This is a genomic window from Asaia sp. A2 (assembly GCF_057319415.1).
The window spans coordinates 57,555-172,897 of sequence record NZ_JBXWTO010000005.1 but is presented as its reverse complement, the minus strand read 5'-3'; the positions used below and the strand labels follow the sequence as shown (position 1 = coordinate 172,897).

Sequence of the window (115,343 nt, the reverse complement as noted above, 5' to 3'; positions counted from 1 at the left end):
GCAGCCTGGGCAATCACGCGCCTTGCTGCCTCGTCCTCATCAAGCAATCCGGGAAACCCGGACTCAGGCCAGAGGTAAACCACGCTCCGATCTTGGTTGAGACTTCTCGCCCTTGCCACCGCCTCGTTAGTCAGACGCAGATAGAGTCTGAAGGCCCCGATGGCGCCATCTCGCGAGAGAATATCGCGCTCGTTAACATTACCCTGAAGAAGCGCTACAACCGGATTAGTCACCGGCAGAAACCGCGGATGTGTCAGGTGCCAGGTTCCCCATACCATCCACAGGCAAAGCGTACCGACAAGACAAAGACGGGCCCTGCGCCCGTGCCAGACCAGCAGGCCACACAGGACGGCAATCAGGGTCAGTCCGTCCACGCCTATAATGGAAGCAGGCTGAACGAGCACATCACCGACAAGCCCCGGAATCTCGAACACGCTGCCAGTCGGGTTCCAGGGAAAACCCGTGAAGATGAACACGCGCGCCATGTCGGCCAGCGTCCATAGTGCAGACAGCATGACCATGCGTGACGCGCCTTCAGGCATGAAACGAGACAGCAGGACAGGCACCATGATGAATGGTGCGAGAATCAGCGCGCAACCTGGCGCCGCAATAGGTACGGCCCACCAGAATTCATGCGCCCGGGTCAGTATGGCATTGGTGAGCCATGACAGCGCCGCCGTATGATAGCCGAGCCCGAAGAAAAAGGCATGCAACGCGAGTTGGCGCGCACTGTGGGCATCCTGAGTGCAGCGGTAGAGATAGAGCAGACCCAGAGCAAGAGCAGGCAGGCAATACAAAGGCGGAAGCGCGAGTGAGGCAAACGCACCGACGATGAGATCAGCCAGAATCATTTTCCCGGTGGAAAATGGAAGCCGGCTCGAGGGGGCGGATGAGTTCCAGAGCCGGAAAGTCACATTGTACTCCTGAGTTTATTCGAGAGCGTCTCTTAGCCTGCGCTCATAATGGCGGTAGTATTTGTCCGCCAACAGCTCGCTTTTAACGAGAACAGCCACATCTGTTGTATTGAATTGTTCGTCCACAACGGCGCCATCACCGATGAAGCCACCAAGACGCAAGTATCCCTTGATAAGTGGCGGCAGCTTCGAGAGACACTTGCGATGGTCGAGCAGATGCGGGTCGCTGCGTTGCATGTCCACATACCGGTCAGGCAGGGCACGGATGCGAAGCGCCGGCGGTGCGAGATGGTTGTGATACAGATAGGTCAATTCATCAGCCATGAGATCGGGATTGGTTCCCGGCAAGCTGGCACAGCCAAAAAGGACATCGATGCGATGCAGGAAAATATAGGAGGCAATGCCGCGCCATAAGAGTTGCATTGCCGAGCGACCGCGATAGCGCTGATCGACACAGGAACGGCCAACCTCGAGCAGACGACCGGGAAACTCGGTAAGTGTCGAGATATCGTATTCACTGGACGTATAGAAACGCCCAAGTTGCGCGGCCTTGTCGCTGGTCAGCAAGCGGTAGGTTCCCACCACGCCTTCTGCGCCGGAGGAGACTGCATGATCGATCACCAGAAGGTGGTCCGCAACCTCGTCAAAATCATCGATATCGCGCTTCAGACGGGCTGTGCGTTCGTCCGCATGCGCGCCCATCTCCTCGAAGAACACGCGATAGCGCAGCGCCTGTGCGGCCTCGCGCTCGGCATCGGTGGTAGCGATACGAACACCGAGTTGCCCCCCTCGAAGTTCTGGAAAAGACTCACGCGACAGGTCGAGGCTTGAAAGCGACTGACCGGCTGCAGCGGTATTTTCGCCATCTGTTACCAGAAGACGCAGAATTTCGGCGTGGGAAGGTTTGGCGCTCATCAATCCTGACCTGTTGAGCCGCTCGTCTTCTGGGGCATACGGCGACCGAAGAGTTCGAGACGATGCGAGACCAGATCGAAACCAAGACGTTGGGCGAGAGCTTCCATCAGGGCCGCATGTTCCTCATCCTCAAATTCGACGACATGACCGGAATCAACATCGATCAAATGGTAGTGGTGCTGGTGGCCGGGCTCACTCGCCTCGTATCGTGCACGACCTCCACCAAAATCACGACGCTCAAGGATACCCTTTTCCTCAAGCAACCGAACGGTGCGGTAGACTGTCGCAATGGAGATACGTGCATCGAGTTGCGAGGCCCGTCGATACAGTTCCTCCACATCCGGATGATCTTCGGCCTCGGACAGGACACGCGCGATGACACGGCGCTGCCCTGTCATCTTGAGGCCCCGGTCGATACATAATTGCCCGATGCGTGACTCTTCCTGAGCCCGCCCGCTTCGCTTTGCGTCAGCTTTCGCTTCAGATACCATGGAATATGGCGTAGCCGAAAATCCAGCCCTTTGCCAACGTTAAGTATCGGACAAAGGGCGCCTTTATCATCGGCGGTGGCCGAGACCGATCTTGCGGGCAAGATTCGAACGGTGGCTCGCGTAATTCGGTGCGACCATCGGATATTCCGGGGGCAGATCCCAGCGCTCACGGTATTGCTGAGGTGTCATGTCATACACGGTCTGAAGGTGACGGCGGAGCAGTTTGAGCTTTTTGCCATCTTCAAGACAGATGATATAGTCAGGAAATACTGATTTCTTTGGCGGCACGGCAGGCGTTGGCTTCACAACTTCCGGCTTGGTATTGGCTACATTGGACAAGGTCTGATGAATTGTCCGAATGAGATTGGGCAGGTCTTGACCTGAAACTTCGTTGTGAGCCACATAGGCAGAGATGATCTGTGTTGTTAGTTTTTGCAAAATTAAATTGTCTGGCTCGCTCGACATATAAATTTCCCTCAATGAATACGTCTTTCATATACGAATACACTGCAAAAATCATATAGTCCAAGAAAATATATTATCGAAACAATAGGAAAACAATACAATGCCGGGCAAGATTATCGATATCACTGACAAGATATGTCCCATGACCACGGTGTATGTCCGTCTGGCGCTAGACAGGGCCATGCGAGGGGAGACTCTCCGGATTTTTCTCAAGGGGGAAGAGACACGTCAAAACGTCCTTACCCTCCTGCAGACCCTTGGACAGCAGGCAGAGTGGTCGGTTGCGGAGAAGCCGGAAGAGGGTGATTACCGCATAGAGCTATGTAAATCGTGACGCATGACAAGTGCATCGCTTCCGTCCGGGTAGTAGGCGCGTCGAAACCCGCACTCGGTGAATCCCTGCGCCTTGTAAAGGGCAATTGCCGCCCTGTTCCCGACTGACACTTCCAGGAAGAGACTCTCTACACCTTGTCTGGCAAGGCTTTCGATTGCCTGTTCAAGCATCATCCGGGCAAAACCGCGACGACGACAGGCAGGGGCCACTGCAATCGTCAGGACTTCGGCTTCATCCAGACAGTGCCGAACCAGCAACAAGCCGCAAGGGTCGCCGCAATCCTCGATTATCCAGCCGGGCGTACCTGGCGATGCCAGCAACCCCTGGAACGCTGCCGCCGCCCATCGCTCGGCTTCTGAGAAAACCGCCGCATGCAGACGTGCGCAGATTTCTGCATGAACACTGTGCAGGGCAATCAGCGACGCTGCATGTGTCATGTAATTGGTGCGGGGCGCAGACCACGGGCCGGCAACTTTGCCTCAGGGGCGTCAATATAAAGGGGCTCAAGCATTGCGGCATCGGGTGCAAGCCATCCCGCATCCAGAATCATCTGGATGTCGAGTGCCCGTGGGTCGTTTTTGACCCTCTGCTGCTGCTCGGTTGTAAGCATCGATACGCCATTTCCGACCAGAGTCCCTGCATCCGGGAAAGAAAATGCTTCAGGCGCTCCAGCCCAGAAACTGCCGTCGGTCCATTCCGCAAACAGGCGATCACGACGCGCATTGGTCAGACAGATGGCGTTCGACAGTTCGGGTCTGGACCTGAAACAGTCGCCTGTTGTTACCCCGCGAAGCCTCGCCCCGAAACCGAGGGAGAGACCATTAGCCAAAGAGAGGCTTGCACGCAAACCGGTAAAGGAGCCTGGGCCCACAACAGCAATGATCACATGAGGCCCCGCGCTCCAGCCGGGTATTCTGAAGAAATCCCGGCAATGGGCCGCGAGAGAGGCTGTGGCCCCCAACCCCTCAATCACTGCATGGGCAACACAGCGTCGCCCCTCGAATATGGCCAGATCCCCCGCGCTCGAAGCGCCCAATGTAGCGCCATTGAGGACAAGGGAACGCCTCTCAGCTTCGAGAACCATCAAAGGACCAGGCAGGTTTCATCAAAAGCAAGGCGCATGGCACGATCAGATGATGGTGGAGCCTCAGCATAGCCAAGCCCGGCGATGAAATTGATGCGCCACCCGGTGTCCGAGAGAAAATCATCTTCGACTGTGAAGCTGTCAAAGCCGGAGAATGGCGCGATATCCAGACCAAGGGCGCGCGCTGCAAGGATCATGTATCCTCCCTGAAGCGACCCGTTGCGAAACGCCGTCTCTTCAGACAATCCCACATCTGCCGCGAACCAGTTGCGCAAATTCTCCTCTCGGCTCAGCCGAGGCAAGTGCTCGAAGAACAACGGGTCATGACAGACAAGTATGATCACGGGGGCGGTAAGGCACCGCTCGATATTCCCTGCAGAGAGAGATGGCCGCAAGCGCGCCTTCATGTCGTCAGAAGTGAGGAATACGAAACGTGCCGGGCAGCAATTACCTGATGTCGGGCCCAGTCTGACCAGATCGTAAAGAGCGACCAGCGTTTCGCGCTCTACAGGACGAGTTGACCAGCTTTGAGGTGTGCGGGCCTCGCGAAACAGCTGATCCAGAGACTTTGCATCGAGAGACGCAGGGGCCTCCGCCGTATTCGGCGACGTCGATTCGTGATGATCCCGTTTCGTACTGCCCACCGCAAGAGACTCATCAGGGATCGAATCATCCAGTGACACCAGACCAGGGGACGCTGGATGACTCTCACTCACGGCTTCAATCCTCGACCTGCTCTACTGCCACCACTTCCGGGACGTAATGACGCAGCATGTTTTCCACACCATGTTTCAGTGTAGCACGCGACGAAGGGCAGCCTGCGCAGGCACCCTGCATCGTCAGACGTACAACACCGTCACGATAGCCTCTGAATACGATATCACCCCCATCTCCTGCAACGGCAGGCCGGACGCGCGTATCAAGCAGCTCACGGATCTGAGCCACCACGGCCTCATCCTCGGGCGCAATGGCCTCTTCCTGCGCCTCAGTCGTCGATTCGAGGCTAGGCTGACCGGATTCGAAGTGGCTGGTCATGGCAGCCAGAAGCAAGGGCTTCAGGGTATTCCAGCTGAACTCATCCGTCTTGGTCACAGAGACGAAGTCACCGCCGAGAAAGACCCCGCAGACCCCCTCGACGTTGAAGAGAGCTGTCGCAAGAGGCGAACGACCCGTCGCCGCACTGACATCAGCAAAATCAGCGGTGCCACGATGGCCAGTCACAGCGCGCCCAGGGAGAAACTTCAGGGTAGCGGGGTTCGGGGTGTCTTCGGTTTCGATAAACATCACAACTCTCGGATCACAGTTATCGCTGTGACATGTGCCATCAATCGCGACTCCGCAAGTCCTTTATCCCTCAAATCAGGCCTGAGAGACACCAAGAGGTAGCATGATCTGCACACACAGACCGCGGCCCGGCACATTGTGCAGATCGACCTTGCCTTTTGCCCGACCGACCTCACGCGTGACGATGGCCAGACCCAGCCCCATGCCTCCCGTTGCGCGCGAGCGTGACCCTTCAACACGGTAAAATGCCGACAGGACGTTCTCCAGCTCCGCCTCCGGAATACCGGGCCCGTCATCAACAACGGAAATAACAGCGTCCCGGCCATTCGTCTCAAGCGTGACATGCGCGTCACCGCCATAATTGCAGGCATTGTCGATCAGATTGGCGAAAACACGCTTGATAGCAAGCGGGCGGACAAAGGCCTGACAACGATCGGGGCCGGTATAGCTAGTCTCACGTCCTCGATCACTCTGAGAGTCGAGAAGCGTGTTCAGGATAGCGACGAGATCGACCTGCTTGATCGGCTCGGGATCAAGATCGCCGGCCAGATAGGCCAGAACGCCCGTCACCATGGCCTCCATCTCGTCAATATCGGCTTCAATCGCAAGCTGCGTTTCTTCATCATCCATGAAGCCAGCGCGCAGACGCAAACGCGCGAGAGGGGTACGCAGATCATGCGAAACTGCAGCCAGTATCTCTGTACGATCAGCGATAAGCCGCCTTATGCGGTGTTGCATCTTGTTGATTGCCTGCGCAAGGCCACGAACCTCTCGCGGACCGCGCTCATCCACCATCGCCCACTGCATGTCATCAGACTTGGCAATGCTGTCAGCAACCTGAGCAAGAGCACGCAAAGGTGTGCTGAGCGCTCGTACAATCATGGCTGCAGCCACAGCGACAGCACTTGCCGTGATAGCCGCCGATGCCAGCCCGCCCGTCATGTGCCTGTGCTTGAGGATGCCTGGCACATTGAAAGCCAGCCGGCTTCCATCTGCCAGTTGAAGGCTGCCGTGTATACTCGACGAGTCAGCCCGATCTGCCCAGACACGAACATCGGCTTTGCCAAGATCACGATCATTGGCAATCAGGCTTTCCTCGACCTGGCGCAATCTGTGCGGCTGGTCGAGGTCGATTGGCTGGTTGGCCGAACGCCAGCTTACATTGATACCGTTATCCGAGAGAAGGGCACCGAGCAGACCGCGCTGACTGATCGGCGTCGTGCGCAGTACACGCAGATCAGTGCTCAGCTCTTCCGCAAGCTGGGTTATGCGGCTGTCATCATCAATGTAGGTTTCGGCCTCTTCGTAGAAAAAGGCGCTCGCCACAAAGACGAGGATGACAGCTGCGAGCAGAACCACGCTGACCCGTCCGACAAGACCGACGGGCCACAAACGGATGATGCGGGGCGTATTTCCCCCTCCAAGAGTGAACGGCATGAAGCCTCAGACGCGCTCGACTTCTGCTACGAAGATATAACCCAGACCGCGCACTGTGCGGATCAGTGAATCGGCATCGGCACCAAGCTTGCGGCGCAAACGGCTGACGAGCACGTCAATGCTCCGGTCTGAAACGTCGCCAAGGCGCGTACGTGAAAGCTCCAGCAGACGGTCGCGGGCAATGACGCGCTGCGGATTGTCGAGAAAGCTGGTAAGCAGATCGTGCTCGGCGCCAGAGATGTCGACCACGGCACCCGAAGGATCCGTCAGTTCACGACGACGCAGGTCAAGTTTCCATCCGGCGAAAAGAATCGTTTCCTTGCGTGTCACCTCGGTCGGCGCCACACCCTGACCGCGACGCAGCACAGCGCGGACACGCGCCAAGAGCTCGCGCTGGCCGAAGGGCTTGGCGACATAGTCATCTGCGCCGATTTCGAGACCCAAGACGCGGTCACGTTCTTCCCCACGGGCGGAGACCATGATGATAGGAGTTTGTGCCAGGGGTGCTTCGCCGGGGTGATTTGTGCCCTGACCGTTACGAATGGCGCGACAGAGTTCTACACCACTGGTCTTGGGCAACATCACGTCCATGACGAAGAGGTCGACGGGCCCTACCGCCAGAGCGTCCCACATCTCGTCCCCCGATGCGACGCTACGCACCCTGAAGCCATCGCCCTGAAGGGCGCGCTGGATAAGGGTGCGCATTCCAGGATCATCTTCAACGATGAGGATACGCGCTGGCAGGTCAGCAGCAGGGGAAGGAGCAGGTGAAGCTGTCGTCATTATCCCATCGATCATTCAGTGGTAAACGAGATTTGATACAATCTATGTCTCGGTTCGCGCAAGAACAACCACTTCGACAGGAAACGACCAACTTTACTCTATTTTGATGGTTTTGTCAGCAAAAGGGTCCAGAGCTGGGCCAGATCCTGAGATCCGTGATCGCCATGAACATCAGCGAATGTCTGGATTGCGTCAGCCTTACGACCGCCATCCATCTGGGCCATGCCGTATTGCAGTTTGGCGCCTTCGGGTGCGATCGGCTTCTTGGCCAGTCCTTCACGCATCAGGGCAAGACCCTCATCCACCTGACCATTCAGCACAAGGTTGTACCCTGCGGTGAGTGACGGTGCGGCGTTGGGCATCTTGCGCGCCGCATCTGCATCTGCAGCCAGCGTGGCCTTCGTCTCAGCGGCACGCTTCACCACCATGGCCTTCAGGCGGGCCTCACGCGCAGCGCCCTGGTCCTTGCCCAGCGCGCCCGAAGCATAGGCCTGGTTCATCAGGTTGAGCCCCAGCTGCGGCAGGCCGGACTGAACAGCGCGCTCGACCATATCCATATAGTCTGACGGGTCCTTGAGCACACCCGTCGTCATGCGCAGACGCTCGAGGTTGAACTGCAGGGCATCAGGCATCTGGGGGTCAGCTGCGAGATTATGGATCAGCATCGCCCAGTAATCAGGCTTGGAGTAGTATTTGGCGAGCAGCACATAGGCATGCGTCTCGTTCGCCGAATCCTTCATCTGATGATAGCAGGTCGCCAGGAACTGAAGCTGGTTCTCAGGCGGAATACGCTTGGCCTTGATCTCGTCGTTGATCTGGTCCTGCTGCACACGCGCAGCGTTCTTGTAGTCCTGCTGCAGATAGTAGGACTGGACCAGAAGCGTCTGCATCTGGGCGTTCGGACCGGCAATCTTGAGATAGCGCTCGATAGCCGGAACCGCATGCACGTAATCCTTGGCGTTATACGCCATGGTCGCGTTGGCCATCAGCATCTGCTGCTTGGCTGCCGCGGGTGTGCGCGGTGACGCGATCAGCACGTCATAGGCTTTCGAGGCCGCGGCCACATCGCCCGACGAGGCAGCAACCGCCGCACGCATCTGGGCAATGGTGTATTTCTCGTATTCGGTTTTCCCCGGAATCGCATCAGCCGCGTTCACAGCGCTCATGGCCTTGGCGTAGTTTTTAGCGCCCAGAGCCGTTTGCGCTTCCTGCAGGGGTTTGCCGACCTTGGCACTCAGCTGGTCTTCAGCATGAGCGATCGTGACGAGCGAAGACCCGATGACCGGAACGAAAGAGGAGGCTGCCAGAAGCGAGCTGGCAACCAGGAGGGCGCGAGAACAACGGGGAAAACGCACTTACTGTCCTTCCATGAACTGGTCTTGACCGACGATACCGAGCTTGGTGATGCCAAGACGCTGGGCGTCGGCAAGCACATGGGCAACCGTCTTGTAGTCTGCCAGGCGATTGGGGTGAATATGCATCTCGGGCTGATCGGGCAGGTTTGCCGCGTTCATGAAACGCGCCTGAAGATCGGCTTCGGAGGAGACGGGTTCGCCATTCCAGCTGATGGAATTGTCGAAATCGACCGCAACCGTGACAACCTTGGGCTCTTCGGTGCTCGGCGGCGGATTGCCCTGCGGCAGGTCCAGCGCGACCGAATGCGTCTGAAGCGGAATGGTGATGATCAGCATGATGAGCAGCACGAGCATGACGTCAATCAGGGGCGTCGTGTTGATATCGACGATGCCCTCGTCTTCATGCGTGCTGTCGGATCCGACGCTCATGGCCATGAGAGAACTCTCCAACAGGCGGAAAGCCGGCCAAGACCGGCATCCGGAAAAAACGGAGCCGGAGCCCCCTGCGACCCTGCGGGATCAGCAGAAGGCTCCTGAAGCGGGGTCCTGACCGAAATCAGGAGTGAGGCTGCTCGGTAATGAAATCGATGCGATAGATGCCAGCTTCCTGACAGGTCGCGACGATTTTGCCGACAGCTTCGTAACGGGCTTTGCCGTCACCCCGGATCTGGATCTGGGGCTGAGGCTTGATGACTGCGACCTTCTCGAGACGATCGAGCAGATCCTGATGACCACGCAGAGGAACTTCGTTCCAGTACGCCTGACCATTCGCCGTGACCGCCAGGACAATATTGCCTGGCTTGGTCTGGGTCGGCTGGTTGGCGTCGCGCGGCAGCTGCACCTTCACGGAATGCGTCGCAACCGGGATGGTGATCAGGAAGATGATGAGAAGAACGAGCATGACGTCAACGAGCGGCGTCGTGTTGATCGCCGAGACGACTTCGTCTTCTTCACCACCCCCACCGACGTTCATCGCCATGATCAGGCAACTCGCGAGCTGGTGGTCGTGGTCGTCGGGCTGTGGTCAGGGCTGACCGTCGGGGCAACACCGTGACGGAAGCCACCCAGCAGGACGGACTGAACGTCGGCAGCAAAGTTGCGTACGCGGTCCATGGCGCCCTTGTTACGACGGACGAGCAGGTTGTAGCCCAGAACCGCCGGAACAGCGGTGGCAAGACCGATAGCCGTCATGATGAGCGATTCACCAACCGGGCCGGCAACCTTGTCGATTGAAGCCTGACCTGCAATGCCGATGGCGGTCAGGGCGTGATAGATACCCCAGACGGTGCCGAACAGACCGACGAACGGCGAGGTCGAACCTACGGTGCCGAGGAAGGCGAGGCCGCCCTGCAGACGCGTATTGATGGTGTCAACCGAACGCTGAACGGACATGGCGGTCCAGCTATGCAGGTCGATGGCGTCGCGCATCGAGCCTTCATGGTGCTCGGCAGCCACAATGCCGGTTTCGGCAATGTAGCGGAACGGGGAAGCCGGCTTCAGGGAGGCAGCACCCTCCTGAACGGTCGGCTTGGTCCAGAATTCACGTGCAGCTTCCTTGGAAGCCGAGAACACCTTGGACTGTTCCAGGAACTTGGTGACCATGATGATCCAGGTGCCTGCGGACATGATGACCATGATCAGCAGAACGCCACGGGCGATGGCGTCACCGTTGGACCAGAGAGCGCTCAGGCCATACGGGTTTTCCTGAGACTTCGGCGCGGTTGCCTCGGCAGGAGCTTCAGGAGCCGGAGCAGCGGCGTCAGGCGCAGGGGAGCCAGCGGCCGGAGCAGCAGCGTCAGGGGCCGGGGCGCCGGGAGCGGGCGCGGCCGCATCAGGAGCCGGGGCACCGGGGGCAGCCGGAGCAGCAGCATCGGGCGCTGCGGGAGCCGGGGCTGCAGCGTCGGGAGCAGGAGCCGCAGGCTGGGCAGCCGGGGTTTCCTGGGCAAGAGCAACGGCCGGCACGACCACACCTTGCGCCACGGCAAGCGTGACTGCCAGGGCCGGGGCGGCGAGAGCGGGAAGGCGGAACAGTCTCGTCATTAACTCCAAATCCTCTGAAAAAGAGCCCCTTCGAGAAGGACTCTGGCAGTGCCGCCCCGTTCTCTGCCGGGCGCGGCTTGGTTTCTCACTTTCCGGGGCGCGGAGGCTGCCTGCCCCCTGCCCCGTCGGAAGAAGAAGCCGGAGCCTCTCTTCCGTCATTCCGTCAGGCGACCGGTGCTTTCACGCCAGTCGCCACGCACTCAGTCATCACCCAGGGTGAAGTTGATGTGCAGAGTATGGTGATGCTCGACCACCGGCTGTCCATTCGTAACCGCGGGCTGGTAACGGGCCTTGCGGAGGAACTCCATGGCAGCCTCGACGAAGGCATGACCACCCGTCGAATTGGTAACCTGGCAGTTTGACGTGCGACCGTCGGTGCCGATGTCACAGGCTACGGTAACACTGCCTTCGCGGTTTTCTTCCAGCATCTCCTCGGGGAAGACCGGACGGGCACCGTTGATCGGCGAGGCACCAGCCGAGTGATCCGGCACAGGCGGGCCCTTCGGCGCTGCGGGAGCGGGCGGCGCATTATTGGCAGGCGGCACAGGTGCCGGCGGCTTTTCATGCGTGACCTGCTTGATCACATGCTTCTGTGGCGGCGGCTGAATCTGGATCTTCGGCGGCGGTATGTACGGCGGCGGCGGCGTCGTCATCTGCGGCGGCGGCGGCGGCGGTGGCGGCGGCGGTGGCTTCTTCGGCTCCGTAATGATCTTCGTCTTGATCGGCGGATGGAACTGTTCGACGATTTTCGAACCCAACCCGTTCACCAAGGCGTAGATCACAACGATGTGGAAAAGCACAGCGATTGCGATGCCGACGATGTACTTCGTCGGGCGTCGCTCCTGCTCGGCGTAGTTCATCGGTTGTGTCACTCCAAACCCTCTGTCCTGAGCCCCACACCTCTCTTGGCGAGAGGGGCGGACCGACTTGATAATATCGCAACCGCCCCATGCGACTTGCGTTCCGGTCAGGCGTCAGTCTGGCCGACACATCCCGAAATGTTTACCATGCTCCCAGCGCATGGCTCCCGTGCAAATTGGGCAAAGGTAAGGCACTGCTGTCAAGTCAGTTTCGTTTCGATCACACCGTTTTCCGACAGGCAAGGTTTTGCATACCAGCGGTGCGATGCTTTCAGACACAGTGAAACGGAACATTAATTCACTGCAAGAGTAATATTTATGAAACGCGCAAAAAGGGGCTGAAAGTCCTGCACCGCAAGAGATTCAGCCCCCTGGCGCCAAAGCCCTTTATTGGGCGTTGGCGCTGGCCTCGGAACGTGTTGCGCCTACGCGTTGGGCGAGTGCTGCAGACATGAAATCGTCCAGCGCACCATCAAGCACTGCATCGGGATTGCCTTTTTCCACCCCGGTGCGCAGATCCTTGACCAATTGATACGGCGCCAGAACGTATGACCGAATCTGGTGGCCCCATCCAATATCGGTCTTGGCTGCCTCGGTCTGGGCTGCGGCGGCTTCACGTTTCTGCAGCTCAGCCTCGTACAGGCGAGCCTTGAGCATCTGCATGGCCGTGGCACGGTTACGGTGCTGTGAGCGGTCGGTCTGACAGGCGACAACGATACCGGTCGGGATATGCGTGATGCGAATCGCCGAATCGGTCTTGTTGACGTGCTGCCCACCTGCGCCGGAAGCCCGGAAGGTGTCGACCTTGAGGTCGCCATCATTCACCTCGATCTCGATCGTGTCGTCTACCACGGGATAGACCCAGACGGACGCGAAGGAGGTCTGGCGACGGGCAGCGGCATCGAAGGGTGAGATACGCACGAGTCGATGCACACCTGCCTCGGTCTTGAGCCAGCCATAGGCATTAGCCCCCGTGACCAGAAGCGTGGCAGACTTGATGCCAGCCTGCTCGCCCTCGCTGGTTTCCATGATGGTCACCTTGTAGCCGCGCTGCTCTGCCCAGCGCGTGTACATGCGCAGCATCATTTCAGCCCAGTCCTGGGCCTCCGTGCCCCCTGCGCCGGCATTGACCTCGATATAGCAGTCATTGCTGTCCGCCTCACCCGAGAGCAGGCTCTCGATCTGGCGTGCGTTGGCCTGCTCGGCCAGCTTGCGCAGGGTCGCAACGGCTTCGGCAACCGTATCCTGATCCTGTTCGTCTTCGGCCAGCTCGACAAGTTCGAGCATATCGGCAGTGTCCTGCTCGATCTTCTCGACACCTTCGATTTGTGTCGCCAGCAGCGTCCGCTCACGCATCAGTTTCTGCGCGGCGTCTGCATCATTCCACAGGTCGGGGTCTTCTACCCGGTGATTGAGTTCGGCGAGACGTGTCTGTGCAGCATCCCAGTCAAAGATGCCTCCTCAGCAGTGCCACCGACTGCTTGATCTGCTCCGATAGGGCCTCGGTTTCGGCCGACATGATTCATGCTCCTGCGTGTTCGTTGGGTCTCAATAAAGCCCGCCCATGCCAATGTCACCCTGTGGCTGGGCATTAGGGGCCTGTTGTTTTTTGGGGGTACCGGAATTTTCGCCGCCTTGCTCGCTCAGCCCGGCCTGACTCGATGCCCCTGCCATATCGGTTTCCGTATCATACAGATCGGTCCCGGTATCGGCAGCCGTAAGTGCTTCCGTTCCCGCACCGAACCCGTGCAGGGCGATGCTCATGCCCGGCACCTGATCCGCCTTAAAGCCATCGACTGCCATCAGTCGGCCGGTGTCGTAACGAGCCAGGGTCACGCCCTCCGGCACACGGAAGTGCAGTTCGGGCCGCCCCTCAAGGGCCACCTTCATGAAACGGTTCCAGATCGGCCCGGCAATACGCCCACCCGTCTCGCTCTTGCCGAGCGATTGCGGTGTGTCGAATCCGATCCAGACCACCGTGACGATATCGGGGGTAAACCCGGCAAACCACGCATCGCGGAAGTCCTGGCTGGTGCCCGTCTTGCCTGCTATGTCACGTGTGATGCCCTGCCCCGCAATCGTGCCCGTGCCGCGCTTGATCACGTCCTGCATCATGGCCGTAATCTGATAGGCGCTTGCAGCACTGGCGACCTGACGGCGGTTGTCCTGCACCTGCGGCACCTCCACACTACCGGGTGCCGGGCCCGCAGGGGCGACAGGCGCCGGCGTGGATGGTGTGGTCACATCCGCGGGGTTGCCAGAAGGGGCGGCTGCAGGCGCCGCGCCGGGACCCACAGCCGGGGCCATGATTGCCGTCTGGTTAGGGGCCTGCATGGTCGTGCCAAGGGCGAGGCCCTCGGGCTTCCACAAGACACTGCCATCGCGATCCAGCACCTCGTCGATCAGGCTGGGTGTCACCAGCTTGCCGCCGGAAGCAATCGTGGCATAGGCCCCCGCCTCGCGCAGCACCGTGGTCTCGACCGCACCGAGCGCTGCTGGGAGCACATGCGGCATCTGGTCGACCAGCCCGATGGAGATCGCCATATCGGCCACGGATTTCATGCCCAGATGCGCTGCAAGGCGGATCGTCACGAGGTTGCGGCTCTCACGCAGGGCATCATGCAGGGTTGTCGGGCCCCAGTTGTCTTCCTCGTAATTCTTGGGATGCCAGTCACCATAGGAGACCGGTGCATCATCGAACTTCTCGGAGGGCGGTATGCCCTGCTCCATCGCATCGAGATAGACAAAGGGCTTGAACGATGACCCGGGCTGACGAAGCGCCTGTGTGGCACGGTTGAACTGCGATTCTTTGAACGACCAGCCGCCCACCATCGCCAGCACACGCCCGGTGCGCGCATCGAGACTGACAAGTGCGCCTTCAACCTTCGGAACCTGTCGCACGGCGACGCGACCGGACTCAGCCTGAGGCTCGATCATGATCACATCACCGGCGGCCAGTGTCCCGGCATTGCGCATCCAGCCCAGATCCTTGGGGATGACCTGGCCTTCCTGCTTTTCTCCATGTGAGAGCCAACCGACGCGCCCTTGAGCAGGGTTCAGGACGACAGCCAGACGCCACTGATCGATCATGCCAGCAGGAGGCGTAACGTCTTTCAGCGCCTCAACCCAGCCGTCACCGGCCACAGCATCGTGCAGCTTCGTCACAGGGCCACGCCAGCGGCTATGGCTGCGGTCGTACTCCATGAGCCCCTGACGCAGGCTCAGGGTCGCTGCGTCCTGCAATTTGCGATCGAGGCTCGTATGCACCTCAAGGCCGCCCTGCATGGCGCGGTCAGGCCCGTAACGATCAATCAGCTGACGGCGCACCTCGCTGCCAAACCATTCGGCATTGGGCAGCGGGCCGAAACGCACCGCATCATGCGGAATGAGAGGCTCTTTCTGTCCTGCTGCGGCCTCTTCGTGCGAGATGGCATGGATTTCGGCCATGCGGTCCAGCACCCAGTTCCGGCGCTCGATGGCACGCTCGGGATGGCGGTACGGGTTATAATTGGCAGGTGATTTCGGCAGCGCGCCCAGAAAAGCCGCCTCGGCATTGGTCAGCTGATCGAGCGGCTTGTTGAAATAGGTCTGCGCCGCTGCGGCTACGCCATAGGCCCCATTACCAAGATAGATCCCGTTGAGATAGATTTCGAGGATCTTGTCCTTGCTCAGCGTCTGCTCGATGCGCAGCGCAAGAAGGGCTTCCTTTTCCTTGCGCTCAAGCGTGCGGGCATTGCTGTTGAGCAGCATGTTGCGCGCAACCTGCTGCGTGATGGTCGAGGCACCCAGAGCCCGCTTGCTGCGATGGGTCAGGTTCGTCAGCTCGGCACGCATGATGGCCAGCGGATCCAGACCCGCATGGGTATAGAAATTCTGATCCTCAGGCGCAATGAAGGCATTTTTCACGCGCTCGGGAATGGCATTGATCGGAATATAGATCCGGCGTTCGGCGGCCAGCTCGGCCATGATATGATCGTCAGACGTATAGATCCGGCTGACGGTAGGCGGCTGATAGGTCTTGAGCGTATCGACGCTCGGCAGATCAGACGCGATGCGCTCATACTGGTGCCAGACGAACAGTCCTGATCCGGCCACCCCTACCAGGGCAATACCAGCGGCAACCGCAAGACCTTGGCGCCAGCGGCGGAAACGCGGACCACGAGGCGGCTGGCGTCCTCCTTCGGGGCCGCGTTGCCCGCCCCCCATAGGGACGCGCCCGTTGCCTCCGCCACCTTGGGCAGTCGAGAACCAGAACAGGGGGAACCCGGTGGAGGAAAGGGCGGTGGTGGCGTGGATCATGGCAAGCGTTCTAGCATTGTCCAGCGCCCTCGTCGCCCCCCGCAATCATGGCAGGAAAAGCCTTAATTTTCGGAACTTTTCCAAGCCTCGCGGCCCTGCTTGTCCAGCGCTGCGCACTCCTCCTCGCTCAACGTGATGGACGCGGCCCGGACATTCTCTTCCAGATGGGCGGGACTGCCGGTTCCGGGAATGGGCAACATCACCGGCGAACGGTGCAGAAGCCATGTCAGGGCAATCTGCCCCGGTGAGGCGTCACGGTCTTTCGCTATGGCATCGAGCACCGTGCCGGGGCGAGCCAGAGACCCGGCTGCCAGCGGAGCCCAGGGAATGAAGCCAATCTGGTGCGCCTCGCAGTAATCGAGCACATCCTCCGATTTGCGATCGACAAGATTGAAGCGGTTCTGGACAGTCGTCACAGGGAAGAAAGCGCCCGCCCGCTCGATCATCGGCACATCGACTTCGGACAGACCGACGTGACGGATCAGCCCCTCCTGCTGCAGTTTGGCGATGGCCTCGAACTGCGCTTCCGGCGGGCAGTCAGCCCCCACACGGTGAAGCTGCCACAGATCAATGCGTTCCACGCCCAGCCGACGGAGCGACATGAGCACGCATTGACGTAGATAATCAGGATGACCAACAGGACGCCAGATATCGGGGCCATGACGTGTCAGGCCACCCTTGGTGGCAATAACCTGCCCGCCATAGGGAAAGAGCGCCTCGCGTATCAGATCTTCCGAGACAAAAGGCCCATAGGAATCGGCCGTATCGATCAAGGTAATTCCCAGATCGCGCGTATGACGCAAGGTTGCGACAGCCTGCTCGTGGCTTTGTGGCGCGCCCCACACCCCTTTACCGGTAATGCGCATGGCGCCGAAGCCAAGCCGGACGACCTCAAGGTCACCACCTATGGCGAAAACGCCGGATTGGGCTGCATCAATGGATGGCATTGAGAGAACTCCGCATTGACTGGATACGCCATCAACGCAGGCAGACCAGACCGAGTTTGGAGAAATGACCCTGTCCATCCATTTCGTAGGGTAAAAAGCCCACCCCGAAGGAGATGATCCCGGCTGGGGACCGGGCTGACCAGCCCCCAGCCCCAAAATTACCCTGCGTTGACGCTCATCTCACCTTCAGCGCCCTCATCGGCACAGAGGTAGGGGCCTCCAGCGAGGATCTCAAGCGAGACGAGCCTGTGTTCCCCGCCGATTGTGTGCGCCAGGAAAAGAAAACCATTTCCTTTGGTCCAACGCGCTGCCCCCCCCGCATAATCATGCCAACCGTTCATTTCGCAGGGCGAAAGATGCCTGTCATAATCAACGATCTCGCCAGACACGAATTGCAGGATCTGTCCTACCAGCACTCCGAGGTCACGTCGGTCGTCATAAAACGGACCGATGATATCGCAAGGCCGCGCTGAGCGTGAGCGAATGGTCACGCTTTGAGCCGATGGCGGAAGCTGGAAGATATGCTTCGTGCCAGCAATACGCAGCGGCCGAATGATCACCCCGTCATCCGTCACTAGATGCAGATCAGCCTGATCGGTCAAAGCCTGTTCCAGCTTCGTAACTCCAGGCTGCATCATCTCGATACGACGATAGATCGGTTCTACACGCTCATGATCTGTCATAAGAGGCGCAGCCGCATCACGGTCCCAACTCAATGCCGCTCTCGCGGGGACTACACGAGAGGACTGAATAGTAAACATGCTCCGATTGCCGGTATCCAGATAACTTTCAGACAGAACACCATCAGCGACGACAACCGAATGGCTCTTCGTCTCGAAATGATAGAACGCATAATCGCTACGGGACCTGTCATAGAAGATCGAGCGACCGTTCACCAGCATACGCGCTGGAACGAAATGCCCGTCCAGCAACAAGCCATGCTCGGCGGTCACATAGAGATCACGAGCAGGCTTACCGGCCCCCAGCGCATCCTGCCGGATGCATACAGGATAACCCGCAAGATCATCCGGCAATGTCCGGTCAATCACGCAATGACCACTGCCAGTCCAGATCACCTCACTTAGCTGAGGCACACCATCGACAATCGTTGTAATCTGATCGCCTACCCGGATCTGCTCAACCGGCACTGTGCCTGCTGCGGTCTCGATACCGGTTCCGGCCAGGTAACACACAACCAGCGTAATCCCCGTACCGGAGTCGATGATGGAATAGCCGGTATTCTGAACATTCTGGATATTCAGTGTCAGAGTACGACCATCCTTGAGGTTGAGGAGCAGCTGGTTCGTATTTTTTGTGACTGAGGCTATCTGATCCTTTGTCAAACCTTCAATTTTGATTTTATCAGAAAGACTCTCGCTTGCGCCGTTGAACCCTGTAATCAGGGTAGAGGGGAGCGAACTGGCCGAGAGCGTCATCGTCGCATAGCTGGTGTCAGCGAGGTTAACCGTACCCCCCACATTTCCAGTCAGCTGTGCCGATGCCCCGGCAAGCAGGGAAACGGTGCCGACAATGCCACCCCCGTCACTCACGACGATAGTGGCACCGGATGTCACCGTCTGGTTTTGAACCCGAGCCTGAGAGCCCTGCACGTTCTCCACTGAACCCACACCATAGACAGTACCGCCTGATATGGTGCCGTAATTGGCAGTGGTCCCTGTCAATCGGGCACCAGTTGCACAATTAACAGACGAATCAGACTCCACTGAACAATTCAGCAATGTCGCCTGCGCCTGAGCAGTGGCTCTTACCCCACCGGTAAGATTCGAGCTCTGAGCAATCGCCCCCGTCTCCAATGTCAGCGAACCACCCAGAAATGTCGTCAGATAGGCACTGCCCCCCCCCTGGATCGTCGTTGCGCAGTTCGTTTGTGTACGCGCCAAGAGCGTACCACCTGGTTGAACCAATATGGTCGAGTTGATGTAGGCAACCTGCGAGACGATGCCGGGCTTAATTACGAAGTTTCCACCAGCCATATGACCTGATCCATTTTATTATGTTTTTTTCAGGTTATCATAATGATTTATGAAAACATAACTTTACCGTAAAACAATTTTATTACTTGATTTATACATAGTATTTCACGACGGAGCGGCACCCTGAACGCCGACTTGCAGCATGTAAAGCGCACTGCCCGCGCACATCACGATATGGTCGCGCTTCGGACCGGCAAAGGTCAGGTTCGAGCATCCCTGCGGCAGGCGAATACGGCCGAGCAGCACGCCCTGCGGGCTGAAGACGAACACACCGCACAGACCAAGCGGCCCTGTCACACCACACCATAGATTGCCGAAAACATCGGCCCTGAACCCGTCAGGGTTCATCTGCGCGCCATGAAAGCGCATGTCAGCAAAAACACGCCCATTGGCCAGACTGTCACCCTGCACATCGAACACGTGGATAGCCTGGTCACCGCCCTTTTTCTGACCCGGCCCTGCCGGGGTCGAGGCGATATAGAGCTTTCTGAAATCGGGGGAGAAGGCCAGACCATTCGGGCAGGTCACGTCCTTTTCCATCAGCACAGCCTTGAGCGTGCCATCCGGGGCAAGGCGGAACACGTGATCCTGCTGGCGCCTGACACCGCCGATCTCGCCAATCAGCTCACGGCCGATCTTCCACTTGATCTTGCCATCCGGGTTGGTCGGGCCGCCCGGTTCATCGGCATGACCTTCTGAGATGTTGGTTCCATAGCCCGGATCGGTAAACCAGATGCTGCCATCGGGATGCGGTACAACATCGTTGGGGGAGTTGAGGCCCTTGCCCTCGAATTTATCGGCAAGCACGGTCACGCTGCCATCATGCTCGAAACGAACGACACGACGGAAGAAATCCTGACAGGTGATCAACCGTCCCTGGAAATCGAAGCAATTGCCGTTGGCTGCATAACTGTCCGGACGGAACTCGGTAACTTCGCCCGTCTCCCAGATATAGCGCAGTGCCTTGGACTGCACGACGTCACTGAAGACCAGATAACGCCCCTCGCTGCTCCATGCAGGGCCCTCGGTCCAGTCGCCCTTGTCATAGATGCGCCGTATGGGGGCTGCGAAATAGGTAAGGTTACTGAAAGACGGATCGAGTGCGATCACATCGGGGTCGGGGAAATAGGCCGGTCCGGCCGACGCCCCCCATTGACGTGGCGGCTGACTGATTACGCTCGGCGGTGATGCCGTTACATCCGTGGCGGCACGTGCCGGCAGGGCAGCACAGACAGCGCCACCCAGCGCCGTCGTCAGAAACCCTCTGCGAGCGAGGGGCATCTTGAGTTCCATCATATCGTCCTGTGAGCGTTATCATTCCTGTTGCCATGCTAGGAACGTTCCGCATCGTAATCCGGACGGGAACAGTTTTGTATCAAGTTATTGTCAGCACGCTTTGTTGCCCGATCCGTGTCTCGCCTGCCTCATAACGGCCATGTGAAGTGCCTATGCAGGGCGTTCGCCGCATTGACTCGGTGCCATTGGGCGGTGTCACCTGAAAAGGTCAAAACCGTCTGCAAGATCAAGGACCCGGATACCCATGACTGCTGTCAGCCCTCTCGCCGGCAAGACGCTGGACCCCTCCGCCCTCGCCGATATTCCGGCGCTCATCGGGGCTTACTACAACCGCAAGCCTGACCCGGCCATTGCCGCGCAGCGCGTGTCCTTCGGCACATCGGGTCATCGTGGGTCGTCGCTTCATACCAGTTTCAACGAGAACCACATCCTCGCCATTGCGGAAGCCATCTGCCGCTATCGCAAGGACAAGGGTATCACGGGGCCGCTTTTCATCGGCATCGACTCCCATGCGCTGTCCGACCCGGCACAGCGCTCCGCCATCGAGGTCTTTGCCGCACACGGTGTGGAAGTCCGCATCGACTGCAACAGCCGCTTTACCCCCACCCCCGTCGTCTCGCATGCCATCCTGACCTACAACAAGGGACGCAGCGAAGGTCTGGCCGATGGTGTGGTCATCACGCCTTCGCATAATCCGCCCATCGATGGCGGCTTCAAATACAATCCTCCTCATGGTGGTCCGGCCGATACCGACATCACCAAGGTGATCCAGGATCAGGCCAACGCCTTCCTGACCGCAGGGCTCAAGGACGTGCACCGCCTGCCCTATGAGGAGGCCCGCAAGGCCGATTGTGTGCGCGGCCATGATTTCATCACGCCTTATGTGGATGATCTGGGTGCCGTGATCGACATGGAGGCCATCCGCAATTCCACCATCCGCATCGGCATCGACCCGCTGGGTGGGGCGGCGCTGGATTACTGGCCGGCCATCATCAAGCGGTATGACCTCAAGGCCACGATCGTCAGCACGGAACTCGACCCGACCTTCGGTTTCATGACGGCTGACTGGGATGGGCAGATCCGCATGGATTGCTCCTCCCCCTACGCCATGGCCCGTCTGATCGGCATGGGCTCGCAGTTCGATGTGGCTTTTGCGACCGATACCGATGCCGATCGTCATGGCATCGTCTCGCGTCCCGACGGGCTGATGAACCCGAACCATTATCTGGCCGTCGCCATCTGGTACCTGTTCAACAACCGCCCCGGTTGGAGCCAGGATGCCGGCATCGGCAAGACGCTGGTCAGCTCGGCCCTGATCGACCGCGTAGCCACCAAGATCGGCCGCAAGGTGGTCGAGGTTCCGGTCGGCTTCAAATGGTTCGTGGACGGGCTCTATAACGGCACGCTCGGGTTCGGTGGCGAGGAGAGCGCCGGTGCGTCGTTCCTTCGTCGCGATGGCAGCGTCTGGTCCACCGACAAGGATGGGCTCATTCTGGGACTGCTGGCAGCCGAAATCACGGCGGTTACCGGCAAGACCCCGTCCGAGCATTACAAGGCCCTGACGGCGGAGCTCGGTGCTCCCTTCTACCAGCGCATCGATGCCGCAGCGAACGCCGCGCAGAAGGCCATTCTTTCCAGGCTGACGCCGGAACAGCTGCCCATGACCCATCTGGCCGGTGACGCGGTTCTGGCCAAGCTGACACGCGCACCCGGCAATGATGCGCCGATTGGCGGGCTGAAGGTCACGACGGAAAATGGCTGGTTCGCTGCCCGCCCGTCCGGCACCGAGGATGTCTACAAGATCTATGCCGAGAGCTTCGTGAGCGAGGATCACCTGAAGCAGATCCAGAAAGACGCTCAAAGCGCCATCTCGGCCCTGTTCGACGCCTGAAGCCTCTCCCCCTCTCCGGTCCCGACCCTCTGACCGGAGAGGGCCCAGCCCTCATGAGAACAGGCGTCATGGGCAGGCTCTTAATGCCTTCGCGCCTGTTCTCGTGCTTGCCCCGGTATCACGATGGCTCTGTCTTCATAAGCCCGTGACGCACCCCCACCCTGTCGGAAAACGCGTTGCATCAGACCATGATCGCTCCATGATGTGACCTGTGTCGGCCGGCTTCGCCATCGGCCGGGTTCGGGCATGGAGTATTTAAGTCATGGCGCTGGCAAGACTTATTCTGACGCTCTGCGGCATGGGCACAGCCCTCGCGGCGCCGCCCTCGCCTGCCGGCGACTGGCAGGGCACCCTTGCCCTGCCCCAGGGGCAGTCCCTCCCACTTGTACTACACCTCTCGCCGCGGGCTGGCGCGCCACAAGGCGAATGGTCAGCCACACTCGATAGCCCCGCGCAGTCTGCTTTCGGCCTGCCTGTTCAACGTGCCACGCTGGAAGGACAGACACTCACCCTGGAGCTGCCCGGACTTTCAGCCCGCTATGTTGGCCCCTGAGCGGACTGGACAATGTTCTTGCGGGGACATGGTCACAGGGAGCCTCCTCCTTCCCCCTGCGCATGACCCGAGCGACCGGCATGGCGGCGGCGGCCGTGAGCGCGGCGCCTTCGCGCCCCCAGACACCGCACCCCCCTTTTCCCTATCGCAGCGAAGATGTCGCTTTCGATAATCCTTCCGGTCCGTCCCATCTCACCGGCACACTGACCTTGCCTCAGGGCAAGGGCCCCTTCCCGGCTGTCATCCTCATTACCGGCTCAGGGTTGCAGGACCGCGACGAGACGGTTGCAGGGCACAAGCCCTTCCTGCTCTGGGCCGACGCGCTCACCCGTCAGGGCATCGCTGTCCTGCGTCTGGACGATCGACAGAGAGGGGGCTCGACCGGCCCAGTCACGACCGCCACCACAGAAGATTTCGCCTCGGATATCGTGGCTGCACTTCGCTTCATGCGCCATCGCCACGATATCGATCCGCAAAGAACCGGCCTCATGGGCCATAGTGAGGGCGGCGTCATCGCGGCGATGATGGCTGCCCGTGATCGGCAGATCAGCTTTATTGTCATGCTGGAAGCCCCGGCCGTGCCGGGGCGACAGATCATGCTCGCCCAGAGACACTGGGCTGCTGCGGCCCGGCATGTGCCGGACGCTGTTTCCCGTCAGAGCGACGTCCTGTTTGAAACGGTGCTCAACGCCATGACACCACAGCAATCCCAGAAAGCCGCCGAGCAAGCTGCGAACGACGCGTGGAATCGCCTGAACGGGACGCAATCCGGCCTGCCGGACAGTCTGCATGATCTCACCCTGCCTGCCATACGCTTTTACGACCGCTACGATCCCGCCGTGGCTCTGTCGCAGGTGAGCTGTCCTGTTCTGGCCACCCTGGGCAGCAAGGACAGGCAGGTCCCCCCCGACCTCAATCGGCCCGCCTTGCAAAAAGCCCTGTCACGCAACCCACACGCCCGCATCGTCGAGTTCCCCGGTCTCAATCACCTGCTTCAGAAAGCCGAGACGGGGGATGTGAGTGAATACGCCCTGATCGAAAACGACATCGACCCGAGCGTGCTCAAAGCGGTAAGCGAGTGGATAAGGACCCAGACCCATCCATGACGGGCAAAGGGTCGCAGCCGTGCCGCCGCAACCCGAAATACCCGCCCGGCTCAATTGTAATTGCCTGACAGGCTTACCACCGCTGCGAAACCCGAACCGATGTCATAGGTCGGCTGGGAGCCTGTCAGACCACTCCCATAAACGCCGCGATGGGCTGTGGCAGCGGCAGTGTAGCCATAGACACCGGACAGATAATGCTGGTCGGAGATATTGATGAGATTGAGCATGAGCTTGGGCAGTACATGCCCGAATTTAGGCAGGCTGCGACCAAGCGAGATATCGGCCGTCATATAGGACGGGATGCTCTGATCGTTCATCAACGTGGCATATTGCGCGTCCGAGTAGCGGAGGTTGAATGTCCCGAAATTGGTCCCGTCATCATAGCTCAGCCCCATCGTGGCGAGAAATTTCGGCGCGCCGGGTTCCTGCTTGCCCTTGGTGGGCAGATAATCCCCCTGATAGGCGATATTATTGCCAATACGCGTCATCATGTACTGGCCCGACGCATAGGCGCTCAGATGGTGCCAAGGATGGGTCGCGAGTTCGAGTTGCACGCCATTGGCTTCCTGCCCGCCAGCATCAATCACCTGCGCCACGATATTGGTGGATCCAGGCTGATAGGTTGCACTCGTGATCTGATGATGGGTCATGTTGTAGTGAAAATAGGCGATATTCGCCATCATCGCGCCACTGTAACGATAACCGATTTCCTCGCCGATCATGTATTCCGGCTCATAGGGATCGAGCGGAGTGGACGTGGGCTGCCCATTCAGATGGCTGTACATCGAAACCTGTGAGTTCAGGCTGCTCGGCATACGATAACCTGTCGTGCCGTTGATATAGACCTGACTGGCCTGATCGAACCGGTAGCTCGCCAGAAATTGCGGGGCCGGTATGAACGCATTGCGCACGGATTTGTAGGGCGTGGCACCGGGCAGATCCATCGTGTACTGCCGGTTGAACATGGCCGTCTTGAGCCCGGCCTCAAGCACAAGACGATCGTTCAGGAGGCTCACCTTGTCATTGATCGCCAGTGTGTTGGCCTGTTGCAGGGCGTTCTCGGGGTCCTCGTTGATCGGCATACCGCCAAACGCCGTCAGATAGCCGGTTGAGCGCGTCCACTGCCCCTGTGCATTGATCGGATAATAGCGCTGATTCGAGGATTCATTGGCGTAGGAATACCAGTAGGAAACGCTCAGCGTATTGAAGGAATGCCTCCAGCTTCCCACCAGATTCAGCCCCGATGACAAGGTAAACCAGGGCTGATGGACAGCCGTACGGAGCGTTGCCGATGAGGGCGCGTAGCCATCGAGATGATCGTAGCGTTGTGTGCCGATATAGCCCCCCGAAACCGGTACATTGGCGCCCCAGAAATAGGGGCCGTTGAATTCGACCCCATAGGCTGTGGCATCGAGCGACAGCCCGTGATCGAAGCCGAAATGGTTCTTGAGCGCGCCAAAAACCGTGCCGGTATTGCGCTTGTTGATTTCATAAAAGCCCGGCGAGCTCGGATCCTTCGTGGTATTGTACCCCACACCATAAGTCCGCCACTGGCCGAGTGTCGGGTAAAGCCACGAGGTCTGATCGGACTTGGTATAGCCGAATATTGCTTCGGAATCGCTGTGCGTATTCCAGCTTTTGGTCAGAGCGGCATCCACATGCCAGCGGCTGACCGATCCGGGCCCGCGCCAGAGATTGCCGCTCGAATAGGACCCGGAGGCAAAACCATAAATCCCGCTATGACCGATCTCACCAGTGTCGTAACGCACGAATTCCTTGTTCAGGCTATGTGTCCCGCCAGATGCCTGTGCGAACAGGTTCTGATGGGTGGCAGGCTTGCGTAATGTCATCGAGAGTTGCGCCCCGACCGCGTTGTAGACGGGGGCGTTGACGTCTGCCGAACCCTGCATGACCGAAATCGACCCCATGTTTTCGGTATCGACCATCGACGGGGTGTAAACACTGTAGGTAAACGGATTGGCGGCCGGAATGCCCTCGTAGGTCACCCCGATTTCCGTCCGGTCCAGACCACGTATGTGGAAGGATTCGAAGGAGGCCGTCAGTGGCCCCTGACTCGATCCGACCACCCCCGGCAGATTGGCAATCAGACCCGTTGGCGTGGACATGGGCGATTGTTTTTCGATGAAATCAGCCGTGAGCGTGCTGATTGTCCTGGGGGTGAGGTGCTTCACCATCATGCCACCCCCGCCCTCACGATGACGCCCCGATACTTTCACCTGCTCTTCTTTTGCTGCCACCACCGGTTTTACTGCCATGACAGGGCGGGGCGAAGGTTTGACAGGTTTGGGCTCAGCCTGCGCACGGACGCTGTCGAGACACATCAGTGATACGGCAAACAGAAGCAATTTTTTCATCGGACCATCCGAGGGTTGCGGGAAGATGGTCCGGGATATGAAATAAGACGCGCCAGAAATATCCGTTTATAAAAATTTCATTGTTTTGACGTTATAATCTTCACGATTCACAACAACATTTTATTTTACAAATAAATAATAGAACATTTCCGCGTCACCGGCGCAGAAACGAACTACAGATCTGACCTGACAAAAAGAATACGCCGCACCACACCGTCGCGCCGGATCAGATGATATAGCGCCGCCAGACCATGCAGCAGGATCAGCGCCGCAAAACTCCAGACGACAGCGTGATGCACGTTACGCAAAACCGCCTCGTTTCTATCCGTGTGAGCAAGAGGCAGCAGCGGCCAGTCGAACCACCCGAAAATCGAAAGCGGCAGTTCCAACGTGGCGCAGGAAGCCAGGGCCCAGCCTGAAACAGGGGCAAGAAGCTGCAGACTATAAAGCGCCCCATGCACCGCATCGGCAAGCCGCGCCTGCCAGATGCTGGTCCCGAGGGGATGGGGCGGCGGCTTGTGCCCGAGGCGCCAGATCACGCGCAGCGCAACCAGCAGCAGGATGACCACACCCAGAGCGCGATGAGTCTGGAAAGCCGAAAATGCCGCTGTGTCAGGCAACCCCGCACGATCCATCGCAAAGCCGAGCAGGATCTGCCCGATCAGGAGCAGGGCGAGGCACCAATGCAGAAGAATGGCCACGAAGGTGTAGTGCGGTGGCCTTTCGCGCATTGACGCATGATACGTCCTGCCACCCTGCCTGACCGCCATCGGGTCAGCCTCGATCGAGCGTATCGAAAAGCTTTCTGAACCGTATTGCCGCTGCACCGGGCTGCGACACAGCCTTGGCCGCCGCTTCATTGTCCGGTTTGTCGACCACGACCATGCCCACCATACCCATCCAGTAATGGGGCAGGCATTTATAGCCATACAGGCCCGGCTTGCTGAACGTCACGTTCAGATCATGACTCATGGGGCCGGTAAAGGGGGCCGCACCCTCAGGCAGCATACCGGGAATCGACTGCACATTATGACCGGGGTCGGCAGCGATGAAATGCACCGTATCGCCCGTATGGATGTGGACGATGGCAGGATCAAAACCACGGCCACCATCGGGCGCATGGCTCAGCATCCTGACCTCCACCGTCGCCGCATGAGCCGCGCTGAGCGACGCGGCACAGATCAGGATCGCACCGGTCAGAACCATGAAGAATGAGGGAAAAAAGGCCTGAAGAACCCGCGGCGGGGCAATCAGGCGTGAAAAAAGACGGGTCATTTGAATGGTCTCCCCGAAGTGAGAGGCGCAGGGGGCAATCTGGCAGGGATCCGGCGAACGGCCCCTGTCTCGCAGCCCATGTCTTGCGGCCCCTGTCTCATGGCCCCGGCTGGATGCCAGACGGGGCCGTGCGCGGTCATTACTGGCGGTGCAGGTCGAAGCGATCGAGCGTCATGACCTTGGTCCAGGCGCTGGCGAAATCCTTCACGAATTTCGCCTTGGCATCGTCAGAGGCATAGACCTCCACAACGGCGCGCAATTCGGCATTCGCACCAAAAATCAGATCGACCGAGGAGGCCGTCCAGCGCGGCTTGTTCGTCTCACGATCCAGCCCGTCATACACGCCCGGCTGCGTCGACTTCTCCCAGCGCGTGGACATATCGAGCAGATTGACAAAGAAGTCGTTGCTCAGTGTCCCGGGACGCGTGGTCAGAACACCCTGCGCGGAGTGGCCGGTATTGATGTCCAGAACACGCAGGCCGCCCAGAAGTACGGTCATTTCCGGTACGCTCAGCGAGAGATTGCTGGCACGATCGACAAGCATCTGCGTGGGTGATTTCTCATCCGGCTCGGCGCGATAATAGTTCCGGAAGGCATCGGCGCTGAGGTCCAGCAGGGCAAAGCTCTGCTTGTCCGTCTGCTCGGGACCGGCATCCACACGGCCTGGGGCAAAAGGCAGATCCAGCGCGACACCGGCTTTGTGCGCCGCCTGCTCGACACCCACATTACCCGCCAGCACGATCACATCGGCCAGAGACACCTTGCGCCCATGATGCGCGCCACCATTGAAATGCTGCTGCACCGCCTCGAGCTTCGGCAGAACGGATTTCAGCTCTGCCGGATCATTGACGGCCCAGTCATTCTCGGGAGCCAGACGGATACGGGCCCCATTGGCCCCGCCGCGATGATCGGAGTCACGGAACGATGCGGCAGAGGCCCAGGCGGTCTTGATCATCTCGCGCTCTGTCAGCCTGGATGCCGCGATTGCCTTCTTCAGCTCGCGAATATCCGCCGCATTGACCATTGCGCCCTGAGCCGCAGGAAGCGGGTCCTGCCACAGGAAATCGGCCGCCGGGACTTCTGGCCCGAAATAGCGCGATTTCGGCCCCATGTCGCGATGGGTCAACTTGAACCACGCATGGGCGAATGCATCGGCAAACTGTTCGGGATGCGCGGCCCAGCGCGTGATGATGGCGCGATAGGACGGATCGGTACGCAGCGCGATATCGGTCGTGAACATCATGAGCGGATGCAGCTTGTTCGGATCGCTTGCATCGGGAACGATGTTCTCTGCGTCTTTGGGGACCCATTGCGTGGCCCCGGCGGGGCTCTTGGTCTTGACCCATTCATGACCCAGCAGGTTGTCGAGATATTGCGAGGTGAAATGGATCGGATCAGCCGACCATGCGCCCTCGAGCCCGCTGGTAATGGCATCGGTCGCCTTCAGCTTGCCCTTTACGCAGTGATTGGCCCAACCCAGACCCTGCTGCTCGACAGGAGCCGCAGCGGGGGCAACGCCCACGCATTTGGTGGCCGAGGCCGCACCATGCGCCTTGCCGAAGGTATGGCCGCCTGCAATCAGGGCAACGGTTTCCTCGTCATTCATCGCCATGCGCCCAAAGGCGAGACGGATCATCTGTGCTGCAGCTGCCGGGTCCGGCACACCATTCGGGCCTTCCGGGTTCACATAGATCAGGCCCTTGGTGGTCGAGGCCAGAGGCTTGGGCAGGTGGCCTCCGGGCTCGACGCTGGATTTCTTGACCTGTGAATCGACGTTCGAGCTCATGAACTGGGTGCCGGGGCCCCAATAGACCAGCTCGCTCTGCCAGTCATCGGCACGACCACCTGCAAAGCCAAGGGTCTTGAAGCCCATGGATTCGAGCGCGACATTACCCGTCAGCACCATCAGATCGCCCCATGAGAGATCGCGACCATATTTCTTCTTTACTGGCCACAGCAGGCGACGCGCCTTGTCGAGGCTCGCATTATCGGGCCAGCTGTTCAGCTGCTCAAAACGCTGCTCGCCGCCCTCTTCGCCCCCTCGACCATCCATGGCGCGATAGGTGCCCGCTGCGTGCCAGGCCATACGCACGAAGAACGGGGCGTAGGTACCATAATCGGCAGGCCACCAGGGCTGAGACTGGGTCAGGGTCTTGCGGATATCCGCCTTGACGGCAGCCAGATCGAGCTTGCTGAAATCACGCGTATAGACAAAATCCGGCCCATAGGGATTTGATTCGCTGTCATGCACACGCAGCGGCGACAGGTTCAGACGTGTTGGCCAGTAGAATTCATTCGGGTTCTCGATCCCATCCGCCCGCGCTGCATGAGGCATGGCGGTAAGAGTTGTGGTTGCGATCAACGCCGCCATACCGAATTTCAGCAATCTCATTTCCGGACTCCAAAACAATCACGAATGACCCACTCTTGTTCCGGGTCATTACTGCTGTTTCTGTCCTATGGACTTCGTTCTTATTGATCCAACCGTTTGTCTCTATATCTCTGACAGGAAAAACCCCGATTCTGTAATTGCCATGACGAGAAGATTTTCCCACCGTGTTTATCCACGAGGAAAAATGCCCTGCCTCACCAGACAGGACACGCCGTAATCAGAGATCAGAAAATGTTCGGAGGGGTGTTACCAGCCGGGCTGGCCAATCAGCGCATCGAATATCCGGGCCGGTGTGTCACGACGCAGGATACCAGCCAGTTCGGCCCCCAGACAGGCCGCCTCATCCACGCTGCCCTTGAGGGAACGGCGCAGCATGAAACTGCCATCCTCAGACGCCACAAGCCCATGCAGGGTCAGAACCTGCCCGGCGATGGTGGCATAACCACCCACCGGCGTCCGGCATGATCCGTCCAGACCGGCCAGCAATGCACGCTCTGCCGTTGCGGCATAACGCGCGGTCCTGTCCTCAAGCGCAGGCATGAGCGCGCGAGCGCCCGAGTCACGACGGCGCAAGGTGATGCCGATAATCCCCTGACCACAAGCCGGGATCATATCGTCGGGTTGGAAAATCAGATCGACCCGTGCCCCCATGCCAAGACGTTTCATTCCGGCGAGCGCCAGGAATGTGGCGTCGCACGCCCCGGCCTCCAGCTTGGCCAGACGCGTCTGGACATTGCCGCGTATGAGGCAGAAACGCAGATCGGGACGGCGCGCGAGAAGCTGTGCCTGACGCCGTACCGAAGCGCAGCCAATCAGGGCGCCTTTTGGCAGGCAGTCCAGTGGATCACCACCGGGGCGGACAGCATCGCGATCACGTAGAACCAGCCCGTCACGGGGGTCTTCACGACGCAGGACGCAACCCAGCATCAGATCGTCCGGCAGGAAGGTTTCCAGATCCTTGAGGCTATGCACGGCAAAATCGATGTCGCCCGCCCTGAGCGCTTCATGGATTTCACGGGAAAACAGCCCCTTGCCGCCGATTTCGGCGAGACGCCGTGCCTGATCACGGTCACCACGGGTCGAGATTGGATGCTCTTTCACCGAGCCGAAAATTTCCAGAAAGGGAAAGGCCTCGCCCAGCTGCGCCATGAAGCTGCGCGTCTGTACCAGCGCCAGAGGCGATGCACGCGTGCCAACCCGAAGATCACGCCCGAAAACCGGATGCGGCGGCGGCCGAGACGACAGGGTCGCGGCAAAATTCAGATCGGTCATCAGGGAGGAGGCGGGCAGGATGGTCATAATCCCCAGCTTAGTACCCCGACCATTCCAGGTGTAATTGTTTGTTATGCGCTCAGTGAAAGGATTTACCTGTCAGAGCCGGAGTATTCTGCGCAGGACGCTGGCTGCCCCCCTTTCTGTGGCCGCTCCTGCCTCGTGTCTTCGTCGCAACAAGTTACGTCGATGTGACGAAATCATGGGGTTCGAGAGGCATTCGCTCTTTTTGATGAGAATGATTCTTATTATCATCAAAAAGATCTCCATCGAAAGGCTTTCTCATATGCCCTCCCTGCCCGCTGTTCTGTCACAAGGCCGGAATATCCCGCTGACCGGAACCCTTCTGCTTGCCCTGGTGAGTGGGATTCTCTTTCTTCCCGATACTGCGCAGGCCGAGGAAGAGAACAGCAAAACAGTTTCCACCTCACAGCAGGGCAAGAAAAAAGAAGCGCCACCCAATAATGAGACCGCAAACCCGACCGAAACGATCGTGGTTGTTGGAGACACGCTCGACCACCTGCAAAACACCAACAGCGCCGTAACGGTTTTGCGTCATCTCGACGCAAGCGAATACCGGTCGCTTTACGATGTGGTCAATCGCGTACCCAACATGATCGGGAATGCTGCTGATATTCCGACCATACGTGGCGTGACGGGCTCTGGCGCGGCAGGTGGTATCTTCAGTCTGATGTCAGGCAGTCGCCCCAGAACGGCGACCATTATCGATGGCCTGCCCGAAACCTATTCAGGTCAGCGTTATGTCGATGCCGGAACCTGGGATATGGATCAGGTCAGCGTGCTGCGCGGCCCTCAGGCCACGACACAGGGCCGAAACGCCATAGGAGGCGCCATCACGCTGAATTCCAAAGCACCGACGCAGTACTGGCAGGCTGGCGTCAGGGGCGGTTATGAAAGCGCAGGCAGCAAAGGTGTTTTTGCCGGGCTGCTCTCCGGCCCGATCATCAAGGATGAGCTGGCTTTTCGTCTCACGGCAGACGGCGTGCGCGGCGACAGCTACATCCGCTATCCAGGTAGTGGTTGGCCTTTCAACCCGCATGAGGTGAGCCAGACCTCGATACGCGGCAAGCTGCTCTGGACCCCGAAAATCCTGCCTGCGCTCAAGGTCACGCTCATGGGCTGGCATCGCGAGCAGCACGGCGAATATCTCTACACCGCCACGGGGCCCGACCTGTTTCGCTATCGCTTCGATAATACGGATATGAACACGCGCATCTCGGATTCGAGCATCGATCAGGCAAGCCTGCGCGCCAGTTACCGAATCTCCCCATCCCTGACTAATGAACTGACCTATGGCCATGTCTGGTATGATGCGCTGTTCCATCAGGGTAATGCCATCGGCAGCGCCAGCAGCCTTGGCCAACTTGCCCTGCGCGAACAGAACAATACGGTCGAGGACAGGCTTGTTCTTGCTCCGGCGCAGAGTCATTTCAATGGTGTCGCCGGGTTCTATTACTTCAACCGCGACCAGAATATCCGATCTGATATGGGCGTAAATGGCCCTGACGCCGAACGCACCTACGCAGGCTATGTTGACGGAACACTTCATCTTATCGGCGGGCTGAGCCTGATCGCGGGCGGGCGCGTCGAACGTGAGGAGCAGGCGCGCAATGTTGCCCTCTCATGGGGCAAGGTCGCGCTCAATGCCGGAACCACCATGTTTCTGCCGAAAGGTGGATTGAGCTACAGCTTTACCCCGGTAACCAGTGCAAGTTTTACCGCACGACGCGGCTACAACCCGGGAGGTGGCGCCATCGACTGGGATAATGGTACCTATTACCAGTACGGCAAGGAAACGGTAACGACCTATGAGCTTGGCGGCCATACCGAACTCCTGAACCGCAAGCTGAGCCTGAACACCAATCTGTTTTACAATGATTATCACGACTATCAGGATCTGCTGAACTATACCTTCGTCAATATCCCGCATGGGCGCAGTCTGGGCCTTGAGCTCGAAGCGATTTACCACGTCACGAAAACCCTGGAGCTTTTCGGCGGACTTGGCCTTCTGGACACCAAGATCCTTGATGCCCCGGCAGCCTATCATTCGGTCGAAGGTAAGAAATTCAGCAATGCCCCCTCGGCAACGCTCAATATCGGCATCGAGAAAAGCTTCAGAAACGGCCTGTTCATGGGGGGGAATTTCAACCGCGTCGGCAGCTACACCTCGCAGGTGGAAAGCGGCACGGGGCTGGTGGCAGGAGACTATAATGTTCTCAATGCCCATATAGGCTATCGCACGCGCCATTACACAATCCGGTTCTATAGCAAGAACCTGACCAATGAGAACATCCTGTTCAGCGGCCGCACCAACTGGGCTGGTCTTCAGGCCCAGATCGGCCAGCCACGCACCTTCGGCTTTACGATCGACGGGCGCCTCTGACTCGCCATCGACATCACCTGCCCTGCCATGACACGGCAGAATTGGTCATGATTCAGCCAGCGCGCCGCTCAACCCGGCATGGCGATTACTTCTTGCACGATTACGCAGGGCTTTCTCGAGATGTACCAGATGGTCCTGTGTGATGCGTATGGCCTCTTCCCGATCCCCACGCTCCATGGCCGAAATCAGCTCGCCATGATCGTTGCATGAATGCTGGGCGTCTTCTTCCGATTGATACAGGGCAGAAATCAGCACGGTACGCGCCGTCAGATTTTCAAGAATATCAGCCAGAATCGAATTGCCCAGCACATCGGCCATATGCACATGAAAATGGCCGAGCAGGTAAGAGCGTCTCGCCAGATCCTGCCCCGCGATAGCCGCCTGCTGTGCTTCATGATGCAACCGCAACCGCGCGACCGTCTCTGGCGAGATAAGCACATGATCCATGATCAGCCCAGTCTCGACAGCGCGCCTGGCCTCGATAATCTCACGCGCTTCAGCCACGGTCGGCTCAATGACGAACCATCCGCGACGCGGTGAAACATCGACCAGCCCCCTGCTGCTGAGACGGATCATCGCCTCGCGCACCAGCGTGCGTGATACACCAAAGATCTCGCCGACCTCCTTTTCCCCAAAGCGTTCGCCTGGCGCGATTCGCCCTGAAAGCACGGCGTGGATGATCCGCTCTTCAATCACAAGGCCGCTGGCACGTTCCGGGTCGATTTTCTTGTGTAGCATAAGTGTTTTATGCGCCGGACGAGAACTCATGGCAAGCACCGCGCATCGTATCGAACCAGCAATGTCCCACACAGATTTTACAAATCTTTCATTTCGCTATGGAACTGTTCCAATTTGTATTCTAGATAGTATACAAGTTTGTCTGGATAAAAATAATACAGTCGGAGCTGTCCATGTCCCCTCTGAAGTCCCGCCGCCCCTCGCGTATGATATCCTGTCGGACAGTTCTGCTGGTCTCAACCATTGTCGCCTCGTCATTGCTCGCTGTCGCCACGACAGAAGCTCAGGCGGCATCCTCATCCGCGCACGCCAAACCGGAGCGGCACGCTAAGGCACACCCTCATGCGCCGCTCAATGGCAGCAGTGAAACCGTGCATGTCTCGGCGCGGCGCGGCGTAACCAGTGCAGGTCAGCATGATGCTCATTCCGAAACCGTTCTGTCCCGTCAGGAATTGCAGAACCGGAACGTTCGGCAGCTGACAGATATTGTGCGCGTGGCGCCCAACCTGACCATCCAGCCGAGCTTTGGCAGCGCCGCCCTCAATTTCGCCCTGCGTGGCGTGGGGCTGATGGATTTTACCCAGAACAATACCCCATCGGTCATGCCCTATGTCGATGGCATCGCCTATCCGGTCAGCATCATGACCACCGGTATCCTGTTCGATATGGATGACGTGTCCGTCGCCCCTGGTGCCTCGGGCTTCACGCATGGTCAGCCGACCACCGGCGGCGAGGTCAATTTCCACACGGGCGATCCGACGCAGCAATTCCATGCGGGCCTGACGGAGGATATCGCCAGCTACGGGCGCAATCGCGTCGAGGGTTTTGTTTCTGGGCCACTGTCAAAAAGCGTGTCCTATCGTATTGCCGGGCAGTCCCTCACGGGGGGAGGCTTTCAGCACAATGCGCAGGGCACAGGTTACGGCAACAGCAATATCGGCGCGTTGCGCGGCAAGCTGCGCTGGAAGATTGACGAGACCTCGCGCCTTGATATCGGGGGCCACTGGACAACCGACCAGTCGGAATCCTCCTCGGGTCACAATCTCTACAATTCCTACGGCGTCCCCATCACGGGAGATATCTACCAGACGGCATGGGGTCTCGACCCGCGTTTTGCCAAGATCATTGGCATCAATCCCAACAATACCAAGCCGCGTGAGGATAATCTCTTCTGGGGCGCGAATGTGCGCTACACCAAGGAATTCAACTGGGCGCGTCTGTGGTCACAAAGCGCCTATGAGATGGTTGACGAGCATGAGCTGACGAACCAGACCAACTCGGTCAAATCCTACGGCAACATGTTCCGCAACAACCAGACCAATGTGTTTTCGCAGGAAGTAAAGCTGGAATCGCGTGACCCGAAAGCGCGCTTCCACTGGGAGACGGGTCTGTATTACAGCCGCTCGCGCATGGCACAGAGCTTCTGGTACGACAGCTCTGATCGTCCCGGCACCACGCCGCTGAACGAGACGTCCTATCGTCAGAACCAGCAGAACTTCAACCAGTACGTACAACTCAGCTATCGTATTCTGCCGAAACTCACGCTGATCGGCGCGATCAACCACGATTCCGACGACCGCCAGATGCTCAATCTGACGAGCACCAACGTCAATCTGAATACCGGGCTTGCCACCTCGCAAACCAATTTCGGCAATGCGGGCGCGCTCACCAATCAGTTCGGCGGACGCGTCGGGGTCCAGTATCAGGTTACGCCCAGCATCATGGGCTATGCCATCTTCTCCAAAGGGTTCAAGCCCGGCGGCTTCTCGGCCAATATCACCCAGAACGCCAATCAGCTTCGCCCCTTCAAGCCTGAATCCGTACTTACTTATGAAGGCGGCTTCAAAACCATGCTGTTCAACCGCCGCCTGCGCTTCAATGCGGCTGGGTTCTATTACGATTATCGCGACCAACAGATCCTTGGCAGCATTCTGGTGCCCCCCTATGGCGTACTGGGTGGCTATGTAAACGCCCCGCGCTCCTATATCTACGGTGCCGAATTCGACATGGAGGCCCATCCGTTTCATGGGCTCGTGCTCACCCAGAATTTTGGGTACCAGAATGGTGTGTACACACAGTTTCAGAGCCTGAACCGCAGCGCCACCACGGCACAATTTGCCTCTACCGGTGTCTGGTCGCCCGTCTATACCAACTACAATGGCTACAATATGGGGCTCGCCAACCTCACCCTTTCCGGCGCCGCGGTCTATAGCTGGAACGTATTTGCCGATTATCGCATGAGTTTCGACGTCGATTACAACTATCGTGGCGCGCAGACACAGCCACAGCATATCGGCGATGGCGGCATCTATCGTGCACCGGCCTATTTCCTGCTCAACTCCTTCCTGACCTTTGCGGCGCCCAAGCAACACTGGTCGCTTACTGTTTATGGGCAGAATCTCGCCGATCGGCGCTATTGGCTGTCTGGCGGTACGCAGGCAACCTTCTATGGGGTCATTCCTGGCCTGCCCCGTTTCGTCGGTGCGAAGATCAACGTAACCTATTGATCATCCGGCAAGACCAACCCTACGGCGGGGCCTGATCCCGCCCTGCTGACTGGAGAGTCGATTTGAGCACCCATGACCTGAAACGATCTAGCCGTTACCGCCCCGGTATCTTCGTTCAGGTCATTATCGCCACGGTGGCCGGCATAGCGCTCGGGCTGTTTGCGCCTCACCTTGCCCATCAGTGCCGCTGGCTGACCGATCTGTTCCTGCGTCTGATCCTGATGATTGTCGGGCCGCTTCTGTTCTGCATTGTCGTGAGCGGCATCACTGGCGCGGGATCTCTGGGGGCTGTCGGCAAGCTTGGAAGCAGGGCGCTCATCTATTTCGAGGCCATGACCACACTGGTTCTGCTGCTTTCGGTAGGAGCCGCCCTGTTGCTCCATCCCGGGCGCGGGATGAACTATACGCCCAGCCCTGAAGATGCGCATGCCGTTGCCAGCTATGCCGCAAACGCTCATGCCCTGCATGGGCAGGGCATCACGGGGTTCATTCTCAACCTTATTCCGCGCTCTCCCATCGCCGCTTTCGCGGAAGGGAACATTCTCCAGATCCTCTTTTTCGCGGTCCTTCTGGGGTGCTGTCTCTCCCGCCTTGGCGAAGCCGGGGCCCCTATCACCAAACTGATCGAGAGCTTTTCCAGCCTGTTTTCGCGTATGATGCGCGTCATCATCACCACAGCGCCACTGGGCGTTTTTGGTGCCGTTTCGACAACAGTCGCAGAATACGGCCTCGACGCCATCGATCATCTGGCGCTGTTCGTCATTCTGTATTTCAGCGCGATCGCCGTTTTCATTGTGTGCATTCTCGGCGGGTTGCTGGCACTTTGCAAAATCAACCCGCTGCACTTCGCCCGGTATTTCCGCGAGGAAATCCTGATCGTCACCGCCACGACAAGCTCGGACTCCGTGCTGCCCAGCATCATGACCAAGCTCGAAGCCATGGGAATTTCTCGACAGGTGGTGGGGCTTGTCGTTCCGGCAGGCTATTCGCTCAACCTCGATGCCCTGTCGATCTATCTCGGTTTTGCGGTGGTCTTTCTGGCCGAAGTCACCCACACGCCCCTTACGCTCACACAGATTCTCTCGATGCTGGCCACGGCCCTGATCACGTCGAAAGGCGCGCATGGCGTGCCTGGAATTGCGATCGTCGTGCTGGCAGCCACGCTGGCGGCAGCACCATCCATCCCGCTCTCAAGCCTTGTTCTGCTGATTGCCGTTGACTGGTTCAGCGGTATCGCCCGGGCGGTAGGAAACCTTGCAGGCAATTGCGTTGCGCCGGTTGTTCTTGCAGCATGGCAGGGCGCGCTGGACCGCGAACGGGCACACAAGATGCTCGGCACACATAACCGCTGAAACGGGATCTCATGGACACTGCCAATCGTTATCCGGCCCTTCGTCTGGCCGAAGCCTGTCAGGCAAAACTCGTCGCCGCCGGTGCACGGCCAGACGATGCTGCCCAGACCGTACGTGCCATGATGCATGCCTCACGCCTCGGGACAGACAGTCATGGCGTGAGACTGATCGGATATTACGTTGACATGCTGGAAAAGGGTGGCGTGAACAGGGAGCCACACCGCGTCTTTACCCAGACAGCCCCGGCAACCGGCCGTCTGGACGCCGATTTCGGTCTTGCCCATGCAGCATCCTATGAGGCGATGAATCAGGCGATCACTCTGGCGCGCCACGCAGGCATTGGTGCCGTCACCGTGCATCACTCGACCCATTATGGCGCTGGCGGGGCTTATGCGCTCGCCGCCGCTGAACAGGGCTTTGTGTCGCTGGTATTGAGCAATTCCGATCCTGCGGTCGCTCTCGCAGGGGGGCGGACCCCCTTCCACGGTACCAACCCGATCGCCATGGCCGCCCCCGTGCGCGACCGGGAACCCTGGCTGCTCGACATGGCCACCTCGTCCATTCCGTTCAACAGGGTCAAGCTGTACCGAAGCCTGGGCCTGCCTTTACCGCCCGAAGTCGCCCTTAACGAACAGGGACACCCGACACTCGATGCCAGTCAGGCCCGGTTTTTGCAGCCACTCGGCGGGATGGCCTACGGCCACAAGGGCGCAGCCCTGGCGGGACTCGTCACAATTCTCTCCGCCATTCTCTCCGGCGCAGACCCTGACCCCATCATGACCACAACGGCCCAGGCGCAGGAGGGTCACAAACCGCAGAATGTTGGTCACATCATGGTCGCCTTTGATCCGGCAAGATTTATCGGGCAGGCAGCCTTCGAAGCAGAAATGGCCCGCTATCTCGACCTGCTGCGCAATTCGCCCACGGCGGAACCGGACGTGCCGGTATGCGCACCGGGCGACAGGGAATGGGAGGAGGCGCAAAGACGTTTGCAGAACGGGATACCCGTCGATCCTGATACCGAGCGCCTTCTGGGACTGCCTGGCTGAGCACGAAATATATCCCGGATAAAATCGTCTTTGGAAACAGGAACTACCCTGCTCCCAAGGTCAGCCCCGTCAGATCCCGGGAGCCGCAAGACAACACCGATGGGGTACAGGTAACAGGCGCGCACTCATACCCCATCGCTGTCAGTGACTGACCTCTTTGCTGAACCTTTCCATCCATGAACGCCTCCAGTCGGCGGCCCGGTCCCGCGACAGATCCGTCTTGACGAAAGCTGAACGCATTCAGGCATGATCGATACATTTTTGTAACAAAACCCCCAGAGCCGTTTATTATATTATTCTCCGTTACACAAAAGATCCTTTTCATTTATTGCCCAAGCGCCTGCGGTATGATCGAATATTTCTTATTCGTATCATATCGATTTCGTCTCGAAGGGCGTCATTCATGCCAGAACACCTGTCGGCTTATAGAAAAAATCTTGTCGTGGCACTGATTTCGTCAACTGCCCTTTTCCAGATTTCATCATCCCCCGCCCTCGCAAAATCCTCCTCGGTTCATCAAGGCCAGGATCGCCACAAGCATCAGGTAGCAGGCACTTCCCCCTCTGCTCGGCAAAATGCGCCTGTGTCGCGTCCTGCGCCCAGTCGTCGCAAGGCTGCGAGCCCTCATGCCGAAGGCGGCAGTGAAGCCATTATCGTTACCGGCACACGCGCCTCAAATCGCCGGGTTCGTGACAGTTCCTCGCCCATCACGCTTTACACCCAGGCCCAGATGGAGCGCACGGGCGAGCTCAACCTTGCCAGTGTCCTGTCGCGTCTCGACCCGTCCATTACCGTCTCTGCGCTGGGCAATGATACCGCAGCCCTGACCTCATCCATTCGTATGCGCGGACTGTCAGCTAATGAAGTTCTGGTGCTGGTTGACGGCAAGCGGCGCAATATCACCGGCAATATGGCGGGTGGGACCACACCGGTCGATCTCAACATGATCCCGGCAGGGGCCATCGACCATATGGAAGTGCTGCGCGATGGTGCGGCTGCCATGTATGGGTCTGATGCCATCGCCGGCGTGGTGAACATCATCACCAAGAAGACTGATCACGGCATCCATACCTATGCCCAGACAGGCGCCAACGCCTATAATGGCGACGGGTGGCAATATCTGATCGGTGCCGATGGCGGCCGCAAATGGGGACAGGACGGCTTCGTTCATATTTCGGGCCAGGTCTACCACACCGACCATTTCGTGGCCGACAACAAGAGCACGCGCGACCATCGCTGGACCGCCAGTTCGAGCTGGCCTGCCAATTCGAACAAGATCGAAAGCACGCCTGAGGAAACACGCGAGAATCTGTCGATCGAATGGGGCAAGGATATTGTCGAGGGCCTGCGCACCTATGGACTGGTCACCTATGCCCATCGCCATGCCGAAGCCTACGAGAACTACCGCCTCCCCGGGGCCTCGGCACCGACCACGATCTACCCCTATGGTTTCTCCCCTCTGGAGACGATCGACGAAAACAATTTCCAGGCCAATCTTGGCCTGAAGGGCGATGATCTTTTCGGCTTCAGCTGGGATCTGAGTACGCTTTACGGGCAGGATGACGACGATATCGGCGTCAAGAACACCTATAATTCCAGCTACGCCAGTGTGTATGGCTACTCCCCGACGACCACACGTGCGGCGACCTACAGCATGGCTCAGTGGACGAGCAATTTCGACATGCGCCGCAATTTCAATGTCGGCATGGCCACCCCCATGACGTTCGCCATGGGTGCCGAACATCGCCTGGAAATGTACCATGTGGGCGCGGGCAATGATGCCTCCTACCTTTATGGTGGCACATCCGGCTATGCAGGCATCTCACCCGTCAGCGCGGGCGAATGGCAGCGTAATGTCTGGGCCGGCTATCTGGATGGCGATTTCCACCCGCTGAAGCATTGGGATCTCGATTTCGCCGGTCGCTTCGAGCACTACACCGATGCCGGCAATACCGAGACCGGCAAAATTACCACACGCTATGATTTCACACGCCGCATCGCCATCCGCGGCACGATCAGCACCGGTTTCCGCGCGCCGACACTGGCCGAGGAGCATTACAGTTCGCTCAGCGTTTCTCCGACCGGTGCTTCCGGCCTGCTCGGGGCCAACAGCACTGCGGCGCGCTCCATCGGGGCCTCATCGCTCAAGCCCGAGCGGTCAACCAGCGCTGAAGGCGGCATCGTGCTTGAGCCGATCGACCGTTTTCACATTTCTGCCGATGTCTATCAGATCAACATCCGTGACCGTATCCTGGCTGCCTCCAGCATCGCAGGCACATCGGCTCTCGAAGCCATTCAGGCGGCTGGTGTTGATATCGCAACAGGCGGCAGCGTCTCCCTGAGCAATATCAAGGCCTATTACTACGCCAACGCCGCCAGCACCCGCACGCAGGGTCTGGATATCCAGAGCGATTACCGCTTCCTGCTGCATCGCTACGGCTCACTCGATCTTTCCCTGCTACTCAACCTGAACCGCACCGTCGTCACTCATCTCAATACCAATATCTTTGGTAATCCTTTCGCCAACGCCCAGACACAGGCTTCGGCACAGGGCGTGCCGCGCTCCAAGATCATCCTCAATGCTCATTGGGATTACGGCAAATGGGGGGTCAATATCCGCGAGACGCGCTTTGGCTCCTACAAGACCCTGCTTACCTATGAAGATCTCGCACCGTCTTCCGTGCGCTATTCCACCACCACCTTCCTGCCCTTCGAAAATACCCCTGTCTGGACCACCGATCTCGAAGTGGCCTATCGCGTCAACAAGCACTGGCGTCTGGCGATCGGCTCGAACAACATCTTCAATCAGCGTCCCCGCATGGTGCCTGCTGTCGTGAATTATCTCGGGCCGAAGATCTACGATTCCGCCTCTCCGCTTTCCATGACCGGCGCGTATTATTTCGGTCGTGTCGATGCGAATTTCTAAGCCGCTCTGTCGGGCGGCGACAAAGCCCCTTCTCAAGGCCAGCGCTGCAACCGGGCTGGCTACCCTCCTTGTCGCAGCAGCCCCCCCTCCGGCCCATACAGGGCCAGAGAACGAGCCAAGGCCTGCGCATATCTTCGCGCCCATCGATTATCCGACCGCCATCAATCGCTATCGCTCCGCCGATGGAACGCCCGGGCCCGATTACTGGCACAACCGGGCAGATTACCGCATCGATGTCGCGCTTGATGCCCCTGCCCATCGCCTGACCGGGCAGGAGACCATCACCTACCGCAATAACAGCCCCAGCACCCTGAACGTGCTCTGGCTACAGCTTGAACAGAATATCTATCGCGAGACCTCACGGGGCGCAGCCGCCATGCCAGCGCGCTTCAGGGCGCATGGCCACACCGAGGGAATACAGATCGATCGTGTCGCGCTGCTTGACGCGCATGGAAAGGAAATCGCTGTCACGCCCCTGATTTCCGACACGCGGATGCAGATCGCCCTGCCCACCCCGCTTGCGCCTGGGAGCACCGTGAAATTCGCCGTATCATGGCATTACGAAGTCCCCGGAACATGGGGTGGTCGTACGGCCGTCACCCCGTCGCGGAATGGGGATATTTTCGAAATTGCCCAGTTCTATCCACGCATGGCCGTCTTTGACGATCTGCGTGGCTGGGACACAGCGCCTTATCTGGGAGGCGAATTCTATCTCGATTACGGCGATATCGATTATCGCGTCACGGTGCCGTCGAATTTCCTCGTTGTCGGATCGGGAGCGCTCCTCAACGAGAAAGACGTTTTGACGGCGCAGGAACGCCAGCGTCTGGCGCAGGCACGCATGAGCGAAAAACGCGTGCTGATACGCAATCAGGCCGATATCGAGGCTGCCTCCCATCGATCGGCGAACGGCACCCGTAGCTGGCATTTTTTCATGCCCAATACGCGCGATGTGGCCTTTGTTGCCTCTGCTGCCCTGCTCTGGGATGCGGCGAAACTCAATCTGCCGCCTCTTGCCCCGGCCCCGGGGCTGAAACCCACACCACGACTGGCCATGTCGGTTTACCCCGTGGAGGGCATCGGCCCACAGGCCTGGGACCGATCGACAGAATATGTGAAGCACAGCATCGAGTATTTCTCGTCGAGCTGGTACCCCTATCCCTGGGCCACAGCGATCAATGTCGGCGGTCATGGCGCTGGAATGGAATATCCCGGCATCGTTTTTGACGGCATGCAGGACCGTGATGCCAAGCTCTTCTGGATCACTACTCATGAGCTGGGCCATGGGTGGTTCCCCATGATTGTCGGCAGCAATGAGCGCCGCCATGGCTTCATGGATGAAGGGTTCAACACCTTCATCGACTCCCTCGCCTCCCGACACTTCAACAAGGGAGAGTTCGCCCCCAAGCAGGATGGCGAATATGCCCCCGACACGGGCAAGCCAGCGGATGACATCGTCAAAATCCTGAAAGACCCGGTCTATGACCCGCTCATGACCTCGTCCACCATTCCAGGTCATGGCAATCGTCATGCCATGGCCTATTTCAAGGCGGCCTACGGTCTCGAATTGCTGCGCAGTCAGATCCTGGGGCCGGAACGCTTTGACCGCGCCTTTCGCCATTACATCGCCGTATGGGCCTACAAGCACCCGACCCCTTCGGACTTCTTTCGTCTGATGGAGAGCGATGCCGGTGAAGACCTCTCCTGGTTCTGGCGCGGCTGGTATTTCGAGAATCGCAGCCCCGATTATGCGCTCGATGCCATCGATTATACCGACAAGGACCCGAAAAAAGGCGTCTCGCTGACCATCATCAACAAGGGATGGCTGCCTTTGCCGGTCACGCTTGCCGTCACCCGTGACGATGGCAGCGTTGAACGCCTTGTTGTTCCGACAGAAGTCTGGAGCGGCGGCAATACCCATGTCGTGACGCTCAAAGGCGGTAGCCCGGTACGGCGCGCCACCCTCGACCCGGATCATGCCATTCCGGATATCGATCGCAGCAATGATGCGCTCAGCCCGGCGCCACGCCCCTCTTCACCCGCTTCTTCTCACTGAATTCAGGACCGTCTTATGTCTTTCCCTGCCTCAACGCCAAGCCGCTGGCGTCAGCTTCTGTCTGCCTCCGCCCTGTCCTGTGTCGTCACGCTCTCGGCCTTCGGCTCTGCCCAGGCAGCCCCGGGTGGCGACGCGCTCAATTTTGGGGGCGCCGCGACCAGCCGCCCCCCTATTCCCTCGACGCAGGGCGCGCATGGGATGGTGGTCTCGGCGCAGCATCTGGCATCCGATGTTGGCGCAAAGATCCTGCATGACGGGGGGAATGCTGTCGATGCGGCTGTTGCAGTAGGCTATGCGCTGGCTGTGGTCTATCCGGCCGCAGGCAATATTGGTGGCGGTGGGTTCATGACCCTGCATACACCGGATGGCAAAGCCTTTTTCATCGATTTTCGCGAACATGCTCCGCTTGCCGCCACCGAGACGATGTATCAGGACAAGGACGGCAAGATCATCAAGGGGCTCTCGACCATCGGATGGAAATCGGTGGGCGTGCCCGGCACGGTGGCCGGGCTCGATCTCGCGCTGAAACGCTGGGGTCATCTGACAAGGGCTCAGGTCATGGCACCCGCCATCGCTCTGGCCGGTAAAGGCTACATGCTCGAAGAGAATGACGTTCACCTGCTGAACACCTCGACCAAGGCCTTCATCAACGATCCCTACGCCTCAAAAATCTTTCTGCGCACCGATCGCAAGCCTTTCATGACTGGCGAGCGCTTCAGACAGACCGACCTTGCCCGCTCGCTGCAGGCCATTGCCGACAAGGGGCCGGACGTCTTTTATCGTGGCTGGATTGCTGAAGAAACGGTGCGTGTCAGCAAGGCGAATGGTGGCCTGCTGACCATGGCCGATTTCGCCGCCTACAAGCCACGCATCATGGCGCCCATACGGTGCAGTTATCGCGGCTATCAGATTGATACCGCCCCCCCGCCGAGTGGCGGCGGTGTGGCATTGTGCGAAATGCTCAATATCCTGTCAGGCTACGACCTCAAATCCGAAGGGCTCTACAGTGCGCGCTCGACACATCAGGAAATCGAGGCGATGCGTCACACCTACTCCGACCGGCGCGATCTGGGCGATCCGGCTTTCGTCAGAAACCCTGTGGCGCATCTGATCGACCCGGCTTATGCCGCAAAAATCCGCGCCGCCATTCCGGCCGAAGACGCGGTGCCTTCTGTCAGCCTCGTGGCGGGCGACCCCCAGCCTGAAAAGCGGGAAACCACGCAATATTCGATCATGGATCATTCAGGCTACGCTGTCTCGGTCACCTATACGCTCAATGGCTGGTTCGGGGCGAAGGTCATGGCAGGCAGCGCTGGTTATTTTCTGAATGACGAGATGGATGATTTTTCGTCCAAACCCGGTGAGCCGAACATGTTCGGCATTGTCGGCAGCAAGGCCAATGCGATTGCTCCCGGCAAGACGCCGCTCTCTTCCATGTCGCCCACCATTCTCTCCAGAAATGGCAAGGCCATCATGGCCATTGGCAGCCCGGGCGGCTCACGCATTCCCACCATCACCCTTGCGACGATTCTGGGGGTGGTCGATTACGGCATGACCATTCAGGAAGCGGTCGACATGCCCCGCATTCACGAACAATGGCAGCCTGAAGCCGTCGAGATCGAACCCGGTGCTCTGTCGGAACCCGTCATCGCCACCCTGCGGGCTCATGGCTATACGATTGAAACGCATCAGCCCTGGGGCTCAGCTGAGGGCGTTCTTGCTGGCGGTGCAAAGCTGGGATCGCATCCCGACGGGCAATTCTACGGCGGCTATGATCGTCGTCATGCAGGCGGTGGTGCGACAGGAGAATAAACGGGGCGCCCCTTCCCTCCCGTATTCAGGGTTTCCGAAGGGCGACCGCCCTTTGGCGGGGAATGGGGCAGAGCCCCATGCCTGTCAGCGCGTTGTCAGACCACGTCCTTTATCCCACAGGCGCAACCCGCGCAAAGCCAGGTCGGCAATACCGGGCAGCAAGCGAGGCTGCATGAGACCGGGATCGAACGCCGTCATGCGACGGGCATTTTCGCGGTAGCAATCCTCGACGAAGCCGCGAAAGGAAAAGCCATCGAGAAAGAGATTGGTCTGGGTGACAGCAAAATCCCGCCCGTCATTGGGCTCCTGCCCGCGTTTCACCATTCCAAGCAGGCGGCTCAGGGCGCGGACATAGAAACGCAGCGATTTGATCGAACGCCTGGTCCGCCCGAGACCGCGGCGCTTTTCTCTCCAGGCCATATAGTTGATGAAGAAAACGATATGACGTGTCTCTTCAAACATCAGGATGTCGAAGATCTCGAACATCTTTTCAGGCAGAAACTGTGACTGACGAGCGCTCTTGAAGGCGCCAAAGCCGAGAAAGGCGTCGAGACACTCACCAAAACCGAAATCGATGAAGGCTTTCTCAAGATCGGCAGGGAATTTCTCAAGTGGCTGCTCGCGCGCGTCCAGACCATATCGCTCGATCATGACGCGGATAAGAGCGGCGTGGCGGGCCTCTTCATAGCCCTGGAGACGTACCGCCTCCTTGACCTCGGGATCGATGATCTGGGGAGTAAAGGCATCGACAATCGCGCCGGCCCGGCGCTCGGTGTGATACACCTCCTGCCAGAACGGTACGGCGCGGAGCCGGGTCAGTTCCTCCTCTGTCAGCTCGGGCCACGGCAGGGTTTCCGGGTCGAAAACCTGATGCGTGTCGATAAACTGCTGACAGAAGTAATGCTTGTGGGCTTCTGACCCCGGCTCAATCACACTCATGCAGGCGCGTGCTGCTCCTTATGCCCGAGGCGGGCGCGTACGGCCCCCGATGCTTTTCCCCACAGACGATAGGCAGCCAGCCCGGTCCTGACGAGTGTCGGTGTCGTAGTGGGACGCAGCAGGCGGTGGTCGTAACCGGAGAAGCGGCGGTCATTTTCATCAAGGCAGAGCTGCATCAACTCGGGCACCTTGATGTCCATGTCCGTCATGTCCTTGGCACCGGTCACCGTGAAATTGTTGTCCTGCGTGTGCTCGTTGCCCTCGGCATCGATCGAACGGGCCAGATCCATGCGCTCATAGGCGAGGAACGCCCAGACACCCAGAACACGCGCTTCAAAAACAGGGCGCTTCCACCACGGCATGGTGGCGCGATGCCAGGCCAGCCAGTTGGCGAAAAGCAGGATATGACGGCACTCTTCCTGCATCACAGGCTCGAACGTCTCGATCAGTTCCATGGGGAACAGACCGGCACGCTCGGCAAGGGCAAACAGACCGAAGGCAAAGAAGCTGTCCACACATTCCGAGAAACCGGTCACCAAATACGCCCACTCGGTGTCTTTCGGCTCGATATAGGGCGGCTCGGGGGCCATTGGGATGTTGTAGGCTTCAACAAGCTTGGAGAGCACCTCCTTGTGGCGGTTCTCCTCCCAGGCATTGCGACGCAGGGCATCCTTCATGTCGGGATCATCGATCATGTCGGCATAGGCCGCCATGCGCAGACGTGCCTTGCCTTCGGTCTGCACAGCGATATCCCAGATCGGCAGCGAGGTGATGCGATGCAGAGTCTGCGGGTCGAGCTTGGGCCACTCGATGACCGAAGGCTTGTAAGGGTTGAAAGTCTCCCTGAACATGTCGGCCACGGCGCGCTTGTGTTCCTCGGTACCCGGCTTGAGCGGGCCGGGAATGGCGCTGCTCCAGTGACGGGCTTCGAAATCGGCCTTGGCCAAGGTCTTGTCTGACGGCGCATCGGGAAGATGGCTGTAGAGTTGTTCAAGACGTGACATGAGAGAGACTTCCTCTTCTTATTCCTTGATATCGCTCATTTTATTGATGACTCGCGAGACGAGACCATACGCAATGGCCTCTTCTGCCGACATCCAGTGATTGCGATCCGTGTCCTTGGCGATCTTCTCGTAGGACTGACCGGTTTCACGAGCAAACAGTCGGTTCAGGCGCTCGCGCATCTTGATGATCTCGCGGGCCTCGATGTCGATATCGGTTGCCGGGCCACGAACACCGCCCATCGGCTGATGCAGCAGAAAGCGGGTATTGGGCAGACACAGACGACGCTCGGGGCGACCTGCGGCAAAAATCAGCGCGCCAGCCGATGCCACCCAGCCCGTGCCGATCATGTTCACGGGAGCGATGGAGTCCACAAAGCGGATCATGTCATGAATGGTGTCACCGCTCTCGACATGGCCACCCGGTGAGTTGACGTAGATATCGATCGGCTTGTCCGAAGCCCCGGCCAGCGCGAGCAGACGACCTGTGACATCACGGGCCACCTTGTCGTTGATGCCGCCGAAGATCAGCACCTTGCGCTGCTCGAACAGCTTGCCCTCGATTTCGGTACCGGGGGCCTTTTCTGCGGGCTCCTTGGTCTCCGGAGAGTCGGGGTTCTGTGTATCGGGATCTTCATCATCGAGACGTGGTGCGATACGGAAGATGTCCTGAGGCGTCGTGCCACGCATTATGGTGTTCCTATGTCCATACAGCCTGTTCATCCCTTCTATGTTGCGCTTGATGGGCGGCCCTCACAAGAGCCCCGCCGATTTTTGCTCGGGATCAGGCATCTCGCCACGAAGGGCGGGAACGGTTAGGGTGTTATGAGCGCGGTGAACCCGGACAAGAAATTCATAAGGTCGATCGGAAGAAATGCAGAAAACAGGCTGGCTGCACAAAGGCCTTGTCATGACAGGCATAGCGTCGCTCACGATGCCCCTGGCCGCCTGCGGTCACAGAGACGCCGTCGATACGGTCGGTAACTGGTATCATCAGTACCAGGGCGGCGAGATTGCCAAGCAGCGCCCCCCGGCACCGGGCGCTCACGGCAACTACCCCCGTGTCGGGCTGACCCCGACCGCCCAGGTCGATCTGCCCAGTGCCCCGGCCCGACAGGCCCTTACGGACAAGCTGACGCTCCAGCGCAATCTCAGCCAGCATCTGGCCGTGGCTGACGGCCCACTCATCATCCCAGCGCCGCCGCCACCGCCGCAACCCAAGTCGCACCCTGCGGGCGATGACAGTGGATCATCAATGAGCGTCGTGGCGCCCGGCCAGACACCGCCAGCGACGCCTGCGCCTGCCTCAGCATCGACACCGGCACCAGCACCGGCTGTCAAACCGGCAGCGAAGAAGGCTGCGCCCGCCGAAACAGCGCCGCCCGAGGCCGCCCTGCCTGAAGTCACACGCTTTGCACCCCCGCCGATCAAACCGGGCGAGCTGCCGCAAATCGGTGATCTGCCGCCCCAGGCGCCACGTTTTCCCGGCTTCGATATCCCGCGCGATGCCGCCCTGCCGGACATTGCACCGCCCTCCTATGATCTGACCGAGCCCCATGGCACGCTGATCCGCTTCAAGCAGGCGTCCGACCAGATCGCGAATGGCCAGGACGGCACGATCGGCAAATTCCTGGGCACACGCGGTCCTCATGACCTGGTCTATGTGAAGGGTTTTGGCGAAATCACGTCATTCCGCCCTGAAGAGCAGGTTATTGGCATCAAGCTCGGCCTGCTGCGCGCGCGCGTGGTGGCACAGACCCTGATTCTGCACGGCGTCCCCGCATCGGATATCCGTCTGAGCGCCGGTGCGCTGGGGCGTGGCGCGAGAATTGACCGCTCGCCTTACTGAGGACGGTTCACCCGGTTCTGGAAACAGGTTAGTGAAGATTGTCGGAGTCGCCCTGACTCCGGTAATTTTATTTCAACCCTGTGCCCCCGAGCCGAAAAAATGACCGAAGAGTTTCACCGTATCCGTCGCCTGCCGCCCTACGTCTTTGCCGAGGTAAACAAGGCCAAGGCCGCGGCCCGAGCGCATGGTGAAGACATCATCGATCTGGGCATGGGCAACCCCGACAGCCCCACACCGCCCCATATCGTCAAGAAGCTTGTCGAGACCGTGGCCGACCCGCGCAGCCATCGCTACTCGGTCAGCCGCGGTATTCCCGGGCTGCGCCGCGCCCTGGCAGGGTATTACGAGCGCCGCTTCGGTGTGGATCTGAACCCCGAGACCGAAGTCATCGCGACCCTGGGCTCGAAGGAAGGTCTGGCCAATCTGTCCTCGGCCATTACCAGCCCCGGCGACACGATTCTGGTGCCAAATCCATCCTACCCCATTCATCAGTTCGGCTTCATCATTGCGGGCGCTTCGGTACGCTCCATTCCCGCCACGCCGGATGAGGACATGCTGCGCGCGCTTGAGCGGGCGGTGCGCCATTCCGTCCCCAAGCCGACCGCGCTCATCGTGAATTTTCCGTCCAACCCGACGGCGTTCACGGCATCGCTTGATTTCTACAAGGAGCTGGTCGCTTTCGCCCGTCGCGAACAGATCTGGATCCTGTCCGATCTGGCCTATTGCGAAATCTATTTCGGCGACGAGCCGCCACCGTCGATCCTGCAGGTGCCGGGCGCGAAGGACATCGCGGTCGAGTTCACCTCACTGTCCAAGACCTATTCCATGGCCGGCTGGCGCATGGGCTTCGCCGCAGGCAACCCGCATCTGATCCAGGCCCTCACACGCATCAAGTCCTATCTCGATTACGGCGCCTTCACCCCCATTCAGGTGGCGGCTGTCGCGGCCCTGAGCGGCCCGCAGGATTGCGTGGCTGAAATTCGGGACATGTATCGCGAACGTCGCGACGTGCTGATCCGCGGGCTGCATGCTGCGGGCTGGGACGTCCCCTCTCCCCAGGGCTCGATGTTCGCCTGGGCGCCTATCCCGGAGCGCTTCGCCGAAATGGGCAGCGTCGATTTCAGCAAGCTGTTGCTGAAAGAGGCCGGTGTGGCCGTGGCCCCGGGTCTGGGCTTTGGTGAATATGGCGAAGGCTTCGTTCGTATCGGTCTTGTCGAGAACACGCAGCGCCTGCGTCAGGCTACGCGTGCCATCAAGACCTTCCTCAACAAACACGGCGTCAAACAGGCAGAGGCAGTTTCGTGAACGGTCAAACACTTCATCTTGGTATTGCTGGTCTTGGCACGGTCGGGGCTGGCGTGGTGCGCCTTCTGCGTGAGAATGCCCAGGCCATTACTGCCCGTGCCGGACGGACCATCGAGGTGGTCGCCGTCTCGGCCCGCGATCGCACCCGCGACCGTGGCGTCGATCTTGCCGGCCTGATCTGGCATGATGACCCCATTGCGCTGGCCAGCGACCCGAAGGTCGATGTGGTGCTGGAACTGATTGGCGGCGCAGAGGGCTCAGCCCGTACGCTGGTCGAAACCGCCCTGAAGGCTGGCAAGCCGGTCGTGACCGCCAACAAGGCCCTGCTTGCCATTCATGGCGCGGCCCTGGCCACGCTGGCACGCGAGAACAACACCTCCCTGTTATTCGAGGCCTCGGTGGCAGGCGGCATCCCGGCCATCAAGCTCGTGCGTGAGGGGCTGGCGGCCGATAATCTGGTGCGTGTTGGCGGCATCCTGAACGGCACCTGCAATTACATCCTGACCGCCATGCGCGAATCGGGCCGCGATTTCGGCGATATCCTCGCCGAGGCGCAGGCCCTTGGATATGCCGAAGCGGACCCGTCCACCGATGTCGATGGCTGGGACGCCGCCCACAAGCTCGCCATACTTGCCGGCCTTGCCTTTGGTCAACCGGTGCGGTTCGACAGCCTGCATGTCGAGGGCATTCGCAACATCGCCGCGTGCGATCAGGCCTTTGCCCGTGAGATGGGCTATCGCATCAAGCTGCTGGGCAGCGCGCGCCGTGACGAACAGGGCACCATCGAGGCCTCCATGCGCCCGTGCATGGTGCCGCAATCCGCTCCGATCGCGAATGTGGACGGCGTTTTCAATGCGGTCCTGACCGAAGGCGCCTTCAGCGGTCCGATGCTGATTGAAGGCCGTGGTGCGGGTGCAGGACCGACCGCCAGCGCCGTGGTAGCCGATGTGATCGATCTTGCCCGCGGAACAGCCCTGCCCGTATGGGGAATGGACCCACGGCCCGAAATCGCCTGCGCCCCGCGTGAAAACCTGGCCGGGCAATATTATCTGCGCCTCTTTGTGCAGGATCGCCCCGGCGTAGTGGCCGATATCACAGCCGCTCTGCGCGACTACGGCGTATCCCTGCGGGCCCTCTCGCAACATGCGGCGGAAGAGGCTGAAAAAGGGGCCTCTTCACAGACGGTTGTTCCGCTGGCGCTTGTCACACATGAAACCAGCGAGGCGGCCATGCTTTCCGTCCTCACGGCCCTCGAGCCCCTGGAAACTGTCGTTGGCACACCGCTGCTCATGAAAATCGAGACTGTGTGATGTGGCAAAGGCGGCACATCCCGGCATAACAGGGCGTGTCGCAATTCCGGCACAGCTGGATAGAGTACAGATAGGATATACCGGATGCCTTTCTCTCCTAAGTATAAAGTGACGGATCGCAACCTCGCGCTCGAGCTCGTGCGCGTGACTGAAGCTGCGGCCATCTCGTCATCGGCCTGGACTGGCCGTGGGGAAAAGAACGAGGCTGACGGTGCAGCCGTCCAGGCCATGCGGGCCGCCTTCGACACCGTCGCGATCGAGGGTACGGTCGTGATCGGCGAGGGCGAGATGGACGAAGCCCCGATGCTCTATATCGGCGAAAAGGTGGGTGCCGGTGGTCCCAAGATGGACATCGCCGTCGATCCGCTCGAGGGCACCAATCTCTGCGCCAAGGACATGCCGAACGCCATGACGATGGTGGCGCTGGCCGAGAGCGGCAATTTCCTCCATGCGCCTGACATCTACATGCAGAAGCTGGTGGTGGGCCCGAACCTGCCGGACGATCTGATCGATATCGACGCCCCGATCGAGACCACGCTGCGTGACCTTGCCAAGGCCAAGGGTAAGGATATCTCCTCGCTCACCATGTGTGCGCTTGACCGTGAGCGTCATGAGGAGCTGATTGCCCGCGCCCGTGAAGCTGGCGCGCGCGTCATGCTGCTGACCGATGGCGACGTTGCTGCCGCCATCGCAGCCTGCATGGATGAAAGCCGCGTGGACATCTATGCGGGTTCGGGTGGCGCGCCTGAAGGTGTTCTGGCTGCTGCAGCCGTGCGCTGCGTGGGTGGCCAGATGCAGGGCCGCCTGATGTTCGAGGATGAAAGCCAGATCGAGCGTGCCCGCTCGATGGATCCGGGCAATGACCCGACCCGCAAGCTCGGACTGCATGACATGGCCCGTGGCGACGTGCTGTTCTCGGCCACCGGTGTCACGACCGGAACATTGCTGCGCGGTGTGCGCTTCTATGGCCCGACCATTGCCCGCACCCACTCCATTGTCATGCGCTCCAAGTCAGCCACGGTGCGCTTCATCGAGGGGCGGCACAATTTCACTACCAAGACGTGGGCAGCGCACTGATCCCACCCTATAAAGGAGCGTATGTCTGACGCTCCCACGATCATCGCTTTGCCAGAACCGGTTCTTTCTGTCCATGAAAGTGGCAGTCAGCGTTCCTGGGTCTGGCGCGATGACAGGTTGGCCAGCGGTGATGGTCGCATCGCCCTGGCCATCGCGCAACGCGCCGCCATTCCAGAATTACTGGCTCGCATCCTGCACAGCCGCGGGGTCGATGCTGCCCGTGTTCCCGCTTTTCTTGACCCGAAACTGCGTGACTGGTTGCCAGACCCATCCTGCCTGACAGGCATGAATGACGCAGCCCTGCGCCTGGCCAATGCCGTCAGGGCGGGGGAGACCATTGGCGTCTTTGGCGATTACGATGTCGACGGCGCCTGTGGCACCACCCTTCTTACCGAGACGTTTCGCGAGTTGGGATGCCCGGTCTTTTTCCATATTCCCGACCGGCAGAAGGAAGGTTATGGCCCCAACGGGCCAGCTCTCGAAGGCCTGCGCGCCAAAGGGGCGAGCCTGCTCATCTGTGTCGATTGCGGGACGGCCGCCGTTGATCTGCTCACCAGCCTCAAACCGGGTGGTGATATCATTGTGCTGGACCATCACAAGCCAGACGGGGCCATTCTACCTGACTGTCTGGTGGTCAACCCCAACCGCCTCGACTGCGAGTCGGGGTTGGGACATCTCTGCGCCACGAGCGTCGCCTTCCTTACGCTGATTGCAACCTGCCGGACGTTGCGCGCGTCGGGCTGGTTTGACGCGCATGAGGAGCCTGCCCTGCTGCGCAAGCTCGATCTGGTGGCACTGGCCACAATCTGCGATGTGATGCCCCTGCGCGACCTCAACCGCGCTTTCGTTGCCCAGGGCCTGCGCGTGATGGGCCGTGGCGAGCGGCTGGGCCTGTCCACCCTGGCCTCCGTGGCGGGGGTGAAAGAAACAGCCAGCGCCATGGCCTGTGGCTTTGCCATCGGGCCACGAATCAATGCAGGCGGCCGTATTGCGCAGGCCGAACTCGGGGTAAAACTGCTCCTGAGCGATGATGCGTTCGAGGCCCGTGCGCTGGCCGAAAAACTCGACGAAATCAACCGGCAGCGCCAGACTGTCGAGGCGGATATCCTCAACGACGCCTATGCTCAGGCCGAAGCGCAGCTTGAGGGGGGTCACGCGGCCTTGTTCCTGCATGGCGAGGACTGGCACCCGGGTGTCGTGGGTATCGTCGCCAGTCGTGTCCGTGAGCGTTGCAACAGGCCTGTGCTTGTTGGCGCCCTTCAGGATGGCAGGATCAAGGGCTCTGCCCGCTCTGTGCCGGGCATCGACCTTGGCGCAGCTGTAATCAATGCCTGCCAGTCAGGGTTGTTGCTTACCGGCGGCGGTCACGCCATGGCGGCCGGGTTCTCCCTCGACGCAACAAAGGCGGCTGAATTTCACCAATTCCTCGACGAGGCGCTTGCCCCGGCCAGACTCCGCCCGCGCCACGATGCATTATGCATAGACGGCATACTGACCCTTCGTGGAGCAACGACAGAAATTGCGGCACAGCTAGCACGCCTCGGCCCCTTCGGAGCTGGCCATGAAGAGCCGGTCATTGCCATAAGCCGTGTGCGTGCCGTCAAGACCGAGCGTATCGGGCGCGATGGCAACACGCTGCGTGTCATCCTGCAGGGCGAGGATGGCGGCAGGCTGCGTGGTCTGGTCTTTCGCGCCGCAGACAAGGCTTTCGCCGCCCTGCTGGAAGACCGGGCCATGCCGGTGCTTCACGTGGCGGGGCAACTACGCTGCGAGCAGTGGAACGGTCAGGATATGCTGAGCTTTTTTATTTTGGACGCTGCCACGATTTAGGGTTGACCCCCATCCGGGGGTGGGATAATCAGCCGCTCACGCCTCCAGTCCCGTTCGTCTAGAGGCCTAGGACACCGCCCTTTCACGGCGGTAACACGGGTTCGAATCCCGTACGGGACACCACGGCACTGACCGCAATTCTCTGCGGTACCTAGCCGGACAAAGGCAAAACCTCATTTTCCAGATTATCGGTACCGAGCCAGTCCTGAGCTAATCAGGATGATACGGCTGTCCGTTATCAAGGTTTCGCGTAAGCGCTTCGTCAAGTGGTGGCATTGCTCTGGCGGCAGGCAAGACGCTTCATAAACGGCACCACCCCGCTGAACAGGGGCAGATACCTGCATCAGTCGTGGCGACGCTCAAATGCAGGACAGATAAACGCACTGCATATCAAATCAGGCAACCATCGATCACCCGAGACCCGTCATGCCTGAAACATGACAGGATACATACGCGAGGTCGCGATTTTCGCCTGGAATCCTGTCAGGACCCGAAGCGATCCTTGATGCGCCCCCTCATGATGCCGGCCACCACCCCCGCTTTCCAGGCGAAGTGCAGCGGAATGGGTTTGATAAGCGTTTCAGGAAAAAGCGAAACCCCGCCCTGGGCCATCTCGGCAAGGTTCTGCCCCATGAGCGTCGCCATAGCGATGCCGCGGCCGTTATAGCCCAGACAGGCCAGCAACCCCGGCTCGGGTCGGTGCAGATGGGGATAATGATCAAGGGTCAACGCAAGTTGGCCGTTCCACCCAGCGTCCCATTCCAGTTTTTCAAGCTCAGGCCATAATCGTCGCGCACGGGCAATGAGATAGGGAAACGCCTCTGCCCCTTCGAGATCACGCGAGGCAGAGCGCCCGCCCATCAGCAGGCGACCTTCGTCATCAATGCGATAATAGGTGGTGATTTCGCCAAGCTCATAAAGCGATTCACGCTGCGGCAGAATTTTTTCGCGTAGCGCTATTGGTAGCGGCGCGCTGGCAACGATAGCGCTGTAAACCGGCACGATAGAGCGGCGCAACGCATCGAGCAGAGAGCCCGAATAACCATTTGTCGCCAAAATCACCTGCTGCGCGTGTACCCAGCCCCCGGAGGTTCCGACGCACCACCCGTCTCCGGAGCGTCGGAGCATTGTGACGGCCGACCGGTCATGCAGCCTTGCCCCGACTTGCATGGCTGCGCGTGCCAGGCCGCACGTATAGGCAAACGGGTCAAGCTGGCCGCCACGACGATCCAGCATCCCCCCATGATAGAGGCTGGTGCCGCTACGCGCCGTAATGGCCCCTTTTGTCAAAATCTCTACCGGATTGCCCATCGCCACGCATTGCCGTGCAAGCGTTTCGAGCGGGACCATCTGCCCTTCGGCCGTAGCCGCCCGGATCGTCCCGCTGCGCAGGGCGTCACAGGCAATATCATGCCGAGCGACAAGGTCGAAAACGAGATCCGGCGCGGCCCAGGCCCGCTTTGCCAGAACCGCCCCACGTTCGGGGCCGAAATCCCGCAAAACCTGTGCGGGCGTTGTCTTGAGGCCAGGGTTGACCTGCCCTCCGTTGCGGCCTGACGCCCCCCAGCCTGGCTCATGCGTATCGAGAACGACCACATCGTGCCCGGCCTCTGACAGATGGAGTGCCGCAGAAAGCCCCGTCAGACCGGCGCCGATAACGACAATCTGCGCTCTTGCCTCCCCGGTCAGAGGAACAAGCCCGAGAGAGGCTTTCTTGCGAGCGTAGAGACTGGGATTCATGCGATCTCCCCTGCGCGCGGCGCTTCAGCCGCCGTAACCGATCAGAGCCCGTATTTCCAGGAAATCATGCAATCCCCATTTCGAGCATTCACGGCCATTGCCTGACTGACCGAACCCCCCAAAGGGCGCAGCTACCGTCCAGTCAGCACCGTTGATGTTCACATTGCCTGCGCGCAGACGCCGCGCCACCTTGCGCGCGTGAGCGAGATCGCCTGACTGCACATAGGCGGAGAGGCCATAAGGTGTGTCGTTGGCTATATGGATTGCGTCTTCTTCATCATCATAGGCGATGATCGACAAAACGGGGCCGAAAATCTCTTCACGCGCGATGGTCATGTCGGTCGTGACATGGCCGAAGATCGTCGGCTGAACGTAATAGCCGATCTCGAGCCCCTTGGGTTTGCCTGCGCCGCCCACAACCAGCGTCGCCCCTTCCTCGATCCCTTTAGTAATGAGAGCCTGGATACGTCCATATTGCACTTCACTCACGACAGGTCCGAGCTGGGTCTCTTCATCGCCAGGATTGCCCACACGCAGGCTGGCGACGGTCTGTGCGGCGAGAGCCATCGCGTCTTCCATACGGGCGCGGGGCACAAGCATGCGGGTAGGCGCATCACAGGACTGGCCGGAATTGCTCAGACAGCCGCGCACGCCGCGCTGGACGGCTTCGGCAAAATCGGCATCGGGCAGGATGATATTGGCCGATTTGCCTCCCAGTTCCTGATGCACGCGCTTGACCGTATCGGCAGCCAGCTTGGCGACTGCAGCCCCCGCCCTTGTCGACCCTGTGATCGAGATCATTGCGATATCGGGATGGGCCGCCAGTGTCGCGCCGACGCCTGGACCATCGCCATTGATCATATTGAAGACACCTGCCGGCACACCGGCCTCATGCAGGATCTCGGCGAAAACCAGCGCGCTCAGGGGCGCGACCTCGCTGGGCTTGAGAACCATGCTGCAGCCTGCCGCCAGCGCCGGGGCGACCTTGCACATGATCTGGTTCATCGGCCAGTTCCATGGCGTAATCAACCCGCAGACGCCTACGGCCTCACGCGTGATATAGACATCCCCCTCCGGTCCCTCGAATGAGAAATCGCGCAGAACCGCGATCATCTCCTCCAGATGCGCCAGACCTGCCCAGCTCTGGCTGTCGCGCGCCCTTGCAATGGGTGACCCCATCTCGAGCGAAATGGCCTGAGCCATGTCCTCGCTGCGTCGCTTGTAAATGGCGAGTACACGTTCCAGCAAAGCCAGACGCTCTTCACGGCTCGAAACAGACCATGTTGGGAAAGCCGCCGTTGCCGCCGCAACAGCGCGCTCGACATCAACCTCGTCTCCCAGCGCAATCTGTGCGCAGGGCTGCTCAATGGCTGGGTTGATGACGTCGATCCGTGCCGTGCCATGCGGCTGGATCCACTGACCATTGATATAGAATTCGAGAGCGTGGGACATAAGAGAGCGTGATCCTGAAAGCGGAAAAGCAAGAGGCAGAAACGAAAGGGATTATTCCCCTGGACGGGAAAGCGAGCAGACCCGCCGAGGAGCCTTGCCCATGAACTGGCGCAGCAGGGCAACGCTTCCCATGAGCATCATGGTGACGGTACTGAGAGCGAGTTCGTGTCGGGTATGGGCGACAAGTGCCATTGCCACCAGAGCGCCCATAAGCAGCACGAGCGTCAGAAGCGGCATGAAGCCCATGCCGCACAGACGTATGCGCGTCAGCACGATCAGCGCATTGTGGAAAATGATCAGCGCGCCAGTGGCACTGAGCAGAAAGGCAAAAACGGCATTGGGTGAGGCAATCGCCACGGCGGAAATGGCAAGGGCGGCGGCAGCGCTGAACAGCACGGCAATACGCGGCGCCTGTGTGCGCGGGTCGACACGCATGAAATGACGGGGGGCATCATCGACATCGGCCAGCTCGAACAGAACCCGCGACGTTGCGTAGAGCCCTGAATTGAGAGTGGAGAGCATGGCCGAGACAATTACGATTTCCATCGCAGCGCTCGCAAAAGGCACATGCAATCGGTTGAGCACCAGCAGAAAAGGCGACTCACCCGGGACAACCTGCGACCAAGGTACCAGACAGAGAATAAGAGCGACGGAACAAAGATAAAAACCGACAACCCGAAGGGCAACGGCGCGCGTAGCCCTGGCAATATTACGATCAGGCGCATCGGACTCGAGCGCTGCAATTGTCACTACCTCACTACCGGACATCGAAAAGATAATGGCAGGAATGACCGCAAGCAACGCCATCCAGCCATGCGGCACGACGCCACCGGCCAGAATGGCCGAATGTGGTGGACTGTTGCCATGAAGAAGGGCCCCAAGGCCAATCGCGATGAACACGGCAATTGCCGCGATCTTGAGCATGGCAAACCAGTATTCAAGCTCACCATAAGCTTGCACCGCCAGCAGATTGGCTGCCGTCATGGTCCCAAGAATAATCACCTCGACCAGAGCGAAAGGCAGATGCACAAGCGGCGCCAGCAGCGCGGCAGCAGCCATGATCTCGATCGCAAGCGTCGTGACCCAGACGAGCCAGTAGGTCCAGCCGGTCATGAAACCTGCATGCCCCCCAAGGGCATGACGGATCTGATTAACGAAAGACCCATGACCTGGCGCCCGCATGGCAATATCTCGCAACATCAGATTGACCAGAAAGGTCATGAGCCCCGCCAGAGCGTAAGAAAGCAACGCGCCCGGCCCCGCCACGGATATCGGCGTCGAGGCACCTATGAAAAATCCTGCGCCAACCACGCCCCCAATGGAGATCATGGCAATATGGCGCGGTCGAAGACTGCTGGCGAGCGCGTTTTCCGTCATGCAAGATCCTTTGAAGCGGCCTGCGAAAGAACCCTATATCTTGAACGTTCCGATATCGATCAGGATTCAGATGGCAGGGGAAGCTCACCAGTCAGAAACTGGGCACGACCGTGACCAAACGACCAGTGGGCATCTCCATTTTCAACAACCGAAATCATGACATCGGAAGGGAGAATGCCACAATCCCTTTGGAGATTATTCGTGAGAAGTCGGTAAAATTTTGCGACGGAATCAGCCCCTCTCGGACGACTGAACATCTGCAGTAGCACCATGGATTCTGTGCGCGGAATATTGAGACCAGTGTCCTCGACAATCATGTGGCTAGGCTTGTGTTCCGTTACAATTTGATAACGATCTCTGCGCGGAACTTCAAAGGCCTCAAGCATGGCTTCGTGTGCCGAATCCAGAATCTCCCGGATCTGCTCCGGGGTGCGGCCTTCGATGAGATGAAAATGCAGTAGGGGCATGTTTTTTCCTGAAAAATGTGGATCGTCAGCGTGTGACGGTTTCGATAAGGCGCCCGAGTGTCGCCCCCATGTCACGCAGTTCCTCAGATGTCACAATGAAAGGCGGTGCAAGAGAGACCGTGTCACCCGTACAGCGCAGAAGCAGCCCGTGGCTGAGGCCGAGCTCGAACAGCTTCAGCCCCCGCGCGCCGGGGGCAATCGGGTCGGGTTCCAGATCGATGGCTGCCGCCAGGCCGATATTGCGGATATCGGTGATTCCCGGCGCATGATCGAGCTTGTGAACTGTTTCCTGCAGCACAGTCTCCAGAGAAATAACACGCTCGAACATGTTTTCTTCCTCCATGATATCGAGCACGGCATTGCCGACAGCCGCCGCCAGAGGGTGCCCCGAATAGGTATAGCCATGCGCGAATTCGATGGTATTTTCAGGCCCGGTCATGAACGTCTCGTAGATATCGCTGCGTACGAGAACGCCCCCCATGGGAACGACACCATTCGTGACAGCCTTGGCAAAGGTGATCATGTCGGGAACAACATCAAATCGCTGCGCGGCGAATGGCGTACCAAGGCGACCAAACCCGGTAATGACCTCATCGAAAATCAGGAGAATTCCGTGCTCCGTGCATAGTTCACGCAGGCGGCGCAGATAGCCGACTGGCGGCACGATCACCCCGGTGGAGCCCTGCACCGGCTCGACGATGACAGCAGCAATCGTGCTGGCGTCGTGCAGCGCGATCAGACGGCCAAGATCATCTGCCAGATCGGCGCCTGCCGCAGGCTGACCGTGCGAAAACGCCGCTGTATCAGGCGCATGGGTGTGGCGCATATGATCGACACCATTCAGCATGCCCGCCGCAAACATCCGGCGATTGGGTACAATGCCTCCTACAGAGAGCCCACCAAAACCAACCCCATGATAGCCCCGCTCGCGCCCGATCATGCGAAACCTGCCGCCTTCGCCGCGCAGACGATGATAACCAAGGGCGATTTTCAGCGCCGTATCCACCGCCTCAGATCCGGAATTGGTAAAGAATACATGCTCCAGACCATCCGGTGCCATCCCGACGACCCTGTCAGCCAGCCTGACTGTGACCGGATTCGTCAACTGGAAGCCTGTGCAATAATCCAGCGTGTCAGCTTGGGTTTTCAGCGCCTCGACAATGCGTGGATGAGCATGACCGAGCGGCGTGCACCACAGACCGGATAACGTATCCAGAAGCGAAATACCCGCATGCGTCTCAACGTATCCGCCTTTGGCGGAGACAATCAGCCGTGAAGCCGGGTCCTGCCTCACGCGGCGATTAGCCGTGAAAGGCATCCAGTATGTCCCGGCGGCAAGGCTGCGAACACAGTCGAAATCGGCAGGCGGAGGAGAGGCCATAAGGCGGCTTTCAGGTCATGCTGATCCGGAGGACGGCAAAGATGCTGGCCCCATCGGCACCAATCGGGAGGTCCGCACTATTCCAATTGCGAAACAAGCTTGTCTATATACAGTTGCAAAGCCTCTGCATGGATCTGTATTGGTCACCAGACCGATACAGGACGTCGCGCCCCTATGGCATCTGTTGCAGGCACGCGCAGCAGCACGGCTCTTACCGGCGGAATGATGAAACGATGATCACGCTTGACCATGACGCCACCACGCCGCTCGTCGCCCAGATCGTGGCGGAAATTCGCATGCGCATTCGGGCGGGGACATGGCCGGATGGCATGAAACTTCCCTCCATCAGAAAGCTTGCCACCGCCTGTCTGGTTAGTCCTCTAACCGTCTCCAACGCGTATAACCGCCTTGTGGCGGAAGGATTGTTGCAGGCACGTCCGGCGAGCGGCTATTTCGTTACCTACGAACCGACTATGCCTGCACGACAGGAGGAGACAGAGGCACCACGCCCATCTGTCGATTCCCTCTGGCTGCTGCAGCGCGCTTATGAGGGTGATTCTCGACAGATCCAGGCAGGATGTGGCTGGCTTCCTGAATCCTGCCTGTATGGTAGCGGTGTGCGGTATGCACTCAACAGCCTCGGGCGTCGGCCCGAACTGCTCGGTCTGGGTTATGGCAACCCTTACGGCCATGACGGATTGCGCGAACAGATTGCGCTCAGCCTTGCCAGACAGGGCATTGCCTGTGCTCGCGGCGGGATCATCCTGACTCACGGTGCCAGTCAGGCTCTTGAACTGACGATACGCTGCCTGACACGACACGGCGATACAATTCTTGTGGAAGACCCCGGTTACTGCAATCTCTTCCCCGCATTACGGGCCCTGGGGCTGCATCTGTGTGGCGTGCCGCGGCTCAAGGATGGCCCATGCCTCGAAAGCCTTTCAAGGCTGATACGTGAAAAACAGCCAAAGGCCTTCATCATCAACACCCGCCTGCATAATCCGACTGGCACATCCTGTTCGGCGCCCGTGCTGTACAAGGTGCTCCGTATTACTGAGTCGGCGGGCGTTACCCTGATTGAAGATGACATCTTCGGCGACCTCGCCCCGGAATCCAGCCCGACGCTCGCCTATCTTGGTCAGCTTGAACAGGTGATACGGATCAGCAGTTTTTCAAAAACCATCTCCCCCGGATTGCGTGTGGGCTATGTGGCGTCCAACCCTGCGATGGCACGCGATATTCTCAAGCTGAAAATGGCCAGCAGTCTGACCAGCACTTACATGTCGGAAGCCATCGTCCATCACAGCCTTGCTGATGGTCGCTATCGGCTTCATCTGACGCGGCTCAGAGAGAAGTTGACTCATTTGCAGGACAAGGCGATCAAACGCTTTGCCCGATGTGGCCTGGTTCCGTTCTGCAAGCCTGAAGGCGGCATGTTTCTCTGGATGCGATTCGCACAGGAGCACGACGTGCTGCAACTCACCCGCGACGCAGCCCAGGCCAATCTCCTGCTTGCACCGGGAGGCTATTTCTCACCGGATAATGCGCCGTCTCCCTGGTTACGCTTCAATACGACGCAATGCGAAAGACTCGAACTCTTCGCCTTTCTCAACCAGTGGAGAACCTCGAACCGCCTACCCGTCGCCTGATGTCGAAAGGCTTTCTGTCCCCTAAAAGCCTGCTTTCTATTATTCCCACAAAAACGTTGCACGTTCGATTTTATGCACATAGAGTTTGACAAAGGATGACGACCTCGCCCGACCTGCGCTTTGGCACACGTCAGGCGCTGTCCGCATCTTCAAGAAAATTGTGCTCTGACATTGCACAGCGCCCCAGGGAATCCGTTTGGGGACTGAGATGAGTGGCATCGCTCACATTGTTACGAACGCCAAACGAGATGGAACGGTTATGATCGAATTCACCCGCCCCACCCGCTTTGATCCACGATGTCGTGTTCAGCCCCTCTCTTTTCGCGTTCTGCTTTGTGCCTCCGCGCTGTTTATTGTTTTCCCTCGATCAGGACAGGCAGCCGCCCCAAACAAGGCCCATCACAAGGTAAACTCTGTCGCGTCACACAGCGCAACTGGCTCAAGACTGACCCGCCAGAAAAAACACGCCTCGTCTGTTGCTCGCGCTGGGGGCAACGAAACAATGGTTGTCAGCGCCAGCCGCACGGCTTCGCGTGGTGCCGACAATGTCATATCCAAAGCCGTCATGGCTCAGTTCACGCCCGGCACCAGTGTCCTCAAGGCAGTTGACCGTCTTCCCGGCGTGAGCTTCAGTTCCACCGATCCGCTGGGCATCGATACATGGGGATCGAGCATCTATGTGCGCGGCTTTTTCATGGATCAGCTGGGCGTCACGCTGGATGGTATTCCGCTCAATGACCAGACCTATGAAAGCAATAATGGTCTGAATGTCATTCAGGCCTCGATTTCGGATGATATCGAGCGCTCTGTGCTCTCCGAAGGCCCGGGCGGCGTCGATGTCCCCTCGACCTCTACGCTTGGTGGCACGCTGCAATTCGAAACCAGCGACCCCAAGGACAAGATGGGCGGGAAGATCTCGCAGGGCTTTGGCACATACAGCTCCTATCGCACCTACATACGCGGTGATTCCGGCGTTCTGAATCCAAGCGGCACCAAGGCTTTCGTCGCCTATTCGCGCAGTGAGGAAGGCAAATGGATGGGTGGTGGCACCCAGTTCCAGCAGCAGGTCGATGCCAAGGTTGTGCAACCTGTCGGCCATGACAGCGTGATCAAGGCCTTCTTCAACTGGAGCGACCTGCAGGAATGGGGCTATCAGGACACGTCTTTGGCCATGATCGACGCGCTTGGCTGGCGCGTACCGCATCTTTATCCGAATTACGCTCTGGCTACCGCCTATGCCTCCGGCGCCGTTTCACTGCCGACCTCGGCCGCGATCCAGGCCAATGGTGACGAGCCCTATCTCTATGACGGTGGCCAGGCGGAAGTCGATTACACCGGCGGTCTGAACATGGATCTGGCGCTGACAGATCACCTGCGCTGGAAATCGACGCTCTATGGCACCAGCCAGACAGGTTATTATACCTATGCCGATTACAGCACCCCGTCCGCCGGAACAGGGGCTCCGTTCTCGGAGGAAGTCTGGCAGACAAGGCAGGAGCGTTACGGCTTTACCACCGCCCTGAATTACCGCATCGCACATCACACGATCGATACGGGTGTCTGGTTTGAAAACAACAATCAGCAGGCCGACCTGTTCTGGTACAACGAGCCCCTTCTCGGCACCGGATCACCGCTGAAAACAGTCGGCCCCTACGACACCTATGGCCCGGCCTTTCTTCAGGGCTATGGCTTCATGTGGCATACCAACACGTTCACCTATCATCTTGAGGATACCTGGCGACCGCTCGATAATCTGCGCCTGACGGCCGGATTCAAATCCATGCTCTCCACTACGGCTGGTGGCGCCAATTACAATAATCCGGATTATACCGGCGCCGACGCACTGCCCAATGGCAGCATGACCGCCTCGTCGGCCTTTCTGCCCCATGTGGGCGGCAGCTGGCATTTTCTGCCGCATCATGAGTTCTATTTCGACCTCGCAGAAAACATGCGCAGCTATCAGGTATTGCCCAATGGTGTAGGCAATGCGCTGTGGTCGGTGCAGGATCAAGCGACCTTTGACCAGCTACGCAAGACCGTCAAACCCGAGCGCGACTGGGTCTACGCTGTTGGCTATCGCTATACCGACAAATATCTGCAGGCCAGCCTGGCCGGATATCACGCCGATGCCAGTCACAGATTGCAGGCTGCCACGGAAGGCACGATTACCAATCCGGTATCAAGCGTCGCGCAGACAAGTGTTCATACCAATGGCGTGGATGCCGCCCTGACCCTTACGCCGATCAAGGGTCTCGCCCTTTATAACAGCGTGAGCTACAATCACTCGACCTATGGTGGCAACATCACGACGGCAGATGGTATTTATTACACCAAGGGCAAGAAGGTCGTGAACTATCCGCAGTTCATGTACAAGGCCAATCTTTCCTATCGCTGGAAAGGCCTCGAAACGCATTTCGATGTCCATTACTACTCAAAACGTTACTTCAGCTATACCAACGACACCTCTGTCGGCGGTTACTGGCTGACCAGTGCCGGTGCCCGATACAATGTCGGCAATTACGGTTTCGCGAAAAACATCACCATCGATTTCAACGTCTACAACCTGCTAAACTCGAAATATATCTCGATGATGGGCGAAAACGGCAATCCGATTTCTGGCGATTACCAGTCGCTCGAACGCGGTTCGCCACGACAGTTTTTCGGCACGGTCAGCACCGAATTCTGATCAGGCTTTCTCCTCCGCCGGTGAGGCCGTGCAAAGGCACCCAGCCCCGGCGGCAATTCCCTTTTCCAGATTTTCCACCATTCAGCGCCCTCTCGTTTCCGCCCCTCCGCAAGGACCGAACCCCAATGCGTTTCCTCTCCAGAAAACTGGCCAGTATGACAGCGCTGCTGCTCGCTGGCGCAGCCCTGACACCCTGCGGCAAGGCTCTTGCGGATGACCCCGTTCTACAGACGGAAGAAAGCGACATCATCAAGCTTTCTCCGGTCACTCCCCATCGTATTCTCGTTCAGGACCCTGTCGGCCATCATGCCAAGGACGGACGTGTCTATGTGGTCGATGCCGATCAGGGCAAGCTGCTTGGCATGGTGCAGGCGGCCTATAACGGCAATGTCGTTCAGGACCCCAAAGGGCGTGCCTTCTACGTCGGAGAAACCGTCTGGTCGCGCGGCAACCGTGGCGACCGCGCCGATCTGCTCGCAACCTATGATCCGCAGACTCTCGAAATCACCAACGATGAGGTGCTGCCCGGCCGGGCGCTCGTTACACCCAAGAAGAACGATCTGACCATCAGCCACGATGGCAGCCGCGTCTATGTCTATGACATGGTGCCGACAAATGCCGTTCACGTGGTCGATACGGCCACCCACAAGGTCGCCATGAATGTCGGGCTTCCCGGCTGCGCCCTGACCTATCCCTGGGGCAATGCCGGTTTCACCTCGATCTGTGCCGATGGCAGCCTCGCCAATGTGAGCATTGGTGCCGACAAGGCCGACATCACCCATACCAAGCCATTTTTCGACCCCGAGAAAGATGCTGTCTTTGAACACAGCCCCTCTCATAGCGAAGACGGCAAGACCTTCTTCATTTCCTATAGCGGTCTGGTCTACCCTGCGACGCTCTCGGCCCATACAGTGATCGACAAGCCCTGGTCGATCCAGGAAGCCGCAGGCATGAAAGCTGCGACCAATGCCGACAGCCCGTTTACCGTCACCTGGCGTCCGGGTGGCTGGCAGCTTGCGGCCCTGCATTATGCAAGCGGCCATCTCTATGTCGCCATGCATCAGGGCACATTCTGGACGCACAAGGTGGCCGGTACGGAGATCTGGGAACTCGACGTGGCCACGCACAAGCTGCTGCGCCGCATCAAGCTGCCCAAGCCCAGCTCGATGGTCGGCGTTACCCAAGATGCCAGTCCCCTGCTCTTCACGGATGACGAGGCCGGTGATTTCTTCATCTGGGATCTGAAATCGGGCAAGATTGTTCACACCATGAAGCATCTGGGTGACGATCTCTATTTCACGGTCGCTCTGGGGGAATGATGGGCGCACTTGCTCTGCAAATGGCCAGTGCTCTGGGCACCGATGCCGTCGGCGCTCTGTTTCTGGGTACGGGCATTGCCAAAATGCTCGACCAGCCCGGCTTTGCCTCGGTCATCGCGTCCTATCGTCTTGTCCCGCTCGGCGCGGCCTTTCCCGTTGCACGCTTGCTGACAGGCGCGCAGATACTGCTTGGATTCTGGCTCTGCTCCGGCGTTTTGACCCGCGAGGCCTGTCTCTGTGCCGTGATACTGCTGGTTGCGTTCGCGCTGGCCATGGGCATCAATGTCGCGCGCGGTCGTACCGGTCTCTCCTGCGGCTGCCTTCCCGGCCGTGACACGCCGCTTTCCATCCGTTCCGTCATGCAAACGCTTCTTCTGGCGCTGCTCATGCTCGGAGCCGGCAACATCGGTCATCCCCCCGGTGCCCTGCTGGCCGCAATTACTCTGCTGGGTGGTGTTTCTCTTCTTCTTCTAGCGCTCGCCGCCACCCAGCTCAGCACCGCAGGAGACGCGGCATGACGGCTTTTCTGCTCATCTCCACCCTGCTTCTGGCAGGGCTGTGCTGCGCCCTCTCCCTTGCCGTTCTGGTCCTGGCCCGACAGATCGGTGTGCTGCATGAACGCATCGCTCCTATCGGGCAGCAGCCAGTTCTCTCCGGCCTGCAGGCTGGTCAGGCGCTGCCCCGTATCACCGCGCGGCGCCTCAATGATTCTCCCTTCATTATGGGTGGCCAGCATGACACCGGCAGGTCGAGCCTGATCCTGTTCGTCTCGCCCGATTGCCCTGTCTGCAAGCGCGTTCTGCCCATCGTGCAGGCTCAGGCCAGCATCCATGATCTCGATCTCGTTCTTGCAGGCGAAGGCGATGTCGCGGCGCTGCGTGCCATGGCCGCAGGCCTCCGTCTTGGGGCAACACCTTTCGTAACCAGTCAGGAGCTGCTTCTGCTGCTCCAGATCGGCAGACTGCCCACGCTCATTACCCTCGATGCCCGTGGCGTGATCACTGCGCGCGACGTGGCCAATACCAGACAACAGGTCGAGGCGCTGATTGCGACCCTTCCTGCTCCCCCATCCCCCTCGCTTGAGACCAAGGAGTTCCTCCATGACGCAGTCTGAACCGATTTCGGGCCGCGCGATCCAGGACGGTGTCTCGTCCAGCCCGCTCGACCGGATGACGGAACGCCTGACCCGGCGCGTCGCCGGCTACAGCTCGCGACGCAGCGTGCTTGGTCGCCTTGGTGCCTGGGCAACATTCGGCGCCATCGTGCCGCTTCTGCCGGTCGAACGCGCCTCTGCTGCAACCCCGGCAAAAAAGGACGACAAGGCGGTCGCAAAAGCGCCCTCTCCTTTTGCTGCCAAGGCACAGACCACCGATCCAACCGCCTGTGACTACTGGCGCTACTGCGCCATTGACGGCTTTCTCTGCGCGTCATGCGGCGGTGGTGTGCATAGCTGCCCCCCGGGCACACGCCCTTCGCCTACTTCATGGATTGGCACCTGTTTCAACCCGCGTGACGGCCAGTCCTATCTCGTGGCCTATCGCGACTGCTGCGGGCAGGATGCCTGCAGCCAGCCCCCCTGCCTTGGCACAGATGGCGACCAGCCCAGCTATCGTCCCCAGGCGAATAACGACATCATCTGGTGCTTCGGCACGGGTGCGCTCGTTTATAACTGCTCCACATCCGTCATCGTCGGAAACGCTTCATGATCAGACGTATCCTTCCCTTCGCAAGCCTTCTGGCCCTGCCACTTCTTACGGGTACCCCCGCCCATGCCGAGGACGGTGCGGCCATCTACAACGCCAATTGCAGCGTCTGCCATCAGGCAGGCGGCGCGGGCTCTCCGGGGCAATTTCCACCACTGGCCGGGCGTATCGGCAAGATCGCCGCAACGCCTGAAGGCAAGACCTATGTCGCCGATGTGCTGCTCAATGGCGTTCACGGCACGATCGAGGCCGGCGGCGCCAGCTATATGGGCTTCATGCCGTCGTTCAAGGCTCTCACAGACGACCAGCTCGCCTTGGTGCTGACCTATATCAGTTCCCTCAATACGCCGGGCGCCCCGGCCTTTACCCCCGATGAGGTCAAGGCTGCGCGCGCCGCGCCGAAGAAAGCCAAGGAAATCCTCGCCGAAAGAAAGGCCCTGAATGACGCGCATCCGCTTCCCTGATTTTCTGCTCGTCGGCGCTCTTGTTCTGCTCGGCCTCGCGGGTGCGGGCTGGGCAAGAGCTGCGACACAGACCCATACGGTAACGAATTATCTGACCCATTGCGGCGGCTGCCACGGGATTGAGGGCATTTCAGGCAGGACATTCGTGCCCACATTGCGCGATCAGGTCGGATGGTTCGTCTGCTCACCGGAAGGCCGGGATTATCTCGTGCGTGTTCCGGGAATTTCGATGTCGCTGATACGCGACGATCAGGAACTGGCTGATGTCCTGAATTTCGTCGTCTTCCGTCTTGGTGGTTCCAGCACACCGACAGGCACCAGGCCCTTTACCGCTGCGGAAGTGCACAAACTGCGCGCCCAGCCCCTGCAGACCGACGACCTCATGGCCCTGCGTGCAGAAGTGCTCAGCCGCGCACGCGCCGCCTGCCCGCATTGACGGCGAATTCTGCTCAAGGGGCGTTGACCCCGCCGGGTCTATTCGCTTGCTCGACTGGCTCTCTGTCAGGAACAAGCTGTCGAGCAAGCAAAAACCAGCGCAAAGCGAGGGTCAGGATGGGAAAAGCAGGCCCTGCAAACCCTCATTGGCAACCCACGACATAAACATTTCTATGAACACAAAGCCAGTGCAGGAACGACCCTTCCGGTTGCCTGATCAAAATCAGAGACAAAGCGGGACGTCGGCCCTCGTTCCCTCCTGCCATGTGTCCTGCGAAAGACGGCCTGGGAGAAGCCATTACGGCTTCCGATACAGGCGCTATTCGGAAACGCCTTGCAGACAGAGCCTCCTGCGAGAAATATCTCGTTTACTCACGCGCCTGTCAGCATTTATGGCAGGCAGGGCCTTTCAAAACCTCACGAAGTGGTCATTTCAGCCCGCCAGGGCCTGTGGGTTTGCCGTCATGAAGCCCTGCAGGGAACGATATCCTGTCTCCTGCACACCCAGCAGGCTTTCCAGATGCTCCAGATTATTCACCAGACCGCGTGCCTGAACGGCACCTGCTGCGTCGAGCAACACGGCAAAAGGCACGCGATCCACGCCAAGCAGGCGACCGATTGTCGGATCGTTGACGAAACCGTTTTCGGAAAGGCCCAGTGCAGAAGTCGTGCGTTTCTGCGCTTCGTCGCTTTCATCACCACAATAAAGCAGCGACAGGTGCTCACGTCGGACAAAATCATTGATGATCGGCACCATCTTGCGCGATACGGGGCAGGAGCCGGAAACGAAAACCAGAAGCTGAGACCTCCCGTCATCGCGGCTCCCTCCTGCCGTCACCTCAAGCCCCGACAGGCTGAGCAGGCGTGTGGCTGGCAGATGATCGATGGCCGCTGCCGTGGGCGCCAGCGCCCCGAGAGGTGCGATACGACGATAGAAGCCCCTTACGCGCTGAAACAGCAATGCGATTACAGCACACAGGCCAAAGACAACCAGCCAGATGATGGATTGCGCGTAAACCAGTGTTGTCGTGTCGCTCATTGACGGGTTTCCTTCACGCGCTTCCAGACGCGACGCTTGAGCAGGGCCAGAAGTGTCCCAAGACCCGCCAGATAGGCCAGAACGACCAGCCCGGTATTCGAGCGCGCTGCACGGTGAGGATGGGCCACCCAGTCGAGAAAAGCACCAACATCCTGTGCCATCTGGGGTATTGTGGCCTTTGTCCCGTCAGCATAGGTCACTTGCCCGTCATGAAGCGGTGGCGGCATGCCGATATGGTTTTGGGCGAAAGCGGTATTGTAATAAGACCCTGGTACCAGAACGACATCCGCAGGTTTCGGGGCATAGGACCGAAGAATGGTCTCGATCCGCTTGGCGCCCCCTTCTTCCGTCATGGCGAGGCGTGAGAAATCGGGCGGCAAAGCACCATGATTGGCCAGGCGCGCCATGGCTTCATTGGGGTAGGGCGACCCGATCGGGTCGGATGGATGCGCCGCACGAGTCTTGGGATCACCATCGTCATCAAGCCCGTCTGGAACCTGACGCGAGGCCGCATAGGCCTTGATGTCGGGCACGGCGAGGCCGATGCCGGAAAGATCGGCAAATGTCACATGGTTGAGACTGTGGCATGTACTGCAAACCTGCCGATAAACCTGAAAACCTCGCTGTGCGGGCGTGGCAGCCTGTGCCGACAGAGGTAGAGTCAGAAGCACGCCAAGAAGATACCGCTTCATGCGCCCTCTCCCCTCAGGGTGGCAGGCTCGGGACGGGTGATCTCAACCTTGGGCAGAAATGGCAGCAGGATCAGGAAATAAGCGTAGTAATACGCTACGCTGATACGGCTGATCGCGAGCCAGAGCCCGGTCGGCTTGTGCATTCCCGCAACGCCCAGCGCGATGAAAGCAGCAAACAATGCCAGAAGCGCCCAGCGCAGAACCGGGCGATATCGCGCCGATCTGACTGGGGAGCGATCAAGCCATGGTACGGCAAACAACACGGCGAGACTGCCTGCTGACAGAATGAGACCACCCAGCTTGGACGGAACAGCGCGCAAAATGGCGTAGAAAGGGGCAAAATACCATTCCGGCGTAATATCGCCCGGCGTCACGAGCGGGTTGGCCATTGCATAATTATTGGCCAACGTCAGAAGATCGGGCGCAAAGAAGATCAGGACCGCATACACCATGAGAAAAAGGCAAAGACCAAGCCCATCCTTGGTAGTGTAATAGGGATGGAAAGGCACGACATCAGCCGATGTTTTCGGCTCTACCCCTGTAGGGTTGTTGGACCCCACCACATGAAGCGCCGCCACATGCAGCACGATCACGCCGATGATGGAAAATGCCGTCACGAAATGCAGGACATAGATCCGGTGCAGGGCAACCGATCCGAGCCCCTCGCCACCAAGCAGCCATGAGGCCAGCGCCGGGCCGACCAATGGCACGGCGTTCATGGCATTGATAACGACCGTGGCACCCCAATAGGACATCTGGCCCCAGGGCAGGATATACCCTGCAAAGGCAGCAATCATGACCAGAATGAACAGACCGAGCCCTGTCAGCCAGAGCAGTTCGCGCGGTGCCTTGTAGGAGCCGTAATAAAGACTGCGCGCCATATGCACATAAAGTGCTACAAAGAGCATCGAGACGCCACCCATATGAATAGCGCGCACAAGCCAGCCCGATGACACATGGCGGTCGATCGTCTCAATGCTGTTGAACGCCTCGGCGACGCTCGGCGTGTAATTAAGTGCAAGAAAAATACCGCTCACGATGAGGAGCGCCAGGGCGACGGTGGCAAACGCCCCAAAATTCCAGAGATAGGTCAGATTGCGCGGCATGGCGAAATCGACATATTCGCGTCGAAATGCCGAAATGATGGGCAGGCGTGCTTCCAGCCAACCTGCGGGCGTGTTGTCCGGTTTGCTCATGGTCGCCGCTCAGATCTGCTGGATGGAAGCGATGGAAAATGCCGGGTCGCCCTTGCTTTGGCCAATACGCACACGGGTGGCTGAGAGCACAGTAACCGGCGGCACGGGAAGATTATAGGGCGCTGGCGCGTCTTTATAGACGCGACCCGCCGCATCGAATTGCGAGCCGTGGCAGGGACAGGAATATTTTCCCGATTTGTCGTTGGGTGAAGGTGTGGCGTAGGACGGCACACAACCGAGATGGGTACAGATACCGATCAGCACGCCAATTTCCGGCACGACAGAGCGATGCCAGTTTGTCGCGTCTTTCGGCTGCTGCAGGATTTTGGATTCGGGGTCGCGCAGACGCTGCACGATATCGGCTGTTTTCAGCAATGCGAGCATTTCGGGTGTGCGCTTCTGTATAAATACAGGCCAACCGCGCCAGGTCACGACCAGCTGCTGGCTAGGGCGCAAGGCAGCAATATCGACATCAATCGAGTCATCCTCGCCAAGAGACGTATTTTTCGTACCGTTCAGACTGTCGAGAAAGGGGTAGGCCAGGGCGCAGGCGCCAACACATCCGGCCCCCACAATGACAGTCGACAGCACATCGCGTCGCCTCGCCCCTCCTCCAGGTATCGGACAGGAGGGAGAGGGGGTGGGGCGGTCTGCGTCCTGAGTCATGAAGTCCTGCTTGAATAGGATGATTTAATCATCCCGGGCTCGCAAAATCGTGTCAACATCAAAACAACTCCCTGCGTCGAAATAGAAGAGCAGACTTGCAATCCTGCGCGACACTGGTGATCCTTCCATAACAAGCGGTGCCACAAAAAAGCGAGAGATCACAACGATATGAGAACGATTCTTATCAACGGTGAATCGCATGACGTGGATGTTCCGGATGACATGCCGCTCTTGTGGGTGCTGCGTGACATTCTGGGGCTGACCGGCACGAAATATGGCTGCGGGATTGCACAATGCGGTGCCTGCACCGTGCACGTGGCAGGCCAGCCTGCGCGCGCCTGTCAGCTGCCTGTTTCGCTTCTGGGCGACCGACCTGTAACCACCATCGAAGCCATTGGTCAGACCGCGCTTGGTCAGCGCGTGCAGGAGGCCTGGCTGGAAGAACAGGTCATTCAGTGCGGTTATTGCCAGTCCGGGCAGATCATGGTGGCAACCGCCCTGCTTCACACCACACCTGCACCGAGCGACGACGATATTGATGACGCCATGTCGGGCAATATCTGCCGCTGTGGCACCTATGTGCGCATACGCGCCGCCATTCATAAGGCGGCCAGCAATGCGTAAGCCCCATCAGATCGGCCCTGTGCTCAATCGCCGTGCCATTTTGCGTGCCGCCCTCGCTACAGGCGGCGGATTGATGCTTTCCGGCATTATTCCCGGCCTGCCGGGTGCCCGCGCCGAAGCAGCAGGCGCTTTCACACCCAACGCCTTCATACGCATTGATCGCGAGGGTGCCATCACCTTCATCATGCGCCATGCCGAAATGGGTCAGGGTATCTATACCGGGATCGCCATGCTGATCGCCGAAGAGCTTGAGGTGCCGCTCGACAAGGTTACCCTCGAAGCCGCTCCTGCCGATAGGCGCTATGTCGACAAGGCAGCCGGTGAGGAAGTGACGGGAGGTTCGGCTTCGACACGCGATAGCTGGATCCCGTTGCGTCAGGCGGGGGCAGCGGCACGGATCATGCTCCTGCGCGCGGCTGCCGCAAGATGGTCGGTTCCGGTCGAAAGCTGTGTGGCACGAGAAGGGACCATTCTGCATCCGGATTCAGGCCGCAGCCTTCCTTATGGTGCCTTGGCAGATGATGCCGCCCGTCAGCCTGTTCCCGACCCCATTCCCCTGAAAGACCCTGCGCAGTTCCGCCTGATCGGGACCAGCCCGCAGCGCATGGACACGCATGCCAAGAGCAATGGCAGCGCGCTGTTCGGTATGGATGTGCGTGTCGATGGCATGAAAATCGGCCGTATCATGGCCTGTCCGGTCAAGGGGGGAACGCTGGCCGGCTTCGACCGCGACGCGGCGATGAAAATTCCCGGTGTGATCGAGATTGTCACCCTTCCCGATGCGCTTGCCGTTATCGGCGCGCATAGCTGGGCCGCCATTTCAGGGCTCAAGGTCGCGAATCCGCGTTGGAATTTTGGTCCGAATGCCGGAGTGTCGAGCGCCACACTGCTCGAGGCGCTGAAGAACGCATCGGCACAAACCGGGCTGGTCGCGAAAAAGACCGGCGATGTCGATTCTGCGCTTGCCAGTGCCTCCACCCGCGTCGACGCTGTCTACGAACTGCCCTTTCTGGCCCATGCTGCGCTTGAACCCATCAATACCACGCTGCATATCCGCCCCGATTCCGCCGATGTCTGGGTAGGAACGCAGGTGCCCATACGCGCCCGGCAGGAGGTTGCCGACGCTACTGGCCTGCCACCAGAGCGTATTACTGTGCATAACCACCTGATCGGTGGCGGTTTCGGTCGCAGGCTTGATTCAAATTCGATCGGCCAGGCAGCGCGTCTTGCAAAGCAGGTAACCTATCCGGTCAAGCTGTTCTGGACGCGTGAGGAAGATATCCGTCAGGATCAGTTCCGCCCGTTCTATTATGATCGCATCTCGGCCGGGCTCGACGACAAGGGTATGATCAAGGCGTGGCATCACCGCACCACCGGTTCATTCGTCCTGGCGCGCTGGGCGCCGGAGGGGCTGCAGAACGGACTGGATTCCGATGCCGTCGAAGGCGCTACCGAAACACCCTATGCCATTCCCGCCCAGCGTAACGAGGCCGTGCAATGCGAGCCCGACGGGCTGACCACCCTGTGGTGGCGCGGCGTCGGCCCGACCCATAACGTGTTTGTTGTCGAAGGCATGATCGACGAACTGGCCCATGCCGCCGGCACTGACCCGCTCACCTTCCGCCGCAGACATCTCGGCTCCTCACCTAGAGGGATGAAAGTTCTCGATGAAGCCGCAAAACAATCCGGCTGGGGACGCACCTTGCCCAAAGGCCATGGGCTTGGCATCGCGCTTCATTATTCCTTCCAGAGCTGGGCTGCGACCATTCTCGAAGTACGGGTTGAGGAAAACGGGCAGATCCATCTGGTGAGGGCCGATACGGCGGTCGATTGCGGGCCTGTCGTGTTTCCCGATGCCGTACGCGCGCAAATCCAGGGTGGCCTGATTTTCGGCCTGACCATGGCGCTATACAACGAAATCACCTTTCGTGACGGCCAGGCGGAGCAAAGCAATTTCCATGATTATCGCATGATGCGCCTCAATGAGGCGCCTGATATCCGTGTGCATCTCGTCTCCGATCCGACGGCAGAGATCGGCGGTATTGGTGAGGTCGGCACTGTGGCGGCAGCCCCCGCGCTGGCCAATGCCATTTTTGCAGCAACCGGAAAACGCCTGAGGCGCATACCCTTCGTGCCGCAGATGAGTGCCCCGAAAAACCCTGAAAACACTGGGGAGAAAGGCGCATGAAACGCCGCATCGTTTTCTCCGCCACCGCGCTGTTGTCCCTGACCATCGGGCTTTGTGGCACCGCACAGGCACAACAGGCCCAGCCGGAAACGCAGCCGCCTGCTTCGGGGAAAAGCGCCCAGGTTACACGCGGCCGCGCCCTGTTCGTCGCAGCAGATTGCGCAGCGTGCCACCTCTCGCGGGATAACCGATCCCTGACGGGCGGGCGCGTCTTCACCCTGCCCTTCGGATCGATTCATGCGGTCAACATCACCCCGGATCGTGAGACGGGCATTGGGGCCTATACCGACAGGGCCTGGCTGAAAATGCTGCGCGAAGGTGTGGGGTTGGGTGGCAAGCATCTCTATCCCGTCATGCCCTACACCTCCTACACTTTACTGAGCGATGACGATGCGCTGGCCATAAAGGCCTATTTGTTCACCCTGCCCGCCATTCATGCCCCAGCCCCGAAAAACAGCCTGTCCTTTCCGTTCAACCAGCGCTGGACCATGATTTTCTGGAACTGGTTCAATAATCCGAACCGGCGCATGGCGACGGATACCACGCGCTCTGCGCAATGGAATCGCGGAGCCTATCTTACCGAGGCGCTGGGCCATTGCGGCCAGTGCCATACGCCGCGCAATTTCATGTTCGGCCTGAGCCGCCGCGCCTATGCCGGAGCGGTGCAGGTGGGATGGACCGCCTATAATCTTACCTCCGACCGCGAGCATGGGCTTGGGGCCTGGAGCGATGAGGACCTCTTCAGCTATCTCTCAACCGGCCACGCCAAAGGCCACGGCCCTGCCTCTGGCCCTATGGCAGAAGCCGTAGAGCACAGTCTCAGCCAGCTACCCGCCGATGATGTTCGTGCGATGGTCGTCTATCTGCGCGGTATCGCGGCGCAGCCCGATGGTCCCAGTCGAAACCATGGGCAGATTGCCGAAAATGATGGCTCGTCAGCAGGCAGACATGTGTTCCAGCAGGCTTGTGCCGGGTGTCATATGGAAGATGGATCGGGCCGCCAGTCGGACTGGGCCGCTCTTGGCGGCAGCCACTCCCTGAGCGACCCGTCAGCCACTAACCTGGTTTCCGTGCTCAGAGAAGGCACTTCCCTGCAGACCGCTCATGGCGCCATGACGATGCAGAAATTCACCTCCGCCTACACGCCGGAAGAACTCTCAGCGCTTTCTTCCTGGATGCTGCATCATTTCGGCGGGGTAAAGGCCTCGGTCGATCCCGCGAAATTCATACCCTGAATTCCCCCCTCGAAGCCGGTCACGCGTAGGGGCCTGAAAACCCGTTTTCAGGCCCCGTCTGACACGAGACTGATATTTTCCCGCGGAGATCAGAAAACGCTCATGGAGAAAAATACTTTCTCCATGAACACCGCAACAGCCTCAGGGCACGCTGTAAAGCCGTTCAGGGCGTATCGACATTCGCCCAAACGACGCGTGTGACCTGCTGTGAGCCATTGCTGTAGCGATGTGGCGTTTCACTGGGAAAGGAGAAGGAATCTCCCTCACGCAGAATACAGTCCTGACCGCCCACCTGGAGATGCAGGCAGCCTTGCAGGACCAGACCGGATTCAAAGCCGCTATGGGTCAGGATCTTGGCACCCGAATGCCCGTTGGGTTCGATGATCATGAGATAGGTACGCAGCAATTCCGGGTTCTGGGAATTGAGCATCACCTTGGTGATCCCCTCGCCAAAGCTGAGGAGACCATGATCCTCGATACGAGTATAGAAAGCCGGGGTATCGTCGGCATGACCCTTGATGGCACCGAAGAACGTCGACATGTCGAGCTCGAGCACATCCGAAATCTTCATCAGGTCGCGTATGCTCGGCGATGACGCGCCACGTTCTATCTGGCTCAGATGGCTGAGCGAAATACCGACACGCGACGCAACATCCTTGAGCAGATATCCGTTCTGCTTTCTTCTCTCACGGATGGTGTTGCCCAGAGTACGATCGATGTTCGACGTCATAACGACAGGTTCGTTCAAAGACATTTCGCGTAAACCAGATCCCGGAGAAAATATCAGTTAAGTCGGAGCACCTGAATCAACCGGTCGTTCTGATGAGGGCCTTTGGCGAGCTCCATCCCTTTTGGGACCGGATAAACTAGAGTGGCAACAAAAATGCTTTTATTCAACCAGTCATATTTGCCCTTCGGCGCGATGAATTCAGGGCTCAGGCGATATTTGTAGTCCTTGCCACCGTCAATCGGGTAAGCGAGCCCCTTATTGTGGATGACGATAATCTGCCCGTCATCGGTCTTGAGCCGATAAAACGCATCGACCACCTCCACCCCATCAGGACGCAGAACCGGCAGATCGGCCCCGCCAGCCTCGACAGTGCCATGAATACCAGGGCCATCGAAACGGCCACCAATAATCGGCCAGATTTCCGTACGCTCGCCATCCTTGCTGGCGCCTTCAGGTCCCGGGCGCACAGGGTCGGTGCAGGTCACGACCAGATTCAGCACAAGCTCTGTTTTGACCGGATCATAGACCTTGCCGTTGAACGGGGGTTCTGTCGCCGCATGGGCCGCCCCTGATGCAACGAGGCAGGTAAGCGCGCAAAGTGCTGATTTCAGGCTCTTCATGTCAAATCACCTAGAAAGAGAGAAAAGAGGGTTACTGCAGCGGATCGCGCCGACAGGGCTGCATGAGCACGTTGTTGCACGGCGCAAGCGTTGCAGGAATGGCTGAAACAGCGAGACCCGGCGCACCCTGCTCGGGCACGGTGCCCAGCACGAGGCGCGACAGATGCTGCGGATCATGCCACAGACGGTTGGTGGCAGGCAGCAGCCAGGGCGAGAACCCGTAACCACCAAAATTGCCTGGCGCATCGATCCAGAGGCGCAAACGCGACCCGGCACGAAACACATGGCCCATCTTGCTCAGCTCGACGCGCGCCAGAACCGGCTCGTCAGGCGCAAGACTCTTTGTCGTATCGACACGATCCAGTGGAAACGGGCGCAACAGGGTGGATCTGGCCGGGTCCTGCGCCCGATCGGAGAGACGCAGCCACCCGCGCTCGACAAACATTTCCTGATGATCGGGGCGCAACTCCGTCAGCGTTACCTCAACATCGGTATCGGGCATGTCAGATGACAGCCAGAGATCTGCACTGGCCGGACCATAGGCAATGAGTGTCTTGCCCAACGGTGCCGAGGTATAGGCCAGGCTGCCTTCGCGCCAGTGTTCCGGCAGAGCCCCCCAGCCATAATGATCGGCATCGACATCCACATCCGGCCCGCGCACCGGATAGGCATAGCTGTCAGACCCGGTTGAGGGCTTGGCATTGTCTTCCAGCAGACCTTTGGCGGCGAGCGTAAACACATGAGGTGTCACCGCAATCGGATAATGCGCCCCGCTCAGGGTGAGGCGGGGTGTCATCTGCTCGACCTTCTCATGCCCTTCGCCATGAGAGCCGCTTTCAAGCCAGACGCGCACATGAGGCGTATCGCTGAAGGCTGCTTCATGTCCCTTGAGGAAGCGATCAAAAAAACCGAGAAGCAGGCTGCGATATCTAAGCGACTCATAGGCATCGTGCTGACCGTTGGTCTGCACCAGCCATGTCTTTTCCGGGGCAAGCGTGTCCTGATAATAGCCCTCACGTGAGGTCACAGCCTCATCCTGAAAAGCCTCCATGGACAGAACGGGCACCCCGATCTGGCTGGTTCTGGCCGCCAGATTGCGTTTCTCGATTTCGGCGTCGCGCAGCGGATGACGCAAAATCAGGTCACGGAGGTTATCCTTGCGATTGGCCTCGGTATTGACGGCAAGACGATCCAGGCAGCGCTGGTCATGCTCGGTCTGGGCGCCTTCCTTCAACGCATCCCAGCGCGACTGAAGATACAGCAGCCAGCCGGAAGGAAACTGCATGTTGGGCACGCCACCCGGCGCCCAGCTATCCAGACGCGCATCCCCCAGAACCATGCCCGGCGCAATGGCCTGCAGATGCGGGGGGCGTGTCGAGGCTGTGGCGATCTGCGACATGCCCGCCCAGGACCAGTTCGCCATGCCGACATGCCCGTCAGACCAGGGCTGTGAGGCCGCGAATTCGACAATGTCGTAGCCATCCTGGCCATAGCTCGGGGTCAGAAAGGTAAAATGCCCTTCCGAACACCCCGTCCCCCGGGCATTGACCCCGAACACCGCGTAGCCCTGCGCGACCAGATCGCGATCAAGGCTGACCGACATGGCCGTATCACCCTTGAGATAGGCCGAACTGCCGATACCGCCGGGGTCGTAACCGCTATAATTGATCACGACGGGAAACGGCCCCTCGCCCTTCGGCAAAAGCACGCTGTAGCGCAGGGGCGTATGATCACGCGTCGTCAGATAACCGACGACACGTCGCCCCCAGAAAGGCACGGTTCTTACCAGTTCGGGATTATATCCCGAAACGGCGGCAATCACACTGCCGCCTGAACTTGCCTCCTGGGCCTTTCCCACGCAGGGAAAGGCCAGCAGTGAAACACCAAGGCAGAGACCTGCCAGAGAAGACCGTCCTGCCATCACGAGCGCGGTCAGTGACGCTGGCAGGTATTGGAGGGGGCGTTCCCTGCCAGAACCGATTTCAGCCACGCAATCTGCGTGTCCATCGATTCAACCATGGCGGCACCATGCTCGGCATTGGGCACAACCATGTATTTCACGTCCGATCCGGCATGGCAGGCATCCTTTGCGTAGGATTCCAGTGTGTGGATGGGAATGGTCGTGTCGCCACCGCCAGCAATCAGAAGGATCGGCCCCTTGGCCTTCTCATATCCCACCGTCTGCTCGGCAAAGAACTTCTTGACGTATTTGTTCTTGTCCCAGTCGGGCCGCACCAGTTCCTTGGCCGAGTAGGGGTAATAAAGGGCGTTACCCGTCAGCCAGCAGGCCTTGCCAGTCGCTTCGGGATATTGAGAAAGCCCGGCTTTGGAGAGCAGTTCCTCGGGCTTGAATTCAGGATATTGCGCGTGAATGGCATAAGCGAGCCACGACATGTAAGGACCACCCGCCTTTTTCACGGCCGAAATATTGGCATTGATCATGCCGACACGCGCAGCTGGTGCTATCGAGATGGCGCCAAGATAGCCCGGATCATTTGCCTTGGCCTCGGCTTCAGCCGTGGCGAGAGCGGCATAAGCGCCCTGGGAGTGACCGACCACGAACCATTTCTGTGACAGATCGGGAAGCAGTGCATGGGCAGCGGGCACGGCATTGCGGATATCGGCCACCTGGGCAGACTTGTTCATGTACTGGTGCGGGCTATCCGTTCCCAGACCATGATAATCGGTCATGACAAGCACAAATCCGGCAGCAGCCAGATCAAACACGCGCAACCCGCCGTAATAGACATCCTTCATGAGCGACGGCGCACAGGACTGGGCGGTACCGCTGGTACCGTGGGCCCATACGATGACAGGCCAGCCCCCTTCTGGCGCCTTGCCGGGAGGCACGACAACAACACCCGATGTCGCGACCGGATTACCGTGCGAGTCCGTCGAACGATAGAGAATGCGCGTTGCGGTAAAGCCCTTGGGTAAGCTGTATTCGGGCGCTTTTTCCTGACGCAGCAATGCGCCAGGTGCAGAAGCAGCAATATCGGCAGGCGTGCTGTAAAATGCTGTGCGCGGCAGGGCATCCTGGGCTTCGAGCGAACGGGTGACGGCCGGATCGGTCGGCAAGGGTGGCTCTCCGGCATGAGCAAGCCCGCTCAGCCCGGTCGAGAGCACAAGCATGGCAAGCAGATTGGCTTTGAGAGACAGTTTCTTTGTCATGTTCCACCTGAAAAGAGAGAAAAACCTGTTCTGAAACCGGGTGCGTTCAGAAATCATACCCGATCTGGAAACGATAGCTGGCGGGCATTCCGTAAATCTGCTGGAAGTCGCTTACCCCGTCGGTCTGACCGACCGTTCGGTAATGCACGTTGGTCACGTTGAACCCCATAAGCGCCAGATTCCAGTGCTGCTTATGGGAAAGCAGATCGAGACGCACATCCAGCAGGCCGTAACCCGGAATGTTATTGATCCAGGCCCCGACCCCGCGCGACGCATTCAGCGTAGTGCGGAAGCTGTAATTCATCTGCACCCCTGCGGTATAAGCCCCGTTGAACATCTCGTGCTCGTAGCGGGCCGAGGGCGTCAGGCTCCAGCGCGGGGCATAAGGCAGGCGCTGCCCCTGCCACGACACCAGATTACCAGCGTAATCAATCTGGTACTGCGAGGATCTGACGATTTTCGCGTCGTTATAGGCAGCCCCGAGATTGAAGGTGAGGGTCGGTACGGGCTTCCAGACGATATTGCCTTCGAGGCCCTGATTGACCGCTGTGCCCAGATTGGTCAGGGTCGAAGTGATCGTCTTGCTGACGGCTGAATATTCGGTCGTGAAGTTCTGATAATTATAGGTGCGGTAATAGAAAGCCGCGCCGTCGACGATCAGTTTGCGGTCACGCGTCTGGGCCTTGAACCCGGCCTCGACGGCCCAGACCTGCTCCTCACGATAAGGGTCGATCTGTGCCGTGCTGGCGATGGGGAAGCCGCCGTAAAAACCGCCCGACTTATATCCGCGCGCAACAGAGGCGTAGACCATATTCAACGGGTCGAACTGATAGCGCAGCGCGGCCTTACCCGTGACATGGTCTTTCAGCTGATACTGGCGCGTCACGTCAGAAGCGACGTAGTAACCTGGCGATTGCTGGAAGGCGCCATTATAGGTCTTGTATTCCCAGGTACTGCGCGCACCGAAATCAAGCGAGAGCTTCGGCAGGATATGATAGGTGACCTGCCCGTAGCCGCTATAGGATTGCGTTTTCTGGGTGTAGCTCAGGATTCCGTCATTCGCCGCGCCGGAAAGGCCGGTGTAGAGAGTCTCGAGCGCGTTATCGAAAAGCTGGAACTGCTTGTTCTCTTCCAGATCCTCATAGGCCACATCGACACCGAGCAGCCAATCGAGGCGCTTGGGTTTGCCCGAGCTGAGGCGCAGATTTTCCTGCACCATGCGCATGGGGGTGTGCTCGATCTGCGTGGCATAAACGGGGCCGGTTGCAGCGTAGTTGTAATTCAGACCGTAATCAAAATAATCGAGCGAGGTGATGGACGTCAGTTCCAGGCCACCAAGATCGCCCACCGCGCTGAATTGTGCCCCACCCGCCATGTTATCGAGCTGGTTTGTGGGCGATGAAAGCACTTTGGTGCCATCCTGCGTCTGGCGTGACGCCGCCTGGCTTGCATCGCCAAAAGCCTGAGGCAGGGTGAGACAGTTCTGCTGGTCGGCATAACCGGCGATCATCGCCGAGCAGAAACCGCCCGTATTATTGTAAACGCCAATCGCCGTTGCCAGAGCGAGCTGCGACTTGTCGCGGCTGCCATGCAGATCGAAATTAAGCGTCCAGTTATCAAGTTTCGCCGCCACCTCGAGGCGGACAGCGTCGCGGTTCTTTCGACCCCATTTCGCGCCATTCTGAAGCGATGTCTGCCAGCCACTCCAGCCATGGTCCGATGTCTCGGCAATACGGAAGGCCAGATTGCGTGTAATCGGCGCGCCATAGGCGGCATTGATATGGCCGTCACCCCAACGCCCATAAGAAACAGCAACCGAGCCGGTCGCCTTGTCGAAATTGGGCTTGTTTGTCAGCACGCGCACGGCGCCACCGATCGTGTTGCGTCCATAAAGACCGCTTTGCGGTCCTTTCAGGACTTCAACACGGGCAATATCGAACAGGCTGCCCGTACCCATGACCGTGCTTGGCTGATAGGCGTCGTTCAAAAAGATGGGGGCCGCGGGGGTCGAGTTTGGATTGAAATCGGCAAGACTGACACCACGGATGACCCAGGTCGGCATGGCGCCGCCATAGAAATCGAGGTTCTGTGCGTTGGTCGTGTATTTGATGAGATCGGGCAGGGTCTGCACGCCAAGGCGATTGAGTTCCTTACCCGTAAAGATCTGTACGGTTTCAGGTATCTGCTGCGCTGTTTCCTTGCGCCGACGCGAGGTGACCATAACCTCTTCAACACCACGGCCTTGGGCAGAAGAAGGTTTCGCAGCCTTCTTTTTTGTTGCGTTACTGGAATGTTTCGGATGCACCTGCACAGAAGCAGAGGTCTGGGCATGCGCCGCAACCGGGAGAATGCAGAGCGAACAGGAAAGCCAGAAGCGAAGCGACAGCACGCCCTTGCCTCTGACGGGGCGACACGCCCCTGCCGCGACACGGGGCCAGAAAGAGTCTGGTTCGGTATCGTAACGACTAGACGTGCGATATCGGCTCTGCTCGTGGCGACACATTGACGGCCTCAAATTGTTCGGGTGCGTGTTTGCGTGGGGTATTCTTCAAATCGATCCGAATACGAAACATCAGATCATGAGGGGAAAATTCGGTCAACAATTTTTTTTAAGAAATAATCTCGGTTACAATTTCCTGTGTAAAAATCTCCACAATGAGGGCGGACAGCGAAGAAAGTCAGCGCTAGTCTCTCTTCTCTGCCCCTACCGAAACAGGAAACCATGCAAGACCCGACCAGACCGACGGCGATTTCTGTCAGGGCGGTCTGCGCCATGCCCAGCGATCATCCTGATGATGTCATAGGATTCCTGATTGCCAGCCATAAGGCTGGTCATACCTGTGTTCTCGCCGTTCTGACAGATATCATTGAGGGCGCCTCACGCCCCCTGGGCACACTCATGGCCATGCGCGATGACGGTCATTATGTCGGCATGGTATCTGGTGGATGTGTCGAGGCCAGTGTTGTCAGTGAAGCCTGCAAGGCTATGGCAGAGAAGCGCGATCGTACCTGCCGCTACGGGAAAGGGTCACCGTGGTTCGATATTATCCTACCGTGCCGGGGCGGGATCGGCCTACATCTGCATGTTTTGCGCAACCTCGATGCTCTAAACAGCTTCATGGCGCAACGGGCTATACGTCAGCCTGTCAGGCTGCATTACGACATGGCGGCTCAAACGCTGCTTGCCACACCAGGCGACACACCCACCGGCTGGTCCGGCTCCACTTTCACAACTGCCTTTCGCCCTGACCCACAGATTCTCGTTTTCGGTGAGGGTCTTGAGAGCCATTATCTGACTTTGCTTGCCAGGGCCGCCGGGCTTGTAATCCTGAAAGGGGATATGACCCGTATCATGGTGCATGCGCATGATTGCGAAACAGCACTTGTCCTGCTGCTTCATGACCTCGACCGAGAACTCCCGCTCCTGCACGCATCCCTCCGCACCAGAGCGTTTTTCATTGGTTGTCTGGGAAGCCGCCGCACACAGGAACGGCGCCTCGACGCACTGCGCGCGGCAGGCTACGATGAAGAGACGCTCAAGCGAATTCGTGGCCCTATTGGATTGTTCGGCCCCTCGCGCGAGGCGCGTTCAGTGGCAGTCTCCATATTGGCCGAATTGTTTTCTCTGATCGAATCACGCAGGGCAGGTTTACTGTCGTGAATAATCAATCATGTGCCTTGCTCGTTCTCGGCGCAGGGCTAAGCCTGCGCTTTGGTGAGGAGGACAAACTGGCGAGCATCTTCCGAGGCTCCTTACTTTCCCATCATGTTCTGCGTGCTACAGCCGCCCTGGATTGGAGCGAAAAACGGTTTGTCTCCAGAGAGGCTGGGCTATGGCATGAGGCCTATCTTCAGGCAGGCTTTAGACGTCTTATCAACCTCAACCCCACGCAGGGGATGAGTACCTCTCTGGCCCTTGGCATAGAGGGCCTTGCAGCTGAAGAACATGTTCTTGTTTGTCTGGCCGATATGCCTTTCATCACAACAGTTCACCTTGCCCGCCTTCGGGAAGGCAGCGCGCAGGAGCCGGGATCGGTATTCGCTACAGCCGCAGCATCCTACAGAGGGCCACCTGCCATTTTCCCCGTATCCGTCCTGAAGGCTCTCGATTTGAGGGGGGACGTTGGCGCGCGACCTTTGCTTCGTCAGGCCAGACTGATCAATACCTCCGCGTGGGAGGTCAGCGATATCGACGATCGCAAAACGCTCGACGAACTGAGCGCAGACACATGAGCGCTCTGGCAGGCGAAATGCCGCCGATATTCGGTTCTCAGACAGAACAGGGCGTGTGAGATGGAGTGCTATATAGCGCTACCGGACTGATTTCATAAAAAGAATTGGTGCCATAGCCATAAAGGCGACATGCCCGAAGTCGAAACCGGGTTCCTGACCCGGTGCACCTGCGCGATTCAGTCGTTCTCCGGATCGCCCTTGAACAAGCCCCGAACCCTTAGAGATCGACTACAATGAAAACAGCCGCTCTCATCGAAGCGAGAGTGTTTCAGGACAGACCTCTTGTTTTTGCGGCACACTCGCGGTCAATCAGTGACCTTGAGCCGCAAAACAAGGAGCAAACCACCTAAGGCTCATCACTCGGGGCTGTTTGTGCCATGAGGCGCTGGATACGCTCCAGATCATCCGGCGTAGCAGGATTATAGATGATCAGGCCCAGATCTGGCCGTCCATCGACAGCAAACCCTGAATATTCGAGTTCGATCATCCCCACGGCAGGATGTTGCAGGCGCTTGGTTCCCTCACCCTGCTGCAACACATCATTGTGCTGCCAGAGCGCCGCGAAATCCGGGCTGGCAGCACTCAGTTCAGCGACAAGCCTGTCGATCTCGGCAGAAGCACCAGCCCGCACCACATCGGCACGAAAGGCCGCGACTACCGAATAGGCCAGGCTCGACCAGTCCGTCTGCATCGCGCGTATACGGGGCGTACAAAAGACGATCTTGAGGATATTCCGGTCTTCCCGCGCCAGCTTGCTGTAATCGGTGAGCACACAGGCAGCAGCCCTGTTCCAGGCAACGACATCCCACAAGGGTGTCTTGACAATGGCTGGGCTCCAGGTGAGCGCATCAAGCACACGTTGCAGGCGCGGCGTGATGCCTTCGGCCGCCCTGTACCGCCGTTCCGGCGGATGCCCAAGCGCCAGCATATACAGATGCTCCCGCTCTGCTTCGGTCAGCAGCATCCCCTTAGCAATACGATCAAGCACATCCGCCGAGGGCGAACCCGCCCGCCCCTGCTCAAGCCAGGTGTACCATGTGGGGCTGATATTGGCGCGTTGCGCGACTTCCTCCCGGCGCAGCCCCGGCGTGCGTCGCCTTGTGGCGGGAAAGCCGAACGCCGCCGGATCGAGACGATCACGCCTGTCTCGCAGATAGGCGCCAAGGGCGGTGGGTGATGTCACGGCAAGCCTGTCAGTGCTGATACTATGATAACGTCACTACTGTAACAGGATGAGTATGGCGGCCATGATCATGATCTGACAACCAAGGAAACTGGATCATGCGCGTTTTTCTGACCGGGGCGAACGGTTTTATCGGCGCCAAACTCGTTGCGGAACTCATTGGGGCTGGCCATCAGGTGCTCGGTCTGACACGCTCGACGGCTGGCGCGCAAAGGCTCCAGGCCGCAGGTGCAGAAGCGCTGCACGGCGATCTGGAGGATCTCGCCAGCCTGCGCGCAGGAGCGGCAGGAAGCGACGGCGTTATCCATACCGCGTTCGACCATGATTTCGCGCATTATCTTGCCAATTGCGAGAAAGACCGACGCGCTATCGACGCCATCGGTGAAGCGCTTGAAGACTCGAACCGCCCCTTCGTAATCACCTCCACAACGCTGTTCGGCGAAACTCATCCCGGCGCGTGCGCGGATGAGGATGTCTTTAACGCCCAGCACAAAAATCCACGGGTCATTTCGGAAATCGCCGCGCAGGGGATGATTGATCGCGACCGGAATGTCTCGCTGGTGCGTCTGTCGCAAATTCACGATACGGCGCGTCAGGGCCTCGTGACATTCCTGATCCAGCTCGCCCGCGAGACAGGGCGTTCCGCCTATATTGCGGACACCGATTATCGCTGGTCGGCAGCCCCTGTTTCGGCCACCGTCACACTCTATCGTCTGGCGCTTGAAAAGCAGGCCCACGGCGCACGCTATCACGCAACGGCGGAAGAAGGTGTGTCGGTACGCGCCATTGCCGAAAGGATCGGGCAAACTCTCGGCTTGCCCGTCACCGGACTGAGCGAGGATGAGGCAATGGCCCATTTCGGCTGGTTATATGGCTTCGTTAGCAAGGATATGACGGCCTCAAGTCAAAAGACACAGCAACGCCTTGGCTGGCAGCCCGTTGGGGCCAGCTTGCTGAGTGACATCGACAATCTCAGCCCTCAGGCGGCGTGAGTCGGCAGATCGTGACCTTGCTGGCGTATCCCATAAGGGCTGCGCCAGGTTGCCTTTGACCACTCACCGCGCTCACTGCGTCTGAAATCGCCTTTTCTCTGCCGAACGTACGAGGCCGACTGCGTCACCGGGGCGCAAAAACCGGAGCGGCGTGCCGGGGCCAGAGAGACGCCCTTCGCGCTCCCGGATCGTGATCACGCCAGATCGCCTGCTTGATTCCTGCCTGAAATTCATCACAGATGAGGGAAACCTGACGGATATTCATGGATCGTGATCGACATTCAGCCGCTAGCCATTTTGCGTGAAATCCATCGCACCGGCAGCCTGACACAGGCGGCAGAGCAATTATGCCTGACCCAGTCAGCCGTCAGTCATGCCATCCGCCGTTTCGAGGACCGATACAGCGTCAAGCTGTTCGAGCGCGAAGGCCACAAATTGCGCTTTACCCTCGCCGGAGACTATCTGCTCGGGCTCGCCCAGCGCGTCCTGCCGCAGCTTGAGCATGGCGCCGGTGTGCTGGAAGATTACGCGCGCGGTCGACGGGGCTCGATCCGTATCGGTATGGAATGTCACCCCTGTCAGGACTGGCTGATGCAGGTGGTCGATCCCTTTCTTGCTGCGTGGCCTGATGTCGAACTTGACGTCACGACCGCCTTCCAGTTTGGCGGACTGACGGCTCTGCTCGGCCACGAAATCGATATTCTCGTCACGCCCGATCCGATTGCGCGCCCAGAGCTCACCTTTACGCCCGTCTTCGACTACGAGCTCGTACTGGCCGTGTCCGACACGCACCCTCTGGCGCAGAAACACCATATCGAGCCTTCTGACCTCACAACCGAGACGCTGATCACCTATCCCGTCTCGCGCGAGCGGCTCGATATCTACACGCAATTCCTCGTCCCGGCCCATGCCCTGCCGCGGCGGCACCGCACAGTGGAAACCACCGATCTGATGCTGCGCCTTGTGGCATCCGGACGGGCTGTCAGCGCCACACCGGACTGGCTGCTTCGCAAGGTGAAAGGGGTGAAAGGAGTCAGGATTGGTAACGGAATTCTCAAATCCATCCATCTGGGCCACCGCACGGGTACGGCACCCCCATATCTGGAGGGATTCATCAAACTGGCAGCCAGCGTCAAAATTGCCTCATGACGCCGATGATCAACGGCGCCGGACCTACAGCATCCCACGTGTCTTTCTGACACGACAAGGAAGAACATGACAGATTGTCATGTTATAACGAATTATAATCATTTGTCTTCATGATGGATCACGCCAGATAAACGGGCCTCGCTCGCACCGCGCGGCGGCACTCTCAACGTGGCGCGGAAAACAGGTTCCAGCTGAGGATACCCGCCCATCATGACCCGTGATTTCACCTTCAAGGTCAAAAGCCTTCGGTTTGACGAAAACTATGCGCCGGCTCCCGGTACGCGGCTGACCACCAATTTCGCCAATCTCGCGAGAGGTGAATCCCGTCAGGAAAACCTGCGGGCGGCGCTGCGCATGATCGATCACCGCTTCAACGATCTCGCTCGATGGGACAACCCTGAGGGTCATCGCTATGCGCTCGAACTCGATATTGTCTCCATCGACATGGATATCACCGGGTCCGGTGAGAGCTTTCCTGCCATCGAACTTCTCAGGACCACGATCATCGACCGGACCAATGGCAAGCGCATCGAGGGCATCGTAGGCAATAATTTCTCGTCCTATGTGCGCGACTATGATTTCAGCGTGCTCCTGCCCGAGCATAATCGCGGACGTGACGGTTTTTCCGTTCCCGATGATTTCGGCGTTCTGCATGGCAGGATCTTCAAGGCTTTTATCGCCTCGGAGGCCTACACCGCCCATTTCACGAAGCCCCCCGTGATCTGCCTGAGCGTTTCTGAAAACAAGATCTATACCCGCACCACCAATGCGCATCCTGTACTAGGTGTGGAATACACACCCAACGAGACCTCACTGACCGAAAGCTATTTTGGCGAGATGGGAATGCAGGTGCGCTATTTCATGCCGCCCGGATGCGTCGCGCCCCTCGCCTTCTATTTCTCTGGCGATCTGCTCAATGATTATACGCCTCTCGAACTGATCAGCACGATCAGCACGATGGAGACATTCCAGCGTATCTATCGCCCGGAAATCTATAACGCGAACTCGGCAGCCGCCTCACGCTACAGGCCCAGCCTGCGCCAGAACGATTACTCCAACACCCGTGTGGTCTATGACCGCGAGGAGCGCACGCGCCTCGCCATCGAGCAGGGACGATTTGCAGGCGAGCATTTCATTGCGCCGCACAAGACGCTGCTTGAGCAATGGTCCAGCCGATACGCCGCCTGAGCCCTTCATTCTGCATCACTATGCCGCCCCTCTGGGCCACCCCTCTGCCCCCCCCCCCCTCTGAAGAGTCATATTTCATGAAGAAGCTTCTCCCCACTGCGACTGCTGGCAGCCTGCCAAAGCCTTCATGGCTTGCCGAGCCCGAAAAGCTCTGGTCCCCCTGGAAAATGGAGGGCGAGGCTCTGGTTGAGGCCAAACAGGATGCGCTTCGCGTCTCGCTGCTTGAGCAGCAGGTGGCGGGCATCGATATCGTCAGCGACGGCGAGCAGACACGCCAGCACTTCGTCACCACCTTCATCGAGCATCTGGCCGGTGTCGATTTCGAGAAGCGCGAGACCGTTACCATTCGCAACCGCTACGAAGCCAGCGTGCCCACGGTCGTGAGCGCGGTCGCGCGTGAGAAGCCGGTTTTTGTCGAGGATGCAAAATTCCTGCGTCAGCAGACCAAAGCGCCGATCAAATGGGCACTGCCTGGCCCCATGACCATGATCGACACGCTGTATGACGCGCACTACAAAAGCCGCGAGAAACTGGCCTGGGAATTTGCCGCCATTCTCAATGCCGAAGCCCGTGAGCTGGAGCAGGCTGGTGTGGATATCATCCAGTTCGATGAGCCAGCCTTCAACGTGTTTTTCGACGAGGTCAATGACTGGGGCATTGCCACGCTGGAGCGCGCCATCGAAGGGCTGAAATGCCAGACCGCCGTCCATATCTGCTACGGTTATGGCATCAAGGCCAATACCGACTGGAAAAAGACGCTGGGCCATGAATGGCGCCAGTACGAGCGGACCTTCCCGAAGCTGCGGGCCTCGAACATCGATCTCGTATCGCTTGAGTGCCAGAACTCCCACGTTCCGATGGAACTGATCGAATTGCTGCGTGGCAAGAAGGTGATGGTCGGAGCCATCGATGTCGCAAGCAACCGCATCGAAACCCCGGAAGAAGTTGCAGATACCCTGCGCAAGGCGCTCCAGTTTGTTGATGCCGAAAATCTCTGCCCCTGCACGAATTGCGGCATGGCGCCGCTTTCACGCAACGTGGCCAGAGGCAAACTTCAGGCTCTCGCCGCCGGTGCCGAGATCATCCGTCGCGAGCTGACCTGCGCCTGACTCCACCCTCTCGATCATGAGCGAGACGATGCCGGTTGGCTGCAAAAGCTGACCGGCCTGTTTTTCAGGGTTCGGCCCCAATGGCGGCAGGGCCGCATTTGCCGCGCTCATTTAGCGAAGATTCGGCAGAAATCATGACAAAGGCCCCCCTGAAGCCTAGTACAGACATCAAAGCCCAAGCCAGCCTTGATCCGAAAGCCCTGCGCGCCTGCTGTGGGCAGTTCGCGACCGGCGTCACGGTTGTGACGACCCGCACAGAGGAGGGCGATCACGGCATGACGGTCAGCGCTTTCATGTCGGTCTCGCTCGACCCACCCCTGATTGGTGTCTGTGTTGGTACGCGTTCCACGCTTCTGGCACGGGTCCGCCATGCTGGCCGGTTTGCCGTCAGTGTCCTCGCGCAGGATATGGAGGCCCACGCCATGCACTTTGCGGGACGACGCAACGACGCATTGCAGGCTCTGTTCGAGCCGCACGACGGCTTGCCGGTTCTGAAGGGCGCAGGGGCGGTCTTCACAACGGATCTCGTGCAGCAGGCAACGGCGGGAGATCATGTCATACTGATCGGTCAGGTATGCAGCATGACCCATGACAAAGCCGCACGCCCGCTCCTGCATCATGCCGGGCAATTCAAATCCATCGCCTCTCCAGATTCATGCAACCCTGAACGACGACACAGGGCATGATCCCCATAACGGGCAGGGGGGATGCGATGGCGGTGCAATCAGCCGGGAAAACGGATGGGGCACACGACCCGGATCGGCTCTGGCGCTTCTCGCTCGAAGTCACGACCAGGGATCTGCCATCCCTGAAAGGCATGATGTCATCGGGAGCATTGTCACTGGGGCCAGTCAGGCCTGTCATGATCCCCCATCTGGCCAATGACACGCAAGCAGCGCGTCTGGAGGCCATCCGCATCATCAGGACTCTTGGCCTGCTTCCTGTGCCGCATTTCTCTGCCCGACGCCTTCCCTCGAAAGCGGCCTGCGAGACCCTGCTGGCACAGATGGTGGCCGAGGCCGGGATTGAGCGATGCTTCATTGTCGCAGGGGACCCGTCCGAGCCTGCAGGCCCTTTTGCCGACAGCGCTGCCCTGCTGGCAACCGGCCTGTTCGAGGAGGCTGGGATCAGGGTTGTCGGTATTGGGGGATATCCGGAAGGCCATCCCCTCATGACGCCTGAACAGGGCTGGACGGTGTTGGAGCATAAATGCCGCGATATCGAGGCACGGGGCATGACGCCAGAAATCGTCACGCAATTCGGCTTTGATGCTCAAGCCATCACGACGTGGCTGATGCGCCTGAGTGAGCTTGGGATCACATGCCACGTCAGAATAGGCGTTCCGGGACCCGCGTCGATCGCCTCCCTGCTGCGTTTTGCCGCACGCTGCGGGGTAGGCGCCTCTGCTTCCGTGCTTTCCCGATATGGCATATCGCTTGGCAAGTTACTGGGAAGCACCGGACCAGATCAGCTGATCACGCAGCTTGAAGAGCAACTGGCCGACGCGCATGGCGCGGCAAGCCTGCATTTCTACCCATTCGGTAATCTCGGGCGCACCATGGACTGGATTGGCCAGCGCATTGGCAAAGGGTGATGGATCGCAAAAGCGCCATGACCATCGCCCGGTGATCGCCTCTGACAGCGATCCCGTGCAACAGGGGCGCTGTCTGGTTCAGCCGTTACGTGACGAGGCAAAGGATCCCGGGCTTGCGGGAAAGACCACCGTGCTGCGGCCATTGAGAAACACACGCCTGTGGGCATGGGCATGAATTGCGCGTGCCAGAACCTGACTTTCCACATCACGCCCCAGCGTGACGTAGTCTTCGGGTGACTGGTTGTGCGATACGCGAATGATGTCCTGCTCGATGATCGGCCCCTCATCGAGTTCCGCCGTGACATAATGCGCGGTCGCACCGATCAGCTTGACGCCACGCGCATGAGCCTGATGGTAGGGATGAGCGCCCTTGAAACTGGGCAGGAAGGAGTGATGGATGTTAATCGTGCGCCCTGACAGGGCCTGACACATCTCATCGGACAGAACCTGCATATAGCGCGCCAGCACCACAAGCTGCGCCCCGCTGTCGCGAATGATGGCAAGCTGCTGCGCTTCGGCCTCGGGTTTGTTTTCCTTCGTCACCCGGATGTAGTGGAAGGGTATGTCGTGGTTGACCACCAGCTTCTGAAAATCCAGATGATTGGAAATCACCGCAACGATATTGATCGGCAGGGCCCCGATACGGGTGCGATAGAGCAGATCGTTCAGGCAATGGCCGAACCGTGACACCATGATCACGACATTCAGCCGCTCATTCTCGTCATGGAAGGTGGCGATCATGCCGTATTGCGCGGCGATCGGGGCGAAATCGCGCTGCAATTCCTCAAGGCTCGTATTTGCCTCAGCCAGAAAACTGGTCCGCATGAAAAACCGGTTCGATTCGATATCGTCGAACTGTGAGCTATCGCGGATATTGCAGTCTTTTCCCGCGAGATACCCCGAGATTACCGCCACAATTCCACGACGTGCCTCGCACGTTACCGTAACGCAATAACGGCCCATCCTCTTCCCCTGTCTATTGCCGGCATGTCGCTGCTTCATCGCCGAGGCACGATATCCCGGCCCGCAGCCTGACCGGCCGCGCGGTCATCACAACCGCCTTTATTCCTGAGGGACGTAGCAGCTTCATGCGGCCGTGCCTACAGCAGGGCCATAGCCTGCCAGACTGCGACGCGCCCTGCCCTTTTCGCGCCAGCGGTCAGGCGGATTTGAGGTGAAAGCAGGTAATTTCGGAGGGTCTGCCGAGGCGAAGTGCGAAGCCGGGCCAGATGCCGGTACCGTTGCTCACGTAAAGTGTCATGGCACCAACTTCGTAGCGGCGGGAAACAAAACCGTTATTGCCACGCGCCACCATACGGTCGAGACCATAGATCATCCCGCCATGCGTATGACCCGAAAGCTGGAGCGCCACGCCCTGAGCCGCGGCCTCACGCGCGCCACCGGGTTGATGATCGAGCAGAATGACAGGCGCTCCTTCAGGACGTCCTGCCAGCGCCGCCGCCAGATCGGGCCTGGCCTCACCATGACCGGCTGCGGAGTGATCTGTCACACCCGCAACCACCAGCGACGCCCCGTCGCGAGTGATGAGCCGATGCGTGTTGAGCAGCATGTGAAACCCGAGCGCGCCGATATGCTGCATCCACTCGCGATAATCGAAAAAATACTCATGGTTGCCCGGACAGGCCATCAGCCCGTCAGGGGCCGTGAGCTGCGCAAGCGGGGCAACGTCGTCGCGACGCATGGCCACCGATCCATCGATAAAATCCCCGGTCACGACGATCAGGTCTGCCCCGATGGCATTGGTGCGTGACACCACCTCCTCGGCCCAGCGACGCGGGAAAACGCGGGTGATGTGCAGATCGGTCAGCTGGGCAATACGATAGCCATCAAAAGCAGGGTCGAGCCCCGCAATGCTGACTGTCTCATGCCTGACCGGCGGTACGCGCACGGCATTCCACACGCCCAGCGCCGACAGCAAGGCAGCAAGCCCACCGATCGCGAGGCGCGGGGTCGTGCCGATCACAATGCCATGCCACTGCACCAATGCCACCAGAGCCGCGACAATATCGACCATGATTTGCCCGACGGTCACGAACATCAGGGCGCCGAACGCCCAGTTGAACAGGATGACCACAGGGCGCGGCATTTCCGGCGCAAAGACAGAGCCGGAAGAAAGACGGCTCCATTGGTGAAAGAGCGCCGCTCCAACGATCAGGATGATCGCAGCCAGTTTGACGGGAAGTGCCAGAGGAAGCGGCCAGAGCCAGTTAAGAATGACAACGACGAAAAGCGTACCGAAAATGAATGGGCGCAAGAGACAGATGATCCTGAAAATGAGGCCGTAACAGGCAACGCTCCCGCAAGGCAAAAGGTTTTCCCTGTGCCGCGCTACTTTCAGGACCATCGGGAAAGGCGCGTTGAAAAACCCCTCTGCTTTTGCAGAGGGGTGCGGTTGCATCAGAAATGCACGCCGATATTGAGCTGGAAGCTGCGCCCGATGAAGGCCTCGTAATAACGGTTGGTATCATAGATGCCCGGGTCCTTGGGCAGGGCATCGGTGATGTTGTTGATGACGAAATTAGCCGCGAGATTCTTGGTGATTTCATACGCCAGGGAGAGATTGAAGTAGGCGAATGAAGGACGCTTATTATCCTGATAACGCGTGGCCGGTACCTGCACCGCGTACTGGGTCGGCCCATACCAGAGCGTCTGCCACTGGGCCGAGAACGGACCGCGCATGTAGTTCAGGTTGAGCGTGAAGTTGTCATTGGGTGCGTCTGTCGTTCCCGAGAGGAAATAGGTGCTGCCCAGATAGGTGTTCTGGCTCTTGAGATAGTGAACGTAATTGCCGCTCAGATCGATTTCACCGGCACCGTCGCCCAGCCCGAAACGCGACAGGGGAGCGTAGTAGTCGAAGGTTGCCTGCAAAGCCTGCGTCTCATAGCTGGCAATGTTGTAATAGCCTGCGCTGAAGGTCGAAAGCTGACCGGAGGAATCACGTGTGAAGGTGTTGCAGAAGGCATTGGACGGATAGCTGGACGAGTCATAGCAGGCGTTCATCAGATCCTGCGCGCCCAGTGAGGTGATGGCGTTTTTCACCTTCACGTCCACAAAAGACGCCTTCATGTCGAGGCCACGCACGAAATGCGGCCGGAATTCGAGGCTGCCCGTATAGCTCTTTGAGGTTTCGTTCTTGAGGTTGCTGTTGCCGCCTGCGCTGCCCGGAATGGTGTAGAAATTGAAGTTGGACGTGAAGGGCTGTTTGATACCTGCCTTGGCGCAGTTTGCTGCACGAATGGCCGGGTTGGGGCCGGAACCAACACCTGCGTCCGAGCACGGATCAACGCCTGTTTCGTAATCGGTGGAGCGGGGCGAAAACAGTTCCGTCACGGAGGGATTACGCACTGACTGCGCGTAGTTGCCGCTCAGGCCGAAATCCTCGGTCGGCCACCAGGCACCGCCGAACATGTAGGTCCAGTAATTGCCGGTCATGCTGTTATTGATGAAGCGACCATTGGCTGTGGCTGACAGGTTGTAGATACCTGGCACGTTCATGGTCGGTGAGACGAAAGGCACGTCCAGCTCGCCAAAGGCTTCATGCGTATGATACGCGCCACCTGTGGGCGGAATAGCCGTGCTGTTACCGTATTGCTGATATGTGCCATCACCCTGCGGCCAGCCACGGAAGAACGCGCCCGGATCGAAATGATACCCTTCGCGGCGATGCTCATAGCCCAGATCCCACCGGATATCGCCCGCGGGCAGGCGGAACACCGTTGAACTCAGTTCGGCCTGGATATCGCGCTGTGTGTTGTTGTTGCGTGAATGGGCATCTGAAATGACATAGTCACGTGCACCCGGTGTCATCTGGTTGTAGCCGAAAGGATTGAGCGGCTCGCAGGTAGAACTGCGCGTGGCGATGGGCGCATTCTGATAGCCCGAAGCGCACACGATATTGCCGCTGGAATCACGCACGGCGTTGAGGGCATTGACGAGGTTGGGAATGACGATGGAGGGCGTCCAGGTATCGTTCATGTAGCGCGTGTATTCACCACGCACTTTCCAGTCGAACTTGCGCCCCACTGCATTGAAATCACCGGCAAGCCCGCCCTGGAAGCGATACATCTGCACCTTCGTGCGATACAGACCGGCGTCGAGGTCCTGGTTCAGACGGTTCAGATAGAAGGTGTCTGTCGGCTGGCCATTGGCAGCGAGGGCATTCCTGATCGTCTGCTGCTCGGCGCTGGTCAGATAAGGATTGCTCGTGCTTAGCGCATAGGCACCATTGACGACATCGTTGGTATAGTAGCTGCTGCTCATCGGGCCAGCCGTATTGAGCGTCAGGGGATTGTCGAACTGGGTCGTGCTCCATGTGCCCTGACCCACCTGACTCTCGGCGCTGCCACGGGCATACCAGCCCTGCCATGTGGCATGAATGTGCCGGGTAATGTCGTAATGCCCGAGCAACGTCAGGTTCAGCTTGTCATTGGGGGCGATCAGCTGATTGTAGTCCTGCAGGGCGATACCGTTCCCGCCGATGCCGTGCGTGGTGTCTCCCTTGAGATAGGCATTTGCCTGAAGCGGAATGAGCGACTGGCCATTCTGGCTGAACATGAGCGGCATATTGGCGGCATTGGCCACGGCGTTATTGGCCTGACCGGCCAGCGCGGCGCCAGCAGACCCCGCATAGACCGGCAGATTGCCGTAATCACCGGTGATCATGGGAATACCGGTCACAGAGTTCTGGATGAACCGTGAGCCAGCGCCCAGAACATAGGTATAGGGCGAACTCTGCCCCAGTGGCACGCGATGATAAAGCACCGCGTCACGCCCGAACACATCAGGCCGGTCATTGGCGACCATACCGCCCTGGTTGCGGTATTCCACATCAAAGACCATGCCGCCCTTGTCATGGTCGAAATTGCGGCCAGCCTTGAAGGTCAGTTTCTCACCCGGTGCATCGAGCTTTTGCGACCAGTTACCCTGGGCATTGAAATCGACACCGGTGAAGTGGTCATCGAGCGTATAGTTCATCACGCCCGCCACGGCGTCGGCACCATAGGCCGCGCCGGCGCCGCCGAGGCGCGTATCAATACCCTTGATGAGCGAGGTCGGAATCGTGCTCACATCCACCTGCGAGCCCGAACCGGAACCATAGATCGAGGCCGTCGCGCCACCGCCCATACGCATGCCATCAATCAAGGTCAGCGTACGCTGGGCGCCCAGATTGAGGAGGCCGATAAAGGACTGACCCGCCCCGAAGCTGCCCTGGTTACCGATGGTGGAATTGCCACCCTGGCTGATTGCCGGATTTTCACGCAGCAGGGCCGTACCGAGATCGTAATATCCCCGGCGTCGGATCTGTTCCCCACCCAGGGTCGATCCTGCCATGACATTCGTCAGGCGCGATTGCGACAGGCGCGTGCCGGTGACGATGATGGTCTCTTTCTGCGGCGAGGAATCCGCCGTTTCCACGCCACTTGAAAAAGGCAGGGCAGGCTGGGCGGCAGCACTCGACGCGCCGTTTTGCGGTGCCGTGCCTGCACCGGTTACCGCTGCGCTGCCACCAACGCTCCCTGCCGCCACGCCCACCTTCGAGGATGTCGCCTTGGCCGTTGCATGAGCGGGTTTTTTCGTCGCGTGGGATGACCGACGCGCGGTGGTCTTCTTGTGCGCGGTTCCCGCCCCCTGAGCGATGGTCTGGGCAAGGCCCTCTGCCGGCGCAGCAAACACTGTGCAGAACAGGGCAACCATCAATGTGCTCTGCCGCAGGCCCCTGTGACGATAAGGCAATGTTACCCGGCGCACCATCGTGAGACTCCCCGTGAATATGTTTCGTAAAAATAACGAAACATACCGTAAGGAAATTTTTCCGGTTTGGTATCTATAACGCAACGATAACGACGAATACTGACCGTCGTTGCTTTTTCGCAACATATTGTGACAGCTTGCTTCACAATGACGTTCGCTACGCCAAAGACCACGGCAGACCACCAGCCTGCCCGGCGATAGCCCTTAATCGCTGTGATGGTGCGTTAACGACGCGCTCAGCCTCCCCCCTCAGGGGACAACCATTTTCCATACATTTCCGGACATCCTGTCAGTCGGCCAATGCCTTTTCGAGGGTGGCCTGAACATGCAGGGCTGTCGTATCGAAAAGCGGCACCGTGCAATCCTCAGCCCCGACAAGCAGCATGATTTCCGTGCATCCCAGAATGATCGCCTCAGCACCCGAAGCGACAAGGCGGGCCATGATGGCGCGATAAAGCGCGCGGGATGACGGGTTGATCTGCCCGGCCACGAGCTCTTCATAGATGATACGATGCACGTCCATGCGGTCCCGTTCGTCGGGAATGATCACCTCCAGACCATAACGCCCGGTCAGTCGCTTCCTGTAGAAATCCTGCTCCATGGTGAAGCGCGTGCCCAACAGCCCGACGCGGCGAAAGCCGCTTTGCCGGATCTGTTCGCCGGTGGCGTCAGCGATATGCAGGATGGGAATTGACAGTTGCGCCTGCACCGCATCTGCCACGCAGTGCATGGTGTTCGTACAGATCACCAGATCGTCCGCTCCCGCCTTCTCCAGATGGCGCGCGGCCTCAATCAGGCGCTTGGTCAGGACATCCCATGCGCCGCGATGCTGGAGATCCTTGATCTCGGCGAAGTCGAATGACCACAAAAGACAGCGTGCAGACGAGGCTGGACCGAGCCTGTCACGCACACCTTCATTGAGCAGACGATAATACATGGCCGAGCTCTCCCAGCTCATACCGCCCAGAAGCCCGATCATTCTCATTGTCTGTCCCCACCCCGTACCTGTTTGCATCCAGGCCTGATTCAGCCTGATCAGAACCCGGCATCATGTTCCTCCACCGGAAGGCCATGCCGAACAGGAAAGTTTCCCGCCCTCATCCGCATGCGATGCACGCAGGCTCTGTTTTGTGACCATAGCAATATCACATGGATGCCAGGAGTTTCCGACATACCCTCTGGCCAATAGACAACCTGTCTCGAAATCGGAGCAGGCGGACAAGCGGGGATAATTCGCCAGTGTCTCCAATAAATTTTCAGCCCGACGCGTCAACATCATGCGAAACATCGGGATACATAATATCTGAACATATGGTCAAATTTTACTTGCAGTGCGCATCATCCCGACCGTAACGTTCGTTTTACGGAACAAACAGAACCGGATTCTCCCATGCGCCCTGATATTGCCTGTGGTCGCCTGCCCCAAGAAATTCTGGCGCGAAATTTCGCGGATGCCCATCCTGGACTGACCCCCGAACAGGCAGCGCTGGAAGCCGATCGATGTTTCTATTGTTATGACGCGCCCTGTATCGAGGCCTGTCCGACCGATATCGACATTCCGCGTTTCATCAAGGCCATTGCCTCGCGGAACACGGCCGGTGCGGCCAGGACCATCCTGCAATCAAACATCCTCGGTGGGTCCTGCGCCCGCGTCTGCCCGACCGAAATCCTGTGTGAACAGAAATGTGTGCACACCGCCATCGAAACCCATAAACCTGTGCGCATCGGCGCCCTGCAGCGCTACGCCACAGACTGGCAGATGGCCCAGAACACCCACCCTTTCACACGCGCTACCCCGACGGGGCGACATATCGCCATCGTGGGCGCCGGTCCTGCGGGTCTCGCCTGTGCTCATCGTCTCGCCATGCACGGTCATGAGGTAACGCTGTTCGATCGGCACGAAAAGGCCGGCGGCCTGAATGAATATGGTGTTGCCGCCTACAAGCTGGCTGATGATTTCGCCCGGAAAGAAATTGATTTCCTGATGGCGATAGGCGGTATCCATTATCAGGGACGGGCCATTCTGGGCGAAACGATCCATCTCGCCACGTTGCGACAGGATTACGATGCCGTCTTTCTGGCGATCGGCCTGTCCGGCGTGCGGGCCCTTGGCCTCCCCGGCGAAACCATGCCTGGCGTCAGGGATGCCGTGGCATTCATCGAACATTTGCGTTCCCACCCGCTGGCCTCGGTGCAGGTCGGACGTCGTGTCGTCGTAATTGGTGGAGGCAACACGGCCATCGACGCCGCCGTGCAGGCGAAACGCCTTGGTGCCGAAGAAGTCACGCTGGTTTATCGTCGGGGTGAGCCCACCATGTCGGCCACCGAGGTCGAGCGCGAGTGGGCGCAGACCAACGGGGTCACGCTCCGGCTCTGGGCCGCACCAACCCGGCTGGAATTCGACAATGGCGCCCTCACCGGCGTGACATTCAGACGCACTGACACAGCCGCAGAGGCGTCGACAGGCCTTGCCACGCCCCCTGTCGATTTCACGATTGCCGCGGATATGGTGCTCAAGGCCATCGGACAGGTTTTTGTCCCTGACCCGGTTGCGCAGGATCAGATCCTGATCGAGAATGGCCGCCTGGTGGTGGACGAAAAAGGCCGCACCACACTGGCTGGCGTCTATGCTGGCGGCGACTGCACGGCAGGTGAGGATCTCACCGTAGCTGCCGTACGCGACGGGCGCGAGGCGGCACAGGCCATTCACAGCGACCTGACCCCTGACGATCTTTCCCTCTCCGGCACAGGAGCTCTCTGATCATGGCCGATCTGCGCACCAGTTTCGCCGGCATCACCTCACCCAACCCGTTCTGGCTGGCCTCGGCCCCGCCCACCGACAAGGAATATAATGTCCGTCGCGCCTATGAGGCTGGATGGGGCGGCGTGGTCTGGAAAACGCTGGGAGAAGACCCGCCTGTGGTCAATCTCAGTTCGCGTTACGGCGCCCTTCAGTTCGAAGGCAAGCGTCTGATGGGGCTCAATAATATCGAGCTGATTTCCGACAGGCCGCTGGCGACCAATATTGCCGAGATCAAGCGCGTAAAGCGTGATTTCCCGGACCGGGCGCTCATCGTCAGCCTCATGGTGCCATGCGAGGAGCATCGCTGGAAGGCCATTCTGCCGCTTATCGAGGAGACGGGGGCAGACGGAATCGAGCTGAATTTCGGCTGTCCGCATGGCATGTCAGAGCGCAATATGGGCTCTGCCGTCGGGCAGGTGCCTGAATATGTCGAGATGGTCACGCGCTGGTGCAAGCAGAACACGCGCATGCCGGTCATCGTCAAACTGACCCCCAATGTCACCAATATCCTCATGCCCGCACGCGCTGCCCGTCGTGGCGGGGCCGATGCGGTGTCGCTCATCAACACCATCCAGTCGGTCATCGGGGTCGATCTTGACGCCATGGCCCCCATGCCGGTCGTAGGAGGCAAGGGCACGCATGGCGGCTATTGCGGCCCGGCGGTCAAGCCCATCGCCCTGCGCATGATCGGCGAGATTGCCCGCGATCCCGAAATGGCGGGAATACCCATTTCGGGCATGGGGGGCATCAGCAACTGGCGGGACTCCGCCGAATTCCTCGCCATGGGGTCGAGCGCGCTACAGGTTTGCACGGCGGCCATGCATTATGGGTTCCGTATCGTCGAGGACATGATCGACGGGCTCTCGAACTGGATGGACAGCAAGGATTACGCGACCCTGCCCGATCTGAGCGGGCGGGCCGTGTCGCGCTTCGTGCCCTGGAACCAGCTCAACATGAAGTTCCGCACCATCGCGCAGATCGATCAGGAAAGCTGCGTGGGGTGCGGCCTGTGCCATATCGCCTGTGAGGACACCTCGCATCAGGCCATCGCCAAAAGCACCGGGCCGAACCGTCGCGAATACAGCGTGATCGAGGACGAATGTGTGGGCTGCAATCTCTGCGCCCATGTCTGCCCGGTGGATGATTGCATCACCATGACACCGCAGCCTGTTGACGGCGAGATGACTTGGCTTGACCATCCCTCCAATCCGCATCGTTTCTCCGCCTGAAAGGATCTCCCGCCGCATGAGCAATATCCGTATCGATGGCCGCGCCCTCTGGGCCGATCTCATGGAAACTGCGCGTTTTGGCGGGACCGCCAAGGGGGGAATCAAGCGCCTGACCCTGACGGAAGAGGATCGTCAGGTGCGTGACTGGTTTGCCGCCACCTGCACGGCGCTCGGCTGCACGGTCACGGTGGATCGACTGGGCAACATGTTCGCCCGTCTTGAGGGGCAGGATAGCAGTCTGCCGCCCCTGACCATGGGGAGCCATCTCGACACCCAGCCCACAGGCGGCAAGTTCGACGGAATTCTGGGTGTGCTGGGCGGTCTGGCCGTGCTGCGTGCATTGCGCGAGGCCGGGCATGTGTTGCGTCACCCCGTCGAGCTTATCAACTGGACCAATGAAGAAGGTTCGCGGTTTTCTCCCCCCATGATGTGCTCGGGCGCGTTTGCGGGCGTGTTCACGGAAGAGGAAATTCTCGACAAGCGTGACCGTACCGGCGAACGTTTTGGCGACGCACTGGAAGCGATTGGTTACCGTGGCACGCAGCAATGCGGCGATCACCCGGTCGCCGCCTATTTCGAGCTCCATATCGAGCAGGGGCCGATCCTCGAGGTCGAAAATCGTGTTATCGGCGCTGTAACCGGCGTGCAGGGGATGCGCTGGTATGAGGTCACGGTGACAGGCCGCGATGCCCATGCGGGCTCGACCCCCATGACCATGCGCGCCGACACGCTACTGGCGGCTGCACGCATGATCAGTGCCGTATCGGATGTGGCCACGGCTCATGCACCCAAGGGTCTTGGGACTGTCGGCCTGATCGAGAACCGGCCGAACAGCCATAACGTCGTGCCGGGAGAAACCTTCTTCACCATTGATCTGCGCCATCCGGAGGATGCGACGCTTGCCGTGATGGAGCAGGAAATGAAGCAGGCTCTCACCAATCTTGCCGAGCAGGCCGGGGTGGAACTTGCCCTGCGCCAGATCTGGGATGCCCCTGCTGTACCGTTCGACCGGCGCTGCATCGACATGGTGTCTGATGCTGCGCGTGATGCCGGATTTGACGCGATGGAAATTGTTTCCGGACCCGGCCATGATGCTGCCTATATGGCACACATGACCCCGACCGCCATGATTTTCGTCCCCTGTCGTGACGGGCTGAGCCATAACGAAGCCGAAAGCATTACCGAAGCCGAGGCCGAGGCCGGTGCCAATGTGCTGCTGGGCGCCCTGCTGCGCGCCGACAAGGTATTTTGAGGCCAGGTGAGCCGGCAAGACAAGATCCCGACGGTTGAAGAAGCAGGAGACAGGACGGAATGACCGATAATACTGTGCCCCTCGCCGGCAGGATCCTGCCCCATCAGGATCACCTCGCCACTGGTCACCATGACAGCGCAGGCAGTGACCTCGCCCCTTGTGGCTTCAGGGCAAAAGCGTCACCTGACGCCGACACCATCAAAAAGCCCAGAAGACCCAGTGCCCCGCGCCAGGCCATGCTGCCCCAGATCCTCAATGCCGCCGAGACGACCTTCGGGACGCGAGGCCTGAACGGAACGCGTCTGGAAGAGATTGCTGCGCTGTGCGACATCCCCAAGGCCAATATCCTCTATTATTTCGGCTCCAAGGAGGAGCTGTACAACGCCACGCTCAAAAGGCTTCTCGATGTCTGGCTGGATGATGCCGATCACTGGCTCAGCGCACATCGTGACCCGATTGAGGGCATGGAAGGCTATCTGCGTGCCAAGATCGCGTTCTCACGTACCCGGCCGGAAGGGTCGCGGCTTTTCGCTCAGGAACTTTTTTCAGGAGGGCAGCGGCTCGAAGGCTTTCTGAAGGACGTGCTTCGCGCCCATGTAGCCCGCCATGCCGCGATCTTTCTCGACTGGCAGTCACGGGGGCTCATGACCCCCATAGACCCCACCCATTTCCTGTGCCTGCTCTGGTCCGGAACACAGGCCTATGCCGATATGCAGGTCCAGTTCGAGGCCCTGCTCGACACGGCCCCTCTGGGTGAGCGCGATTATGATACCGCGCTCGAAACCTTCATGATTCTTGTGAGGCCGCTCTTCCCCCGCGCGGGCTGAGGCCCGAAAGGCCGAAGTGAAACACGCCGCCGGTCACAAGCCCGATCACCCAAGCGTAGTTCTGCGCACCATGCAGGGCGGGGACGAAGACCACCATGAGCCCCAGCACCACCGATAGCGCCAATGCCAGAACAGCACGCCGATTGACGCCGCCCCGGTACCAGTACGGGCCATCAGGCGCTGTGGAATAAAGACCAGGCAAATCGAGACTGGCTTTTTGCACGTGATAATAATCGACCAGCAGGATGCCCGTAACCGGTGCAATGAACAGTCCGAGAATATCGAGTGTCAGATGAATAAGCTCGGGATGAGCGTAGAGATTCCACGGTGTCAGCAGGATCGCCCCGATTGAGGCAATCAGCCCCCCTTTGCGCCATGAGATGCTGGCGGGGGCAATATTGGAAAAATCGAACGCGGCCGACACGAAATTGGCCGAGATATTGATCCCGATCGTGGCGGAGACAAGGGTGATCGTCCCGACAAGCATGATGGTCGGGCTGTCGAACAACATGATGGTTCCGGCCGGATCCAGGATCAGCCGCCCCAGCGCAGAACGCGCCAGAACGAGTGTGGTCAGAACCAGCATGACAAACGCCATGAAATTGACGGGTAATCCCCAGAAATTGCCCCGACGTACATCAGACATGCTCGTGCCGTAGCGGGCAAAATCACCAAAATTGAGAATGATCGGCGAGAAATAGGCCAATGTCAGGGAGGCCACGCTGAAAACCCCGGCAAGGGCGACCGGCCAGCTGACGACCGACTGGGGCAGAAGCGAGAGATGGAAGGCACCGTGCGTGCGCCATAAAAGCGCGATATCGAGCCCGAAAATGACAAGATAAATGGCAGGCCCTGCCCAGTCGATGAAGTGCCTGATGGACTCCATCCCTCGCCAGAATACGGCAATCTGCAACAGCCAGACACAAAGGAAGGCACCCCAGCCCAGCAGGGACAGCCCAAGAGCACCATGCAGATGCGAATCCGCATAGCCCATCACACCAGGGTCCATGTGCAGGATGAACAGAACGATCGCATTCGAGGCCAGCCAGGTCTGTATGCCGTACCAGCCCACCGCAATGGCGCCACGCACCAGCGCGGGAACGACCGCGCCATACACACCGAAGGCTCCCCGTATGACCACCGGAAACGGCACGCCAGCGCGCAAACTGGGGACCGCCACCAGATTGCACAGCACATGCACGATGATTACCGCCGTCAGAAGCCCGGACAGCACAGCACTGACCGGCAGCCCCATGGTGAAAAAACTGCCAATGGTCATGTAACCCGCAACGCTGTGAACATTGGACATCCACAGGAACAGATAGTCTTTCCAGGCCCAGTGCCGCTCCGACACCGGAGCGAGATCCTCATTCGATAACGGCCCAGAGAGCATGTTCATGTGTGCCTGCGTCATCGCCATCCTTTCCGGTCGTCCCGTCATGATCACCCTGTCATGACTGCCCCGCCCTGCCGAGCTTGTCACGACCCTCACGGCATGGCCATCCTGCATGATCCATGCTGGACCCTTGGCGTACCAGCAATAGATTGACCATCTGGTCAGGCTAGTCTTATGATTTCGGTATTACAACGATATTATGGCTGGTTCTTTTATCCGGGCTTTTTCACAGGGGAACAGTGTCATGCTGCTCATCAAGGGTGGAACGATCGTCACAGCCGAGCGCAGTATGCGCGGTGATGTCCTGTGTGACGATGAAGGCCGGATTGCCGCCACAGGTCCCGATCTGGAACAGCCAACCGGCTGTACGCTGGTCGATGCCACGGGGCTGCTGGTCATGCCGGGTGGAATCGACCCCCATACCCATATGGAAATGCCGTTCATGGGTACGACCGCGAGCGACGATTTCTATACCGGCACCGCGGCAGGGCTGGCGGGTGGAACGACCAGCATCATTGATTTTGTCATACCCGCAGCCGGGCAGCGCTTGTTCGAGGCGTGGCAGGACTGGCGAGGCAAGGCCGAGAAAGCCGCCGCCGATTACGGGTTCCATGTCGCAGTCACGCATTGGGACGAACAGGTACACGAGGATATGGGTCGCCTGGTGCAGGAAGGCGGCGTCAACTCCTTCAAGCACTTCATGGCCTATAAAAACGCCCTGATGATCGACGATACCGTCTTTCTGCGCTCCATGAGCCGTGCTGGCGCGCTGGGTGCCCTTTGCACCGTCCATGCCGAAAACGGTGACGCCGTGTCATTCCTTCAGGCGCAGCTTCTCGCTGCCGGCGAAACCGGCCCCCACGCCCATCCGCTGTCACGCCCCGCCGAGGTCGAAGGCGAGGCAGCCCAACGCGCCATTGCCCTGTCGACGCTTCAGAACACGCCGCTTTATATCGTGCATGTCTCGACCCGCGAGGCCACGGAAGCCATCGCTGCAGCCCGTCTCAAGGGTATGAAGGTCTATGGTGAGGTACTTCCGCAGCATCTCGTTTTCGATGAGAGCGTCTATCATAATGAGGAATGGCTCTCTGCTGCCCGCCATGTCATGAGCCCGCCCTTTCGCGCCAGAGCCCATCAGCAGGCTCTGTGGGGCGGGCTGGTTTCGGGGCAGCTACAGACAACCGCCACGGATCATTGCTGCTTTTGTCGCGACCAGAAGGAACGTGGCCGCGATGATTTCACGAAAATCCCCAATGGTGTGCCGGGGATCGAGGAACGCATGAGCGTGCTCTGGCATCACGGGGTTGTCAGTGGTCGCCTGACACCGGAGCAGTTCGTGGCCATCACGTCGACCAACACCGCCCGTATCTTCAATATCTTCCCCAGAAAGGGCTGTATTGCACCGGGGGCAGATGCCGATCTGGTGTTGTGGGACCCAACCGCCTCACGCACCCTCTCTGCCGCCACCCTGCATCAGAACGTCGATTACACGCTCTATGAAGGCATGACCCTGACCGGCCTTGCGCAAAAAACCATCAGCCAGGGCGTGGTCGTCTGGGACGATGGGAATCTTCGCGCCGTACGCGGCAAAGGCCGTTACGTACCCCGACCCGCTTTCAGCGTCGCCCAAGCGTTCTGACGAAGGCGCATCCGGGGCTTGTCACGCCCCGCCATAGCCATGGGGATGCGCCTCGCGCCAGCGAAAGGCAGTCTCGACAATCGTATCAAGATCCGACAGTCGCGGTGTCCATCCCGTATCTGAACGGAAACTGCCTGAGTCGGCGATCAGTGTTGCCGGATCGCCCCCACGTCGTGGTGCGGCATCCCATGGCAGCTTGCGACCACTGACGCGCTCGACGGCACGGATAACTTCGATATTGGAAAATCCGCGCCCGCTTCCAATGTTGTAGAGCACGCTGCGATCATCAATGCTGGCGAGAACGCATTGATACGCGGTCGAGAGATCGCCAACATGCAGGTAGTCACGCACGCATGTGCCATCACGGGTTGGGTAGTCGGTACCGAAAACGCTCAGTTGCGGGCGACGCCCCAGGGCAGCGTCGATGGCAATGGGCACAAGATGCGTCTCGGGCCGATGGTCTTCCCCGGCGCGGCCCAGAACATCGGCGCCGGCTGCATTGAAATAGCGCAGGCAGGCGCTGCGCAAACCGTGGATGCGATCGGCCCAGTGCAGCACCCGCTCGATCATGTATTTGCTCTCCCCATAAGGAGAGCCGGGATCGACCGGCGCATTTTCCGGGATCGGGGCATCACGTTCAGGACCGCCAAAAAGCGCAGCCGTCGAGGAGAATACAAGCTTGCGCACATTATGCCTGACCAGCGCACGAATGAGATTGAGGGACGAGATATAGTTCTGTTCGAAGTAGCGCAGAGGATCGGCCATGCTCTCACCGACGAGTGAGATTGCCGCAAAATGCAGGGCCGCATCGAAATCCTGACTGCCGACCACCGCGTCCAGAGCCTGCGCATCCATCATATCGATCTGATGAAGCGTCACACCCGATGGCACGGCCGCCAAATGGCCTGTGCTGAGATTATCGACAACAACGACCTCGTGCCCGGCATCCAGCAAGCCCAGCACGGCATGGCTGCCTACAAACCCAGCCCCGCCGGTTACGAGGTAACGCATCTCTCACTCCTCCATTCTGCCCTTGCGCGCCTCGCTTGCATTCGCCGCGTCTGAGGCAGAAGGGTTATGGCTCTACCTGATCATTGCCATAAAATATACGAGCACCTGCGGACACTCATTATTCGTCATCCTGTTCTTTTTCGTTTTCATTAGACGAATAGATACGACAACAATCGAGTCTGATACACCGTGAGAGACTTTTGCTTTGACAGATCAGGGCGTGACGGTTCATCTGACAGCACCATGATCTCATTACCCTGCGATCAGGCGCTGAACACATCTCAGCGAGGCAATGTGCCATCCTGCTTCAGAACCACGCCTGCCAGATAGAGACTGCCGCAGATCAGCACCCGCGCTGGTGGCCCCTCGAAGCGGGGAAGGACCGCTGCAATTGTCGGCCCGGCAACAGCATGACCACCTGAGGCCTCGATGATGGTTTCGACAGGTAAAGCGAGATGCTGGCCCTCTTCTGCCACAGCATGAAGTGTCGTCGCATGACGCTGTACGGGTCGGAGAAAACCCGCAGCATCCTTGCTCTGCTTCATGCCAACAATGACATGCAACGGACGGTCGGACCAGTCGGCTAACGTGGCCGAGAGTGCTTCGCCAGCATTGGGGTTGTGCCCGCCATCGAGCCATAATTCCCACCCTGCGGGCAAAAGGGCGGCAAGCCTGCCTTCCAGACGCTGCAATCGGGCGGGCCATTGCGTATGGGCGATTCCGGCCCAGGCCTGCTCAGGCAGGGGAAAGCCACTGGCCCGCATGGCGGCCACGGCCAGGGCGGCATTCGCGACCTGATGCACACCCTTCAGCCCCGGTGCCGGCAGTGACAGGACCCCGAGCGGATCCTGATAGGTCAGGGTGCCATCATGATCACGATCGCAGGTTACGTCGCGTCCGACCTCCCACAGAGGGGCCTTGCAGGACGCGGCCTGAGCCTCGATCACCTGGCGAGCCTCATCATGCTGGAGAGCGCATACAACCGGCACACCCGGCTTGATGATACCAGCCTTTTCGGCAGCAATCAGGCCGAGCGTTTCACCCAGAAAGGCCTGATGGTCGAGATCCACCGGCGTGATCACACACACAATCGGGCGCGCAACAACATTGGTCGCATCCAGACGACCACCCAGACCGACTTCAAGAATCGTCAGATCCGCAGGTGTTCGGGCAAACAGCAGCAGACCCGCAGCCGTCAGAACCTCGAACACGGTAATAGGCGCGCCATTATTGATGCGCTCGATTTCCTCGAGTGTCGCAACCAGCGCCTCTTCGGTCACCAGTGTGCCCGCCACACGAAACCGCTCCGTCACGTCCACCAGATGCGGGCTGGTCATGACATGAACGCGCAGCCCGGCCGCCTCGGCTATGGCGCGCAAGGTCGCGCAGGTACTGCCCTTGCCATTCGTCCCGGCCACGTGAATGACGGGCGGCAGCGCGCGTTCAGGGTTGCCCAGCTTGTCGAGCAGGGCGTGCAGCCGCGTGAGGGAGAGATCGATCAGCTTGGGATAAAGCGCCTGCACACGGGCCAGCACGACACCGGTCCGGCCCTCATATTCATCGCTGAGTCTGGCCGGGGCGGCTTGGGTCGTCATGGGTCAATCCGTGTGGGAGCGAAAGAAAAAACCCCGCCCTGTTGCGCAGGACGGGGCCAGCAGGGAGCAGAGCCCGTCAGGCTGCTTCAGAGGCAGCAGCAGGCTTGTTCATCATCATGCCAATCAGACGGCCGAGCATGGTCTGAAGCTCGGGACGCGCCACAACCATGTCCACCATGCCGTGGTCGCGCAGATACTCGGAACGCTGGAAGCCCTCGGGCAACTTCTCGCGCACCGTATCCTGAATGACGCGCGGGCCGGTAAAGGCAATCAGCGCCTCAGGTTCGGCAATCTGCACATCACCCAGCATGGCGAAGGAAGCCGAGACACCGCCCGTCGTCGGGTTGGTCAGCACAACGATATAGGGCAGACCGGCATCCTTGAGCATCTCGACGCCAATGGTCGTGCGTGGCATCTGCATGAGCGACAGAACGCCCTCCTGCATGCGAGCACCACCCGAGGCGGTGTAGATCACCAGTGCCGCCTTCTGCAGCACGGCCAGACGACAGGCTGCAATGAAGGCTTCGCCAAGAGCCGTGCCCATGGTGCCTGCCATGAATTCATAGGCCATGACGGCCACAACCGCATCATGCCCACCGATCTTGCCATGGGCCACAGCCAGCGACTCATCAAGATGGGTCTTGGTCTTGGCGTCCTTCAGGCGGTCGGCATATTTCTTCTGGTCACGAAAGCCGAGCGGATCGCTGGGAACCTTGGGCAGCTCGATCTTGGTGTATTTGCCGTCATCGAAGGTCCACTGAAGGCGCTCATTGGCCAGCGCCTTGCCATGATGGCCGCAATGGGGGCAGACGCGCTGAGCCTTCTCGAGATCCTTGATCAGGATCATCTGCGAGCAGGACTCACAGCTGGTCCACAGGTTCTCCGGCACTTCGCGCTGCAGAAGGCCACGGATTTTCGGTCGAACGTATTCGGTCAGCCAGCTCATCTTGATCCTACTTCTCGCCCGATCCGCATGGAGTTCCCTGGGGTGCAGGCGTTGCGGTCGAATGGGCAATCGTCATTCAGAGCCCGCTTTTAGCGATTTCTGCCGCGCAATGCCAGTTTCACGAAAAAGGGGTGGCCCCTCCCTGAAAGGCCACCCCCATCGTCACGCGAACTACCCTGCTGGAACTGTATGGCTTAGGCGGCGGCTTCTTCCTGCACGTCCTCAGAAACGATGCGTGTCTGCCCCTTGCTGGGGCGAAAGCGCTTCTCGTGCAGGGCAAGCTCGATATCCTCAAGCGTGGCGCCGGCTGTTTCCGGCACGAAGAAGAAGATGAACGCCACCGAGGCCAGATTGACCGCCGCATAGAACCACATGGTGCCACCCAGCGTGATGAGCTGCACCAGCGTCAGCGCCGTGCCCGTCACCAGCAGGTCAGATCCCCAGAGCGTTGCAGCGTGAAGGCTGGTGGCCTGACCACGCATGGAAAGCGGGAACATCTCGGCGCCAAGCAGCCAGCCACAGACCTGAATGCCGCCCGAATTGAACGCCATGAACAGCAGCAGGAACACGATCACCAGATAGGAGCCCATGCTGCCTGCGGCAGGGTGCATGGCAAAGACAATACCCAGACCAATCAGACTGACAATGGAACCCGGTCCCATGATCAGCATGAGGCGACGACGGCCGACCCGGTCGACAATCAGACAGCCAATGAAGGTCATGATGCAATAGGTGATGGCCACACCCAGCGAGGCCATAAGCGCCGATGAAGCGCCGAATCCGGCATCGCGCAGAAAGGTCGGCGCGTAATAGATCATCATTTCCAGACCGCCGCACTGGGTGAAGAAGGCCACGCCCAGAGCGGCAACAAGGGCGGGACGCACCCAGGGCCGGAACAGTCCCTTCCAGCCACGATTGCGCGGGTCAGCCGCTTCCGCATTCTCGCGCATCTCGCGCACTTCCTTGCGGATCACCTTCTTTGACGTACGGATACGACCGAGTTCGATGATGGCACGCTTCATACCCTCATTCTCGGCCGTCCAGCGTGGGCTCTTGGGCATGAAGAACATGGAGACAAAGACGATGGCAGCAGGGACGGCGGCAAGACCCACCATCGGGCGCCAGCCCCAGGCCTCGCGTTCAGTATAGCCAATGATGTTGGCCAGCAGGATGCCCAGCCCGATCGCCACATTGAACATCGTGACCAGTGTGCCGCGCTTTTCCGCCGGAGCAAGCTCCGAGATATACATCGGCACGACCTGCGTGGACCCGCCGACAGCAAAGCCGAGGAACACGCGTGAGATGATCAGTAGCCAGACATCGGGCGAAAAGGCGCAGGCCAACGCCCCAAGCACGAATACGCCGCTGACCAGCGTCACGCAGGCGCGCCGGCCGTATTTCTCGGAGAAGGACCCGGCCGCCAGGGCGCCAAGAATGGCACCGGCCAGAATGGCCGACGCCACCATTTCCTGCATGGTGCTGCTGAGATGAAAATCATCGGAGATGAGCAGCAGCGCACCGGAGATGATGCCGGTATCGTAGCCATACAGACCACCACAGATTGCAGCGACCACGGCCGCCAGAATCAGGATATATTTTGCATAGGGAGAGACCTCGATCGGATGATCGTCATGAGGGCGCGCCCCGGCGTCAGTTGTCTCTGAATTATTTTTCATGACGATATAACTGAAGACCAGCAAACTGGTTTAAGATCGTCGGGCAAAAAACAAGAAGGAGCCATTCATGGCAAAACCACAGAAGCCCCGGCAGGATGTGCCGACGATCAACGTGCGTGAGCTGATCATCATGCATATCGTGCTGGCTGTCTTCGTGGTCGGGATCATGGTGCTGGACTGGCATCTGAACTGAGCCGTCGAGAACTTCGCCGACCAGGGAAACGGCAGACGCTCCGTCACGCTTTCAGAGCGGCAAATCCAGGAGACGGTATGATTCGTCCGAGAAGACTGCTTTTACCGTTGTGTCAGCTATAGCCGCGCCGGTCGGATCATGAACGCGCAGCCGCGATAAGCCCGCGGCTGGCGATGGCTCGCGCCAGCAGATAGCAAAGCGCCGCCCCCGCACTGATGCAGAACGAGACCGGCACCCCGGTATACCAGGCCACGACAAGCCCGCCCCAGGACAGAGCCAGTGCCAAAAGTGCGGAAACCAGAAGCCCGATCCAGGGTGAGAGGCCAAGGCGCAGTGTGCATGAGGCTGGCCCGACCAGCAGGCTGAACACCAGCAGGATTCCGATCGTGCGCGAGCCTATGGCAGTAGCCAGCGCAACAAGCATCATGAAGCCGCAGGCCACAACGCGCAGCCGCACGCCTTTGGCTGCTGCAAGGTCCGGGTCGAGGCTGGCAAACAGCAAGGGCCGACCCAGCACGCAAAGCCCGACCAGAGACACACCACCAAGCGCCAGCAACATACGCAGGGTCGTCCGGTCCACCCCAAGCACATTGCCAAAAAGCAGGGCCGTGGTGCTGCTCGCAGGTGTATGGGCCATTTGCAGGAACAGCAGGCCAAGCCCAAGGCTGGCAGCCAGCACGAGGCCGATCACACTATCCCGCTGACTGGCACTCGCCGCATTGGCACGCAGATCGCCTTGAGGCTCCCATCCGAGCACCAGCCCTGCCGCCAGAACAGAAAGCACCATGCCTGCAAGCGGCGTCATGCCGATGAGTACGGCACCAGTGGCCCCGGCAAAGCCGATATGCGATAGCGCATGCCCCGCAAAACTCTGGCCGCGCAACACCAGAAACCACCCCACCGGCCCGCATAGCAGCGCCACCACGCCCGACGCCATGAAGGCATTCTGCATGAACTCATAATGCAGCATCATGAAGCTCCAGTTTCTGATCCCTGATCCGGAGCAGATGATCGGCAAAGGGCCGGACGGCGTCGAGCCCGTGGCAGGACATGAGAACCGACATGCCGGTTTCGCGGCATCGTTCGTGCAGCATGGACAAAATCCGCGTCTGCCATTGCGTGTCCATACCGCTCAATGGCTCATCCAGAACGAGAAAGGACGGACCACCCAGCAGGGCCTCGGCAAGGAAAAGCCGTTGCCGCTC

General features: G+C 59.3%; 96 protein-coding genes and 1 tRNA gene (2 of these 97 cut by a window edge). 42 read left to right on the top strand and 55 right to left on the bottom strand.

Annotated elements, in window-relative coordinates:
* From lnt to ACWNRM_RS06210, 4 genes are all read right to left on the bottom strand, one after another.
* Window positions 1-851, bottom strand: the 5' portion of a protein-coding gene (gene lnt, locus ACWNRM_RS06225; RefSeq protein WP_485169918.1) for an apolipoprotein N-acyltransferase. Its footprint begins 613 nt before the window's first position; the window shows 851 of its 1,464 coding nt (coding positions 1-851); it begins with the start codon at window positions 849-851; its stop codon lies off the left edge, out of view.
* A 78-nt stretch (window positions 852-929) separates the two neighbouring features.
* On the bottom strand, window positions 930-1,829 hold the full coding sequence (locus ACWNRM_RS06220; protein WP_485169919.1) for a GNAT family N-acetyltransferase: 900 nt from the start codon (window positions 1,827-1,829) through the stop codon (window positions 930-932).
* Entirely contained in the window at window positions 1,829-2,320 is a 492-nt protein-coding gene (locus ACWNRM_RS06215) for a Fur family transcriptional regulator (protein ID WP_485169920.1), read from the bottom strand. Before ACWNRM_RS06215 ends, ACWNRM_RS06220 begins: the two co-directional genes overlap by 1 nt.
* A 66-nt stretch (window positions 2,321-2,386) precedes the next feature.
* Window positions 2,387-2,785 carry a Ros/MucR family transcriptional regulator gene (locus tag ACWNRM_RS06210; protein ID WP_485169921.1) on the bottom strand — a complete coding sequence of 133 codons (399 nt, stop codon included), beginning with the start codon at window positions 2,783-2,785 and terminating at the stop codon, window positions 2,387-2,389.
* Between the two features lie 100 nt (window positions 2,786-2,885).
* On the opposite strand from ACWNRM_RS06210, the gene ACWNRM_RS06205 reads away from it, so the two are divergent.
* The gene (locus tag ACWNRM_RS06205) at window positions 2,886-3,119 is read left to right on the top strand and encodes a sulfurtransferase TusA family protein (protein WP_485172174.1); all 234 of its coding nucleotides are present in this window, start codon (window positions 2,886-2,888) and stop codon (window positions 3,117-3,119) included.
* On the opposite strand, the gene rimI is transcribed toward ACWNRM_RS06205, so the two are convergent.
* The 16 genes from rimI to ACWNRM_RS06125 all read right to left on the bottom strand — a co-directional run bounded on the left by rimI (window position 3,092) and on the right by ACWNRM_RS06125 (window position 20,483).
* Window positions 3,092-3,556, bottom strand: a complete 465-nt coding sequence (gene rimI / locus ACWNRM_RS06200; protein ID WP_485169922.1) for a ribosomal protein S18-alanine N-acetyltransferase — start codon at window positions 3,554-3,556, stop codon at window positions 3,092-3,094. The genes ACWNRM_RS06205 and rimI overlap by 28 nt on opposite strands.
* Entirely contained in the window at window positions 3,553-4,203 is a 651-nt protein-coding gene (locus ACWNRM_RS06195) for a tRNA threonylcarbamoyladenosine biosynthesis protein TsaB (RefSeq protein WP_485169923.1), read from the bottom strand. The genes rimI and ACWNRM_RS06195 overlap by 4 nt, the downstream gene beginning before the upstream one ends.
* A complete protein-coding gene (locus tag ACWNRM_RS06190) occupies window positions 4,203-4,847 on the bottom strand; it encodes a malonic semialdehyde reductase (protein ID WP_485170046.1) in 645 nt (214 codons plus the stop codon). The genes ACWNRM_RS06195 and ACWNRM_RS06190 overlap by 1 nt, the downstream gene beginning before the upstream one ends.
* A 76-nt stretch (window positions 4,848-4,923) precedes the next feature.
* Complete coding sequence (locus ACWNRM_RS06185; RefSeq protein ID WP_485169924.1) at window positions 4,924-5,487, bottom strand: NifU family protein; 564 nt, start codon at window positions 5,485-5,487, stop codon at window positions 4,924-4,926.
* Window positions 5,488-5,562: 75 nt separating this feature from the next.
* A complete protein-coding gene (locus ACWNRM_RS06180) occupies window positions 5,563-6,924 on the bottom strand; it encodes an ATP-binding protein (RefSeq protein ID WP_485169925.1) in 1,362 nt (453 codons plus the stop codon).
* Between the two features lie 6 nt (window positions 6,925-6,930).
* The gene (locus ACWNRM_RS06175) at window positions 6,931-7,707 is read right to left on the bottom strand and encodes a response regulator (protein WP_485169926.1); all 777 of its coding nucleotides are present in this window, start codon (window positions 7,705-7,707) and stop codon (window positions 6,931-6,933) included.
* Between the two features lie 98 nt (window positions 7,708-7,805).
* Window positions 7,806-9,062, bottom strand: a complete 1,257-nt coding sequence (locus ACWNRM_RS06170) for a hypothetical protein (RefSeq protein WP_485169927.1) — start codon at window positions 9,060-9,062, stop codon at window positions 7,806-7,808.
* On the bottom strand, window positions 9,063-9,497 hold the full coding sequence (locus ACWNRM_RS06165) for an ExbD/TolR family protein (protein WP_023979755.1): 435 nt from the start codon (window positions 9,495-9,497) through the stop codon (window positions 9,063-9,065).
* A gap of 121 nt (window positions 9,498-9,618) precedes the next feature.
* Window positions 9,619-10,041, bottom strand: a complete 423-nt coding sequence (locus ACWNRM_RS06160) for an ExbD/TolR family protein (protein ID WP_023979754.1) — start codon at window positions 10,039-10,041, stop codon at window positions 9,619-9,621.
* A 2-nt stretch (window positions 10,042-10,043) separates the two neighbouring features.
* Window positions 10,044-11,102 carry a MotA/TolQ/ExbB proton channel family protein gene (locus tag ACWNRM_RS06155; protein WP_485169928.1) on the bottom strand — a complete coding sequence of 353 codons (1,059 nt, stop codon included), beginning with the start codon at window positions 11,100-11,102 and terminating at the stop codon, window positions 10,044-10,046.
* 200 nt (window positions 11,103-11,302) lie between these two features.
* Window positions 11,303-11,962: an energy transducer TonB gene (locus ACWNRM_RS06150; RefSeq protein WP_485169929.1), complete on the bottom strand. Its 660-nt coding sequence runs from the start codon at window positions 11,960-11,962 to the stop codon at window positions 11,303-11,305.
* A 387-nt stretch (window positions 11,963-12,349) separates the two neighbouring features.
* Window positions 12,350-13,481 (bottom strand): peptide chain release factor 2 gene (prfB, locus tag ACWNRM_RS06145; protein WP_122048714.1). Its coding sequence is split into 2 segments (ribosomal slippage): window positions 12,350-13,411 and window positions 13,413-13,481, totalling 1,131 coding nucleotides; the frame shifts between segments, so codons are not numbered across the junction.
* Between the two features lie 29 nt (window positions 13,482-13,510).
* Entirely contained in the window at window positions 13,511-16,168 is a 2,658-nt protein-coding gene (locus ACWNRM_RS06140) for a penicillin-binding protein 1A (protein ID WP_485170047.1), read from the bottom strand.
* 155 nt (window positions 16,169-16,323) lie between these two features.
* The gene (locus ACWNRM_RS06135; protein ID WP_485169930.1) at window positions 16,324-17,208 is read right to left on the bottom strand and encodes an aldo/keto reductase; all 885 of its coding nucleotides are present in this window, start codon (window positions 17,206-17,208) and stop codon (window positions 16,324-16,326) included.
* 158 nt (window positions 17,209-17,366) lie between these two features.
* Window positions 17,367-18,890 (bottom strand): Hint domain-containing protein, encoded by a 1,524-nt coding sequence (locus ACWNRM_RS06130; protein WP_485169931.1) that lies wholly within the window; start codon window positions 18,888-18,890, stop codon window positions 17,367-17,369.
* Window positions 18,891-19,307: 417 nt separating this feature from the next.
* Entirely contained in the window at window positions 19,308-20,483 is a 1,176-nt protein-coding gene (locus tag ACWNRM_RS06125) for an SMP-30/gluconolactonase/LRE family protein (RefSeq protein WP_485172173.1), read from the bottom strand.
* Window positions 20,484-20,742: 259 nt separating this feature from the next.
* Here ACWNRM_RS06125 and pgm point away from each other — a divergent pair, with 259 nt between their 5' ends.
* The 3 genes from pgm to ACWNRM_RS06110 all read left to right on the top strand — a co-directional run bounded on the left by pgm (window position 20,743) and on the right by ACWNRM_RS06110 (window position 24,048).
* Window positions 20,743-22,389 (top strand): phosphoglucomutase (alpha-D-glucose-1,6-bisphosphate-dependent), encoded by a 1,647-nt coding sequence (gene pgm / locus ACWNRM_RS06120; RefSeq protein WP_485169932.1) that lies wholly within the window; start codon window positions 20,743-20,745, stop codon window positions 22,387-22,389.
* A gap of 262 nt (window positions 22,390-22,651) precedes the next feature.
* Entirely contained in the window at window positions 22,652-22,942 is a 291-nt protein-coding gene (locus ACWNRM_RS06115) for a hypothetical protein (RefSeq protein ID WP_485169933.1), read from the top strand.
* Between the two features lie 62 nt (window positions 22,943-23,004).
* The gene (locus ACWNRM_RS06110) at window positions 23,005-24,048 is read left to right on the top strand and encodes an alpha/beta hydrolase family protein (protein WP_485169934.1); all 1,044 of its coding nucleotides are present in this window, start codon (window positions 23,005-23,007) and stop codon (window positions 24,046-24,048) included.
* Between the two features lie 50 nt (window positions 24,049-24,098).
* On the opposite strand, the gene ACWNRM_RS06105 is transcribed toward ACWNRM_RS06110, so the two are convergent.
* The 5 genes from ACWNRM_RS06105 to hemC all read right to left on the bottom strand — a co-directional run bounded on the left by ACWNRM_RS06105 (window position 24,099) and on the right by hemC (window position 31,389).
* Window positions 24,099-26,423, bottom strand: coding sequence for a TonB-dependent receptor (locus ACWNRM_RS06105; protein WP_485169935.1), 2,325 nt, complete (start codon window positions 26,421-26,423; stop codon window positions 24,099-24,101).
* 173 nt (window positions 26,424-26,596) lie between these two features.
* Window positions 26,597-27,154 (bottom strand): cytochrome b, encoded by a 558-nt coding sequence (locus ACWNRM_RS06100; protein ID WP_485169936.1) that lies wholly within the window; start codon window positions 27,152-27,154, stop codon window positions 26,597-26,599.
* A 43-nt stretch (window positions 27,155-27,197) separates the two neighbouring features.
* Entirely contained in the window at window positions 27,198-27,698 is a 501-nt protein-coding gene (locus ACWNRM_RS06095) for a pseudoazurin (protein WP_485169937.1), read from the bottom strand.
* A 139-nt stretch (window positions 27,699-27,837) separates the two neighbouring features.
* Window positions 27,838-30,033 (bottom strand): catalase/peroxidase HPI, encoded by a 2,196-nt coding sequence (gene katG, locus ACWNRM_RS06090; RefSeq protein ID WP_485170049.1) that lies wholly within the window; start codon window positions 30,031-30,033, stop codon window positions 27,838-27,840.
* A 303-nt stretch (window positions 30,034-30,336) separates the two neighbouring features.
* On the bottom strand, window positions 30,337-31,389 hold the full coding sequence (gene hemC / locus ACWNRM_RS06085) for a hydroxymethylbilane synthase (RefSeq protein WP_485172172.1): 1,053 nt from the start codon (window positions 31,387-31,389) through the stop codon (window positions 30,337-30,339).
* Between the two features lie 259 nt (window positions 31,390-31,648).
* Between hemC and ACWNRM_RS06080 the strand changes: the two genes are divergently transcribed.
* Window positions 31,649-33,766, top strand: coding sequence for a TonB-dependent receptor (locus ACWNRM_RS06080; RefSeq protein ID WP_485169939.1), 2,118 nt, complete (start codon window positions 31,649-31,651; stop codon window positions 33,764-33,766).
* A 45-nt stretch (window positions 33,767-33,811) separates the two neighbouring features.
* Here ACWNRM_RS06080 and ACWNRM_RS06075 read toward each other — a convergent pair whose 3' ends face one another.
* Window positions 33,812-34,534: a GntR family transcriptional regulator gene (locus ACWNRM_RS06075; RefSeq protein WP_485169940.1), complete on the bottom strand. Its 723-nt coding sequence runs from the start codon at window positions 34,532-34,534 to the stop codon at window positions 33,812-33,814.
* A gap of 143 nt (window positions 34,535-34,677) precedes the next feature.
* On the opposite strand from ACWNRM_RS06075, the gene ACWNRM_RS06070 reads away from it, so the two are divergent.
* The 6 genes from ACWNRM_RS06070 to ggt all read left to right on the top strand — a co-directional run bounded on the left by ACWNRM_RS06070 (window position 34,678) and on the right by ggt (window position 46,206).
* Window positions 34,678-37,011 carry a TonB-dependent receptor gene (locus ACWNRM_RS06070; RefSeq protein ID WP_485169941.1) on the top strand — a complete coding sequence of 778 codons (2,334 nt, stop codon included), beginning with the start codon at window positions 34,678-34,680 and terminating at the stop codon, window positions 37,009-37,011.
* Between the two features lie 62 nt (window positions 37,012-37,073).
* Window positions 37,074-38,363, top strand: a complete 1,290-nt coding sequence (locus tag ACWNRM_RS06065) for a cation:dicarboxylate symporter family transporter (RefSeq protein WP_485169942.1) — start codon at window positions 37,074-37,076, stop codon at window positions 38,361-38,363.
* Window positions 38,364-38,374: 11 nt separating this feature from the next.
* Entirely contained in the window at window positions 38,375-39,412 is a 1,038-nt protein-coding gene (locus ACWNRM_RS06060) for an Ldh family oxidoreductase (RefSeq protein ID WP_485169943.1), read from the top strand.
* A 403-nt stretch (window positions 39,413-39,815) separates the two neighbouring features.
* Window positions 39,816-42,338, top strand: a complete 2,523-nt coding sequence (locus tag ACWNRM_RS06055) for a TonB-dependent receptor plug domain-containing protein (RefSeq protein ID WP_485169944.1) — start codon at window positions 39,816-39,818, stop codon at window positions 42,336-42,338.
* On the top strand, window positions 42,325-44,394 hold the full coding sequence (locus tag ACWNRM_RS06050) for a M1 family metallopeptidase (RefSeq protein ID WP_485169945.1): 2,070 nt from the start codon (window positions 42,325-42,327) through the stop codon (window positions 44,392-44,394). The genes ACWNRM_RS06055 and ACWNRM_RS06050 overlap by 14 nt, the downstream gene beginning before the upstream one ends.
* A 15-nt stretch (window positions 44,395-44,409) precedes the next feature.
* On the top strand, window positions 44,410-46,206 hold the full coding sequence (ggt, locus tag ACWNRM_RS06045) for a gamma-glutamyltransferase (RefSeq protein ID WP_485169946.1): 1,797 nt from the start codon (window positions 44,410-44,412) through the stop codon (window positions 46,204-46,206).
* A gap of 84 nt (window positions 46,207-46,290) precedes the next feature.
* On the opposite strand, the gene ACWNRM_RS06040 is transcribed toward ggt, so the two are convergent.
* The 3 genes from ACWNRM_RS06040 to ACWNRM_RS06030 are packed head-to-tail and all read right to left on the bottom strand — an operon-like array spanning window position 46,291 to window position 48,836.
* Window positions 46,291-47,145, bottom strand: coding sequence for a hypothetical protein (locus ACWNRM_RS06040; RefSeq protein WP_485169947.1), 855 nt, complete (start codon window positions 47,143-47,145; stop codon window positions 46,291-46,293).
* Window positions 47,142-48,149 carry a ferritin-like domain-containing protein gene (locus tag ACWNRM_RS06035; RefSeq protein ID WP_485169948.1) on the bottom strand — a complete coding sequence of 336 codons (1,008 nt, stop codon included), beginning with the start codon at window positions 48,147-48,149 and terminating at the stop codon, window positions 47,142-47,144. The genes ACWNRM_RS06040 and ACWNRM_RS06035 overlap by 4 nt, the downstream gene beginning before the upstream one ends.
* A gap of 18 nt (window positions 48,150-48,167) precedes the next feature.
* The gene (locus ACWNRM_RS06030) at window positions 48,168-48,836 is read right to left on the bottom strand and encodes an ATP-dependent Clp protease proteolytic subunit (protein ID WP_166929247.1); all 669 of its coding nucleotides are present in this window, start codon (window positions 48,834-48,836) and stop codon (window positions 48,168-48,170) included.
* Window positions 48,837-49,056: 220 nt separating this feature from the next.
* Here ACWNRM_RS06030 and ACWNRM_RS06025 point away from each other — a divergent pair, with 220 nt between their 5' ends.
* From ACWNRM_RS06025 to ACWNRM_RS06000, 6 genes are all read left to right on the top strand, one after another.
* On the top strand, window positions 49,057-49,995 hold the full coding sequence (locus ACWNRM_RS06025) for a hypothetical protein (protein WP_485169949.1): 939 nt from the start codon (window positions 49,057-49,059) through the stop codon (window positions 49,993-49,995).
* A 99-nt stretch (window positions 49,996-50,094) separates the two neighbouring features.
* On the top strand, window positions 50,095-51,300 hold the full coding sequence (locus tag ACWNRM_RS06020) for an LL-diaminopimelate aminotransferase (protein ID WP_062163717.1): 1,206 nt from the start codon (window positions 50,095-50,097) through the stop codon (window positions 51,298-51,300).
* Complete coding sequence (locus tag ACWNRM_RS06015) at window positions 51,297-52,610, top strand: homoserine dehydrogenase (RefSeq protein WP_485169950.1); 1,314 nt, start codon at window positions 51,297-51,299, stop codon at window positions 52,608-52,610. The genes ACWNRM_RS06020 and ACWNRM_RS06015 overlap by 4 nt, the downstream gene beginning before the upstream one ends.
* Before the next feature lie 84 nt (window positions 52,611-52,694).
* On the top strand, window positions 52,695-53,687 hold the full coding sequence (gene glpX / locus ACWNRM_RS06010) for a class II fructose-bisphosphatase (protein WP_485169951.1): 993 nt from the start codon (window positions 52,695-52,697) through the stop codon (window positions 53,685-53,687).
* A 21-nt stretch (window positions 53,688-53,708) separates the two neighbouring features.
* Window positions 53,709-55,517, top strand: a complete 1,809-nt coding sequence (gene recJ, locus ACWNRM_RS06005) for a single-stranded-DNA-specific exonuclease RecJ (RefSeq protein ID WP_485169952.1) — start codon at window positions 53,709-53,711, stop codon at window positions 55,515-55,517.
* 47 nt (window positions 55,518-55,564) lie between these two features.
* Window positions 55,565-55,640, top strand: a tRNA-Glu gene (locus ACWNRM_RS06000).
* A gap of 360 nt (window positions 55,641-56,000) precedes the next feature.
* On the opposite strand, the gene ACWNRM_RS05995 is transcribed toward ACWNRM_RS06000, so the two are convergent.
* From ACWNRM_RS05995 to aptA, 5 genes are read right to left on the bottom strand one after another with little or no spacing between them, the layout of a single operon-like run.
* Window positions 56,001-57,257, bottom strand: a complete 1,257-nt coding sequence (locus ACWNRM_RS05995; RefSeq protein WP_485169953.1) for an NAD(P)/FAD-dependent oxidoreductase — start codon at window positions 57,255-57,257, stop codon at window positions 56,001-56,003.
* A 24-nt stretch (window positions 57,258-57,281) separates the two neighbouring features.
* Window positions 57,282-58,709 (bottom strand): aldehyde dehydrogenase family protein, encoded by a 1,428-nt coding sequence (locus ACWNRM_RS05990; protein WP_485169954.1) that lies wholly within the window; start codon window positions 58,707-58,709, stop codon window positions 57,282-57,284.
* A 51-nt stretch (window positions 58,710-58,760) separates the two neighbouring features.
* Window positions 58,761-60,086: an amino acid permease gene (locus tag ACWNRM_RS05985; RefSeq protein ID WP_485169955.1), complete on the bottom strand. Its 1,326-nt coding sequence runs from the start codon at window positions 60,084-60,086 to the stop codon at window positions 58,761-58,763.
* 59 nt (window positions 60,087-60,145) lie between these two features.
* Window positions 60,146-60,553, bottom strand: coding sequence for a tautomerase family protein (locus tag ACWNRM_RS05980; protein ID WP_485169956.1), 408 nt, complete (start codon window positions 60,551-60,553; stop codon window positions 60,146-60,148).
* 25 nt (window positions 60,554-60,578) lie between these two features.
* Window positions 60,579-61,934 carry an omega-aminotransferase AptA gene (aptA, locus tag ACWNRM_RS05975; RefSeq protein ID WP_485169957.1) on the bottom strand — a complete coding sequence of 452 codons (1,356 nt, stop codon included), beginning with the start codon at window positions 61,932-61,934 and terminating at the stop codon, window positions 60,579-60,581.
* Window positions 61,935-62,167: 233 nt separating this feature from the next.
* Here aptA and ACWNRM_RS05970 point away from each other — a divergent pair, with 233 nt between their 5' ends.
* The 8 genes from ACWNRM_RS05970 (at window position 62,168) to ACWNRM_RS05935 (ending at window position 70,191) form a co-directional block, all read left to right on the top strand.
* Window positions 62,168-63,583, top strand: coding sequence for an aminotransferase-like domain-containing protein (locus ACWNRM_RS05970; protein ID WP_485169958.1), 1,416 nt, complete (start codon window positions 62,168-62,170; stop codon window positions 63,581-63,583).
* 502 nt (window positions 63,584-64,085) lie between these two features.
* Window positions 64,086-66,269, top strand: a complete 2,184-nt coding sequence (locus ACWNRM_RS05965; protein ID WP_485169959.1) for a TonB-dependent receptor — start codon at window positions 64,086-64,088, stop codon at window positions 66,267-66,269.
* A gap of 125 nt (window positions 66,270-66,394) precedes the next feature.
* Complete coding sequence (locus ACWNRM_RS05960; protein WP_485169960.1) at window positions 66,395-67,588, top strand: amine dehydrogenase large subunit; 1,194 nt, start codon at window positions 66,395-66,397, stop codon at window positions 67,586-67,588.
* Complete coding sequence (locus tag ACWNRM_RS05955; protein ID WP_485169961.1) at window positions 67,585-68,106, top strand: MauE/DoxX family redox-associated membrane protein; 522 nt, start codon at window positions 67,585-67,587, stop codon at window positions 68,104-68,106. The genes ACWNRM_RS05960 and ACWNRM_RS05955 overlap by 4 nt, the downstream gene beginning before the upstream one ends.
* Window positions 68,103-68,702: a thioredoxin domain-containing protein gene (locus ACWNRM_RS05950; RefSeq protein WP_485169962.1), complete on the top strand. Its 600-nt coding sequence runs from the start codon at window positions 68,103-68,105 to the stop codon at window positions 68,700-68,702. The genes ACWNRM_RS05955 and ACWNRM_RS05950 overlap by 4 nt, the downstream gene beginning before the upstream one ends.
* A 55-nt stretch (window positions 68,703-68,757) precedes the next feature.
* Window positions 68,758-69,294 (top strand): methylamine dehydrogenase (amicyanin) small subunit, encoded by a 537-nt coding sequence (gene mauA / locus ACWNRM_RS05945; RefSeq protein ID WP_485170050.1) that lies wholly within the window; start codon window positions 68,758-68,760, stop codon window positions 69,292-69,294.
* The gene (locus ACWNRM_RS05940) at window positions 69,291-69,755 is read left to right on the top strand and encodes a c-type cytochrome (protein ID WP_485169963.1); all 465 of its coding nucleotides are present in this window, start codon (window positions 69,291-69,293) and stop codon (window positions 69,753-69,755) included. The genes mauA and ACWNRM_RS05940 overlap by 4 nt, the downstream gene beginning before the upstream one ends.
* Window positions 69,733-70,191 (top strand): c-type cytochrome, encoded by a 459-nt coding sequence (locus tag ACWNRM_RS05935; RefSeq protein WP_485169964.1) that lies wholly within the window; start codon window positions 69,733-69,735, stop codon window positions 70,189-70,191. Before ACWNRM_RS05940 ends, ACWNRM_RS05935 begins: the two co-directional genes overlap by 23 nt.
* Before the next feature lie 432 nt (window positions 70,192-70,623).
* Here the strand turns inward: ACWNRM_RS05935 and ACWNRM_RS05930 are convergent, their stop codons facing one another.
* From ACWNRM_RS05930 to petA, 4 genes are read right to left on the bottom strand one after another with little or no spacing between them, the layout of a single operon-like run.
* Window positions 70,624-71,229: a thioredoxin domain-containing protein gene (locus ACWNRM_RS05930; protein WP_485169965.1), complete on the bottom strand. Its 606-nt coding sequence runs from the start codon at window positions 71,227-71,229 to the stop codon at window positions 70,624-70,626.
* Window positions 71,226-71,921: a cytochrome c1 gene (locus tag ACWNRM_RS05925; RefSeq protein ID WP_485169966.1), complete on the bottom strand. Its 696-nt coding sequence runs from the start codon at window positions 71,919-71,921 to the stop codon at window positions 71,226-71,228. Before ACWNRM_RS05925 ends, ACWNRM_RS05930 begins: the two co-directional genes overlap by 4 nt.
* The gene (locus tag ACWNRM_RS05920; RefSeq protein WP_485169967.1) at window positions 71,918-73,117 is read right to left on the bottom strand and encodes a cytochrome b; all 1,200 of its coding nucleotides are present in this window, start codon (window positions 73,115-73,117) and stop codon (window positions 71,918-71,920) included. The genes ACWNRM_RS05925 and ACWNRM_RS05920 overlap by 4 nt, the downstream gene beginning before the upstream one ends.
* A 9-nt stretch (window positions 73,118-73,126) precedes the next feature.
* The gene (petA, locus tag ACWNRM_RS05915; protein ID WP_485169968.1) at window positions 73,127-73,783 is read right to left on the bottom strand and encodes a ubiquinol-cytochrome c reductase iron-sulfur subunit; all 657 of its coding nucleotides are present in this window, start codon (window positions 73,781-73,783) and stop codon (window positions 73,127-73,129) included.
* Between the two features lie 168 nt (window positions 73,784-73,951).
* On the opposite strand from petA, the gene ACWNRM_RS05910 reads away from it, so the two are divergent.
* From ACWNRM_RS05910 to ACWNRM_RS05900, 3 genes are read left to right on the top strand one after another with little or no spacing between them, the layout of a single operon-like run.
* Window positions 73,952-74,407, top strand: coding sequence for a (2Fe-2S)-binding protein (locus ACWNRM_RS05910; RefSeq protein WP_485169969.1), 456 nt, complete (start codon window positions 73,952-73,954; stop codon window positions 74,405-74,407).
* Window positions 74,400-76,595: a xanthine dehydrogenase family protein molybdopterin-binding subunit gene (locus ACWNRM_RS05905; RefSeq protein ID WP_485169970.1), complete on the top strand. Its 2,196-nt coding sequence runs from the start codon at window positions 74,400-74,402 to the stop codon at window positions 76,593-76,595. The genes ACWNRM_RS05910 and ACWNRM_RS05905 overlap by 8 nt, the downstream gene beginning before the upstream one ends.
* Window positions 76,592-77,830, top strand: coding sequence for a c-type cytochrome (locus ACWNRM_RS05900; RefSeq protein WP_485169971.1), 1,239 nt, complete (start codon window positions 76,592-76,594; stop codon window positions 77,828-77,830). Before ACWNRM_RS05905 ends, ACWNRM_RS05900 begins: the two co-directional genes overlap by 4 nt.
* A gap of 163 nt (window positions 77,831-77,993) precedes the next feature.
* On the opposite strand, the gene ACWNRM_RS05895 is transcribed toward ACWNRM_RS05900, so the two are convergent.
* From ACWNRM_RS05895 to ACWNRM_RS05875, 5 genes are read right to left on the bottom strand one after another with little or no spacing between them, the layout of a single operon-like run.
* Window positions 77,994-78,560 (bottom strand): cupin domain-containing protein, encoded by a 567-nt coding sequence (locus ACWNRM_RS05895; protein WP_485169972.1) that lies wholly within the window; start codon window positions 78,558-78,560, stop codon window positions 77,994-77,996.
* A gap of 53 nt (window positions 78,561-78,613) precedes the next feature.
* Window positions 78,614-79,180: a DUF3237 domain-containing protein gene (locus tag ACWNRM_RS05890; RefSeq protein WP_485169973.1), complete on the bottom strand. Its 567-nt coding sequence runs from the start codon at window positions 79,178-79,180 to the stop codon at window positions 78,614-78,616.
* A gap of 31 nt (window positions 79,181-79,211) precedes the next feature.
* A complete protein-coding gene (locus tag ACWNRM_RS05885; protein ID WP_485169974.1) occupies window positions 79,212-81,170 on the bottom strand; it encodes a CocE/NonD family hydrolase in 1,959 nt (652 codons plus the stop codon).
* Window positions 81,113-82,351: an alpha/beta hydrolase family protein gene (locus tag ACWNRM_RS05880; protein WP_485169975.1), complete on the bottom strand. Its 1,239-nt coding sequence runs from the start codon at window positions 82,349-82,351 to the stop codon at window positions 81,113-81,115. The genes ACWNRM_RS05885 and ACWNRM_RS05880 overlap by 58 nt, the downstream gene beginning before the upstream one ends.
* A gap of 46 nt (window positions 82,352-82,397) precedes the next feature.
* Window positions 82,398-84,572: a TonB-dependent receptor gene (locus ACWNRM_RS05875; protein ID WP_485169976.1), complete on the bottom strand. Its 2,175-nt coding sequence runs from the start codon at window positions 84,570-84,572 to the stop codon at window positions 82,398-82,400.
* Window positions 84,573-85,073: 501 nt separating this feature from the next.
* Here ACWNRM_RS05875 and ACWNRM_RS05870 point away from each other — a divergent pair.
* Window positions 85,074-86,012 carry an XdhC family protein gene (locus tag ACWNRM_RS05870; protein WP_485172171.1) on the top strand — a complete coding sequence of 313 codons (939 nt, stop codon included), beginning with the start codon at window positions 85,074-85,076 and terminating at the stop codon, window positions 86,010-86,012.
* Window positions 86,009-86,584 carry an NTP transferase domain-containing protein gene (locus ACWNRM_RS05865; RefSeq protein ID WP_485169978.1) on the top strand — a complete coding sequence of 192 codons (576 nt, stop codon included), beginning with the start codon at window positions 86,009-86,011 and terminating at the stop codon, window positions 86,582-86,584. Before ACWNRM_RS05870 ends, ACWNRM_RS05865 begins: the two co-directional genes overlap by 4 nt.
* A gap of 346 nt (window positions 86,585-86,930) precedes the next feature.
* Here ACWNRM_RS05865 and ACWNRM_RS05860 read toward each other — a convergent pair whose 3' ends face one another.
* Window positions 86,931-87,767, bottom strand: coding sequence for a helix-turn-helix transcriptional regulator (locus tag ACWNRM_RS05860; protein WP_485169979.1), 837 nt, complete (start codon window positions 87,765-87,767; stop codon window positions 86,931-86,933).
* 98 nt (window positions 87,768-87,865) lie between these two features.
* Between ACWNRM_RS05860 and ACWNRM_RS05855 the strand changes: the two genes are divergently transcribed.
* From ACWNRM_RS05855 to ACWNRM_RS05830, 6 genes are all read left to right on the top strand, one after another.
* The gene (locus ACWNRM_RS05855; protein WP_485169980.1) at window positions 87,866-88,759 is read left to right on the top strand and encodes an SDR family oxidoreductase; all 894 of its coding nucleotides are present in this window, start codon (window positions 87,866-87,868) and stop codon (window positions 88,757-88,759) included.
* Between the two features lie 270 nt (window positions 88,760-89,029).
* Window positions 89,030-89,908, top strand: a complete 879-nt coding sequence (locus ACWNRM_RS05850) for a LysR family transcriptional regulator (protein WP_485169981.1) — start codon at window positions 89,030-89,032, stop codon at window positions 89,906-89,908.
* A gap of 210 nt (window positions 89,909-90,118) precedes the next feature.
* Entirely contained in the window at window positions 90,119-91,096 is a 978-nt protein-coding gene (locus ACWNRM_RS05845) for a DUF1852 domain-containing protein (protein ID WP_485169982.1), read from the top strand.
* Between the two features lie 77 nt (window positions 91,097-91,173).
* Window positions 91,174-92,205 (top strand): methionine synthase, encoded by a 1,032-nt coding sequence (locus ACWNRM_RS05840; protein WP_485169983.1) that lies wholly within the window; start codon window positions 91,174-91,176, stop codon window positions 92,203-92,205.
* A gap of 134 nt (window positions 92,206-92,339) precedes the next feature.
* On the top strand, window positions 92,340-92,891 hold the full coding sequence (locus ACWNRM_RS05835; RefSeq protein ID WP_485169984.1) for a flavin reductase family protein: 552 nt from the start codon (window positions 92,340-92,342) through the stop codon (window positions 92,889-92,891).
* Window positions 92,892-92,917: 26 nt separating this feature from the next.
* Window positions 92,918-93,799, top strand: coding sequence for a methylenetetrahydrofolate reductase (locus tag ACWNRM_RS05830; RefSeq protein WP_485172170.1), 882 nt, complete (start codon window positions 92,918-92,920; stop codon window positions 93,797-93,799).
* A 78-nt stretch (window positions 93,800-93,877) separates the two neighbouring features.
* On the opposite strand, the gene purU is transcribed toward ACWNRM_RS05830, so the two are convergent.
* From purU to ACWNRM_RS05810, 4 genes are all read right to left on the bottom strand, one after another.
* Entirely contained in the window at window positions 93,878-94,762 is an 885-nt protein-coding gene (purU, locus tag ACWNRM_RS05825; RefSeq protein ID WP_485169986.1) for a formyltetrahydrofolate deformylase, read from the bottom strand.
* A 196-nt stretch (window positions 94,763-94,958) separates the two neighbouring features.
* Complete coding sequence (locus tag ACWNRM_RS05820; RefSeq protein WP_485169987.1) at window positions 94,959-96,074, bottom strand: metallophosphoesterase; 1,116 nt, start codon at window positions 96,072-96,074, stop codon at window positions 94,959-94,961.
* 143 nt (window positions 96,075-96,217) lie between these two features.
* Entirely contained in the window at window positions 96,218-99,571 is a 3,354-nt protein-coding gene (locus ACWNRM_RS05815; RefSeq protein WP_485169988.1) for a TonB-dependent receptor domain-containing protein, read from the bottom strand.
* Window positions 99,572-99,860: 289 nt separating this feature from the next.
* Window positions 99,861-100,556, bottom strand: coding sequence for an aspartate/glutamate racemase family protein (locus ACWNRM_RS05810; protein WP_485172169.1), 696 nt, complete (start codon window positions 100,554-100,556; stop codon window positions 99,861-99,863).
* Window positions 100,557-100,961: 405 nt separating this feature from the next.
* Here ACWNRM_RS05810 and ACWNRM_RS05805 point away from each other — a divergent pair, with 405 nt between their 5' ends.
* The 4 genes from ACWNRM_RS05805 to ACWNRM_RS05790 are packed head-to-tail and all read left to right on the top strand — an operon-like array spanning window position 100,962 to window position 105,682.
* On the top strand, window positions 100,962-102,332 hold the full coding sequence (locus tag ACWNRM_RS05805; protein WP_485169990.1) for an NAD(P)-dependent oxidoreductase: 1,371 nt from the start codon (window positions 100,962-100,964) through the stop codon (window positions 102,330-102,332).
* A 2-nt stretch (window positions 102,333-102,334) separates the two neighbouring features.
* On the top strand, window positions 102,335-103,603 hold the full coding sequence (gene preA, locus ACWNRM_RS05800; protein ID WP_485169991.1) for an NAD-dependent dihydropyrimidine dehydrogenase subunit PreA: 1,269 nt from the start codon (window positions 102,335-102,337) through the stop codon (window positions 103,601-103,603).
* A 16-nt stretch (window positions 103,604-103,619) separates the two neighbouring features.
* Window positions 103,620-104,855 carry a M20 family metallo-hydrolase gene (locus ACWNRM_RS05795; protein ID WP_485169992.1) on the top strand — a complete coding sequence of 412 codons (1,236 nt, stop codon included), beginning with the start codon at window positions 103,620-103,622 and terminating at the stop codon, window positions 104,853-104,855.
* Window positions 104,856-104,914: 59 nt separating this feature from the next.
* A complete protein-coding gene (locus tag ACWNRM_RS05790; protein ID WP_485169993.1) occupies window positions 104,915-105,682 on the top strand; it encodes a TetR family transcriptional regulator C-terminal domain-containing protein in 768 nt (255 codons plus the stop codon).
* Here ACWNRM_RS05790 and ACWNRM_RS05785 read toward each other — a convergent pair.
* The gene (locus ACWNRM_RS05785) at window positions 105,642-107,096 is read right to left on the bottom strand and encodes an NCS1 family nucleobase:cation symporter-1 (protein WP_485172168.1); all 1,455 of its coding nucleotides are present in this window, start codon (window positions 107,094-107,096) and stop codon (window positions 105,642-105,644) included. The genes ACWNRM_RS05790 and ACWNRM_RS05785 overlap by 41 nt on opposite strands.
* 226 nt (window positions 107,097-107,322) lie before the next feature.
* Between ACWNRM_RS05785 and hydA the strand changes: the two genes are divergently transcribed.
* Window positions 107,323-108,717, top strand: a complete 1,395-nt coding sequence (hydA, locus tag ACWNRM_RS05780) for a dihydropyrimidinase (protein ID WP_485169995.1) — start codon at window positions 107,323-107,325, stop codon at window positions 108,715-108,717.
* Window positions 108,718-108,738: 21 nt separating this feature from the next.
* On the opposite strand, the gene galE is transcribed toward hydA, so the two are convergent.
* From galE to ACWNRM_RS05760, 4 genes are all read right to left on the bottom strand, one after another.
* Window positions 108,739-109,728: a UDP-glucose 4-epimerase GalE gene (gene galE, locus ACWNRM_RS05775; RefSeq protein WP_485169996.1), complete on the bottom strand. Its 990-nt coding sequence runs from the start codon at window positions 109,726-109,728 to the stop codon at window positions 108,739-108,741.
* A 281-nt stretch (window positions 109,729-110,009) separates the two neighbouring features.
* On the bottom strand, window positions 110,010-111,323 hold the full coding sequence (locus ACWNRM_RS05770) for a bifunctional folylpolyglutamate synthase/dihydrofolate synthase (protein ID WP_485169997.1): 1,314 nt from the start codon (window positions 111,321-111,323) through the stop codon (window positions 110,010-110,012).
* Between the two features lie 76 nt (window positions 111,324-111,399).
* A complete protein-coding gene (gene accD, locus ACWNRM_RS05765) occupies window positions 111,400-112,269 on the bottom strand; it encodes an acetyl-CoA carboxylase, carboxyltransferase subunit beta (RefSeq protein WP_062163697.1) in 870 nt (289 codons plus the stop codon).
* Window positions 112,270-112,463: 194 nt separating this feature from the next.
* Window positions 112,464-113,945 carry a sugar porter family MFS transporter gene (locus ACWNRM_RS05760; RefSeq protein WP_485169998.1) on the bottom strand — a complete coding sequence of 494 codons (1,482 nt, stop codon included), beginning with the start codon at window positions 113,943-113,945 and terminating at the stop codon, window positions 112,464-112,466.
* A 67-nt stretch (window positions 113,946-114,012) separates the two neighbouring features.
* Here ACWNRM_RS05760 and ACWNRM_RS05755 point away from each other — a divergent pair, with 67 nt between their 5' ends.
* Window positions 114,013-114,138, top strand: a complete 126-nt coding sequence (locus tag ACWNRM_RS05755; RefSeq protein WP_485169999.1) for a hypothetical protein — start codon at window positions 114,013-114,015, stop codon at window positions 114,136-114,138.
* 136 nt (window positions 114,139-114,274) lie between these two features.
* Here the strand turns inward: ACWNRM_RS05755 and ACWNRM_RS05750 are convergent, their stop codons facing one another.
* Window positions 114,275-115,111: a metal ABC transporter permease gene (locus tag ACWNRM_RS05750; RefSeq protein ID WP_485170000.1), complete on the bottom strand. Its 837-nt coding sequence runs from the start codon at window positions 115,109-115,111 to the stop codon at window positions 114,275-114,277.
* Window positions 115,095-115,343, bottom strand: partial view of a metal ABC transporter ATP-binding protein gene (locus ACWNRM_RS05745; protein WP_485170001.1) — the final stretch only. Its footprint extends 429 nt past the window's final position; only the last 249 of its 678 coding nucleotides appear in the window; its start codon lies off the right edge, out of view; it ends in the stop codon at window positions 115,095-115,097. The genes ACWNRM_RS05750 and ACWNRM_RS05745 overlap by 17 nt, the downstream gene beginning before the upstream one ends.

Bases quoted from the DNA above. Each gene is read 5' to 3' on its own strand.
- ACWNRM_RS06080 (WP_485169939.1), top strand. From the start codon at position 31,649: ATGCCCTCCCTGCCCGCTGTTCTGTCACAAGGCCGGAATATCCCGCTG.
- ACWNRM_RS06075 (WP_485169940.1), bottom strand. From the start codon at position 34,534: ATGAGTTCTCGTCCGGCGCATAAAACACTTATGCTACACAAGAAAATC.
- galE (WP_485169996.1), bottom strand. From the start codon at position 109,728: ATGCGTTACCTCGTAACCGGCGGGGCTGGGTTTGTAGGCAGCCATGCC.
- ACWNRM_RS06025 (WP_485169949.1), top strand. From the start codon at position 49,057: ATGACAGGCATAGCGTCGCTCACGATGCCCCTGGCCGCCTGCGGTCAC.
- ACWNRM_RS06050 (WP_485169945.1), top strand. From the start codon at position 42,325: ATGCGAATTTCTAAGCCGCTCTGTCGGGCGGCGACAAAGCCCCTTCTC.
- ACWNRM_RS05795 (WP_485169992.1), top strand. From the start codon at position 103,620: ATGAGCAATATCCGTATCGATGGCCGCGCCCTCTGGGCCGATCTCATG.
- ACWNRM_RS06160 (WP_023979754.1), bottom strand. From the start codon at position 10,041: ATGGCGATGAACGTCGGTGGGGGTGGTGAAGAAGACGAAGTCGTCTCG.
- ACWNRM_RS05970 (WP_485169958.1), top strand. From the start codon at position 62,168: ATGATCACGCTTGACCATGACGCCACCACGCCGCTCGTCGCCCAGATC.
- recJ (WP_485169952.1), top strand. From the start codon at position 53,709: ATGTCTGACGCTCCCACGATCATCGCTTTGCCAGAACCGGTTCTTTCT.
- petA (WP_485169968.1), bottom strand. From the start codon at position 73,783: ATGACTCAGGACGCAGACCGCCCCACCCCCTCTCCCTCCTGTCCGATA.
- ACWNRM_RS05905 (WP_485169970.1), top strand. From the start codon at position 74,400: ATGCGTAAGCCCCATCAGATCGGCCCTGTGCTCAATCGCCGTGCCATT.
- ACWNRM_RS06135 (WP_485169930.1), bottom strand. From the start codon at position 17,208: ATGCCATCCATTGATGCAGCCCAATCCGGCGTTTTCGCCATAGGTGGT.
- hemC (WP_485172172.1), bottom strand. From the start codon at position 31,389: ATGACCATCCTGCCCGCCTCCTCCCTGATGACCGATCTGAATTTTGCC.
- ACWNRM_RS05875 (WP_485169976.1), bottom strand. From the start codon at position 84,572: ATGGTCACCTCGCGTCGGCGCAAGGAAACAGCGCAGCAGATACCTGAA.
- ACWNRM_RS05900 (WP_485169971.1), top strand. From the start codon at position 76,592: ATGAAACGCCGCATCGTTTTCTCCGCCACCGCGCTGTTGTCCCTGACC.
- rimI (WP_485169922.1), bottom strand. From the start codon at position 3,556: ATGACACATGCAGCGTCGCTGATTGCCCTGCACAGTGTTCATGCAGAA.
- ACWNRM_RS06175 (WP_485169926.1), bottom strand. From the start codon at position 7,707: ATGACGACAGCTTCACCTGCTCCTTCCCCTGCTGCTGACCTGCCAGCG.
- ACWNRM_RS05980 (WP_485169956.1), bottom strand. From the start codon at position 60,553: ATGCCCCTACTGCATTTTCATCTCATCGAAGGCCGCACCCCGGAGCAG.
- ACWNRM_RS06115 (WP_485169933.1), top strand. From the start codon at position 22,652: ATGGCGCTGGCAAGACTTATTCTGACGCTCTGCGGCATGGGCACAGCC.
- ACWNRM_RS06210 (WP_485169921.1), bottom strand. From the start codon at position 2,785: ATGTCGAGCGAGCCAGACAATTTAATTTTGCAAAAACTAACAACACAG.
- ACWNRM_RS05955 (WP_485169961.1), top strand. From the start codon at position 67,585: ATGATGGGCGCACTTGCTCTGCAAATGGCCAGTGCTCTGGGCACCGAT.
- ACWNRM_RS06035 (WP_485169948.1), bottom strand. From the start codon at position 48,149: ATGTCACGTCTTGAACAACTCTACAGCCATCTTCCCGATGCGCCGTCA.
- purU (WP_485169986.1), bottom strand. From the start codon at position 94,762: ATGGGCCGTTATTGCGTTACGGTAACGTGCGAGGCACGTCGTGGAATT.
- ACWNRM_RS05935 (WP_485169964.1), top strand. From the start codon at position 69,733: ATGACGCGCATCCGCTTCCCTGATTTTCTGCTCGTCGGCGCTCTTGTT.
- ACWNRM_RS05990 (WP_485169954.1), bottom strand. From the start codon at position 58,709: ATGTCCCACGCTCTCGAATTCTATATCAATGGTCAGTGGATCCAGCCG.
- ACWNRM_RS05760 (WP_485169998.1), bottom strand. From the start codon at position 113,945: ATGAAAAATAATTCAGAGACAACTGACGCCGGGGCGCGCCCTCATGAC.
- aptA (WP_485169957.1), bottom strand. From the start codon at position 61,934: ATGGCCTCTCCTCCGCCTGCCGATTTCGACTGTGTTCGCAGCCTTGCC.
- ACWNRM_RS05940 (WP_485169963.1), top strand. From the start codon at position 69,291: ATGATCAGACGTATCCTTCCCTTCGCAAGCCTTCTGGCCCTGCCACTT.
- ACWNRM_RS06140 (WP_485170047.1), bottom strand. From the start codon at position 16,168: ATGGGGGGCGGGCAACGCGGCCCCGAAGGAGGACGCCAGCCGCCTCGT.
- ACWNRM_RS06185 (WP_485169924.1), bottom strand. From the start codon at position 5,487: ATGTTTATCGAAACCGAAGACACCCCGAACCCCGCTACCCTGAAGTTT.
- ACWNRM_RS06215 (WP_485169920.1), bottom strand. From the start codon at position 2,320: ATGGTATCTGAAGCGAAAGCTGACGCAAAGCGAAGCGGGCGGGCTCAG.
- ACWNRM_RS05855 (WP_485169980.1), top strand. From the start codon at position 87,866: ATGCGCGTTTTTCTGACCGGGGCGAACGGTTTTATCGGCGCCAAACTC.
- ACWNRM_RS05965 (WP_485169959.1), top strand. From the start codon at position 64,086: ATGGTTGTCAGCGCCAGCCGCACGGCTTCGCGTGGTGCCGACAATGTC.
- ACWNRM_RS05950 (WP_485169962.1), top strand. From the start codon at position 68,103: ATGACGGCTTTTCTGCTCATCTCCACCCTGCTTCTGGCAGGGCTGTGC.
- ACWNRM_RS06070 (WP_485169941.1), top strand. From the start codon at position 34,678: ATGTCCCCTCTGAAGTCCCGCCGCCCCTCGCGTATGATATCCTGTCGG.
- ACWNRM_RS06100 (WP_485169936.1), bottom strand. From the start codon at position 27,154: ATGCGCGAAAGGCCACCGCACTACACCTTCGTGGCCATTCTTCTGCAT.
- ACWNRM_RS05790 (WP_485169993.1), top strand. From the start codon at position 104,915: ATGACCGATAATACTGTGCCCCTCGCCGGCAGGATCCTGCCCCATCAG.
- ACWNRM_RS05870 (WP_485172171.1), top strand. From the start codon at position 85,074: ATGCAAGACCCGACCAGACCGACGGCGATTTCTGTCAGGGCGGTCTGC.
- ACWNRM_RS05810 (WP_485172169.1), bottom strand. From the start codon at position 100,556: ATGAGAATGATCGGGCTTCTGGGCGGTATGAGCTGGGAGAGCTCGGCC.
- ACWNRM_RS05845 (WP_485169982.1), top strand. From the start codon at position 90,119: ATGACCCGTGATTTCACCTTCAAGGTCAAAAGCCTTCGGTTTGACGAA.
- ACWNRM_RS05890 (WP_485169973.1), bottom strand. From the start codon at position 79,180: ATGAAGAGCCTGAAATCAGCACTTTGCGCGCTTACCTGCCTCGTTGCA.
- ACWNRM_RS05930 (WP_485169965.1), bottom strand. From the start codon at position 71,229: ATGAGCGACACGACAACACTGGTTTACGCGCAATCCATCATCTGGCTG.
- katG (WP_485170049.1), bottom strand. From the start codon at position 30,033: ATGCCTCATGCAGCGCGGGCGGATGGGATCGAGAACCCGAATGAATTC.
- ACWNRM_RS05960 (WP_485169960.1), top strand. From the start codon at position 66,395: ATGCGTTTCCTCTCCAGAAAACTGGCCAGTATGACAGCGCTGCTGCTC.
- glpX (WP_485169951.1), top strand. From the start codon at position 52,695: ATGCCTTTCTCTCCTAAGTATAAAGTGACGGATCGCAACCTCGCGCTC.
- hydA (WP_485169995.1), top strand. From the start codon at position 107,323: ATGCTGCTCATCAAGGGTGGAACGATCGTCACAGCCGAGCGCAGTATG.
- ACWNRM_RS06105 (WP_485169935.1), bottom strand. From the start codon at position 26,423: ATGAAAAAATTGCTTCTGTTTGCCGTATCACTGATGTGTCTCGACAGC.
- ACWNRM_RS06220 (WP_485169919.1), bottom strand. From the start codon at position 1,829: ATGAGCGCCAAACCTTCCCACGCCGAAATTCTGCGTCTTCTGGTAACA.
- pgm (WP_485169932.1), top strand. From the start codon at position 20,743: ATGACTGCTGTCAGCCCTCTCGCCGGCAAGACGCTGGACCCCTCCGCC.
- accD (WP_062163697.1), bottom strand. From the start codon at position 112,269: ATGAGCTGGCTGACCGAATACGTTCGACCGAAAATCCGTGGCCTTCTG.
- mauA (WP_485170050.1), top strand. From the start codon at position 68,758: ATGACGGAACGCCTGACCCGGCGCGTCGCCGGCTACAGCTCGCGACGC.
- ACWNRM_RS05805 (WP_485169990.1), top strand. From the start codon at position 100,962: ATGCGCCCTGATATTGCCTGTGGTCGCCTGCCCCAAGAAATTCTGGCG.
- ACWNRM_RS06020 (WP_062163717.1), top strand. From the start codon at position 50,095: ATGACCGAAGAGTTTCACCGTATCCGTCGCCTGCCGCCCTACGTCTTT.
- ACWNRM_RS05840 (WP_485169983.1), top strand. From the start codon at position 91,174: ATGAAGAAGCTTCTCCCCACTGCGACTGCTGGCAGCCTGCCAAAGCCT.
- ACWNRM_RS05770 (WP_485169997.1), bottom strand. From the start codon at position 111,323: ATGACGACCCAAGCCGCCCCGGCCAGACTCAGCGATGAATATGAGGGC.
- ACWNRM_RS06155 (WP_485169928.1), bottom strand. From the start codon at position 11,102: ATGACGAGACTGTTCCGCCTTCCCGCTCTCGCCGCCCCGGCCCTGGCA.
- ACWNRM_RS06205 (WP_485172174.1), top strand. From the start codon at position 2,886: ATGCCGGGCAAGATTATCGATATCACTGACAAGATATGTCCCATGACC.
- ACWNRM_RS05910 (WP_485169969.1), top strand. From the start codon at position 73,952: ATGAGAACGATTCTTATCAACGGTGAATCGCATGACGTGGATGTTCCG.
- ACWNRM_RS06030 (WP_166929247.1), bottom strand. From the start codon at position 48,836: ATGCGTGGCACGACGCCTCAGGACATCTTCCGTATCGCACCACGTCTC.
- ACWNRM_RS06125 (WP_485172173.1), bottom strand. From the start codon at position 20,483: ATGCCCCTCGCTCGCAGAGGGTTTCTGACGACGGCGCTGGGTGGCGCT.
- ACWNRM_RS06095 (WP_485169937.1), bottom strand. From the start codon at position 27,698: ATGACCCGTCTTTTTTCACGCCTGATTGCCCCGCCGCGGGTTCTTCAG.
- ACWNRM_RS05920 (WP_485169967.1), bottom strand. From the start codon at position 73,117: ATGAGCAAACCGGACAACACGCCCGCAGGTTGGCTGGAAGCACGCCTG.
- ggt (WP_485169946.1), top strand. From the start codon at position 44,410: ATGTCTTTCCCTGCCTCAACGCCAAGCCGCTGGCGTCAGCTTCTGTCT.
- ACWNRM_RS06195 (WP_485169923.1), bottom strand. From the start codon at position 4,203: ATGGTTCTCGAAGCTGAGAGGCGTTCCCTTGTCCTCAATGGCGCTACA.
- ACWNRM_RS06150 (WP_485169929.1), bottom strand. From the start codon at position 11,962: ATGAACTACGCCGAGCAGGAGCGACGCCCGACGAAGTACATCGTCGGC.
- ACWNRM_RS06180 (WP_485169925.1), bottom strand. From the start codon at position 6,924: ATGCCGTTCACTCTTGGAGGGGGAAATACGCCCCGCATCATCCGTTTG.
- ACWNRM_RS05815 (WP_485169988.1), bottom strand. From the start codon at position 99,571: ATGGTGCGCCGGGTAACATTGCCTTATCGTCACAGGGGCCTGCGGCAG.
- ACWNRM_RS06060 (WP_485169943.1), top strand. From the start codon at position 38,375: ATGGACACTGCCAATCGTTATCCGGCCCTTCGTCTGGCCGAAGCCTGT.
- preA (WP_485169991.1), top strand. From the start codon at position 102,335: ATGGCCGATCTGCGCACCAGTTTCGCCGGCATCACCTCACCCAACCCG.
- ACWNRM_RS05750 (WP_485170000.1), bottom strand. From the start codon at position 115,111: ATGATGCTGCATTATGAGTTCATGCAGAATGCCTTCATGGCGTCGGGC.
- ACWNRM_RS06055 (WP_485169944.1), top strand. From the start codon at position 39,816: ATGCCAGAACACCTGTCGGCTTATAGAAAAAATCTTGTCGTGGCACTG.
- ACWNRM_RS05755 (WP_485169999.1), top strand. From the start codon at position 114,013: ATGGCAAAACCACAGAAGCCCCGGCAGGATGTGCCGACGATCAACGTG.
- ACWNRM_RS05925 (WP_485169966.1), bottom strand. From the start codon at position 71,921: ATGAAGCGGTATCTTCTTGGCGTGCTTCTGACTCTACCTCTGTCGGCA.
- ACWNRM_RS06110 (WP_485169934.1), top strand. From the start codon at position 23,005: ATGACCCGAGCGACCGGCATGGCGGCGGCGGCCGTGAGCGCGGCGCCT.
- ACWNRM_RS05895 (WP_485169972.1), bottom strand. From the start codon at position 78,560: ATGACGTCGAACATCGATCGTACTCTGGGCAACACCATCCGTGAGAGA.
- ACWNRM_RS05985 (WP_485169955.1), bottom strand. From the start codon at position 60,086: ATGACGGAAAACGCGCTCGCCAGCAGTCTTCGACCGCGCCATATTGCC.
- ACWNRM_RS06040 (WP_485169947.1), bottom strand. From the start codon at position 47,145: ATGAGTGTGATTGAGCCGGGGTCAGAAGCCCACAAGCATTACTTCTGT.
- ACWNRM_RS05880 (WP_485169975.1), bottom strand. From the start codon at position 82,351: ATGACAAAGAAACTGTCTCTCAAAGCCAATCTGCTTGCCATGCTTGTG.
- ACWNRM_RS05835 (WP_485169984.1), top strand. From the start codon at position 92,340: ATGACAAAGGCCCCCCTGAAGCCTAGTACAGACATCAAAGCCCAAGCC.
- ACWNRM_RS05830 (WP_485172170.1), top strand. From the start codon at position 92,918: ATGGCGGTGCAATCAGCCGGGAAAACGGATGGGGCACACGACCCGGAT.
- ACWNRM_RS05995 (WP_485169953.1), bottom strand. From the start codon at position 57,257: ATGAATCCCAGTCTCTACGCTCGCAAGAAAGCCTCTCTCGGGCTTGTT.
- ACWNRM_RS05785 (WP_485172168.1), bottom strand. From the start codon at position 107,096: ATGACGCAGGCACACATGAACATGCTCTCTGGGCCGTTATCGAATGAG.
- ACWNRM_RS06165 (WP_023979755.1), bottom strand. From the start codon at position 9,497: ATGGCCATGAGCGTCGGATCCGACAGCACGCATGAAGACGAGGGCATC.